Raw genomic sequence first — 87577 nt, 5'->3', positions numbered from 1 at the left:
ATGGGACTGCCGCCGGTTGGGAGCCTTTATGAGCGCCCCATGCGCATGTCGAATTTCCACGTGAGCAGACGCAGGCCGCTGATCACCGTGGCGCTCGACCACAGCGCCAGGTCCGGATCGGCGCCGAATTTTTTCATCAACAGATACATCCAGCTGCCGATAAACGCGCAAATCGCGTAAGGTTTCCCGTCGCGGAACACCATCGGCACTTCGTTGCAGACGATGTCGCGCAGTACCCCACCGAAAATCCCCGTAATCACGCCCATCATCGAGGCGATGAAAATCGGCATGTGCGCTTCCAGCGCCGACGCCACGCCGGCAATCGAGAACAATCCCAGCCCCACCGCATCGGCCACCACGATCAGGCGTTCCGAGACGATCTGGCGCAGCGTCCGGATCAGGGGCGCGGCCATCAAGGCCAGAACAAAAATGAGAATGGCGTATTCCTGGTGCGTGACCCAGAACAGCGGGCGCCGGTCGAGCAGGATGTCGCGCAGGGTGCCGCCGCCGAACGCGGTGATGAAGGCCACGGTAAATACGCCGACCAGATCCATGCGCTTGCGGCGCGCTTCGATAAAGCCGGAGAAGGCTCCGACCAGGATCGCCATGATTTCAATGAGCGTAATAAGGGACATGCGGTGCACTGTACGGTGGCGAATATGGCTAGCCTAACATGCGATAAGGCATGATGGACAGTGTATGGAGTGCGCCCGGGAAAATACCGGGCGCGAGGTCAGACCGCGATGGCCGATTTGAGCAGGACGATCAGGGCGCCATGGCTGCGCCCGTCCACGTTGGCGGCGCAGAAGGCGATCACTTCATCCTTCTGTTCGAGCCAGCTGTGCACCATGGAACGCAGCACCGGCTCGCCGCCAGCTGAACCTAAGCCCTTGCCGTGAATTACGCACACGCAACGCAGCTTGCGCTTGCCGGCATTGTGCAGGAATTCGCCGATGGCATCACGCGCGCCATCGCGGCGCATGCCGTGCAGGTCGAGCTCGTCCTGGACCGGCCAGTGCCCCTTGCGCAGCTTGCGCACCACGTCCGTGCCGATCCCGGCGCGCGAAAAACTCAGGCTGGGATCGTCTTCGAGCAGGTGGTCGACCTCGAACTGGTCCGACAGCGACTCGCGCAGCACCGCCGCGTCATCCTCGGCCTGGCTGCGAAACACCTTGGCCGGCTTGACCTTGACGTTGATGCCGGGCGGGGCGTTGGGCACGAAGCGGTTAGATTCGGGCAACTTGCGCACGCCGCCGATGGCGCTCGTAAACAGGTTGGCCTCTTGCGCGGCCACCCGTTCACGTTCTTCGCGCTCGGCTTTGTCGCGGGCGCGCGCTTCGTCCTGGCCCTTGAGCTGTTCGCGCAGGGATTTCAGATCGGAAAAGTCTTTCATCGGCATCGCTTTACTGTGTTAGTCGTTCAGGCTTTCCAGGTAGCGCTGGGCATCGAGCGCCGCCATGCAACCGGTGCCGGAGCTGGTGATGGCCTGGCGGTAGATGTGATCCTGCACGTCGCCGGCGGCGAACACGCCCGGGATGTTGGTCGCGGTGGCCATGCCTTCGAGACCGGTGCGGGTCTTGATGTAGCCGTTGTGCATGTCGAGCTGGCCTTCGAAGATGCTGGTGTTCGGCTTGTGGCCGATCGCCACGAACAGGCCGTGCACGGAAATCGGCGTGATGGCGCCGTCGACGGTGGACTTGATGTGCACGCCGGTCACGCCGCTGTCGTTGCCGACCACTTCTTCCAGGGTATGGTTGTACTTGATGACAATCTTGCCTTCGGCCGCTTTGGCATTGAGGCGGTCGATCAGGATCGGTTCGGCGCGGAACTTGTCGCGGCGGTGGATGATCGTCACCTTGTTGGCGATGTTCGACAGGTACAGCGCTTCTTCGACCGCGGTATTGCCGCCGCCGACGACCGCGACTTCCTGGTTGCGGTAGAAGAAACCGTCGCAGGTGGCGCAGGCGGAGACGCCGCGGCCCATGTACGCCGTTTCCGACGGCAGGCCCAGGTACATGGCCGAGGCACCGGTGGCGATGATCAGGGCGTCGCAGGTGTACTCATGGCTGTCGCCGATCAAACGCATCGGTTTTTCATTGAGCTTTGTCGTGTGAATGTGGTCAAACACGATCTCGGTATTAAAGCGCTTGGCGTGTTCCAGCAGGCGCTGCATGAGGTCGGGGCCTTGCACGCCCATCGGGTCGCCCGGCCAGTTTTCGACGTCGGTCGTGGTCATCAGCTGGCCGCCTTGCTCCACGCCGGTGACCAGCATCGGCTGCAGGTTGGCGCGCGCGGCGTAGACGGCTGCGCTGTAGCCGGCTGGGCCGGAGCCGAGAATCAGAACTTTGGCGTGTTTGGTAGTGGTCATGGGGCGGGCTTTAATCGAAATGTGTATGAAGAGAAACTGGGGTCGATTGCGGTCAGATCAAGTGCGCGAATATTCAGTTGCGCACCCTCGATTATAGTCCATGATGTGAGCTGGCATGAATCATGGGGCCGATGCACGCCGGATGGCTTAGAATGAGCGCATCGTCAACATCGCAACAAGCGTCGCCAGCCGCGGCAGCACTGTAAGCAACAAGAATGACTAAGACAAGCCAACCTTCCAACGCCAGTTACACCCGCAAGCCCGTCATGCGGCAACCCCTGCCAAACCGCGTGGTGCGCCTGCTGTCCGAGGCGCGCTGGATCGCGCTGGGCGTGATGTTCCTGTATTTCGTGATGATCTTGCTTAGCTATAACAAGGGCGATCCCGGCTGGTCGCACGAGGTGCAGGTATCGCAGGTGAGCAACCTGGGCGGGCGCGCGGGCGCTTACCTGGCCGACTTGCTGCTATTTATCTTCGGCTTTTCAGCCTGGTGGTGGTGCGTGTGTTTCCTGCGCATGCTGTGGAAGGGCTATCGCTCGCTCAATCACAAGTTTGTGCTGGAAACGGAAGAAGATCCCGAGCACCAGCAGGAAGCGGCCATCCGCTGGCTCGGCTTCGCGGTGCTGTTCGTCGGCAGCCTGGGCCTGGAATATTTGCGCATGTGGTCGCTGTCGGTGCAGTTGCCGCGCGCGCCGGGCGGGGTGCTGGGGCAACTGATCGGCCATGCGGCCCATTCGGCGTTCGGCTTCACCGGCGCCACCTTGCTGCTGTTGCTGCTGTTCGGGCTCGGGTTCAGCCTGTTTTTCCATGTGTCGTGGCTGGGCGTGGCCGAGCGCATCGGCGGCGCCATCGAAAACGCCATCGACTGGTTCCGCCTGCGCTACCAGGACCGCGAAGACCGCAAGCAGGGCGAAGTGGCGGCCGTCAAGCGCGATGAAGTGGTGGTGCACGAGCGCGCCAAGCATGTGGAAAAGCATGTGACGGCGGCGCCGGTCAAGATCGAACCGCAGGTGATGGAAGTGGTCAAGTCCGAGCGCGTGCAGAAGGAGAAGCAGGCGCCGCTGTTCCGCGACCTGCCGGGCGACTCGTCGCTGCCGCCGTTGTCCTTGCTGGACGACGCGCCCGAGGTGCAGGAAACGGTGTCGGTGGAAACGCTGGAATTCACCAGCCGCCTGATCGAAAAGAAATTGTCGGACTTCGGGGTCGATGCCAAGGTGGTGGCGGCGTATCCGGGCCCGGTGGTGACGCGCTACGAAATCGAACCGGCCACGGGCGTCAAGGGCAGCCAGATTGTCGGCCTGGCGCGCGACCTGGCGCGTTCGCTGTCGCTGACCTCGATCCGGGTGGTGGAAACTATTCCCGGCAAGAATTTCATGGCCTTGGAGTTGCCCAATCCTAAGCGCCAGATTGTGCGCCTGACCGAAATCGTCGGCTCCAAGATCTATAACGACAGCGCCTCGCAGCTGACCGTGGCGCTGGGCAAGGATATTGCCGGCAAGGCTGTCATCGCCGACCTGGCCAAGATGCCGCACTTGCTGGTGGCCGGTACCACCGGTTCGGGTAAATCGGTGGGCATCAATGCGACCATCCTGTCGCTGCTGTACAAGTCCGACCCGGCCGATGTGCGCATGATCCTGATCGATCCGAAGATGCTGGAAATGTCGGTGTACGAAGGCATTCCGCACTTGCTGGCGCCCGTGGTGACCGACATGCGCCAGGCGGGGCATGCGCTGAACTGGGCGGTCAACGAGATGGAGCGCCGCTACAAGCTGATGAGTAAGCTCGGCGTGCGTAACCTGGCCGGCTATAACGCGAAAATTGCGGAGGCGGCCAAGCGCGAAGAGCATATTCCGAATCCGTTCAGCCTGACGCCGGATTCGCCGGAGCCGCTGGAAAAACTGCCGACCATCGTCATCATCATCGACGAGCTGGCCGACCTGATGATGGTTGTCGGCAAAAAGGTCGAGGAATTGATCGCCCGGATCGCGCAAAAGGCGCGCGCGGCCGGCTTGCACCTGATTTTGGCGACGCAGCGGCCGTCGGTGGATGTGATTACCGGCTTGATCAAGGCGAATATTCCGACCCGGATCGCGTTCCAGGTATCGTCCAAGATCGATTCGCGCACCATTCTCGACCAGATGGGCGCGGAAGCGCTGCTGGGCATGGGCGACATGCTGTACATGCCGCCAGGTACGGGTTTGCCGGTGCGGGTGCACGGTGCGTTTGTGTCCGACGAGGAAGTGCACCGGGTGGTGGCCCACCTCAAGCTGTCGGGCGAACCGAACTATATTGAAGGCATTCTCGAAGGCGGCACGCTCGAAGGCGAGGGCGGCGGTGCGGAAGGTGGCGCGGCCGGCGAGGCCGGCGGCGAAGCCGATCCGATGTACGACCAGGCGGTGCAGGTGGTGCTCAAGAACCGGCGCGCCTCGATCTCGCTGGTGCAGCGTCACTTGCGCATCGGCTACAACCGCGCCGCGCGTTTGCTGGAACAGATGGAAAACAGCGGGGTTGTGTCGCCGATGCAATCGAACGGCAACCGCGACATTCTGGTGCCGGCTGCCAGCGCGGAATAAACCGCCGCGTGTGCACCGGGTTCCCCGCTCATCCGTTACAGGATGGACCGGTTCCCGGGCACTACTTTGCCCACGCGGCCCAACCATAAGGATATTCATGCGATTTTTACTGACTAAAACAACAGCCGTGCTGGCCCTGAGCCTGGCCTGCGCCGGCATGGCCCACGCCACCGCGCTTGATCAATTCAAAACCTTTGTCTCCGGCACCAAGGCCGCGCGCGGCGAGTTCACCCAGCGCCAGGTCAAGAAGGCCGATTCCGGCAAGGCAGCGGCGCCATCGTCGGGCACCTTCGTGTTCGCCCGTCCCGGCAAGTTCATCTGGACCTACGTGAAGCCGTACGAGCAATTGCTGCAGGCCGATGGCGAGCAGCTGTATATCTTCGACAAGGACCTGAACCAGGTCACGACCAAGAAACTGGGCGATGCGCTCGGTTCCTCGCCGGCCGCCATCTTGTTCGGCAGCAACGACCTGGAAAAGAACTTCACCCTGACCGAAGCCGGTACGCGCGATGGCCTGGAGTGGCTCAACGCCGCGCCCAAGGGCAAGGATTCGCAGTTCGAGCAGATCAGCATCGGCTTGCGCAATGGCACGCCGGAAGCGATGGAGCTGCGCGACGCCTTCGGCCAGACCTCGATACTGGCGTTCAAGAAGTTCGAGAAAAACCCGCCATTGACAGCGACCCAGTTCAAATTCGTCATCCCGAAAGGTGCCGACGTCGTCAATAACTGATCCCTCTTCCTCGTGGAGCACACTTGAATCGTGGAACAATCGGTACTGCACTGGCTGTAACGTTTTTTACTGGCACCACGATGGCTCCCGCCCTGGCGCAGCCCAGGGCGCCAGCGCCCGAGGCGGGCAAGCTGCCCTCGGCCTGCACCCGGCCCGACTGGCCTCCCGAGGCCAGACGCTACGACCTGGAGGGCACGACCGTGCTCGACTACCGGATCAGGGAGTGGCGCATCGCTGATGTAAAGGTGCGCAAGAGTAGCGGCTGGCCGATTCTCGATGCCGCCGCAGCGCGCAGCCTGCACGCATGCAAGCTGAAAATCGATGCCACCCGGCCGCACCACAGCGCCGTGCAGTCGGTCGACTACGTGTGGGCAACCACCGGCGGACCGTCGGCGCGGCCGCAGCTGCATGCCGACAGTTGCGCGTCGTCGCCGCTGTTCAGTGGCTTCGTGCCGCTCGACAGGACTCCCACCGCCCACGATGGCGTGCTGGTGCGCTTCCTGACCAATGGCCGCGGCGAACCGTTTAACATCCGCCTCGAAGGGCGCGTCACCGATGCCGCGCTCGCGGAGCACATCCGGCAGTACGTGCAAAGCTGCCGCTTCGTCGCCGCCAACGCGCCAGGGCCGAAGACCGATGCGGTGTACGGGCGCGTGCTGCTGGCGTCGCCCTCCGCAGGAAAATAATCAGGCATGCATATCTGGCAATATTGATTTCCCGGGTATATGATCGGGCGTCGGTCCCGCCGGGGCCGGGTCATCGGGAGAGCTTCATGAAGCATTGGATCAGCCGTTGGTTGGTAGGGGTTGCGTTTCTTCACACCGTGTTTGCATTCGTCGTCATGGGGCCGGTCATGCTGACGATGCTGCGCAACGGCTTGTTTGATACAGCCAAGAGTATGACCGAGGGCGCAACCACCTGGTTCTTCCTGTTCGGCCTGTTACTGGCCTTGTTCGCGGTCCCGGTGCATGCGCTCGAAAAAGCCGGTGTCGCGCTGCCCAAGGCGATCGGCTGGGGCTTGCTCGGGATGGCCGCGCTGGGTGTGGTGCTGATGCCGGACTCGGGCTTCTGGCTGGTGTTTCCGCCTGCGCTAGCCATCTTGCTGCGCAAGGCCGGCGCGCGGGTCGATGCCGGCAGCGTGCGCGGGGTCGGCGCCGCCTGAGGCGTCGTGAGGTAATTTTGCGTTGGGCGGGAACTGTCGCGCCCCGCGCGGGTCTTATCTTGAACGCCGATGCGCGCCATGCGCTAGACTACGCGCTTCCTATAAATGAAGAGGTCGCATGGACGATTTGTTCAAGACCGAACCTGCCGCGCCCCTCGCCGAAGCGCTGCGTCCGGCAACGATTGACGAGGTTATCGGCCAAAGCCATTTGCTGGGCGAGGGCAAGCCCCTGCGCCTGGTATTCAAGTCGGGTAAACCGCATTCGATGATCTTGTGGGGCCCGCCCGGGGTCGGCAAGACGACCCTGGCGCGCCTGACTGCGAATGCCTTCGGCTGCGAATTCATCGCCTTGTCGGCCGTGCTGTCGGGGGTGAAGGATATCCGCGCCGCGATCGAACAGGCCGAGCATCACCTGGCGACGGGCAAGCACACCATCCTGTTCATCGACGAGATTCACCGCTTCAACAAGTCGCAGCAGGATGCCTTGCTGCCGTTCGTCGAGTCGGGCCTGGTGACCCTGATCGGCGCGACCACTGAAAATCCCTCGTTCGAGGTTAACTCGGCGCTGCTGTCGCGCTCGCAGGTGTACGTGCTCAAGGCGCTGACCGACGCCGAGCTGCTGCTACTGCTCAAGCGCGCCCAGGAGAAGGTGCTGGGCCACCTGACGTTCGACGAGGTCGCCATCGCCACCCTGATCGGCTACGCCGACGGCGACGCGCGCCGCTTCCTCAACCTGCTCGAACAGACCAAGACCTCGGCCGCAACGTCCGGCCTCACGCACATCACGGGCGAATTCGTCGACAATGCGCTGACCCTCAATTCGCGCCGCTTCGACAAGGGCGGCGACAATTTCTACGACCAGATTTCGGCACTGCATAAATCGGTGCGCGGCTCGCATCCGGACGCGGCGCTGTACTGGCTGTGCCGCATGCTCGATGGCGGCGCCGATCCGCAATACCTGCTGCGCCGCATCGTGCGCATGGCGTGGGAAGATATCGGCATTGCCGACCCGCGCGCGATCCAGATCGCCAACGATGCCGCCGCCACCTACGAGCGGCTGGGCTCGCCGGAAGGTGAACTGGCGCTGGGGCAGGCGGTCATCTACCTGGCTATCGCGGCCAAGAGCAATGCCGGCTACAACGCCTACAACCGCGCCGTGGCCTTCGTCAAAAAGGACAAGTCGCGCGAAGTGCCGGTGCACCTGCGCAATGCGCCGACCAAGCTGATGAAGGAACTCGGCTACGGCCACGAGTACCGCTACGCGCACGACGAACCGAACGCCTATGCGGCCGGCGAAACCTATCTGCCCGAAGGCATGGCCGAGCCGCGCTGGTACGAGCCGGTGCCGCGCGGGATCGAAGCGAAGATCGCCGAGAAGCTGGCCTGGCTGCGCGGGCTCGACGAGGACGCCGGCAACTGAGATGCGCGCACGGCATACGCGCCGGCTGCGCCCCAGCGGCTGCGCCCCCAGCGGCAGCGCGCGGCGGGCAGTGCCGGCCATCCGCCGCGCCGGAAAATTGCCGGCTGCGCGGCGTTCGCCTGCAACGGCGGGCGCTCTTGCATGCGGATAACGGGCCGTCGCGTTTTTCCGCATCCTGTTCCAGATTTCCGTCGCTTCATCGCAAGCTGGTGGAAGGGCAGGGGGCGAGTGGGTAAAGTACCACCATACCAACTCGCCTCACCCACTGGAGCAGATCATGAAAGTCCGTAAAAACCTCGAAGCCGTCTTCCTCGCCGCCGCCGTCATGACCACGTTTGCCGCCTACGCCACCGCCGAAGTACCGCTGCGTGCGAGCGCCGCGCCAACCCGCGTCGCTGCCACAGCCGACAGCAACGTCACCGTCGTCGTGGTCAGCGCCAAGCGCCTCACCGCCGCCGAAAAAGCCGCACAACAGTAAGTCCGGGGCGGGCGATCCCGCACCCCGCAGCGTGCCGGTCAGTTGCTTAGACGCACGCATTTAGTAGAAGAAGCATATTTAATTACTGCCATTTTTGCATGTTTGCACTATGATCAAGCGCTGATCATAGAGGAGTCGTTCATGCAAGCAGCTACCAGTTTTTCACAACGCGCCCTGATGTGGGCCCTGGGCGGCATTCTTGCCCTCGGCATCGCGGGCTGCAGTGCCGAACCGAAGGAGCGCGCGGCGTTCATTGCGTTCCTGCAAGCGCGCATCGTCGACAAGCCAGGGCTCCATGTACCCAGGCTGACGCCCGCGGAAGAAAAATCGTTCGGCGACTACAGCAAGCATTTTGCCGTGATCAGCGACTACAACAAGTCGATGGATGCGAAGGTCCAGCAGCCCCTGCGCGATATGATGGGCAGGAACATGCCGACTACCATGCAGGATCTGATGGCGCGCCGGGCCGACGTGCTCGCCTTGCACAAGTCCAGTGTGCAACTGCGCGCGGTGATCGACACCGAACAGGCGGCGGCCGGCACCAGGCGCGCCGCGCTCAAGCAGCCGGACGACCTGAAACCGGTCTACGACAAGGCGTATGCCCGTACGGTCACCGATCCGGGAAATAACTTCAAGGAATTGCTCGTGGTGATGGAGGGCATGCTGACCAGTGCCGAAAAAATGGCCGATTTTCTGGACGCCCACAAGGACCAAATCAAGTTCTCCGGAATCATGGCCCAGATCGATGACCAGAAAGTCCTCGACGATGCCAATGTGCTCATGAAAGAGCTCGACGCCAGGAATGCCGAGGTCGCGCGGGCGCAGCATAAGCTGGTCAGCATGATCTCCGGACGGTAATGCCGCTTGCCTGCGGCAGCGTGGGCGCAATGCGGGCCCGACAAGGTGCGATTGCGCAGGGAATCGGTTAAACTGCGCATTGAACAACAGGGCCAGTGCGCGTTGTGCAAGCTTGGGCTTGCCGCCTGGCTGCCCCATCAAGTGCATCGCCTTGCTGGGAGCGTTGTGACACCGGCTTCCTAGCGAAGTTTTTAATTTGCTTGATTCGTGCGCGGCAGCATCCGCCCGCACGGTTCCCCCGGAAAAGCGATTCCGGCAACGGATTTTTCCTGTTCCTCCACATAGCGGCACTACCGACAATGATAGACATTCAACTTCTCCGTAAAGATATCGACAACGTCGCGGCCCGCCTCGCGACGCGCAAGTTCCAGCTCGACGTGGCCGGCTTCAACGCCCTCGAAGCCGAACGCAAGGCGATTCAAACGCGCACCGAAGACCTGCAAAGCAAGCGCAACTCGCTGTCGAAGCAGATCGGCATGCTCAAGGGCAAGGGCGAAGATACGTCGGCCGTGATGGCGGACGTCGCCGGCCTGGGCGACGAGCTCAAGGCCAATGAAACGTCGCTGGGCGAGGTCCAGGCGAAACTGGCCGCGTTCATGGAAGCGGTGCCGAACCTGCCGCACGCATCGGTGCCGGTCGGGACGGATGAAAGCGGCAATATCGAAGTGCGCAAGGTCGGTACGCCGCCAGCGTTCGACTTCGAGGTGCGCGACCACGTGGATGTGGGCAGCGCGCTGGGACTCGATTTCGATGTTGCCACCAAGCTGACCGGCTCGCGCTTCTCGGTGATGAAGGGCGGCATCGCGCGCCTGCACCGCGCCCTGGCCCAGTACATGCTCAACACCCACACGGGTGAGCACGGCTATACCGAATGCTATACCCCGTACATGGTCAACGCCGATTCGCTGCGCGGCACGGGCCAGCTGCCCAAGTTCGAAGCCGATCTGTTTTCGGTGAAAAAGGGCGGCGCGGAAGGCGAGGGCGAGACTTTCTACCTGATTCCGACGTCGGAAGTATCGCTGACCAATATCGTGCGCGACGAGATCGTGGCGCTCGACCAGTTGCCGATCAAGATGACGGCCCACACGCCGTGCTTCCGTTCGGAAGCGGGCAGCTATGGGCGCGACACGCGCGGCATGATCCGCCAGCACCAGTTCGACAAGGTTGAAATGGTGCAAGTCGTGCATCCTGACACCTCGTACGACGTGCTGGAAGAGATGGTTGGCCACGCCGAAGCCATCCTGAAGGGGCTGGGCCTGCCGTACCGCGTGATGTCGCTGTGCACGGGCGACATGGGTTTTGGCGCGACCAAGACCTACGACCTGGAAGTGTGGCTGCCGGCGCAGAACACCTACCGCGAGATTTCCTCGCTGTCGAACTGCGAGGCCTTCCAGGCGCGCCGCATGCAGGCGCGTTTCCGCAACGCGGCCGGCAAGCCGGAACTGCTGCACACGCTCAACGGTTCGGGCCTGGCGGTGGGGCGCACCCTGGTGGCGGTGCTGGAGAACTATCAGCAGGCCGACGGCAGCGTGGTCATTCCGGACGTGCTGCGTCCGTACATGGGCGGATTGACCCATTTGACTCCCTGAAAATAGTCCTTCCTTTTTTTAGGGAGGGGGGCTATAATTTTGCCTTCTCGCAGCAATGTGAGAAAGGAGAGGTGGCAGAGTGGTCGAATGTACTTGACTCGAAATCAAGCGATGGGGCGACCCATCCGTGGGTTCGAATCCCACCCTCTCCGCCATGAATAAAGAAAAAAATCCCCGTAGTTGGGGATTTTTTTTGAAGCAAGACCAGGAAAGGTGGCAGAGTGGTCGAATGCGCTGGACTCGAAATCCAGTGTACATCTTTGGTGTACCGTGAGTTCGAATCTCACCCTTTCCGCCAGTAACAGAAAAAAGCTCCCGAACGGGAGTTTTTTTTCGTCCACTTCCATGCCGGGCTTGCGCATCCGGCTTCATTGGCGCCGTCGCCAGACGTCGTCATTCCATGCCACGATGGTTGGCGTCCACTCCACGATGCAGGCAGATTGCGCGATGTCAGCTCCTCATGGACATGCTGGTTGAGCTGTGTAACCATTTGTCGCAAATCGGCATCATTTGTTGCTGGAACTCAAATTCCTTATTAAGAAATTCTACTTTTTACATATAATGTTGCTGAATTAATAATCTGCGGTGTGGCGTGCAAGAAGGCTCGTTTCGTGACGCGGTATTGGATACTCTCATTACGCGCCGATGTCTCACACGCTATCCACCTGTCTTTTATTTTGCCGTTTCCATCTATCGCTGTTGATCAGGCAGCGTCCCCGCACGCTTGTGGCGTTCTGTGCATGCGTGCTGGTGGCGATCGGTGCCGGCGCCATCTTCCTGGTGATCATCGCTGCGCTCACGTCGGGGTCAAACGCACGGTGTGCTCAGGACGGGGTAGTGGACGGGCTTGGAGGCAAAACGACCGAATTGAGTCATGAAATATTTTCTTGAGTAGATTAACCCCGTTTGCCTGACGCGTCCGTTTCACTCCATACCGATGTGGAAACGTCCATCCGGGCCTCCGACTCATTCAATGAAATGAACTTCACCATGAAACCACCACGCGCGCCGCACCAGCCGATCGAACTGCACCGTATCGAGATTGCCTTGCCCTGTACCGCCTCATGGGACGCCATGACGGGCGATCACCGTGTCCGTCACTGCAAGGATTGCAACAAGAACGTCTTCAATCTCTCCGCCATGCCTGCCGTGGAAGGGGCCGCGCTCATCGCGGGCAACCTCAACGGCGATCTGTGCGTGCGGATGGACAAGCGCCAGGATGGCAGCGTCGTGTCCAGCGATTGCGGCGACAGCGTACGCGCCCCGGCGCGCCAGCCATGGCGCAGGCTGCCCGGCATTGCTGGCGCCGCGGTGCTCGCTTTGTCCGCAGCCGGCTGCTCCATTGGCGAAGCCCAGCCCGTGCCGGCAGTGCCTGCCGCCACTACGGTCAACCCTGAGCCAGTCATGACGGTTCTGATGGGGGCGCCGCCCGCTAGCGCTCCTGATCCCGCCCCTGAAGTCATTGCGCCGACGGTATCACCCGCCAAGGACGCGCGGCAGTGCGAAAAAGATGCTGTGGAACAGCAACTGATCGGCAAGCCGCAAGCGGGGCACTCGATGCCGCATGTACTGATGGATAGTAAAGGCATCTGTACGCGTTAATCGGCCAGGCGGCGAATCTCCCGCCTAAAGCATGACCAGCCCTGGGCGATTTCTACCGCATCGCTTGCTGCTGCCGCGCGATCAGTGCCCGCAGCAGGTCGAACGACAGGATCGAACTCGGATGAATCTTGTGAAACACCTTGCCATCGACATCCACGATGCTCGATGTCTCGGTCCACAAATTGGTATTGATGTTGGCGATGCGGTCGATATCGATGCTTTTCTGCCCGATCTGCAACTGGTGCGCGCTCAATGCCAGCTCGAAGGTGGGAAAGTTCATATTGCGCGACGCGACCATGCTTTTTGACTGTGCCACGCTGTCCTCAAGATAGCGGAACACCACCGGCTTTCCGGCCTGTAGCTGGTGATGCAATACCTCGCCCCGCTGCGCCACCTGCAGGCTGCGCAAGCGCTCGCTCAATTCGGCGAATTTGTGAATGCGGCTGCCGATAAACGTCCATGGCGCATTCGCCGAGGCGCGGTAGCCGATGCCGCCATAAAAGAAGGTGTACAAGTCTTCCAGCTCGCGGTACAGCGTGACATTCTCGCCATCCGGTCCACTCGCACGGATGCCATTGTCGAACAGCTGGAAAGTCGGCTGCGACGCGGCCAGCCGCCAGATAAAGAATGCAATCGCCGCCCCGAGCGCCAGCGCGCCAAATCCGACTCCGTACAGCAGCGACACGTCGCCGCTGAAGCGAAAATTCGGGCCAATACGGGTGGTCAGCCACAGCACAAAGAGTCCGACCGCGGCGAACAGCGCCGCCATGAACCATCCGACAAACAGGAAGGAGCGGCTTTTGCCATAGGTGGCGATCAGTGGACCCAGCGTTTGCGCGTCTCGTGCTTGTTCAATGTGTGTCATCGCTCGCTTTCGTCATCGATTGTGAATGTGCCTGGCCTCAGGCCAAACAGGCAACGTTGAAAATACAATCAGCCGATTCTAGCAAACATGGGCCGCACACTAGCCTCTCTGGCGCGCAAGGACACTCAGGGCGTGCGCGATGGGCGGGACATTACGGCCCGGGCTGCGGAGGTTGGACTATCTGAAGAGTGGAGAGGACAAGATGTAGCACGTCGAAGGACAGAACCGCATTCATGGACATGGTCTGAAAAACGGTACCATCCTTGGCCATGATGGTCTTTTTCCCCGTCCAGGCACTGATATGGATACCGTCGATGCGGTCGATGGCGATGCGCTTGTCTCCGATTGTCAGCTGCTGCTTGTTCAGCGTTAGCTCGGACGTCGGGGCATTCATCAACATGTTTCTCGTCAGCCAACTCGTATTCTGGAAATAGCGAAACAGCACCGTTTTTCCGTCCATCACTTGTTGAAACAAGGTCGAGGCGCGCTGGGCCATGTGCTTGCCGTGCAGTTCGCTTAAAACGGCGAGCTGGGCCGGGGAATAGCCGAGAAAAACCCACGGGGTTCGCGGCGATATGCGAAAGGCCATGGCGCGACTATTGAAGGAAAACATATCCTCGATATCGCTATACAGGGCGGTTTGTTCCCCGGCGCGATTGCGTGTACGGATACCGTGCTCGAACACATCATATGCCGGCTGCGCCGCCACCAGGCGCCGGATGAGAAGTCCCAAAACAGCGCCCACGGCTACGGCAATAAGCCCGACCGCGTACAGTGCGTACACATCCCCGGGATGGGCCGTGGCGGAGTGATTTTGCACGCTGAGCCACAATACGAATAAGCCGACGCCGAACGATAGCGCGGCCGCGAACCATATTCCGAATGCGTGTGGAAAGCCTTTGTCGTAGCTCCCGATCAGCGCCCCCAGTGCGTCCGCATCCGGCGCCGGGGCGGCTTGTGCCTGACTGGTCTGTTCCAGTTGTTGTGTCATTATTCGCTCTCGTGGTCCATCGCTGATGGCCCGTGTAGCGACCTGATACTGCATATTGATAATGTCAATCTGGATTTTACCAAACCGGGAGATTGATCGGCCGGCCGTTTTCCGCCGCTCTATTGCAATTACCCGGTCACGTCCCATCTATTGCCGATGCCGCTGAGCGGCGACAATGAAAGGCACACATGAAATCAGAACAAGCAATCCTGGCCGGCGGATGTTTTTGGGGCATGCAAGACTTGATCCGCAAGATGCCTGGCGTGACCTCGACCCGGGTCGGTTACTCGGGCGGCGATGTGCCCAACGCTACCTACCGCAATCACGGAACGCACGCGGAGGCCATCGAGATCGTGTTCGACCCCGATGTGTTGAGTTATCGGCAGTTGCTGGAATTTTTCTTCCAGATCCACGATCCCTCCACCGTCAACCGGCAGGGCAACGACACCGGGATGAGCTACCGTTCGGCCATTTTCTTCACCAGCGACGCGCAGAAGGCACGCGCGCTCGACACCATCGCGGACGTCGACGCATCCGGCATGTGGCCCGGCAAAGTTGTCACCGAACTGGCGCCCGCAGGCCCGTTCTGGGAAGCCGAACCGGAGCACCAGGACTATCTGGTGCGCAATCCGTCCGGCTATACCTGCCACTTCATCCGCAAGGACTGGCGCCTGCCACGGCGCGGCGACAACGCGGCCTGAACGTCGGCCAAGGCCGTCGTCGCCTGAGCGGGGCGCCAGCGCGCCCGCATCCCGACCGCTGCGCCAGCGTTTAATGCGGCGCGGCGGCTTTCTTCTGGCGCCGCAGGAAACGCCGCAGCACCAGGCTGCCGGCGGCGGCGATCAGCAATAGCGGCCACAGCCCGGCCAGCGCCAGGAAAAATCCCAGCGTGCTTTCCCAGCCGCCGCGCAACTGCTCGCGCAGCTGGCTGGCAAAGCCGGGACGGAACTGGCGGTACACGCTGCTCACATCCACGCGTTCACTCTCGAGCACGCGCGATGGCTGGATCAGGGTCAGGTCGATGGTGCTGAAAGCGACCCGGTCCTCGAATTCTTTTTTCGCGAGAAGGGCGGCATCGCGCGCGGCCTTGACATCATTGCGCACGGTAATCGCGTCCGTTTTTTGCCCCAGCTTGCCGCCATCACGGACGGCGTCGCCCAGCTCGCGTTGCGTTTCCTGCTCGCGCATGGCTTGCAGTTGCTGGCGCAGCAGGTCGAATTGGGCGTCGTGGGCCGCATAGGTGCGCTCGTCCAAAAACACCACATGACCGGCAATCGCGCGCAGGAACTCCTGCGTCTTGGTGCTGGGCACGCGTACGATCAGATGCCCGTGCACGGTATATTCGTTCAGCTCGATCAACTTGCCCTCGCCGGCCGGATGGCGCTGGGTACTCATGCTTTCGGTCCGGATAGCGTTCTTGACGACGAAACCGCCATGGCTGGCGACGGTGTCTTCGATGCCCAGCGCGGCCACATACACATCCTTGACGCGAAAGTGCGCGCCCGCGGTGCGGATGAACTTGCGCTCGCCGTCGGTAACGGCGCTCGTGCCCGCAGCCATTTGCTGTGCGGGGCTGGCCGTGGTGAGGGGCTTGGCCTCGGCGGCGCCCGATTTCTCGTTCTCCCCGCGCCGCTCCGCAATGCGCGCCTCAGGCGGGGGCGGGGGCGGGGGCGCTGGCGCGGCAGCCGGCGCTGCGGCACCGGCACCGGCAGCGGCAGCGGCTGCCGGCGCCGGCGCCGTGGCCGTATCGGCCATCATCATGGCGGCAGATTTTTCCGCCTGCGCCGCGATCGGTTCTTTTTTCGAACATGCCGCCGACAAGGCGAGCAGGGTGATGCAGGCGGCGGCGCGCGTCACAGGTTTCAGGTCCATCATGGCATTCCTTGCGTTTGTCGATCGAAGAACGCAGCCATCCGGCGTATCGGCGGCTGCGGCAAAAGGGACGAATGTGTTGCCCTCGTTCTTTAAACGGAGCGACGAGGAAAACGGGGTTAGACCTGCGTCAACCGTGCCGGCAGGGATGGACGGGGGGCTGGCGGCACGGGCGCCCGCGCACCGTCAGCGACAAGGGCGCTTTACGCCACCGTGCGTACGCCCGGCAATTTTTGCAGGGCGAGCTGTTGCAGCGGCTTGTCGTGCTGGTCGCAGCGCGCGCGCAGGACGGCCAGCTCAACCATTTCCGGCGGGACGGCAGGGGAGTTGAGCATGTTTTTGTACCAGAACGCGTCCAGCGAGCCGCTGCTGTGGGCGTGCATCCGCTCGTCGATTTCCATCTGCAGGCTGGTCAGGCACTGATACGGATCGACCGCCACGCCAAAATGGCGCTTCATCATAGTGCGCACCTGGACGGTCGACGGGCTGACGACCTTCTTGTCGAAAATATAGGAACCGATCACGAGCGCGGCCATCAGAAACATCGCCAGCCCGGAAAATATCTTGATTCCGCTGTGGTTGGCCTGAAATGCCATCAAGAAGAACACAAGCACCACCGGCAGCCAGACACGCATGTAGCCGCACAGGACCGACCGGCCATTCATGCCGTTGAGCTCGAACGAGGCGCCGGTCTTGCCGTCGACATAATGGCTGCTCATCGGGAACAGGGGCAGATACCACAGGTGTCCGAACACGGTTTTCACCGACGTGTCACCCACCTTGTGCACCGAGCCATAGGTGCGCTTACCCCATATAATCAACATGCTCTCTCCAATAAATGCGTCCGAGTCCGGTTCGGGCGGCCGACAAGTATGACCTGTCTGTACGTATTATTCAATGAGCAATGATGGATGTAGCAGGGCAATATCCTTTTCGGCACTTTTCTTAGGCGACAATACAACATTGTCGTGGGGTGTACCCGACAGTCGCCAGGAGTGACCTTGTGTAAACGCCAATCTCATGGCCGATGAATGATGAATGAAGGGAAAACGATGAGGCGTGCAACGCACCGCTTGAACCGGCGGCAAAGGAAGAAAAAGCATGTCGGCGAGTTTCAGGAGTTCTGCTTCGTCGTCGAGGCGCGCTTTCGCAGCTCTCCAGACTGGCCCGCACTGCACGCGATGCTGGATGAGTTCATCGACGTAGCGATCGAGGGGCAAGACCTGGTCTTCGGCGGCGGCGTCGCTGAGGCATTTCACGGAGTTGTGTCCTCCGGTGTGAGGTACGCACCGTTAGGCGAGTGCCACCGCGCTTCGGTCGGCGCCTGGCTGGAGAATCAAGCTTTGCTTGAGGACGTCATCGTCGGGCCGTTGATCGATGCCTGGACGGATTCTGACTGATTCATATATCGACCTTGCAGATGGCGCACTGCCACGCACATCGCAGCGCGCCGGCCAGGCTGCGCGGGTCGCAGGCCGGCAGGGCCGGACGCCACTCAATTTATTCCACAAACGTCTGTTCCACCCGCTCCGACACCAGCATGTACGGCACCCAGATCAGCGCCGCGAGCATCGAACGCATCAGGTCGGCGCTGGCGTCCGGGTCGAACAGCGGCTCCGTCGGCAAGATCAGGTGAATGATCATGCTCTGGCACACGATAAACAGGATCCCGGCCACTTGCAGCACGATGAACAGCATCGGAAAGCGCCGTTTTTTAGCGAAGAACAGGTAGATCAGCACCAAGGATGCCAGCAGCATCGCGCAGTTGAATGCCACTTCCGTGAACATCAGCGGCTTCCACGCCGCATTGTAGGCGCCAGAGCCGGGCGTGATCATGTCGCCCCAGTTGGCGCTATTGAACAAATTTACATACATTTCCGGAAATACAAACAACATGCGCAGCGGCGTGAACAGCACTCCCATTCCCACAATCATCAGCCAGCCATTCAATCCTTCCAGGTCTTTCTTCAGTTCGCTCACGTTCCACTTCTTTCAGTAATCAGGCACGGCGCTATCTTAGGTGATCCGCCGATAATGCCCAAAAGAAATTTCATCGTGTCGTGAGCATGCCCCTCAGGAAACGCCATGACGGCCTGTCCAACACCGGCGCCGAACTCATTTCCTGAGACGCTCACCCGGACTGTGCCGCCTCAATAATAGTATTTGGTGGCCTTGGTCCATTTACTCGTCGGATACAGCTTGTGCGTCACTTCATACGCCTCGCGCGAATAGCGGGCGCGCAACTGCTTCTCCTCGGGCACGGCCGTGCCGTACGGGCACTCCATCCGGGTCGATGCAACCAGGAAGTGCAGCGCTTTCGGCGCCTCCTCGTCCACCGGCTTGGTGCGCGCCCATTCCAGCAGGGCGGGCGCGAGGAACTCGCTGCGCAGGGGCAGGCCCAGCAGCACTGCCTGCTCCTTGGCCGCTTGCGCCGTGCGCTGCGCACCGAGGAAGCGCGGCGCCGGCATCACCACGTGCGGCGCCACCTGGGGCTGGCCGTCCGTGCCGGCGCAGCCCCAGTAGCGCGGCTGGTCGTCCTTGTCGACCACCGACGGCTGCAGCTCCGGCGTATTGACCAGGATCAGCGCGCCGGCCAGCTTGCGTTCGGTACCGCTCGCCGCCTTGCGGTAGCGCTCGTACAAATGCGCGGTGCTCTTGCGCGACTTGGCCACCGCATCGAGCAATCCGAGCGCGGTTTCCTCGTCGTTGAAGATGAGCGCGCGCGTGAGCATGGTTTCCTGCAGCTGGGGCTTCCACGCCGGCGGCAGCAGCGGGTGCTTGAGCAGCACCTTCAGTTCCGTCATCGGCAGGTGGCGCGACATGGCGATGCCGAAGTCCGCGTCGGTCTCGCTAGCATCCGCCCTGGCCGGCGCCGCATCGATGGCCTCGCCCCGCTCGATCGGATCGGGACGGCGCAGCGCCGCCTTGAGGAATTCATCCACGCTGCCTGCCGACGCCATCTTGAGTGCGAGAAAGCGGTTGGTGGTGGCCACCGACATCTGCTTGCCGTAGGCCGACAGCAGGCGATCGATGTCCTTGTCGGCGCGCTCGGCCTGCTGTTCGGCCAGCGCCAGGCGCGCCAGGTGGTATTGCAGCGTCTGGTACAGCGGATGCGTGGCCGGCACGGCGGTCGCCGCCTTGCGCTCGGCCGCCGTCAGCTCGCCGGCGCGCGCCATGCCGAGCAGCGGCGCCAGCCACAGCGGATCTCCCTGCTTGAGCCAGCTCTTGCGCAGGGCGTCGATGGCGCCGCTCCCCAGGCCGGCCTGCATGCTGGCAATCCAGGCCGTCATCGGTTCCCTGGCCGCGAGGGCGCTGTTCGGCTGCGACTCCATCACCTTGTCCATCAACACCAGATAGTCGTGCAGCATGCGCGGCGTATCGGGACCGAAGGCTTCCTTGTCGAGCGCACGCGCCAGCGCGGCCAGGCGTTCGGCCGGGTTCAGGCGCGCCTCGACCAGGGTCACCATGTGCCTGGCGGGGCCGGACGTCTTGGCCAGCGCGTCGAGTTCCTGCCTGGCCTGGGCCAGCGCCTCGACCCGTTCGCGCGCCGCCGGCTGTTTTTCACGTAGCGGGTAATCGAGCATGGCCTTGCGGATCAGCGTGCGCGCGGCCAGGTAGGGCGCCAGCGCCTGCCATGGCGACTTGGGCTGGCGCGCGATGGCCTGGAACTGGGTGCGCGCCAGATCGAAGTTGCGCGCATAGAAATTGGCGGCGGCCGTCTGGTAGGCGTGGTCGTCCTTGAGCCAGTCCGGGGCGCTGGCCGGCAGCGGCGGCGGCAGCTTGACCACGCGTTTCGGCACCGGTTCGCCGAACGCGTGCGGCGGTTCCGCGCAGTTGGAGAACACCGCGTCCTGTCCCTGCAGCCACGACTTGAACCAGGCATCGGGCTTGCCGCCCGCACCGAGGCGGGCGCGCGCGGCCATGGTGACGCCGGCCTGCCTGAACGCATCGGAATGGCAATTCAGATAGCTCTCGCTGTCGGCGGTGTCGGCGCTCGCGTCGATCTCGAGCGTGGCCGGCAGCGCCGTTTGCGCCGCGTACGGCGCGCGCGCGGCCAGCCAGGCATCGGCGCTGTTTTTCTCGGGGTCCACCCCGGCCCATTCGCTGGAATGGCCCACGTGCCAGGTATGGAGGCCCAGCGCCGCCACCTGCTCCTTGGTCAGCGGACGCCCGCGCGCGGCCTGGTACGCGAGGTAGTGATACACGCGCCAGTAACTGCTGGGCAGCACGCCCAAGTTGCCGGAGGCGAACAGCGCGGCGTTGGCGGGCTGGAATTCGGAGGCGAAGCGGTTGGTCTGGTAACCGTCGCCGCCGCTGGCGGAGGCGGACACGGCCGCCATCGACAGGAAGGCGCAAGCGAGCAGGGAACAGGTGCGGGAGAGGCGCATGGTTAGGGTCTCGATGGAATGGAGGAACGGGAAGCGCCGCGCAGCGCCTGCCAGCGGGCGGCGCTCCAGGCTTGCGGCGAAAAATAATAGTGGCGGCCTTCACGCACCGCGATCATGGGTTCATCGGTGGAAAAGCCGATCGCGGCGCCGCAGCGCGCGCGCGTAAAACCGCGCTGCTCCAGCAAGCGGGCGCGCAGGGCGTGCTGCTCGCCGCCCATGCGAAAGGCCATCGGCACCACTTCATCGGCGGCGATCTCGTGCAGCCAGTAATCGTCCAGGCACCACGAGGCCAGCGCCGTGACCGACAGCGCGATGGCGGGGTCGAGGCGGGCGCGGATGGCGCCGATGGTGCGCGCCAGGAACGGGCGCTGCGAGCGGCGCACCTCGAAGTCGAGCTGAACCACCTGGCGGTTGGCGCGCCCGGCCAGGCGCAGCAGTTCGTCGGCGATGCGCCGGCCCTGGGCTTCGGTCAGCGCCGGCGGCTGGCGCCAGGACAGGTCCACGTGCAGCACCGGCACCCGCGCCGCGCCGGGCGCGAGCAGCAGCGGCGCGGCGCGCCGGTAGACCAGCGCCTGCTCGCCCTGCAGCAGCACGGTCGAGGCGACGTAAGCCACGCCGACGCCGGCCGGCAGCCAGCGCAAGTCTTCCGGCCGTTCCCACGCCCAGACCAGCTCGGCGGGCAGGCCGGCCAGGGCCGGATGGACAGGCGGCCGGCCGCTGGCGCCGCTGTCGATGCGCAGCATCAGCAGCGCGAGAAGACAGAGGAGTAGCGTGCGTGGGCGGGGCATGGTGATCGTCATTGCATGAGGTGAATCGTATCTTAACCGAGTGCGCGCCCTTGCGAAGCGTGCAATGGTTCTAGAGGATGTATTTTAATTAATAGATATGCAAAATGACTATTTTTACAATAAGATGCCTTCGCAATTTTGCCGGTTTATCTATTTGATGGAGTGATGCATGTCCTTTTTTTTCGTACGTCCTGTGCCCTGCCTGCTGTTCTGTGCGGGCGTCATCGGCGCCCCCGCACATGCCGACTGGGCTGCCAGCACCACCCTGTCGGTGGTGCGGCCGGCGCCCGCAGGCGACCAGGTCCAGGGCCAGAATCCGCCTGGCTTTGCATGGTCGCAGAAAACGATCAACAAAAAACTCGCCTCCGGCTACGAGGTGGAAGTGACGGGGCCGGGTGGCGCGACGCAGAGTTTCAAGGTCAGCCGCAACTGGCTGCTGCCGGAAAAAATCTTCGCTCCGGGCCGCTACGGCTGGCGCGTGCGCGCCTTTGAAGACATGGAATGGACCGAGACGCGCAAGTTCAGGATCGATGCGACCGCTTCGCTGCCGTTCATTGTGCCTTCCGAAACCGACCTCTTAAAGTACATCAAGGCGCGCGGCGCCGTGCGCTCCCTGCCGCCCGAGTTGGCCGCCAGCCGCTACGTCCAGCTCCCGCCCGAACGCATCAAGCTGCGCGAGAGCCTGCAAAACGAAGTGATCAAGAACAAGACTAGCTTGCCCACGCCGTCCGACGCGACCTGGCCCGAGCGTGTCACCAACCCGCCCACGCAGGCCTATCTCGACCAGGCTGCCGTGATACGCAATGCCATCACGCCGCTGGCGCGCCAGCTGGAGTCGGCGGCGCTGCTGTGGCGCCTGTGCGGTAACGACAAGCCGGAGGTGGTCAAGGCCAACCTGGACGAAGCGATCCGGCGCGGCAACGAATTGGCCGCCCTCAGTTCCGACGGCCCCACCAGCTACCGCGAGCAGGACCAGGCCACGCGCGTCATCGCGCTTTCGCTGATCAAGGCGATTGACTTGCTGGGTCCGGCTGTTGGCAAGGCCGACAGTGACCGCTGGCTGGCGGCGGTGAAGAGCCGCGGCGCCGCCATTTACAACGATGTCCTGGGTGCCGGCAACAAGATCGACCAGTATCCCTTCAACTCGCATGGCGGCACCAATTACGGCATGCTCAGCGCCATCTCCACGCTCGCGCTTGGCCGTGTCGAGGGAGCCGAGCAGTGGTTCAGATTCAGTTTCCGGGGCTACGCCAATTCGCTGTCGCCGTGGGGCGGGGCCGATGGCGGCTTTGCCAACGGCACGGCCTACGGTGAATATTCCGAGGAAATCTTCGGGCAGCTATGGCAGCCGATTGCCGCCGCTACCGGCGTTAATTTGTTCAGCAAGCCGTGGGCCATCAACTTCGTCCAGTTCATGGCGCATTTCGATCCCCCAGGCACGCCTACCCATCTGTTCGGTGACGAGCACGAGGTCATCCCGGTGCGCCAGCGCTCCAAGTCCTACGCCCTGCAGGTGCGTTCCCCCGTTGCGGCGTGGTATGCGCAAAGTCTGGGCGAGAAGGAAAATGTGCTGGTCGGCTTGCAGGCGCCGATCAGCACCGAGCAGCCACTTACCCCGGCCGCACCGGCCGACGCGGCAGAGTATCCGAGCATTGGCTGGGTGGCCATGCACAGCAAGATGACAGACCCGCCGGAGAAGATGACCTCGGTCTACTTCAAGTCCAGCCCCTACGGCTCCTACAACCATGGTCACGCCGACCAGAACAGCCTGGTCATCAACAGCGGCGGGCGCCAATTGCTGATCGAAGCAGGCAAGGCGGACAAGTACGGCTCGGAGCAGGCTGCCGCATGGTATCGCCAGACGCGCGCGCACAACGCCATCACTTACAATGGCGGCACCGGTCAGAAGCTGGGCATTGGCGACAAGGTGGAATCGCTCGGCTGGAACGGCGCCATTTCCAATTTTCGCACCACGGCCACGCTCGACAGCGTGACCGGCACCGCCACCGCCGCCTACGACGGCGCGCTCGATTCGGCGGTGCGCCAGGTGTGGTACTTGCGCCAGAAGAACGTGGTGGTGGTGCGCGACAAATTGAGCGCGCCCGCGCAGCGCATTTTTGAATGGAATATGCATGCGCTGGGTCCGATGACTCACAGGACCGATGGCAGCGTACGGATTACCAACGATACCAGTTCGCTGTGTCTGCGTTCGCTGACGCCATCGGTCTACGCAGACTACCCGGCGCCCGCGATTGCCGCCGGGCCGCTCCAGTACCACGCCGCGTTCACTACCAAGGCGCGCGCCACCAAAGGCGAATTCGTGGTGGTGCTCGACATCGGCTGCAAAGGCAACGTCGCGGTCCTGGGCGGTACCGCGGCCGAGCCGGTCGTGACGATCGACGGCCAGCCACTGCGTTTGTACTAAGCGCCGCGCGCGCTGCCGGCTCCGTGCGTCATCGAACGGAGCCGGCCCTTCCAGCGGCGGCAAGCGCCGCTGTGTCGTCTCATGCCCCCCCCGCCGGAGCTGGCCAAGCGCCGGGTGGCGCTGGAAGCCCGCATCGCACCGTCGGGGTGGCGGCCAGCGGCACGGCCGCCGACCGGGCGCTGAGATCGCTCTCGCACGGACCGCCGCCGGCGAGCGTTTGCACGGCGCGCTTTTGGGTTGTTAGCGGCGCGCCGCCAGCAAGCCCGCACCGGCGCCGGCCAGCAGCACCGCGCAGCTGCGGTTGAACATGCGCTGTCCACGCGGCTGGGCAAACCAGCGGCGCAGATGCACGCCCATGTAGGCGTAGGCGGCAATCGCCAGCAGTTCGAGCAGCAGGAACAGCATGCCCAGCACGGCGAACTGCGGCGCGGATGCTTCGGCGGGGCTGACGAATTGCGGCAGGAAGGCGGTGAAAATCAGGATTGCCTTGGGATTGCCGGCAGCGACCAGGAACTCCTGGCGTGCAAGGCCGAACAGGCCGGCGGCGGGCGACTGCGTGGCTTCCTGCGCCGCCGCTGGCGCGCGCCACAGTTGTATGGCCAGGTAAAACAGATAGGCCGCGCCGCCGATTTTGATCGCGTGGAACAGCAGTTCGGACGTGTGCAGGATCACCGCCAGGCCGGCGCAAGCGAGGCACAGCATCCCCGCGAATGCCACCAGCCTGCCTACGCCCGCAGCGCAGGACTGGCGAAAGCCGTAGCGTGTCGCGTTGCTCAGCGAGAGCAGGTTGTTGGGACCGGGCGCCATGTTCAGTGCAAAGCAGGCGGGAACGAACAGGGTCAGCGTAGCGGTATCCATGCGATCTCCCAGGTTAACAATACCGAAAAGGTATCACAGAAACGGTATTGGACCGTCGCAGCGCGCGGCCCTACAGTGGCGTCATCAACCACCCCAAGGAGTACACGATGGAGCAAGAACGTTACATGCGCGGCTGGGCCAAGCTGAAGGAAATCGATGGCGAGCAGGGCGAACGCGTGATCGCCAGCCTGGCCGGCATTGCGCCCGATTTCGGCCGGCTGCTGATCGAATTCGGCTTCGGCGATATCTATTCGCGTCCGGGCCTGGACCTGCGCTCGCGTGAGATCGCCACGATCGCCGCCCTGTGCGCGCTCGGCACGGCGGCGCCGCAGCTGCGCGTGCATCTCCATGGTGCGCTCAATGTCGGCTGTAGCCGCGAGGAGATCGTCGAGGTGATGATGCAAATGGCCTTGTACGCCGGCTTTCCCGCTGCCCTCAACGGCTTGTTCGCGGCCAAGGAAGTCTTCGCCGAGCGCGGCGCGTGACGCCTGTTTCATGTCCTGGACGATGGTGTAGCTGAAACGCATGAAGCATGCACGACAGCCAGGGAAACAAGCGCCATCCGCTGTGCAAGGTGTTACGAACAGCAGGGGCTGAGGGGCGACCGTCCCTGCCTGGTTCTCGCGCGGCGCCTGCTTCATGGCATGAAGTAGTTGCTCCAGAGTTTGATTAAACCTATAGTGGCTGGATGCATAATCCCTACCAATCCCCGACAAGCTCCGCAACGGAAGTCATCCAGCCACCCATCAAGCGACCGTTATCCGTTTGGCTACTTCTGCTCGTCCTGGGCGTGATGATAATCGCGCTCGCCATCGGTAGCGCACGTTCCATCTGGTTCATGGCCGCTTATCCGGACGTGATGCCTCCCCGCGTTGTGGTTAACACGGCCTTGTTCCTCGCCCTGGTGCTGTTCGGGGCCGCTGCGCTTGTTGGCATTGCGCGTCGGCGGCAGTGGGGGCGCTGGCTCGGCCTACTCGTCATGGTTGCATTGACGGCCGCGATGTTTCTCATGCCCGATACGACGCACTACGACAATGCCGCCCAACGAAGCGGCGGTCTTTTCGGCCGCACCATTCTCATGCCATCGCTGATGCTGTTGTGGGCCTACCGATTCGGCTTCTCGCGCAAGGCAAAACGCTATTTTGCGGATTGACCGGAGCAGGAGCGCCGTCAGCGCTGGACGCCTGCCGTCTCCACACCACAGGCCTACATCTGCTTGAACTGCTCGGCGTAATTGCGGCTGACAGTGAGCTGTTCGCGCCGTTCCTTGAGCTTGACCACGAGGCGGCCGCGAAAATCGGTGTGGGTGCCGGCCACCGACTTGGCGGCGACGATCACGCTGCGGTGAATTTGCCAGAAGCGCGCCTCGTCGAGCTGCTCGCGCAGTTTGCTCAGCGGCGTGCGGATCAGGCATTCGCCTTCCTGCAAAAACACGCTGGTGTATTTGTCGTTGCTCTGGAAGTAAATCACTTCATCGATGGCGATCAGGCGCGTCTCGTCGCCATGCGCGGCGCGTATCCATTGCAGCGGCGTGGCCACCGGCGCGGCAGGCAGCGGCGCGGCCAGCTGCTGCAGCAGGGCACGCAGGGCATCGGGCGCCACCGCCGGCGCGGGCGCCGCAGCGCGCAGTGCCAGTTGGAGCTTGGCGACCGTCTTGGCCAGCCGCTCCGGCGTGGTCGGCTTGAGCAGGTAGTCGAGCGCCGCATGCTCAAAAGCGTCGACCGCATACTCGTGATGGGCGGTGACGAACACGATGTGCGGCGCCTTGCCATCCGTCGCCAGCCGCTCCGCCAGCGAGAGGCCATTCAGGCCGGGCATCTGGATGTCGAGGAAGACCACGTCCGGCGCCAGTTCGTCGATCAGGCGCAGCGCTTCGATGCCGTTGCCGGCTTTGCCGACGATGCGCAGCTGCGGCCACACGGCGGCCAGCTGGGTTTGCAGGTAGTCGAGCAGGTGCGGTTCATCGTCCGCTAGGAGGGCGCTTGGATGGTCGATGGCAGTGTGTCTTTCAGGGGCAGCAGCAGGCGCACGGTGATCCCGCACGGCTCATTTTCGAGCAATTGTACCTGAGCGCCGGGGCCATACACACTGCGCAGGCGCGAACGCAGGTTGGACAGCCCGACCCCGCCGCCCGGTTTGGGCGGGGCATTGCCCAGTCCCGCGCCGCTGTCGCTCACTTCGATGCACAGCTGCCCTTCGCGGCAGCTCGCGCGGATGACGATCGCGCCGCCCTCGACCTTCGGTTCGAGTCCGTGCGCCACGGCGTTTTCGACCACCGGCTGCAGCAGCATGGGCGGCATGGGGATCTCGCGGCAGCCGTCGGCCTCGATACGGTACGACAGGCGCGCGCCCATGCGCACCGCTAGCACGTCGAGGTAGGCGGCCACCAGGTCGAGTTCCGCGCCCAGGGTGGCCTGGTCGGCGCGGCTGGCGGCCAGGCTGGCGCGCAGGTAGTCGATGAAACGTTCCAGCATGTGGCGCGCCTGGGCGGGATGGGTGTCGATCAGGCCGACCACATTGGCCAGGGTGTTGTACAAAAAATGCGGCTCGATCTGGGCCTGCAGCGCGCGCAGGCGGGCTTCCGCCAGCAGCTGGGCGGCGCTGGCGATCTGTTCGCGCTGGCGCGCGGCCAGGGTCTCGCTGGCGATGCGGCGCTCGCCGCTGACCAGCACAATGGCCATGATCAGGGCGGCGAACAGGGTAAACGGCAGCAGCGGCGCCAGGCTCGCGCCGCCGCTCAGGTAGTGGAGCGGATTGATGCCCCTGAGCAGGCCGTTGCCGGTGAGGAGGCCGGCGACCACGCACAGGCCGACCGTGCCGAGGAAGTACAGCGCGCGCGGCAGCCCGCTCAGGCGCGACGGCCAGCCGCGCAGCAGATAGTCGCCGCCGCAGAGGACTGCGTGAATCAGGTAGCCGATCAGGTTCGAGATCAGCAGCGTCGGCCCGAAAAACACCAGGAAGCCGCGGCTGTCGCTGGTGAACATCACGTTCGCCGCCGTCAGGAACAGGGCGATCAGGAGGTTCCAGATGCCGGTATAGAGCACGTCGCGCCACGGCGAACAGGGCCAGCGCCGGAACAGCGGGATCATGTCGAGCGGGTGCGACGAGGTGTGCGGCGGAGATGGGATTGCGTTCATCAAGCCGCCAGAAAATTACCGTGGAAGCAGTGCGGCGCGCGGTAGGGCAGGCGCGCCAGCGCCACCGGGCCGGCCTTGACGCGGGCGGCGTCGAACACCGTCATCACGGTGTGCCCGCGCTTGGTGTCCTGCGCCACGCCGACCAGGTAGCCGTCGGTTTCCGAGCGGGCGTTGGCGCGCGGGACCAGCACGTGTTCTTCCACTTGCCAGCCGGCGTCGAAGCGGTAGCTGTCGGCCTTGCCCGTGTCGGTGCCGACCAGATTGACGGTGTCGAGGAAGATGTCGGCATTGCGCGACGAGCTGCTCAACAGCGCAAGCTGGCGGTGGCGGCGTGATACCACCTGCGGCATCACGCGCGGGAATTCGCTGGCGCCGAACAGGCGCGCGGTGCTGGCCTGGCCGCTCGCGTAATCGAGCGTGACCTGGGCCGCGAAGCCGCGCGTGGGCGAATTCTGCTGGCGCTCGCCGCGCATCACGCGGCCCACTTCGGCCAGCGCATCGCCTTCGTGCAGCACCACGTCGAAGCGGGTGGTGGCGCCGTCGTCGAAGGCGTTCCCGAAGTGGAAAACCATATGCGGCGGCATCTCGAACACCTGGCGGATCGCCATGCTCTCCTTGGACACCAGCACCACCCGCAACGGCCGCGCATGGGCGCCGCTGCCGGCCCAGTGGTGCTGTTCGGCGAAGCTCTGGTCGTCGGCCTTGATCACGTCATACGGTGGAATCAGGAAGATCAGGTGCTGCTCGCTGAGCGCGAAGTCGTGCACCATGGCCAGTTGCGGCACGCTGACCATGGCCGTCTTGAGCACCTGGCCATCGGCGCCGATGCGGTACAGGGCCAGGCCGTTGCCGCCGGGGAGGGCGCCGAAATTCCACATGCCGCCGTTTGGGTCGATCTTGGGGTGGGCCGAAAACGGCATCGACTTCATGTCCTCGTTCCAGGTCTTGATGCCGACCGTGGCCAGGGTCTGCGCATCGACCTCGGTGGCCGAACCGCCTTCCCACAGGGCGTACAGGCGGCCATTGAAGGGCAGCAGGTTGGTATTGGCCGCGTTCATGGTGTCGTTGGTCTTGATGCCGCGCCGGCCGACATAGGTGCCGAAGGATGGGTAAAGGAACTTGCCGGCGGCGTTTTCCTCGGTGAAGCGCTCGGTGTCGACGAATTTGCCGATGTGGCTCACCTTTCCATCGCCGATCTGCCAGCGCTGGGCGAAGCCGTCACCGTCGAACCAGTGGTGATGGCGCTCGCCGCCCAGTTCAAAACGTCCCGGCCCGTTGCGGAAAAAGACCCCGTTCAGGTCCGACGGAATGCGCCCCGTGATGCGCGCCGCGCCGGACTGCTGGCCCACGGTGTTGGCGTACACCGCCAGCGTGGGGTCGCGTTCGAGCGCCGCGTGGAAGCGCTGGAAGGTGGCGCCATCGGCCATGGCGCTGCCGGGAACGAGGCTTGCGGCGGCCAGGCTGGCGGCGGAAGTGAGGAAGGTGCGGCGTTGCATGGCGGTCTCCGGCTTAGTGTTTCAGGCTGACGGTGGCATTCAGGCCGGCCGCTGGAATAGTGAACATGGCGTCGTCGAATTTGGGCGGGCCCATTCTGCCGAGGGCGTTATTACTGAATGCGTAGTCCTCGGTCGGCATGCCCATCATGTTGGCATCCATTTTGCCATTGCCGTTGGCATCGTGGTAGATGGCGAAGGCGTAGGGGCCGGCCGCCAGATCCTTGACGATGACGGTGGTGCTGCCTTTGGCGGCTTTTGCGCCGGCGCTGCCGACGCTCGTCTTGAGGAAGCCGCCGGCCGAGTTATACAGGGCCACCATGACCGTGCCGTCGTCGCTGCGCACGTCGTCGATGCGGATGGTGAGGTCGGCGGCGCCGGCCAGGGAGGCTGTCAGCAGGGCGGCGGTGCAGAAGGCGGTGGCGAGCAGGTGGCGCATGGTGTTCTCCGGTGGGGTTGTGGTGTCGATGAGGTGACTGTATCGACCAGCCAGCGGAGCGGGGAAGGCATGCGACGAAATGCGGGGAAACGGCGCGAAATGCAGCGGGGCGGCGCGAAATGCGGCGCGCCGGGCGGGATGGCAGCCCGGCGCCGCGCGCGGTGATGCTTAGCGCAGCGTGTCGAGCGTATATTCGGCGGAACGCAGGGCGTCGCGGGCGCTTTGCAGCGAGCGGTCGATGTCGCGCAATTCGTTGCGCAGCTGGCGGCGGCGCTCGTCGAACTCCCTGCGAATGCGCTTGCGCTCGTCGTCCTTGTCGGTGGCCGCGAGTTGCTTCGATTCGTCATTGTCGGCGTCGCGCAGTTTGCGTTGCAAACGGTCGCTGCGGCTATCGAGCCCGCTGATCTCGCTGCGCAAGGTGTACACGGCGAATCCGGCTTGATGGCGGCGGCGGAACTCGAAGTCGATCGGCGCCGGGCAGACTCCCGCGTACGCGGTGCCGTTCAGGCCGAGCGGCGCGGCATTTTCCAACCGGCAAAAGCTGCGCAAGCCCCGTTCCCGGCCGGCGATATAGCTGGCCGAATCGACGCTGGTACCGGCCCTGGAGCACGCCTTGGCGCGCTCTTCAAGCAGGTAGATGGGTTTTCCGGCCGTGCCGTCGCGCAGGCCGATATCGTTCCAGTTGGCCGATTTGCATTCGTCCGGCGTCATCGTCTCGCAGCCCGACAGGAGCATCCCCACCAATAGTGCGGCCAATGGCCCAATCATGCTCTTTATCATCATTGCCCTCGCAAGTTTGTCGCTCGAAACCGATGCTACCATGGGGCCGCCGCATTTTATCGGCTGCGCAGGTTGCGCAAGGTCAGGCCGCCGTCGGCGTCGCGTTCAGCCAGCACCCATGCCAGGGGGCGGCGCTGCTGGCCATCGGCCGGGCGGGCGTCGCGCGCGACCAGGCGCAGCGCATAGCTGCCCGCCGCCAGCACCGGCACCCGCCAGCTCGACTGCACCGACGTGGTGACGCCGCCGCCCGCCAGGCTGTTCAAGGCCACCGGCACGGTGGCCGACCAGCGCGCCACGCCGCCGGCGTCGACCATCTCCAGCCTGACGTTCCACGGCTCGTAAGTCGGCGCGTTGCCGCTGTTGCGGAAGGTGGCCGCCAGGGTCAGCTGGCCATCGCCCGTCAGGCTGACCCACGTGCTGTCGACGCTGTAGCGGTAGCCTGCCTCGCGGCCCAGCATCAGCAGGTCGTGCCGTTCCGCCTCGCTGAGCGAGAGCCAGCGTTGATTGTCCGGCTTGGACAGGGCGAAATTCGCGTTGCCCACCGAGGAGATGTGAAATTCGCTGGCCTGGGCACGCGCCGTCGCCGGGCCGGCCTGGCCGCTCTCGAACGGGCAGAATTCGGCGACGAAGGGCGCCTTGCGCCATTGGCCGGAGAACAGGCGCCAGTCGTCCGCGTGGTCGGTCCATTGCCTGAAATAGCCCGCCTGGGCCAGGCAATCGGCGCGCAGGCCCACCGGTTTGCTGGTGATGGTCTGTTCCAGCAGGGCGTAGCGCAGCGCGTCGCGGTTCGCGTACGGGATGAACATGACGAATTGGCGGGTGGGGAAGGCCTCGAAATGCATCTGCGCGAGCGCGCGCCGGGTGTCCGTGCTGGCTTCCTCGATGCCGGCCGGGCGGTTGGCATAGACGCTCTTGCGCATCGCCCATTCGCCGTACTGGCCATACAGGCCGACATCGATCCAGGCGATGCTGGCGCCGTTGCCGGAGGCGGCAATCGCTTGCGCCAGCGCCTGCAGCAGCGCGCGCGAACGCGCCAGCACGAAAGGATCGTTCCAGTCCGGCACCCAGGTCTTGCCGGATGCGGCGCCGGAATCGGCCCAGAAGCCGCAGCCGTGCAGGCAGGACGGGTTGCCGGCCAGGTAGGCCGGGGCATACAGCTGGCCGTCGTCGTAGCCGGCCATCATGCGCAGGCGGAAGGCATACTTGCGGCCCTGCTCGCGCGCGGCCTTCAGGTCGGCCAGGATGGCGCCGAAAGTGTACTGGCCCTGCACGCTTTCCAGGTCGCGCCAGTGGTAGCGGCGGAAGGCGTCGAGGGCGGGCGCCGCCTGCGGCACCAGTTCCTGGTTTTGCCAGCGGTGGTAGCCGCGCATGGGGTTGACGGTGTCGTCGCTGTCCAGCGCAATGGTGTTGTAGGTGCGCGACGCCGAGACGGTCTCCCAGCCGCCCGCGTGGGCCGGACCGGCGGCGACGGCGGCGACGAGGGCGCAGGCGAGGGTGCAGGCGAGCAGCCGGCGCGCCGGCAGGCCCAGGGGCGGTAGAAGCGGCATGGCGATCTCCTTTGTCCGTGCAGGTCAATGATATTGAACACCAGGCCCGACTATAAACCCAGGCGGCGGGCGCCTGCAATCGCCACGCGCGCCCTAATGCAGCTTGACCGCCGGCGAGAGCTTTTCGCGGATCCAGTCCGCCACGGTTTGCGCCGACATCCGCACCACCCCGTGCAGCGCCATCTGGTGCTTGCGGTACATCAGCGCATACAACAACCTGGCCAGCGCGCCGCCCACCGCATATTTGCGCCCGCCGGCCGTGCGTGTGAGCACGCCGACCGCCGCCAGTGGCCCGAGCGATACCAGCGAGCCGTAGTCGCGGTAGGCAAACGGGGTCTTGAGCGGCGCCGCCTGTCCCAGCACCTGCGCCAGGTACATGGCCTGCTGGTGCGCAGCCTGCGCGCGCGGCGGGACCTTGCCCATGATCGGGCACACGAAATTGGCGCAGTCGCCGATCGCATACACGTCCGGATCGTCCAGCGCCTGCAGCGAGGGCTCCACCGCGATCTGGCGCAGGCGGTTGGTGCTCAGTCCCAGCGTGGCGCACAGCGGCGGCGCTTCCACCCCCGCCGCCCACAGGGTGATCGCGGACGGATACACGCAGCCCTGCGTGTCGAGCACCGCGCCGGCATCGACGCGCGCCACGGCGGTGTCAAGCAGCACCTTGATGCCGAGCGCGCGCAGATGGCGCGCGGCGCGCTTGGACAGGCGCGGATGCAGATGCGGCAGCAGCAGCGAACCGCGCTCCAGGATGCGGATGCGCACGTGGCGCACCGGGTCGAGCGCATGCACATTGTATTTGGCCAGCGTGCGCGCGCTGTGGCTCAATTCGGCCGCCAGCTCCACGCCGGTGGCGCCGCCGCCGACGATCACGATGTCGATGCCGGGATTGTGCTGGCCGCCGGCGGCCTGGCGCGCGCTGGCCTGGATGCAGCCGTCCACGAAGCGCTGGCGGAACGTTTCGGCCTGCGCCACGTCGTCCAGGGTCAGCACGTGCTGCTCGGCTCCGGGCACGCCGAAAAAGTTGGTGACCGATCCGAGCGCCAGCACCAGCTTGTCGTAGCCGATCGAGCGCGCGGGCAGCACTTCGGCGCCGTCATCGGCGATCCAAGGCGCCAGCGACACGCGCCGCGCCGCGCGGTCCACGCCCAGCACTTCGCCGCGGGCGAACTCGAAGCCGTGTTCGGACGCCTGCGCCGCGTAGTCGATCGCCATCACCTGGGGATCGTGCTTGCCCGAGGCGACCGTGTGCAGCAGGGGCTTCCAGAAATGCGTGGGCCAGCGGTCGACCAGCACGACGCGTGCGCGGCCTGCCTTGCCGGCGCTGTTGCCAAGCCGGGTGGCCAGTTCCAGTCCTCCGGCGCCGCCGCCGACGATGACGATGGTTTCCATGGTGTCTCCTCCTGTAGGTGTCGCGATGTGAAAGGGCGTTAACCGGATGTCAATATATCGGCGCACGCAACAAAAGAAAAATCAGACATTCATGGATATTCATAAGCCAAAACTAATACGTATGCATGTGCAGCCGGCATGAGGGGTATCAAGGACAGGGGCTGAAAGTACCTCCTGGCGCTACGTTTAAGAGCGTCGTCCGGTACGCCCGAGGATTGCATGGTGCGACTTTGGAAAGGTTGCGACACTCCGGTCCGTTGTTTCAATATCTCAAGCAAACACCGCCCTCCACACCTTCAAGGACACTGTCATGTTACGTTTTCGCCACGCCGCCATCTTCCTGCTGAGCACGATTGCACCCGCCCTTCACGCCGCCGACATGGGCGTTGCCGCCGCCAAGCCTGGCGAATCGACCTTGACCGTGGGCCTGGGCGCCGCCGTCCTCCCCGAGTATCCTGGCAGCGACAAGGTCCGGGCGATGCCCATCCTGGTGGCGGACTACCAGCACGCCAGCGGCTTTTTCGCCAGTACGGTGAGCGGCATCGGCTACAAAACCAAGTTCGGCCCTGTCGCCTTGAGCGGCGCACTCGGCTTCGCGGGCAGCCGCAGCGATCGCGATCACGGCATCTTGAAAGGTTCCGACGCACTCAGGGGCATGGGCGAGATCAAGTCGTCGGCGCTGGGCGTGTTCGGCGTCGGCTATGAGTTCGATGGCGGCATCGGCATCGGCGTGCGCGCGATGACGGCGCTGACCCACCGCGAGCGTGGCAACAGCTATGAATTCGGCGCGCAGGCGCCCCTGATCAAGAGCGAAACGAACCAGGTGGGCGTGTTCATGTCGGCCACCTACAGCGATAAAAAGAACATGCAGGCGTTTTACGGCGTGACTGCGGCCCAGAGCCTGACCTCCGGCTACAAGCGGTATGACACCAAGGCCGGCTTCTCGCGTGTCAACGTGGGCGTCAACTGGAACCATAAGCTGAACAAGGAATGGTCGGTCAACACCATGGCCGGCGCGGTCAGCACGCTGGGCGACGCCGCCGACAGCCCTATCGTCAAGCGCAAGACGGCGCCGCTGCTGGCCGTGACGGTCAATTACGCATTCTGAACCGGGCCGCGCCAACTGGTCTATCATGGCGTGGCCGTTGCGGCCAGACCGCGTAATCCACCCAATCGATAGGGAATAGCTTATGTATCACGCCAGCTTTCGCCAACTCCAGTCGCTGGTTCTGGTAGCCCGCCACGAGAGCGTGTCGAAGGCGGCGGAAGCCATGCACGTGACGCAGCCGGCGGTGTCGCTGCAACTGCGCACGCTGGAAAGCATCACCGGCGTGGCGCTGGTGCGCAAGGACGGGCGCGGCATCCAGCTGACCGCCGCCGGCGAGGTGATGGTCGATTTCGCCGAACGCATCCTGCGTCTGTGGGAGCATGCCGGCGACGAGCTGTCGGCGCTGCAGGGCGTCACCAGCGGCACGCTGCGCATCGGCGCGGTCACCACGGCCGAGCATTTGCTGCCGCCGCTGCTGGTGCCGTTCACCCTGGAGCGGCCCGACGTGCGCCTGAAACTCCAGGTCGGCAACCGGGTCGAAATCGTCAACATGCTGGCGCGCCAGGAGATCGACGTGGCCATCATGGGCACGCCGCCGCGCGAACTGCGCACCAACGCGGCGCGCTTCGCACGCCATCCGATGGGCTTCGTGGCCGCCGCCGACCATCCTCTGATGAAGAAGCGCAAGCTGACCCTGGCCGATGTGGTGGGCGCCAACCTGCTGGTGCGCGAGCGCGGGTCGGGTACCCGCACCGCCGTCGAACGGCTGTTCAAGGAGGGCGGGCACGCACTCAACTTCGGCTCGGAAGTGTCGTCCAACGAGGCGATCAAGCGCATGGTGTCGGCCGGTCTCGGCGTGGGCTTCCTGTCGGTGCACGCCTGCGCGCTCGAATTCAAATCCGGCTTGCTGCGGATGCTGCCGCTCAAGGGCAATCCGGTCGACGCCGACTGGCAGGTGATGCACCTGGCCGGCCAGCCGATTCCCAAGGTGGCCGCCGCGTTCCAGGATTTCGTGATCGAACATGGCCAGGAACTGGTGCGCAGCGAGCTGGAAGGGTTTTACCAGCGCAGCTGACCAAGGGCCTGTTACGGCAGACAGGAACAGGCGCTCGTTTCCCGAGCCCTCTCACCACCGGTCCGGCCCGGTTTGATAGTCCTCAACCGCCCGGCGACGCCAAGGCTGTAGTCTGAAATCTGAACCTGAGGGGGCAGTATGACTTCGCCATGGCGCAGCTGTGCATGTGTATTCCTGGCGGTCGTGGGCATGGCCGCTTTTCCAACACGGCTGGTGGCGCAACCGACCATCATCGACTCCGGGCGGCACCTGCTGCCGCCTCCGGACAAGCTGCCGGGGCAACCCGAGGCGCGGATCGACATCGCGCGCCAGAAGCCCCGGCACTGGGACTTTGAAGATGGCACCCTGCAAGGTTTCACCTTCGAATCGGTCATGGGCGTCACCGGCAGCGCCTTCCACAACCAGCCCACCTTCGGCGATAACGTCTCCAGCAAGCGGGCCCTGGACACGGCATCGCTGCGCCTGCCGCCGGAGCCCTGTGCCGGCCTGGTGCTGGACGAGGCGAGCACCTGCGAATTTGGCGCGGGCGCACAGTTATCCTATCTCACCCGGCTCAATGCCGATTTCACGCGCCTGCGCAACAATTTGGCGACGGTGGGCGGCAGCTATGCCAATACACCTTTTCCGATCGGGAAGAAAGGCCTGTACTGGCTCGGCACCGCGGAACACCGGCCCTCCGCTTACGCGCGCGCCACCACCATGCGCCTTGCCATTCCCTCGCACCTTCCCTCGGCCGCTTGGGGCAACCTGCAGGGCGAGCGCCGCGTGGGACGCATCGTGTCACCCGAGATCGAACTGCAGCACGACTACTTTCACTTGCTGGTGGGCGGTGGCTGCACGGCCGATGTCGGCGTGTATCTCCAGCACCGGCGTCCGGTGCTGGGCGAGGGGGCGGTCGGCCGCGGCGACCTGCCTGGCCTGCCGGGCAGCGGCGGCCGGCGCAGCGCGCCGGCGCTGAGCTATGTCTGGGAGACGCTGCTCGATCGCGACGGGCGTCCGGTTGCCGCGCGCGGCCACTGCATCGAAAACATGGTGCGGGTGTCCTTCAACATCGGCAATTTGCGCGGCACCAGGGCGCGCATCATGATCGAGGACCGGGCCACCGGGACCTGGGGCCATGTCAACGTGGACGATATCTGGCTGACCAATACCGCGCCGGCGCCAAGCTCGCGCGATACCGATCCGGTATGGGGCGTGGCCGACCTGCATGCCCATCTGATGAACGAGAAAGCCTTCACCGCCTACGGCGCGGGTGGCCGGATTCCGGAAGCGCGCGCACTGTGGGGCAGTGCCTTCGGCCCCATCAGTTCACTGGGTAATTGCAACGACACCCACACCACCAACGACCTCCATTTCAACCCGCACCAGGACGAGCTCCTCGGCACCACCTACACGCTGTGCCGCGATGTCTGCCTGAATCTGCTCGAAGGCGCCGGCGTGCCCAACCTGCCGGGCGACCAGCTCTCGCAGGACGGGGTGTTCGGGGGCTATCACAACAACAGTGAAAGCGGCTACCCGACCTTCAAGAACTGGCCGATGTGGTATTCGTCCATCCACCAGCAGATGCACTGGACCTGGGTCGAGCGTGCCTACCAGGGAGGCGTGCGGCTGATGGTGGCGACAGTCGGCAACTCGGAGGTCATTTCCTTCGCCATGGTCAAGGAGAAGAACCTGCCGTTCAGCTCCGACCAGGATGCGCTCGCCCTGCAAATTCCCGCAATTAAGGAATTCGCGCGCCTCAATTCCAGCTGGGCCCAGGTCGCCTACACGCCACAGGAGGCCCGCCGCATCATCAACGGCGGCAAGCTGGCGATCGTCATCGGCGTCGAACTCGATCACATCATGGACAGCAAACGCTGCGATCCCGCTGTCGGCACGCTCGCCCACCATCCGGCGCGCGAATACGCACACCCCGGCCCGTGGGCATCGCAAACGGGCGTGGACCTGGGTAGCGGCGGGAGCATCGCAACGGCCGCGCAGTTCATCGGTGCGCAGACCCGGGTCATGCATACCGACGCTCATCCCGAAACCTGTACGCCATCCCAGATCGAGGCGCGCGTCGACGCACTGTACCGCGAAGGGGTACGCCATGTCATTCCGGTCCACTTTTCGGACAGCATGCTGGGCGGTTATGCGATCACCAGCGACCTGTTCGTCGCCAGCGCCATCTTTGGCGACGCGTCGGCCCGCATGCCCACGCTGATGACGCAGGAGGAGCTGACCGCACAGTATGGCAACAGCGTGCGCCCGTTCGTTCCCGTGCCGCGCGAAATCTACCCTGGCGAAAACAGCGACCGCGAGGAGCGCTGGCGGCGCGCGCTCCCGCTATCGTTCAAATTGTCCGAAGTGACGGTGCCGATCTGGGCGAAGCTCGCCCCGGAGAGCATTCTCGACGGCAGTATCGTCCCGCCGGGCATCGGGCGCACGATTGTCCAGCACGTGGCAGGACAATGCATCGACGACCCCGTTGCACGCGGAATCGCCGCTTTCTTTTCGCTCGGCGCGAGTGAACTGTCGTGCGCATTGTCGCCCCTCACCGCAGCGGCCATCGACGCCGTGCGCAACGCGCTTCCGTATGAAGGTGCGACCGATTCCCCGGCCATGGTGCCGCTGGCCCTGGACCAGCCGAAACGCGACCTGCCGTTTCACGTCAACGCGCGCGGCCTGAGCGGCGACGGCGAACGCTTCGTGCGCTCGATGATGCGGCACGCAATGATGATCGACCTCCAGCACGGGTCCGAACGAACCAAGAACGACATCCTCGCATTGACCGGCCCTTATCCGGTCATGGCGTCGCATGGCGGTGTGCAGACAGGCCTGACGCGCCACACCGAGAACGTACTGTCGCGCAAGCAGATGCGCGATGTCTACGCGCCGCCCGCCGGCTTCACGCCCGGGTTGGTGGGGCTCGGCATGCAGTCGTCGGCTGCGTTGGTGGAGCAGATCAGGGAGGTGGCCAGCGGTGGCTCGCCGTCCGAAGCACAGCGCGCGGTGGCGCTGCACACGCGCGGCGTGGCCCTCGGCAGCGATTTCAACGGTTTGGACTGGCACGCGGCGCCGCGCTTCGGCCGCTTCGCGTTCTATCACGGTACTGGCAGCGGCAACCCGGCGCGCGAGCGCAGCGAACGGCAGCGGTCCGGACGCCATGGCGGCATCGGCAACCTGGTCAACTATGCGCCCTATCCAGCCGGGACCAATCCGTGGGCAAGCACCTTGCCGGAGTGCGATCCGGCCTGTGACAGCTGGAGCGCACACACGGCCACGCACACGCCGCTGAACGCCCACCAGGTGAGCCGCGACGGCGTCACGACGCGCAGCTTCGACATCAATTACGACGGCTTGGCGCACTACGGCATGATCCCCGATTTCTTGCAGGAGCTGATAGTGCTTGGCACCGGTGCGGAAGAAATGGGCAGCTTGTTCCGTTCGGCCGAAGCGCTGATCCGGATGTGGGAAGAATCGTGCTTCCTGGCCTATCAGGAAGGGACTACGCCTTCAAGCCTGGTGCGCGGATGCGGAGAACGCCGCTTGTACGAATAGCCCGCCATGGGTACAGCGCCCACCTTTGCCGGCAGGCCTTCATCGGCCGTCGGGGCCGCAACCCGATGCAGGACGCAGTGCGTCGCGAATTGCGCTGGGCCCAGGGAGCGCCGCGCCGTCGAACCGGAAGCGAGCGTCCGGCCAACGGCGCAGAATGCGGCGCTACTCAGCGCGGCGCCGCGATCCGCACGACGAAGCGGCAACCGCGCCCGCCAGGACCCGGTGCCAGCGTGACCGTGCCATTCATGCGCAAGGCGGCCTGCCTGACGATCGCCAGGCCGAGGCCCGAGCCGGTCTTGTCCTGCGACCGGGCGCGGTAAAAGCGTTCGAAGACGTGCGCCAGATCCGCCTGCGCGATACCCGGTCCGTCATCGGCCACCGCCAGCATCAGATAGCCGTCGTCTTGCTGAACCAGTTCGAGCGCAATATTGGCACCGGCACCCGCATAGCGCAGCGCGTTATCGAGCAGGTTGTTCAGGATCGATTGAAACGCATCCACCTCGAGAGTGAACGGCAGGCGCTCGGGCGCCTCCAGGCCCAGTTCGATGCCGTTCTCGATCGCTGTCGGTGCCGCCCGCGCGAGTTCGTCGCGCACCAGGCGTGCCACGTCGATGGTGCCGGTGTCGCCCATGCGCGTGCCGTCCATGCGCGCCAGCGCCAGCTGCTGCGCGATCAGGTGCGAGGCGCGGCCAATCGCCTGGTCGAGATGCCGCTGCGCCTCGCGCCTCCCCTCCAGTTCAGGCTCGATGGCCAGCACGTGGGCCTGGGCGGAAATGACCGCCATCGGTGTGCGCAGTTCGTGCGCGGCGTCCTGGACGAAGCCATGTTCGCGGGCGACTTTCTCGCGCAGTTGCGCAAGCAGGCGGTCCAGCGCTCCCGCCAGCGGCGTCAGCTCGGCATAGATCGGGTCGACGCCGGTGGGCGACATGTCGTCGGCGCCGCGCGCGGCGATCCGTTTGCTCATTTGCCGCAGCGGGCGCATGCCGCGCGATACGGCAATCCAGACCGGCAGCAGAAAGCAGGGAAAGGCGATCAGCAGGTAATAGACCAGGTCGCGCGTGATCGACAGCAGCAAAAAGCCGTCGTCCACCCTCGATCCGGCCACCGTGACCGACCAGCGCCCGGCCATGCCCTTGAAAACCCGGAACGACCTGCCATTCACACGCGCCGTGGTGATCGTGCTTGTGTCGCCGCGCGGCAGTGCGGTGCCGGCCGCGGGCGATGAATACAAACGTGTTCCATCCTGATCGTTCAGCTGGATCAGCATGACTGCCGGAATGTCGTAGGTGCGGTAGAGCCGCTCGATCTGTTCCGATGTGGCCGCGGCGACGGCGCGTGCTTGTCCCGCATTGTCGAGCCGCGCCAGCGATGCGGCCAGTCCCTGTCCCACCTCCTGGATGCTCTTGTCCGTGACGGCCGGATCTACCGCCTCGATGAATATCACCGCCAACAACAACATCCAGGCGATGAAAAACGCCATCATCAGCGCCAGGACCACGCGCCTGACCAGCGTGGGACGCAGGAAGTTCAGCATGGGACGAGCATGTAGCCAACCCCGCGCACGGTGCGGATCCGGTGCCCGCCTATCTTGCCGCGCAAGTTAAAGATATGCACGTCGATGGCGCCAAAGTTGACCGGCTCGCCGAGCGGTTCGAGGCGCTCGGACAGCGCGCTTTTCGAGACCACGATGCCCGGTTCGCGCGCAAGTTCGAGCATCAGCTGAAATTCGCGGCGCGACAAATCGACGGGACTGCCGGCCAGCCGCATCAGATAGGATTTTGGCTCCAGTTCCAGGTCGCCGATGGTCCACACCTGCCTGGACTGCTGCGCATAGCGGCGCAGCACGGCGCGCATGCGCGAGGCCAGTTCCACCGTGGCGAAAGGCTTGACGATGAAATCGTCCGCACCGCCGTCGAGCCCCGCGATACGCTCTTCCAGTGCGGCGCGGGCCGTCATGATAATGATGGGAATTGCCACGCCCTCGCGGCGCCAGCGGGCCAGCAGCGTTTGCCCGTCGCCGTCCGGCAGCGACAGGTCCAGCAGGATGCAGGCGTAATGCAGGCCCTCGAACGAGCGCGGCGCGTCGGCGGCCTGGCGCAGCCACTCGCTGCTGAAACCTTCCAGGCGGAGCGCTTTCTGCAGGGCCCGGCCGAGGTCGAGATCGTCTTCAATAATCAGTATGTGCATCGCTCATTATAGATGTGCCGGTCTTAAGATTTGCAAAAGATTGCTGTTGCGATAATCGCGTCTTACTTTGAACTGAAGAAGGAGTCGCATGAAATTGTTATCGTATATACCTGGCGCAACGCAGGCCGTCACTGGCGCCGCTTTCATTGCCGTTCTGGCCGGATGTGGCGGCGGAAGCGGCGGCGACGTGGCGTCGAATGCCGGCACATCGCTCGGTTGCGTGGCGCAGCGGCCAGGCGCATCGGCGGCCGAACTGCTTGCTTGCAGCGCCGATTTGAATGGCAAAATCGATGCCGTCATGACGCCCTTCATGGCCGCCAACGGGATCACCGCAGCCACGGTGGCCGTGGCCAAGGAGGGTGTCATGCTCGCCGAACGTGGCTATGGCCATCGCGATAGCGCCCGCCGGATTCCCCTGCCGGCCGATGCCATGTTCATCACCGCCAGCATCGTCAAGCCGGTCACTGCGGCGGCGATCCAGAAACTGGCGCGCGAGCGCAAGCTTGCCCTCACCGACCATGTGTTTTGTACCGGGCTGAACGCACCGTGCTGGCTGGCGCGCGAACTGCAGCCGGCGTTGCCCGATGCCCGGGTGGGCGCGATCACCATCGCGCAGCTGCTGGAACATCAAGGTGGCTGGGATGCCGACATCAGCGGCGACCCGATGCAATCCGAGTTCGATATCCAGCAATCGCTCGGCTTGTCGGTGCCGCCGCAACAGGACGATATCATTCGCTTTGTCATGCGCCAGCAACTCGATTTCGTGCCCGGTTCAACAACGGCATATTCGAATTTTGGCTATCTGGTGCTCGGACAGATCATCGAAAAAGCGTCCGGGTCGAGCTACTTGACGTACGTTCAAGAAAACATCATGGGCCCGCTGGGCATTCCAAAGGCCGATTTCGAGGTGATGCGGTCGCTGATGCGCGATCGGCATCCGCGCGAACCGCATTACATCACGACGTTAATGGCGCCCAGCGTCTTTGTGCCCGGCACCACTGTCCTGGCGCTCGACGGCGCCGTCCGCGCCGAAAATTGGGCCCCCGCCGGTCAGATCATCTCCACGGCGAAGGCGATGACGCTGTTCGCGGCCCACTACCGCATTCCGGACGGCGTGCCGCTGGCGGGCGCGAAAAATAATAGTGGATTCAGTGGCGCCGATCCCGGCGTTGCAACCGTGCTGCGCCAACTGCCGTCGGGCATCAGTTACGCGGTGATGATGAATAAGCTGGACGAAAACAATCCATCGGGCGATGCATCGTATCAGCTCCAGATTCTGCATCGGATCGAGGCGGTGCTCAAGGATGCGGGCCTGTAACTGCCTCAAAAGCTGAGGGAAGGGGCGCACAGAGGCCCCGGTTGTATGCCGCGCTTGCGCACCGGGCCGGTTTCAGCTGACAAACCGGCAAAGATCATTGTCGCTTACCAGAGCGTATTGCTGCCACAGGAAGACAGATGGCGAGTCTGTTCCGGCCAGGATCGTTTCAAGATAGACGCCGCCTGAGGTCGTCCAGCAGCCATCGTCCGGCAGGGCCGAGCGTGCGGCTGCGCTGATGCGCCGCATAGATCGTCAGCCCCTCGCGGGGCGTCGGATCGTGCTCGATATGCAGCGCAACCAGGCTCCCGGCAGCCATCAATCGAGACACGAGATGGTCGGGCATGCGGCACCATCCGAAACCGCCGAGCAGGAAGTCCAGGCGCCGGCCGAGATCCACGAAGCGCCAACGTTTTCCACTCGCGATCCCGAAGTTGTCACTGCCGGGATTGACGGGGTCTGACAGCACAAGCTGGACGTAAGGCTCCAGATCGGTCTGCGTCGCCGGACGTCCCAGCGAAGTCAGTGGATGCCCTGGCGCCACCACAGCCTGCATGCCGACCCGCAGCAGCGGATAGGCGGCAATGTCGTCTGGAATGGAAGGAAGCAGCAGGCAGATGCCGATGGCGGCCGGGTCGCTGCGCAGGCGTCTCAACGAGCCGCCCAGGCCTTCTGTCGAAAAGCTGACTGGCAGATTCGGAAAAGTCCGGCTCAGCGCGGACAGGCTGTCGATGAATGGCGCCGTCGGCACCAGCGGATCGATCGCAATGACAAGCTCCGGTTCCAGGCCCGAGCGCGTCCCCATGGCCACTCCCTCGAACCGGGCAGCGCTCGCCAGGACCAAGCGCGCCTGCGCGACCAGGACCCGTCCAGTCTCGGTCAACCTTGGGCGGTGGCCAGCGCGGTCAAACAGCAACACGCCTTGCACATCCTCCAGAGTCGCGATGGCCTGGCTAATGGCCGATTGCACGCGGCCTAGTTGTCGACCGGCGGCAGAAAAGCTCCCCGTGTCTGCGATCGTTACCAGAACACGTAACTGATCAAGCGTCAGACTTCCAATCAAAATACATTCTCCATGGCGCACTCCATCACAATTATCGATGGATTTCATCATATTTTAATCTCTATCGGAAATATATTCGCGGCGATACAGTGTGGACACACAAGCAGCCTGATCGGCAAGCCTGCTTCAGGCGTTTCCCGCAATGCAATTTTCAAGGATGATTATCATGACCAAGCTCTTGCTGATCGAGGCCAGCCCTCGTGGCCAACACTCCGTGTCGCGCAACATGGCGCGTCGTTTCGTGCACGACTGGCTTGCCGTCCACCCGGATGGCGAAGTGATCGAACGCGACCTCATGGATGCCGGACTTCAGTTTGTCAGCGCTGCCTGGCTGCAGGCCTATTTCACCCCTGCGCAGCAGCATTCTCCCGAGATGGCGAAGGAGTTACAGCTCTCGGACGAACTCGTTGCGGAATTGCTCGGCGCCGATCACCTTGTCATTGCAACGCCGGTCTACAACTACAACGTGCCGGCAGTGCTCAAGGCATGGATTGACCATGTCGTTCGCAAGGGATTGACGCTGGGCTTCGATGGGAGCGGCCTGGTGACTGGCAAGAAGGCAACCGTATTGATCGCATCGGGTGGCATCTATACCGAGGGATCGCCGATCCAGAATCGCGACATCGCAAGCCAATATCTGCGTCTCGTACTTGGCGTGATCGGGATCAGCGACGTGACATTCGTTGCCGGTGGCGGGGCCAAAGCCGTTGATTTGGGCGAGGCAAGCATGGAGGGCTTTGTGGAGAAGCTCGGCGCGGATATCAAATTGGCTGCCAGCGTGTGACCTTGCCAAGCCCGCGCCCTCATGCGCCGCGCGCTGTTGGCGTCAGTTCAGCCAGGAACAACTGGTCAGCGGTGCGCTGGACCTGTTTCCCAGCGTACTGCTGACCAGCCATGCCGGCACCGGTTCAGGACGGATACATCCTTACCGGCGGGATCGTCGGATCATCAGAAGCGCACGTTGAGCGACATATGGTACGCGCGGCCCAACTGGCTGAAATGCGAGCCATCGTAGGTCACGATCGGGTAGCGTCCGTTGAACGTGATCAGGTTGACCTGGGTCTCGCGCGGGGTCATCCCGGTCTTCGGATTGACCGTCGTGCTGCTGAGGATCTGGCTACCCTTGGCGGTGTTGTTGACGGGCTTGAGTTCCCACTTCGGCAACACATCGAACATATTGTTGATGTTGAACGACAGGGTGGTGTTGTTCGTCAACTGGTAGTTGAGCGCGAAGTCGGTCACGTTGCGGGTCTTGAACTTGACCGCCAGGTTGTCGTCCAGGCCCGCATTGCGGAACTGGGTCGGGCCGTACAGCGTGTTGTTGAGCGAGAAGTTCATCTTGCTGTAATCCAGGTCGAGGCCGAGCACCGTCTTGTGCTTCGGCCGCGAGGTGAACATCAGCGCTTCCTGGGTCGCGTCGAGCACCGACTGGCGCGCGGCGGCAATCGCCGGCGGGTTGTTGATCTCGCCGTCACGCTCGTTTTTCAGCGTGTAGTTGCCCGACAGGTTGACCGCCAGCTTGCCGTCCAGGGCAGGGATATTCCTGCGGCTGACAACATAGTCGATACCCGAAGTCTGGCTGTCGAGCGCATTGGCGAAGAAACTGAGCGAGACCACGCCGCCGGCGGCGAGGATCTTGTCCAGTTCCTGCGTCGAATCGCCGGTTGGCTTGATTTCCTTGCCCAGGATGATGCGGTCTTTCAGCGAGATATGGTAGTAGTCGAGCGTGATGCTGGTGTTGGCATCGGGCGTCAGGCCCAGGCCCAGCGTGATGTTTTTCGACTTTTCCGCTTTCAGCAGCGGCACATTGAGCGCGCGCGCTTCGGGCGACAGATTGTTGGTCAGGCCCGATACCTGGATGCCCGAGCCGGCCACGAAGGCGTACTGCTTCTTCTGGGTGTAAATCTGGTGCAGCGATGGCGCCCGGAAGCCGCTCGAGAGCGAACCGCGCAAGGTGACCATGTCGCTGACCTTGTAGCGGGTGCTCAGCTTGCCGACGGTGGCGTTGCCGAAGTCGCTGTACTTTTCGTAGCGCCCGGTCAGGTCGATCAGCCACTGCTTGGTGATGTCGAACATGCTGCCGCCGTAGACGCCGTAGTTCTTGCGGTCGGCCGACAGGGCGTTTTCCGGCAGGTTGCCGGCATACGAATCGGCGCCGCCCGCGGCGTAGGAAGCGTATTCGCCGGCGATGACGTCATATTTTTCCCTGCGCAGCTCGGTGCCGGCATACACATTGACCGACTCGGTGATCTGCTTGGAGACGTCGGCATTGACGACGGTGTGGCGAAAGCGTGTGCCGCCGGCCTCGAAATCGGTGGGCGAACGCGGGCCGGGGGTTTTACCGGCTGCGATCGCTTCCAGGCGCGCTTTTTCGATGCCGCGGTTGACCGAGTTGTGCACTTCATAGGCTTGCTTGTTGCCGCCGACGGTCAGGCTGACGTCGCCGTTCCAGTCGCCCACGGTGAACTTGGCGCCCAGGGTCGCGTTGTAGTCGTCCAGCTTGCCGATGAAGTCGGGCACGTAGCCGACGTACGGCGTGCCCTGCGCATGCAGCAGGCCGTAGTCGGTGTCGCGCCAGTAGGGCGTGCGGTAGTTGGCGTAACTGTCGACCTGCTTCTTGACGTAGGCCGCGTTGCCGTAAATGTTGAACTCGTCGGTAATGTCGAGACGGCTGTTGACCAGGAATTTATTGGCCCGGGTTTTAGGCGAACCGTTGATGTTGCCGGCGGTGGGGTACTGGTCCAGGAAGGGCTGCACATCCTTGACCAGGTTGGCGCCGAAGTCGGCGGCGTCGCCACGGCCGTCGACGATGCCCGACCGTTCGGCCAGGCCGACCTTCGACACGTCGATGGTGTAGTTGACGAAGCCCTTGTCGGACAGGGCGATGCCGTGGTTCAGGCTCAGGGCGCCCATCTTGCCGTCGCCCTCGTGGGTGATGCCGGTGCGCGCGGTCAGGGAGCCGCCTTGGGGATTATCTTTCAGGATGATGTTGACCACGCCCGAAATGGCGTCGGAGCCGTATTGGGCCGAGGCGCCGTCGCGCAGCACTTCGATGCGCTTGATCGCATCTTGCGGAATGGCGGAAATGTCGGAACCGCTTTCGCCGCGGCCTGGCGATGTCTGGGTGTAAATCAGCGCGCTCGAATTCTTGCGCTTGCCGTTGATCAGGATCAGCGAACGGCTCGGGCCCATGTTGCGGATCTCGTAAGGATCGAGCAGGGAAGTGGCGTCGTTGACCGGCGTCTGCACGGTATTGAACGACGGCACGCGCATGCCAAGCGCCTTGTCCAGCGAGATCTGGCCAGTCTTGTTCAAGTCCTTGGTGTTGATGATGTCGACCGGGACGGGAGCATCGACCACGGTGCGCTGCGAACCGCGGCTACCGGTGGAAACAATCACGACTTTCTGGATTTCTTCCGTACCGGGTGTGGCGGGTGCGGCAGCGTCAGGGGTAGCGGCTTGAGGCGCAGGAGTTTGCGCGACGGCGGCGCCAGTGGAGAGCAGCATGACAGCAATGGGAAAAGTCTTTTTCATTAAAATCTCTCTTAGCGGATGCAGTTGGATCAAGAAAAGCTCAAGCTGGCGCCTCCCCTTGGTGGAAACGAGGGAACAACAGGCAAGCTTTGCAGCCGTATTGCGTGACGTGAGTGGACTTGTTTCAGATGTGCTCGCCGTAGCATGATCTCCATGTCAAGTCTCGGATCCAGCGAAAAACGTCGACACCTCCCCATGAACAAAGTTTGTTTTGTGGAAATTTAGTTAACATCGATTGCCGGGTCTAATCTATAGACAGAATGTACGCATGTCTACGAAATTGGCTTGTGGGGCAGGGGAAGTGAACAGAATACAACGAGGGATGGGGCGGCGGTGCGCAAGCCGGAGAATGCAAGTTTCGCGAAAGGTAAACCGTATAAAGTGTTTGTCCGATGTCGCTGGCCGACGGCCGGCGGGATGTTGCGCCATGGATGGCGCAACGTCGACGCCAGTTCAGGCAGCGACGGCCCTGGCCTTGCGCTTCTTCGGTCGGTGCAGCTTGATCCAGATCACCAGCCCGGTCACGAAGAACATCAGCGGCACCACGCCGAAGATGCTGATGAAGGTGCGTCCCGCGATGCCGAACGCTTCGCCGGTGTGCAGCGGAAACATCCAGCTCAACAACCTGTCGCCGGCCGCTGCGCGCTGCGGGTCCACCGTGCGCAGCACGCTGGCGTCGCCGGCGTCGATGGACACGCGCGTGGCGCCGTCGCCGGCGCGCAGTTCGTCCGGCTGGCGCAGGCGGATTTCGTAAGGCTGGCCGGGTTTCGCCGGCAGCGCCAGGCGCGACACGCGCGCGTCCGGAAACTGCGCCTGCGCCGCCACCATCGCCTCCAGCGGCGCGATCGGCGCCGCGTCGGCCGCGCTGCGATTGGCCGCCTTGCCGGCCGGCGCCAGGGTCGCGACCGCACCCACCAGCGGCAGCACCCACTGCGGCATATTGAAGTACACGCCAGAGACCGCCAGCACCAGCAGCACCGGCGCGGCAAAAAAGCCGCCGGCGCGGTGCAGCTGGAAGTTAAAGCGCGGCCAGTTGCCGCCGTGGCGCACCGTCAGCGCGCCCTTGATGGCGGCCGCCGTCATGCGCGGCCACCACAGCACGATGCCGGTGATCGACAACAGCAGCAGTGCCACGCCGGTCACGCCGATCACGGTCTTGCCGGTCTCGCCCGCCACCAGGTAGCGGTGAATATGGAACAGCGTGGACATCAACTGCGGGCGCGAGAAACCGAATCCGCCCCAGGTGCGCTCGCCGGTCACGGCCAGGGTGGCCGGGTCCAGCATCACCTGGCGCGACACGGCCACGTTCCAGGCCGACGCCTGCTGCTTCGGATCGCGGTACCACGCCACGAACACATCGCCGGCACGCTCGGGGAACATCAACTGGCTCGGGCGCCCGTAGCGCGCATCGCGCAGCAGGCGCTCGGTAGCCGCCTGCACGGTGGCCGGCGCCACGCGCATGGCGGCGCCGGGCGCCATGCCGGGCGGCGGCGCGACCTGCAGCAAGGCGGGGTTGAGCAGCACATCGAGTTCGTGCATCCACGCCAGCGCGCTGCCGGTCAGGCCCAGCACCACGAGGATGGTCCCGAAAATCAGTCCGGCCCACAGGTGGACAAAGCGGATCACGGGTTTCATGCGAAAGAACAATCGAGGGCAGGGCACATCATTTTTAATGCTTCTTGAATAAATGAATGGGAATCGTTATCATTCGCATTGTACTCCGAATGCCAACATATCTGTCCCACGATCAAGGATTTCCCCCGTATGAGCACATTGACGCCCCTTTCCCGCGCGGTTGCGCTGGCCTGCCTGTTCATGGCGAGCACCGATGCGCTGGCCCGGCAAGGCGCTGGCGACGGGGCCGAGCCCTCCAGCACGGTGGTGGTCACGGCCACGCGCGGCGCCAAGGCGGTGGACAAGATTCCGGGTGCGATTTCGGTCATCAGCCAGCAGGAACTGGCATCGCAATACCTGATCGCCGACGATCCGTCGCAGGCGCTGGCGACCTACGTGCCGGGCTACGCCCCGAGCCGGCAAAAAATGACCTCGACCGGCGAATCGCTGCGCGGACGCCAGCCGCTGATCCTGCTCGACGGCATACCGCAATCGAATCCGCTGCGCGCCGGCGCGCGCGAAGGCTACTTTGCCGACAGCGCCATCATCGAGCGCATCGAAGTGATCAACGGCGCCTCCGCCATGCAGGGCATGGGCGCCACCGGCGGCATCATCAACTACATCACGAAAACCGCGCGCGCCGACGGCACCACGCATGGCCTGAACGTGCGCGCATCGGGCCAGCTGCGCTCCGATAACCTGGACTGGAAAACCGGCTACAGCGTCACCCACAAGGATGGCGGCTTCGACCTGCTCGGCTACGTCGGCCTGCAGCGGCGCGGCATGGGCTACGACGGCGACGGGCGTCGCCTCGGCATCGACAACGTCCAGGGCGATACCCTCGACAGCCGCGGCGACGACCTGTTCCTCAAGATCGGCCAGCGTTTCGGTGCCCAGCGCATGCAATTGAGCCTGAACCGCTTCAACCTGCGCGGCGACGGCGACTACAAGAACGAACCGGGCGTGGTGGCCGCCGGCGTGACCACGACATCGCTGCCGGGCAGGGCGCCGGGCGAGCCGCCGCGTAACAAGGTGCGCAGCGCCAGCCTCGATTACCGCCATGATGAACTGTTCGGCGGCGCCTTCAGTGCCCAGCTGTTCAGCCACGACTTCGAGGCCCTGTACGGCGCCACCCCGGTGGCGACCTTCCAGGACGTGCGCCTGGCGCCGGTCGGGACCCTGTGGGACCAGTCGCAGATCGTCGCCGACAAGCGCGGCGCGCGCATGACCTGGGTGCGTCCCGACATGCTCATCTCCGGCCTGGAAGTGACGGCCGGCCTTGATCTCCTCAGGGACAACACCCAGCAGCGCCTGGCCGCCACCAAGCGCACCTGGGTGCCGCAGTTGCAGTTCCAATCGACGGCACCGTTCGCACAGCTCGAATACGAAATCGGCCCGTTGACGGTGCGCGGCGGCGTGCGCCACGAGCAGGCCAAGCTCACTGTCGATACCTACACCACGCTGGCGGTGTACGGCAGCCGGCGGGTCGCGGGCGGCGAGACCGAGTTTTCCAAGCCGGTCAAGAATATCGGCGCGGTGTGGCGTTTCGCGCCGAGCTGGTCGGCCTTCGCGGCCAGCTCGGAAGGTTTCGGCCTGCCCGATGTCGGCCTGGTGCTGCGTGCCGTGAACACCGATGGCAAATCGGTGGCGACCCTGATCGACCTGAAACCCATCATCACGCGCAACAACGAAGTCGGTGTCAACTGGCGCGGCGCCCACGGGCAGGTCGGCCTGTCGCGCTACGATTCGCGCTCGAAGCTGGGCAGCGTGCTGCGCGTGAATGCGGCCGGCATCGGCTCGGTCGAGCGGGTGCCGACGGTGGTCAAGGGCTGGGAAGTATCGGGCGACTGGCGTCCGCTGAAGACCGTGTCGGTGTTCGGCAGCTATGCGGTCACCGACGGCAAGACCGCGGCCAGCCAGGGCGCGCCGCTCGACCTGGCGCTGTCGGCGCGCTCGCAGGGACCGGACAAGGGTGTGCTCGGCGCCAACTGGCAGTGGGCGCCCAAGGCCCAGCTGCGCGTGCAGGCCAGCCACCTGCGCGAGCGCGACATCAACATCGGGCGCAAGGTCGGCACCAGCAACCTGGAAGAGCACTTCAAGGGTTACACGCTGGCCGACATGGCGCTGACGTTCGAGAGCAGCTACGGGCGCATCGGGGTGAGCGTGGAGAACCTGCTCGACAAGCAGTATGTCGGCTACTACTCGCAGTCGGCGGCGGCGCTCGATGCCACGGGAACATTTGCCGGCCGTGGGCGCACCCTGGCGCTCAGCTGGAACCGCAGCTGGTAACACTGCGCGTCGCTTGGTGCTGGCGCCACCAGCGACGCGCCAAGCCGCTTACTTCTTGAACTGCGCCACCGCCGCGCGGCCCACGGCCGGATCGTCGGTGAAGAAGCCGTCGATGCCGGCGTTCAGGTAGGCCGTGATTTCAGCCATGGCGTCACCGCGCTCGCTGGGCGAGGCCACATCGCCACGGCGCATGCTCGGCGGCAGGAACGGGTTTTCCGGACGCAGGGTCCAGGTGTGCACTTTCAGGCCGGCGGCGTGGGCGTCCGCCACGAAGCTGGTCGGCTTGCCCAGTTCATTGGCGGCGGTGCGCGCGATGATCACTTCCTTGTATGGCGACACGGCGTCGGCGTAGGTGGCGATTTCTTTCAGCCCGGCCGGCGTGACCAGGTCCTTGTAGGTGCTCTTGCTGCCGGCGGCGACGAAGTCGTACGGCGCATTGCGCGGCGCGCCATTGGGCGCCGGCGGATTGGCCGGATTGTCGATCAGCTGCACGATGCGCATGTCGGTCAGCTTGTGCAATTGCTTCAGGTTGGCCACCTCAAACGATTGCAGATACACCGCGGCGTCCTTGCCGCGATAGCCATTGGCCACCAGCAGGTCGACCAGGCGCTTTTCGAGCGGCAGGCCGATGCCCTTGAAGTAGGTCGGGTGCTTGGTCTCGGGGTAGATGCCGATGGTCTTGTGGCGCGCCTGGCTTTCCTGCTTCACCAGGTCGATCACTTCCTGCAGGGTCGGCACCTCGAACTGGCCATCAAAAGCGGTGTTGGCCGGGCGGTTGGCGGGAATGCGTTCTTTCGCGCGCAGGGTTTTCAGTTCCGCCAGCGTAAAGTCTTCCGTGAACCAGCCGCTGACGGGAATGCCGTCGATGGTCTTGGTGGCCTTGCGGCTGGCGAATTGCGGCAGCGCCGAGACGTTGGTCGTGCCCGAGATCTCGTTTTCGTGGCGCGCCACCAGCACGCCATCCTTGGTCGCCACCAGGTCCGGCTCGACGATGTCGGCGCCATCTTCAATCGCCTTCCTGTACGAGGCCAGTGTGTGCTCCGGACGCAGGGCCGAGGCGCCGCGATGGCCGGTCACGGCCGGCTGTGGCGGCCAGCTGGCGCCCGGATTTTGCAGCTCGGGCGTGTCGTCGCCGCCGCAAGCGCTCATCAAGACCGCAACGCTGGCGGCGCACATCAGGGAGAGGGTGGTACGGGACACGTGGTACATCGCAATAGGCTCCGGTGTGGGGGGAATCAGTGTTGATACTGCAAAAACGCAGAGCGTAGCAAGCTTGCATGACCGTACGATGACGTCGAGCGCGCCGGATTTCCGCTTTTCTTTGCGTTTGAGCAAATTCTTCATGGATTTCTGCTGTGACAATCGGTGTTGCCTGCGCCGTTTCTGGAGTAGGGCCTTTTCACTGGAGATGCTTGATGAACATTCGTCCGACCCTGCTGGCGGTAGCGCTCGCTGCTGCCCACCCGACGCCGAGCGCCGCGCCGCCGCTGATGAACGGCCCCGTGACAGTGGTGCCGAACGCCGCCGCGCTGGTGGGGCAGCTGGCCGCCCAGCGCTCCCGGCTCGGGCTGGACGCCGACCACCATTTCCTGCTCGCCAGCCAGCATCCGGGCTTACAGGGTAGCACGGTGGTGCGCGCCCACCATACGTACAAAGGCGTACGCGTGTTCGGGTCGGAATCGGTGATCGTGGCCGATGGCGCTGGCAATATCGTGCGCGAATCGGTGTCGGCGCGGCGCGTCCACCTCGGGCGCGGCAGCGCCAACCAGCTGGGTGCGGCCACCGCCGAGTTCAATGTGAAGCCAGCGCTGACGGCGGCCGAGGCCATCGCGCTGGTGCTGCGCACGGTGCGGGCCGGCGCCGTGGCCGAGACGCCGCCGGCGGCCGAACTGCTCATCTATCCGCTGGTCTGGAGCGAGCGCGTGCCGGCCGCGCTGGCCAAGGCCGACGACGCCCTCAACGCGCTCGACATGGCCGATGTGGTGGCCGGCTACGAGCTGGCCTGGCTGGTCGGCACGCGCCTGCGTGCCGGTCCGCTGCCGGTGTACCACGACACCATCGTCAGCGCCCGCAACGGGCGCATCCTGGCGCAGTGGAGCATGCTGCAGAGCGCCACCGGCAGCGGCAAGAGCCAGTACAGCGGCGAGGTGCCGCTCAGCACGAGCGAAGGCGGCGCCGGCTTTCGCATGGTCGATCCGCTGCGCGCCAAGGGCGGCAAGTTCGGCGGGCTGGCGGTGACCAACGCCAACCACGGCACCACGGCCGGGGAAGTGTTCACCAACAGCGCCAATGCCTGGGGCGACGGCAAGCAGTACCTGGCCGGCGGCAGCACCACCGGCGCCAACGGCCAGACAGCGGCGGTCAATGCCATGTGGGGCCTGGCCAATACCTACGACATGCTCAAGAACGCGCTGGGCTGGCACTCGCTGGACGGGCAGGACACGGCCACCTACATCGCGGCGCACGTGAACACCGCCTACGACAACGCCTACTACAGCGACGCCTGCAAATGCATGTTCATCGGCGATGGTTCAACCTTCAACAGCTTGGGCGCGCTCGATGTGGTGGGCCACGAAATGGGCCATGGCATCACCGACGCCACCTCGCGCCTGGTGTACGCGGGCGAGTCGGGCGGCTTGAATGAATCGTCGTCGGACATCACCGGCGAAGTGGTGGAAGCGTATGCGCGCGCCGGCGCCGGCGGCGCGCTGATCCCGGCCGGCGGCAACGACTGGATGCTTGGCAAGGACATCAGCAAAACCGGCACGCCCTTGCGCTACATGATTCGCCCGAGCAAGGACGGCACCAGTCCGGATGCCTGGTCGACCCGGCTCAGGCGCCTGGATGTGCATTACAGCAGCGGCCCGAACAACCGCATGTTCTATTTCCTGGCGCAGGGCTCGCACGCCGACCCGGCCAGCGATGCCCACAGCACTTACCTGAGCGCCACGCCGGGGGCGATGAGCGGCATCGGCCTGGACAAGGCTTACCGCATCTGGTTCAACGCCGCCACCACGCGCTTTACATCCAGTACCGACTACAAGGATGCGCGCGCCAAGGTGCTGGCCGCGGCCGAGGAACTATATGGCAAGGACAGCAAGGAGGCGGTGGCCGTGCAGCGCGCCTACGCCGCCGTGAATGTGGGCATGGATATCAACGAATAGTGCCCATGAGATAGAAATCGCGGCTGAGTGTGTGCGGTTGGAACTATTTCGGGGGCAACATAAAGTGTGCGCGGAAATCGGGTTTAGAATCGACGCACGCACCGAAGCGGGCGCGTCTGTTTATTTTTCTGGAGTCGCTTATGCCTGTCACACCGTACCTGCTGCAGCTTGGTCTGCTGTCCATGTTCCTGGTTCAGGCCACCGCCCGGGCCGCGCCTTTATATTCAGTCAAGAATCTGGGCAGTCTTGGCGGCGACAGTGGCGACGTGCGCGCCATCAACAACAACGGCGCCGTGGTCGGCTACGCGCTCAACAGCAACAATATCAGCAGCGCTTACATCTCGCGCGATGGTGCCATGCACAGCCTCAGTCCCGACAGGTCGACCCGCAGCTATGCCAGCGGCATCAACGACGCCGGCGTGGCGGCCGGGCAGGTGCAATCGAGCAGCGGCGAATCGCAGGCGGTGATTTTTAGCGGGGGCAAGATCGACGCCATCGGCAGCCTGGGCGGCAGGAATAGCGACGCCAAAGGCATCAACAATGCCGGCCAGGTGGGCGGCAGCGCCGACCGCGCCGACGGCACCCAGGCCGCCTTCCGCTACACGCCCGGCGGCCAGATGCGCGACCTCGGCACCCTGGGCGGCAGCAACAGCCACGGCGCCGACATCAACAACAGCGGCGTGGTGGTCGGGCGCGCCGACCTCGCCAACGGCCAGTATCACGCCTTCCGCGGCGACGACAGCGGCATGCACGACCTCGGCACCCTGGGCGGCAGCTACAGCGAAGCGAACCGGATCAACGAGCGCGGCGCGGTGGCGGGCTTTTCCTATATGGCGGGCGACGCCAGCACGCACGCCTTCATCTTCGACGACGGCATCATGAACGACCTGAGCACCCTGGGCGGCGCCAACAGCATCAGCTACGGGATCAACAATGCGGGCCATGCGGTGGGCAGTTCCGACATCGCCGGCGGCAAGGCGGTGCACGCCTTCCTGTATGCGGATGGCAGCATGCGCGATTTGAATGATCTGGTGGGGCCGGGCTTCGGCTGGACCCTCAACTACGCGGCCGATATCAACGACCTGGGCCAGATTACCGCGCACGGCTGCAATACAAGCGGCCTGTGCCGCGGCTTCCTGCTCACGCCCGACGGTGACGTGGGCAAAGTCGATGAGCCGGGCACGCCGGCCATCCTGGCGCTGGGAGCAGGCATGATGCTGCTCGGAATGGGGCGCGCACGGCGCGTGCGCGCCCTGCGCCAGCGCTGATTACTCGCCCATCAGCGGGAAGGGATTGATGGGCGTGCCTTTCCACCATTTCTTTTCGGCGGTCAGTTCGACCACGGCAAAGTGCAGGTGGGGTGCGTTCGGGTCCGAATTGCCGGTCACGCCGACATAGCCGACCAGGTCGCCCCGCTTGAGATCCATGCCTTCCTTCACGCCCTCGGCGTAACGGTCCAGGTGCGCGTAGTAATACGCGTATTTTTCGCTCGGATCGAACTGGTACACCGTCAGGCCGCCCGGCTTGCTGTTGAACAGCTTGACCAGTTTGCCATCGCTCACCGCCAGCACCTTGCTGCCCTTGGGCGCCATGATGTCGAGCGCTTCATGGTGGCGGTCGGCGCCGCGCGGCTGGTCGAAATTGTCGCGCAGGCTGGCCAGCTTGACGCCCTCGACCGGCACCATCAGCTTGGCGCCGGCCGCCACCGTGGCCGCGCCGGCGCCGTTGGCGGCGGGCAGGGCGACCTCGCTCATGGCCGGACGCAGCGGCAAGTCCAGTTCGCTCAGGTCGGTGCTCACCACCGGTACGCCGGGCAGCTCGGACACCGGCAAGGACACGCCGCCCGCGGCCGCCGGCGCCGCCACCGCTGCCGTGGCCGGGGCGGCGGGCGCCACCACGACCACTTGCGCCGGCTTGGGCACGGGCACCGTGCGCAGGTAGACGAACAGGGAGCCTGCGCCGAGCAGCAAGCCTGCCAGGAAAGTAAGTAGCCATTTCATGAAATTATCCTTTTTGCTTGTGAAGGGTGTGCCAGCCGATGTTCCTGTTTGTTCATTCCTGCAACAGCACTTCGGTGCCGTAGCCGACCGACTCGGTCAGCGTGCTCACGTCCCAGTTGGTCAGACGGATGCAGCCGTGCGACTGGGTCTTGCCGATCGAGGCCGGCACGGGCGTGCCGTGGATGCCGTAATGGTCTTTCGACAGATCGACCCAGGCCACCCCCACCGGGTTGTTGGGGCCGGCCGGCAGCTTGGCTTTCTTGTCGCCGGGGCTGGCATCCCAGAACAGTTTCGGGTTGTAGTGGTAGACCGGGTGGCGCGCCACGCCGTTGACTTTCCAGGTGCCGATCGGCAGCGGATCGTGCGCGCTGCCGGTGGACGCGGGGAACTGGGCCAGCACCTTGCCTTCGGCATCGAGCAGGGTCAGCGAGCGGTCCGAGCGGTCCACCACGATCTTCGCGGCCTTCGGCAGCGGCTCGATGTCGAGTACGTTCGGGACCACGATGGTCTCGCCGGCGCGGCCGACATCCTTGCCCGGGTTCAGGCGCGCCAGCAGGGCCGGGCTGAGGTGGAATTTTTCGCCCAGCGCTTCCAGCGCGCTGCTGTAACCGAGCGTGGCCAGCCTGGCTTTCTCGGCCATGCTCGCGGGGATCGCTTCGAACGGACCGGCCACGTCGGCCTCGCTCAGGGTGTAGCTGACCAGGGCGTCGGCCTGGTCGGCGTTCAGCGCGGCCCAGGTCGCTTCGTCGAGCGTGCCGGACGGTTCCAGACCGGATTTTTTCTGGAAGCCGGCCAGCGCCAGGCGCATGTTCGAGCCCGAGGCGGCATCGATCTCGCCACTGGAAAAGCGCGCGCGGTCGAGCAGGACCTGGGCGCGCAGCAGGGCTGGCGCGGCCACTTTGCCCGCTTTCGCGCCCTTGCCCGGCTTGGCGGGCGCGGCCGCCGTCTTGCCCGCCGCGTTAACGGCGTCGATCGCCAGGGCGGACGGCGCGCTGGCGGCCATGGCGGTTGGAACGGTGGCCGCGCCCGCGAACATGGCGGCGATCAGGCAAAGCGAAGATGGTTTCAATGAAAGCCCCTTGAGAATCGGATACCTGAGATTAATTCCGCTCGGATATACAGTCTGTGCGGCAGCGTACTAAGGGGCAGCCGGCCGGGTAAAATGCGCACATGAGCACTTATCTGATTACCGTGCAGCCAGCCGGCTGGCGCTTCGAGGCGGCGCCGGGGCGCGCGCTGCTGCTGGCGGCCGAGGACGCCGGCATCGAGCTGCCCGCTTCCTGCCGCAACGGCAGCTGCCGCACTTGCCTGTGCCGGGTGGCGGCCGGCGAGGTGGCTTACCTGATCGACTGGCCGGGCATCAGTGCCGACGAAAAACGCGCTGGCGATACCTTGCCGTGCGTGGCGGTGGCGTGCTCGGACCTGGCCCTGTGGGCGCCGGCGGCGCGGCGCGTCAGGGCGTCAACACCGGCGCGGGGATAGCCGCGCGCGCGGTATATTCATTGCCCAACTTGAACATGCTGACCACGTGCGCCAGATGGGCGGCCCGTTCCTGCATCGCCCCCGCCGCCGTGGCGGCCTGTTCGACCAGGGCCGCGTTTTCCAGGGTCACTTGATCGATCCGGGCGATCGCCATCCCGGCCTGCTCCTTGCCGGTGCCCTGCTCCATGTTGGCCGGGGCGATGCCGCACACGTGCTCGCCGGGACGGGGCTGGATCACGGTCGACCATTCGCCGGCGGCGAGCGCAGCGGCCACCTGCAGCGCGCAAGCCGCTTCGGCGCCGGGCTGGCGCGTCAGGCCGCGCGTGATCCACAAACCCAGCCCCACGCCAGCGGCCAGGCTGGCGAGCGCCAGCGCGACCATCAGGGCCTGGCTGCTGCGGTAATGCCGGTCCGAGGCGGCGGCCATCGCGGCGGACATGTTCTCTTTCCGGGCCGCCAGCGCCGCGAGCTGTTCGTCGACGATGCCGGCTTTGGCGGCCAGGGGGCCGAGGGCGAATTCGGCCGCCAGGGCGCGGCCCGCGGGCGTGAGGTCCTGCGCCAATGCCATCAACTCCGGAAGCATGCCCTCGTAGTCCGCCAGGCTGCGCTCGACGCTGGCCAGCAGCATCTTGCCGCTCTCGAGCGCGTAGCGCGGGCGGGCTTTTTCCAGATTTTCGTGCAGCTGGCGGCGCCCCTTGCCGACCTGCTCGCCGAAACGGCGCGCCTGCCCGGGCGTCGTGGCCACCAGCACCCCGCGCGCGGCGCGCCCGATAGAGATCAGGTTCATGTTCGCTTCCTTGGCGTGGGACAGGCCGGGCAGTTCCTGGTCGTATGCGCGCCCGGCATGCTCGTTCATGATGGCCAAGTTGATGATGCCGACCACGGCCACGGCGGCGCCGAGGATGGCGACGGCCAGGAAAGCGCTCAGCAGACGCGTGCCTGCCTTCAGATTATCGCGCATGCGGGTCTCCGTCAAACGTGTGAACGAGGCAGGGCGATCCCGGCTGCGGTGGCGCGGGCGTGCCGCTGGAGGCGGCCCTGGATCAGGCCGCTGTGATAGCTACGCTACGCCACGCGATTGTGATTGTTAATCGCTATTCGTCAGCGACTGCGGTTTTCGGCACGCTTTGGCGGCGGACGTCGTTGCCCGGCAACGGCAGCGGCCCGGGCGCACGCGCTCATTCGGCCATGCCGAGCGCGCGTTCGATCAAGGGCAGGACCAGTTTCCAGGCGGGCGAGCTGGCCGCGATTTCATCGTAGTGGCTGGCGCCCGGCAAGATCAGCACCTCGGCGCGGTCGCCGGCGGCACGCGCCCGCGCCGCATAGTCGTGCGCCGCGCGCGGCGGCGAGATGGTGTCGAGTTCGCCCGTGACCAGCATCGTGCGGCTGCAGTTGGGTATCAGCTCGGCGGCGTTGGTGTCGGCAAAGATGTCGGGCCGGCTGGCGCTGGGGGTGCCCGCCAGTTGCGCCAGGTCGCGTCCGCAGCTGGTCTTGATCAGGGCCTGTTCGTGGCGCAGGTCGGCCAGGCCGCCCAGGCTGATCACCTCGCGCACCGGCAAGGGGCTGGGGTGGAACAGGGGACTGGTCGGCGCAATCCGGCTGCGCCCCGCGATCCACTGCACCAGCTGGCCGCCGGCCGAATGGCCGACCGCGACGATGCGGCCGGTATCGAGCTGGTGGGCGGGCGCTTCGGCGGCCAGCTTGTCGAGCGCGGCGTTCATGTCGAGGTAGGTGCCGGGATAGCCGCCGCCTTCCTCGTCGACGCGGCGGTATTCCACGTTCCACACGGCGATGCCGCGCGCGGCCAGCGCGCCGGCCACATTGTGCATCTGGCTGATGCCGCCGTACTCCACCGTCCAGCAGCCGCCGTGCACCAGCACCACCACCGGAAACGGCCCGGGGCCGGCCGGACGGAACAATTCGGCGAACTGCGAGGGCGCGCCGCCATAGGCGATTGTCGCGGTCGGCGGCGGGCCGGAGAGGGCCAGGTAATCGGCCAGGGTCATCGGCGCGGCCAGGGCGGCGCCGGACGCGAGCAGGGCCGGTACCAGCAGGGCCGGGGCCATCACAGGCAGGACAGTCTTCATCGTGGTCGGGTGGGAGCGGAGGGAACTGCCACTATACCGGGTCCGGTGCGTGCCGGGGCGGGGACGGGGCGCACGATTTGCACGCCTGCGGCAAGCCGGCGGCCTTCCATGCTAGGCTGCGAACAACCATAAGGAATGATATGCAAATCACAACGGACGAATACAAAGGATTTACCATCGCGGTCACGCCGATCAAGGATTGCGGCGACCAGTGGGACTTCGAATACCGCATCACCAAGACCGGGGAGGGCGGACAGGATACCGATCCCGCGCCAGCGCTCACGCGCAGCCAGACGGCGGGCGGCCACGCCACCGCGCAGGTGGCTTGCGTGGCCGGCGTGGAAGTGGCGCGCATCGAGATCGACAACCTGCTGGCCTTGTCGCGCGAGCGTGAACCCGAGCGCTGAGCTGGCGCGCCGCCGGCCGGGGCCCGATTCAGTCCAGCAGATCGCGCTGGGCTGCCAGGTGCGGCCCATCGTTGCCGGCGCGGCCCACGTCCTTGGCGACCGGATGCCATTCGAAAGCGTCGGGGCCGAGCGCGACCGAGCGTGCCAGCTGTTCGGCTTGCTGGGCGGACAGGTCCGGGTCCAGCCACAGGGCCGCATCCGCGGCGCTGAAGACGACCGGACGGCGGTCGTGCACATCGACCATGCCGCCCTCGGCATCGGCGGTGACGATCACGAAGCCCGACTCGGCGGCCTGTTCGCGCGCGCTGCCGCAGGCGCCGATGGCGGCGATGAACAGCGGTTCGCGCGTCTTGAGGTGGATGTGCCAGGGCTGCTTCCTGCCCTTCTCGCCAGTCCATTCGTACCAGCCGTCGGCCGGGACGATGGCGCGGCCGGCCTTGAGCAGGGGCGTCCAGTAACGGTTGCCGAGTTTTTCGAGGCGCGCATTGATGGAGACGGGCAGCTTGTCCGCAGCCCAGGAGGCGCGGTAGCCCCAGAAGGCATCCTCGATGTGCAGCTGGCCGCCGGCGATGCGCATCAGCGGGCGCCAGGTGCCAGGTGGCGCGTTGTAGCTGGGCGCGGTCTGGCTGGCCACGCGCGGGGCGGCGCCGCGCCAATGCAGCGCCGCGATGTATTCAATGGCGGTATGGTTTTGATCGAGACGTCCGCACATGCGCTAGGCCTTTTTGCCGGGGTGGTGGTGGTTCCGGACGTGGCGCCCGGAAGGATCAACGATACCGGAAAGGCAGGCTTGCGGCGCGCGCAGGACGTGCGCCGCAGCGGACATCGCGATGTTGATATTTGCATTCACACTTGAGGAAAGGCATTCCATGACCAGCAACGAGAACCCGTTTACACCGCCGCAGCGCGCCCACTCGACGCCCGATCCGGACGGCGTGCCGCCCACCGATCCGACACCGGCGCCGGTACCGGACGACGTGCCGCCGCCGGTCAACGCGCCGGTCGAAGAGCCGGCCATGCCGGTGCCGCCGATCAAGGCCTAAGGGAGACGTCCCGGCCTGCCCGGCGCGGACGCTTATTGGCCCTTGGGCGGGACCGGATCGAGCTGGTCGAGCTGTTCGCTCGGCTCATCGCGTTCGAGCGAAGCGTCATGCTCGCGCTTGTCGCGATTCTCGCCGCCATCGAACTGGTCGGCGGCGGCCGCGCTGCCATTGTCGCTGTCGGCATCGTTCAGGTCCGATGGCGGCAGGGGCGGGATCTGGCGGATCATGGCCTCGGTGTCGAGCTGGGAAGGCGGTTTTTCGCCGCTGCCGATATCGGCTTCGTCGATCAGCGACTTGGCGTCGGCCGGGTCGGGGAACGGTTTGGTGGCATGCATGGGAGTCTCCAATCTGTTAGGAGGTGCCGCACTGGCGCGGCGCTCTCGCAACGATGCTAACAGTGCAAGGCATCGGCTGGCGCGCAGTAGGGCGCGGCCGCATGGTGGGTGCTGTTGCTGTTAGTCCACATTTGTTGCTATTTGTGTTCGCGATCACACCCGGAATGGCCGCCATTTTCTATAATTAATCCATCGACCGTTGTTTTGTTCCAGGAGAACATGATGGGCAATTCCTTACACAACAAGATCTACCTTGGGCGCTCCTCGGTACTGCGCTCGCGTCCGCTGCAAGTGCTGCTGCTGGTCAGCGCCTTGATCAGTATTGGCGTTGTCTGGTTCCTGTTCCGCACAGTAAAGTAACAGTGGGCAGCGAATGCAGGTTGCCGCGGGCAGCCTGCGCGGTTACCATGGGGGCCGAAAATTGGCCACATGGAAATCAGCAATGAAGAACGAGAAATTGACCACAGACGAATACGACGCGCTCGGGCACATCCTGGGTGGGGCGAAGCATGACCGCTTCAACGCCTGCGTCGGGCGCAACGCCAAGCGTCTGGCGGGCCTGAAAATGATCCAGTACAGCAAGGACGGCAAGCTTGCGCTGACGGACAAGGGGCAGCAAGTCTTGTTCCTGCGCCGCTGCATCGCCGGCCTGCGTGCGCTGCTGGCCGACCCGGCGGCGGTAGTTGACGCCGACGTGCTGGTGTTCCTCGGCAAAAAATCCCACATCGCCCCGCTCGAAGCGGGCGGCCACGGCGTCACCGACAAAGGCCGCGAATCGCTGGCCGACATCGACGCCCAAAACATCTAAGCCCACCACCGGGGTCTGACCTCTGATTAGCAATATTTCACATTCTGGCACAATCGGGGGGCAGACCTCGGTTGTGCAACTTTTCTGCTCCCAAGTGCCTTGTCCACGGATCATCGCACCACAAGCACAGTAATCTTCCGCAGTGGGTTGCCTCTGGGCATCGATGCATGCACCTGTGCGCAAGGGTGTTTCCTAACCGAGGTCTGACCCCGGGTAGGAAATAGTTGTTTGATGTGCAGCGAAATTGGGCGGGGATTTAACAATATTTCGAGTCAGAGGTCAGACCCCGGTTGTGGGAGTCCCGGTTGTGGGAGTCGTGAGCCGGGGGGCGGGCGCTACGGTTCGTCGCGGCGCGTGCCTTTGTAGATCAGCGTGCGGATCGCCACTTCGGGCGGCACCTTCATCGCCGCCAGGTATTCGGCCGCCTGCTGCACACCCAGCGTGGGGATCGCGGCAATCGCCTGGTTGACCACGTCGCGCGTGCGGAAATCGGTGCGCGGACTGGTCGCTTCGCTGCCGTGCGCATCGGCCCGCTGGCGCTGGAATTCTTCACTCATGTGGGTCGCTTGGCTCGAAAATGGCTCTCAGTCAAAGATGATAGTCTATTTTTGAACAAAGATGTCGATCTGACCACGCGCACTGCCGCATCCTTACACTTCGGCCGCCGCATCCTGCACAGCCGACACCGCTACCGTCGCCGGCGCCAGGCTGGCGCGCTCGCGCAGCAGTGCCTCAAAGGCCGGCGCGGCCAGCGGACGGCTGAAGAAGTAGCCCTGCATTTCGTCGCAGCCATGGCGCCGCAGGTAGTCGAGCTGCTCGGTCGTCTCCACCCCTTCGGCAATCACCGACAGCTTCAGGTTGTGCGCCAGCGCGATGATCGAGGCCACGATCGCGGCATCGTTGGCGTCGCGCGTGATGTCGGACACGAACGAGCGGTCAATCTTGAGCACGTCGATCGGAAAACGCGACAGATACGACAGGCTCGAATACCCGGTGCCAAAGTCGTCGATCGACAGGTTCACGCCGAGCGACTTCATGCTGTGCAGCAGTTCGACCGCGAGCGTGACGTCGCTCATGAACAGGCTTTCGGTCAGTTCGATCTCCAGCAGCGCCGGCGCCAGCCCGGTCTGGGCCAGCACGTCGCGGATCTCGGCCAGCAGGTCGGGGGCGCCGAACTGGCGCGCCGACAGGTTCACGGCTACCCGCAGCATGCCCAGCCCGGCATCCTGCCAGGCTTTGTTCTGGGCGCAGGCGGTGCGCATCACCCAGGCGCCGATCGGCACGATCAGCCCGGTTTCCTCGGCCACCGAGATGAAGCGGTTGGGCGCCACCACGCCCAGTTCGGGATGCTGCCAGCGGATCAGCGCTTCCATGCCGACAATCTGGCCGCTGGCCAGGTTGACCTGGGGCTGGTAGTGCAGCACGAATTCCTTGCGTTCCAGCGCGCTGCGCAGCGCGCTTTCGATGCGTACCCGTTCTTGCGCTTCGTCGTTCATGGCCGGGGTGTAGAACTGGAAGTTGTTGCGGCCCAGTTTCTTGGCGCGGTACATGGCGATGTCGGCGTGTTCGATCAGGCTGTCGGCCGGGGTGCCGTCGGTGGGGAACACGGCCACGCCGATGCTGCAGGTGACGAAAAATTCCTTGGTCCCGAGCGGCACCGGCTGCGCCACCGCGTCCATCAGGCGCCGCACCACGTCGGCCTGCAGGCGTTCCTCGGCGTGTTCGGTGAGGATGGCGACGAATTCGTCGCCCGACAGGCGCGCCACGGTGTCGGTGTCGCGCAGGGCCGCGCGCAGGCGCGCCGCGATCGTCATCAGCAGCACGTCGCCGGCCTTGTGGCCCATGCTGTCGTTGACGAATTTGAAGCGGTCCAGGTCGATCAGCAAGACCCACACCGGCCGCTCGCAGCGCTGCGAATACGCCACCGCCTGGCCCAGGCGGTCCTGCAGCAGGCTGCGGTTGGGCAGGCCGGTGAGCACGTCGTGCTGGGCGATGTGCTGGATGCGCTGCTCGGTCAGCTTGCGGGCGGTGATGTCGGTGCCGGTGCCGCGGTAGCCGCGAAATACGCCGCCGGCGTCGAACACCGGTTCGCCGTTGATGCTGAACCAGCGCGTCTCGCCGTTTTCGTCGACGGTTTCGTATGCGAGGTCGGTGAACGCTTCGCGCGCCAGCAGTTGCGCCATGTGGGACTTGCCCCAGTCGCTCTCTTGCATGCCGGGCACGGTTTCCCAGCGCGTGCGGCCGATCAGGGGCCCGGCCGCGAACCCGCCTTTTTCGCCGAGCCCGCCGGTGATGTCGATAAAGCGCAGGTCGGCGTCCTGTTCCCAGTACCAGTCGGAGGACATGGTGACCAGCTGGCGGAAGCGCTGTTCGCTTTCCTGCAGCGCCGCTTCGGTGCGGCGCCGCGCCAGCACGTCGTCGATCAGGCGCTGGTTGGACAGTTTCAGGTCGGCGGTGCGTTCGTCGACCAGCAGCTGGACGCGGCGCGAGCGCTGCACCAGGGTGTGCACGAAGGCGGCCATCAGCAAGGTGAATAGCAGCCCGCCGGCCAGGGTGAATGCCCCGCCGGGATGGTTGTGCAAGACCGGGCGCGGGGCGGCGCTGACCACCACGGTCCAGGGCTGGCCGGCGACCTCGAGCGCGGCGCTGTGGCGTTCGCGGTGGCGCGCGGTGGCCCAGCGGCGCAGCGGGCCGAGGGCGGCGTGCTCGCGCATGGCCGCGTCCAGCCCGACGCTGGCGTACACCAGGTGGGCCGGGTCGGTGCCGGCAGTGGCGTACACCGCCAGGTGCACGCCCTGGTCGGCGTGCAGGTCGGCGCCGCGCAGGATCTTGTCGACCAGGTCGCGCGCGCGGATGATGGCGGCGGTGTCGCCGATCAGGGCGGCGCGCCGTTGGTCGGCGCTGCCGAGCGCGGCGCCGGGCCGGTACACCGGCATGATGACTTCGAAGCCGCCTTGCGGGCGCTTGTCCTGCGCCAGGCTGAGCAGGCCGGTGGCGGCGGCGCGCCCGCTGGCGGTGGCCTGGTCGAGCGCGTTCATGACTTGCGCATTCGGGCTGACGGACAGGCCGAAGGCCGCTTCGTTGCCTTGCATCGGTTCCAGGTAGTCGACCACGCTGTAGCGCGCGCGCGGCGGCGCCAGGTGGCGTCCCTGCGGCCCCATTTCGGTGATGCGGGTGCCCGGCACCACCTGCCCCAGCTCGGCCTCGGCCGCTTCGCGTTCGGCGCCGCTGACCAGCCGGTGGAAGTTGAAGGCCTGGATGAAGGGGTAGCGCTGCAGCAGCGGTTGGGTGAAGTCGTGGAATTGGCGGCGCGTGACCGGGTGCACCGTGGCAAACAGCTGGTTGGTGACGGTGACTACTTCGACCGCTTCGTCGAGCCCCTGGCGGATGGCGGCCACGCGCACCGTGGCGCGCTGCTGGAAGGCGAGTGCGTGCTTGTCGTCTTCGAGCCGGGCCACGGCCAGCGCCAGCAGCGCGGTGGCAGCCAGGCCAGCGCCGAGGGTGAGCGCTGCCGCGACGGAGAGCGAGAACGGCAAGCGACGACGCAACATTTCCTGTTTCCTAATAGAAGACGGCGGCGCCCGCGCGCCGCTCCGAATGCGGCTTTAGTTTGTCACAAAATGATGAAAATCGGTAACGCGATTGATCGGTAGCAACAAAAAAGCGACGTGGCGCGCCGGGGCGGCATTCATTTGGAGGGCTTGAACGGGTGTTGCAGCCATGCCACGACGGCGCGCACCAGCAGGCGGTTGAGCAGGCTGCTGCCCAGGCCCTGGCGCCGCGCCACCCAGCGCTGCAGGCGCAGGGCGCGCGGCAGCGGCTGGGCGGGATCGAGCCGGGCCGGGGCCTTGACGGCGAACAGGATGCGGTTGTTGCCGGCGCTGCGCTCGAACCAGCAGACGCGCTCGTTGAACATCAGGCGCAGGCGCGCCAGCATGCCGGCGTAGCGCGGGTCGTAGCTGAAGATATTGGCCACCAGCACGCCGCCATCGCGCAGGGCGGCGCGGCAGTCGCCGTAGAAGCGCGCCGTGCCCAGCGCCGGCGGCAGGCCGGCGCTGTCGAAGCCATCGATCAGCAGCACGTCGGCGCAGGCCGGCGCGGCGGCCAGCCAGTCGACCGCGTCGGCATGGACCACGCTGAAGCGCGCGTCGTCGGGCGGCACGCAGAATTGTTCGCGCAGGGCGATCACGTCGGCGCGCAGCTCGATCACGGTGATGCGCGCCTGCGGAAAGTGGCGGTAGCAGAATTTGGCCAGCGAGCCGCCGCCCAGTCCGACCATGACGATGGCGCGCGGGCGCGGCACGAACAGGGCGAAGCACATGATGGCGCGGCAGTAGGCCAGCACCAGCGCTTCCGGACGCGAGAGGCGCATTTCGGACTGCACGTCGCCGGGCAGGAATTCGAGGGTGCGGCGGTCGCCGCGGGTCTGCACCAGGGGTACGCCGTGTGCCGGGGCGGAGGCGGGCGGCGGCGGCAGGGGTTGGTCGGTCAATGGCGGCATGGCGGTCCGGGGCAGGCTGGGCTGGCGCCAGTATAGCGGAGCGCGGCGCCGGCGCGCGCTCCCACGCGCCCCTGTTGCGCCCCATCGGTTTCTGATAAGCTGATCCTGCCCCGGCTGTGTGTGGCCGGCTTCAAGCGGCCAGCCTGCGGCACGGCCAACCCGGAGAGACTATGTTTTTAGACCACCCCACCATCACCGCGACCAACAGCTTCACCGAGCCGGACCGCATCGAGCGGCTGACCCGGGTGTACGGCTATGTGGTGGCGCTGGCCGATCTTGCCGGTGTCGAGGGCTTCATCGAGAAGTTCACCCAGATCCACGACCACAAGGGCACCCTGATCGTGTTCTGGAACGACTTGCCCAATGAGATAGAAAAGCAATTCTTCGCGCAAGCCTGGGCCAGCAAGATCGGTGACGGCAGCAGCAACGTCGAGCACGAAATCTGACGCCCCAGGCGCGGCGATGGACATCAGCACGATGTTGTTTGCGCTCGCTCTGGGCAACCTGAGCCTGGCGGCGGCGCTGTTTTTCTACGAATACGAACGCGGCAAGTCGCTCAGCTGGTCGACCTGGGCCATCGCCAAGCAGTGCCAGGCTGTGGCCTGGCTGCTGTTGTATTTCAACGGCAGCGGCGTGGTGCCCGATGCGGTGTCGGTCCCGGCCGGCTACGCGGTGCTGTTCGCCGGGGTCGGCCTGGAAGCGGGCGCGCTGTGGGAAGCGGCCGGGCGCCTGGCCTGGCGCCGCGTCGCCTATCCCGTCATCGCCGTCTCGGTGGCGCTGTTCCTGGTGTGCTATGTGATCGACGAAGCCGGCATGCGGGTGGTGGCCGGGGCGCTGATCCTGGGCGCTCTGCACCTGGCCAGCGCGGCGGCCCTGGCGCGCGGCTGGCGCGGCGGCAGCATGCTGCACCGCTTCCTGGTGCTCGCCATCGCTTTCCTGGCGCTGCTGGTGGCGGCGCGCGGCATCCTGGTGCTGACCATGCCGGGCGGCTGGGGCTGGCTGAGCAAGGGCTTGCTGCAGGTGCTGACCTCGGGCGCGCTGTACTTGCTGATGCTGTTCAACGGTTACGGCTTCCTGCTGCTGGCGCGCGAGCAGCAGCGGCTCGAACTGGAGCGCCTGGCGCTGGTCGATCCGCTCACCGACCTGCCCAACCGGCGCAGCTTTTTCGCCGCCCTGGCGCCGTGGATGGCGCTGGCGCGCCGGCCCGGCCAGCCGAGCGCGCTGGTGATGCTCGACTTCGACCAGTTCAAGCGGGTCAATGACAGTTATGGCCATCCGGCCGGCGACACGGTGCTGCGCAGCGTGGCCGAGGTGTGCAAGCGCCAGTTGCGCGACAGTGACCAGATGGGCCGCCTGGTGGGGGTGGAATTCGCCCTGCTGCTGCCGCGCACCGGCCTGGACGAGGCGCTGATGGTGGCCGAGCGCATCCGCGCGGCGGTCGAGGCCAGTCCGGTCAAGACCGAACGGGCGATGATTTCGATGACCGCCAGTTTCGGCGTGACCGTGATCCGCCCGGACGACAGCACGGTGAGCCTGTTCAAGCGCGCCGACGAAGCCCTGCGCGCGGCCAAGCAGGGCGGGCGCAACAAGGTGGCGGCCGCGCCCACCGGGAATGCTCCCGGCGTGGACTCGCCCGGCGTGGACTCGCCCCGCGTGGATGCGCCCGGCGTGGATTCGCCCCGCGTGGATGCGCCCCGCGTGGACTCGCCCGGCGTGGATTCGCCCCGCGTGGATGCGCCCGGCGTGGATGCGCCCCGCGTGGACTCGCCCCGCGTGGACTCGCCGCCCGTGTAGCGCGCGGCAACACAAGGACGGCGGCCCGCTCCGCCGTCATGAGCGCGTCATAAAACTCCGTTACCGTGACTGGTTTTGCAGCGGGTGAGCCTGGATGACAACAATACAGAAAGAGGCTTCGATGTACGCTGCCGTAGATTTGGGTTCCAACAGTTTTCGCCTGCATATCGGCAAGCACGATGGCGATGCGATCCGCGTGTTAAAGAGCGTGCGCGAGCCGATCCGCCTGGCCGCCGGGCTCGACGCCAGGGGCAATCTGACCGAGGCGGCCATGCAGTCGGCCCTGGCCTGCCTGCGCAATTTCCAGGCGGTGCTGGCCGGCTACCGGCTCGACGCGGTGCGCGTGGTGGCCACCTCCACCCTGCGCGTGGCGCGCAACGGCGCGGCATTCCTGCCGGCCGCCGAGCAAGCCATCGGCTATCCGATCGAGATCATCTCGGGCGAGGAAGAGGGGCGCCTGATCTACATGGGCGTGGCCAGCACCCTGCCTGACGGCGCCGAGCGGCGCCTGGTGATCGACATCGGCGGCGGTTCCACCGAAATCATTCTCGGGCACGGCCCGGACATCGAGCGGGTCGAGTCGTTCAGCATCGGCACGGTCAAGCAAAGCCTGTCGTTTTTCGTCGGCGGGCGGATCGACGCGGTGTCGTTCGAGGCCGCCATCCTGTCGGCGCGCAGCCACTTCGAGGATGCCGCGCCACCCTATCATCCGCAGTTCTGGAAGCAGGCCTACGGCTCCTCGGGCACGATCCGGGCGCTTGCCGACATCATCGCCAAGAACAATCTGGGCGACGGCAAACTGTCCGCCGCCGGACTCGATGCGCTCAAGCTGCGCTTCATCGACTTCGGCCAGGTGGCGCGCATCGACATGCCGGGCCTGCGCCCGGACCGCGCCGGCACCATCATCGGCGGCCTGGCGATCCTGATCGCGCTGGTGCGCGAACTCGATATCGAGGTCATGCAGTCGATCGAGGCGGGCCTGCGCATGGGCGTCATGTGGGACCTGTACCTGCGCTCGATGCAGCGCGACCGGCGCGAGGAATCGGTGGTGGCGCTGGCGCGCAAATTCCATGTCGACGATGAACGCGCAGGACGCGTCGCGGCGCTGGCGGGCGCCCTGTACACCCAGCTCAAGCCGGCCGGCGACGGCTGCGCCAAGCTGCTGCGCTGGAGCGCGCTGCTGCACGAAATGGGGATGGTGGTGTCGCAGACCGGCTACCACAAGCATGCGGCCTACATGATCGAGAACGCCGACCTGCCCGGGTTCACCACGCGCGAGCAGCGCGTGATGGGCAAATTGATCCTGGCGCAGAAGGGCAACCTGCGCAAGGTGGCCGATGCGCTCACCGACCTTGACTTCGCCAAGGCGGTGCTGGCGCTGCGCGTGGCGATCCTGCTGATGCATGCGCGCATCGACGCCGACGCCGGTGAACTCAAGCTGCGCATGAAGAACCGCATCGACCTCGAGATCCGGCGCGAGTGGGTGGGCAGCCACCCGACCGTGTCGTACTGGATCGAAAAAGAGCAGGAATGGTGGGACGAGGTGGGCACCGATTTCAGCGTGCGCAGCGTGGCTTAGCGGGCACGGCGGGGCGCCCGGCGCTTGATTTTTGTATCAAACGACCATCAGTGGTGGCATAATTGCCAACGCCTGAACGGAGAACGGCGTTTGTACGACAAAAACAAGAGGTGACCTTGACCCAGGCCCCGGACGGATACACCGTGATCGATACCCTGCGCGCGGACCAGCAGCTGGTCCTGTTGCGCGCGATGCGCGACGCCGACCGCTTGCCGGTGCTGCTGCTGGCGGCGCGCGGCGCGGCCCCCCATTCCAGCGCTTTCCTTGAGCACGAATACGCCCTGCGCGAGCTGCTCGACGGCGCCTGGGCCGCCACCCCGCTGGCGCTGCTGCCCGGCGCCGGCGGCGCCACCCTGGTGCTGGCCGACAGCGGCGGCGCGCCGCTCGACCTGTCCGCCAGTCCCCTCGACCTGCCCGATTTCCTGGCGCAGGCGGCCGCGATCACGCTGGCAGTGTCGTATGCGCACCACAGTCGCCTGGTCCACCGCGACCTCGCCGCCCGGCATATCCTGTTCGATCCGGCCACCGGCGGCGTGCGCCTGACCGGCTTCGGCATGGCCACGCCGCTGAACGGTCCGGACGACCCGCAGGCCGACCTGGTGCGCCTTGGCCTGGTCCTGTATCACCTGCTGTGCGGTGCCGAGGCGGGCGCGCCCGAGCCGCTGGCGCCGCACCGGCGCCGTCCGGGCGTGGACCGCATCTGTTCTTCCATCGTCGCGCGGCTGCTGGCCGCCGACCCGGGGCAGCGCTACCAGAGCGCGGCCGGACTGTACGCCGACCTGCAGCACTGCCGCTCGATGCTCGAAGCGCAGGGCCGGGTCGAACCGTTCGTACTGGGCTGCCACGACGGCGCCCTGCGCGTGCGCATTCCGGGCTCGCTGGTCGGGCGCGCGCCGCAACTGGCGCTGCTGGACGATGCCCTGCGCCATGCGGCCGCCGGCGGCGCGCCGCAACTGGTGCTGGTGTCGGGGCGTGCCGGCACCGGCAAGTCGGCCCTGATGGCGGCGCTGCGCCGCTCCGACACGGCGCTGGGCGCGACCATCATCGCCGGCAAATTCGACCAGCGCCAGCGCGACATCCCGTACGCCACGCTGGCCCAGGCTTTCCAGGGGCTGGTGCGCGAGCGCCTGCGCGAGGAGCCGGCCGCGCTGGCCGCCTGGCGCGCCGACCTGCGGGAGGCGCTCGGTCCCAACGCGCGCCTGATGCTCGACCTCATTCCCGAGCTGGCGCTGGTGATCGGCGAGCACGCCAGCCCGGCGCCGCTGGCGCCGCCGGAAGCGCAGAGCCGCTTCGATGGCGTGTTCCGGCGCTTCCTGCAAGCTTGCCGCCGTCCCGGCACGGCGCTGCTGGTGTGCCTCGACGACGTCCAGTGGATCGATCCGGCCAGCCTGAAACTGCTGTCGCACCTGCTGACCCACCGTGGCATGGACCACATGCTGGCGATCTGCGCCTGGCGCACGCGCGAGGAGAGCGGCGCGCATCCGATGGCGCTGCCGCGCGACGCCATGCTGGCCAGCGGCGCCCAGGTGCGCGAGGTGGTACTCGAAGCGCTCGACCGCGCCGAGGCCTGCGAACTGGTGGCCGCGGCGCTCGATTGCGCCAGCGCCGAAGCGGCCCCGCTGGCGGCGCTGGTGTTCCCCAAGACGGCCGGCAATCCGTTTTTCACCTTGCAGTTCCTGACCCGGCTGGGCGAAAACCGCCTGCTGCGCTTCAACGACGACGCCGCGTGCTGGGAGTGGGATGCGCAGGCGATCCAGGCCAGGGAGTTTTCCGACAACGTGGTCGAGCTGATGGTGAAGCGCCTGGGCCAGCTGCCCGGCTGCACCCTGGACCTGGTCAAGCTGCTCGCTTGCCTGGGGCCCGATTGCGGGCTCGATACGATCGCGCTGGTGTCGGGCATGTCGCTGCTGGAAACCGACGAATACCTGTGGCCGGCCGCGCGCCTCGGGCTGATCGTGCGCGAGCCGGGCAACTACCGCTTCGCCCACGACCGCGTGCAGGAGGGCGCGTATTCGATGATCGCAGGGGCCTCGCTGCCCGAGCGCCACCTGCATATCGGGCGCCTGCTGCTGGAAAACGTGGCGCCCGGAGCGCTCGACAAGCATGTGTTCGACATCGTGCACCACCTGAACCGCGCGCGCGCGGCCATGCGCGACACGGCCGAACTGCGCGAGCTGGCGCGCCTGAACGCGCTGGCCGGCACGCGCGCGCGCAACGCGATCGCCTACGATTCGGCGCGCAATTATTTTTCGCTGGCGGCCGCGCTGACGCCGGCACGGGCCTGGAAAGATGACCTCGACGCCACCTACGCCATGTACGCGGCGCTGGCCGAATGCGAATACCTGTGTGGCCACCTGGAGCGCGCCGGGCGCCTGTTCGAGCTGCTGGTTGAGCAGTCCCGTTCGCGCATCGACCTGGCGCGCGTGGCGCTGCTGCGGGTGGCCGTGTACCAGTTGCGCGAACGCTTCGACCAGGCGGTGGCGGTGGCGCTCGACGCGCTGGCCCTGTTCGGCGTGACCTTTCCGGCCACGCGCGCGGAAATCGACTGGGCCTTGCGCGAAGAACGCAGCGCCATCGACGCGCGCATGGCCGGGCGCAGCATCGACAGCCTGCGCGCCCTGCCGGCGAGCACCGACCCGGAAGTGGCGATCGTGGCCGAACTGCTGTCCGATATCGGTTCGCCCGTGTTCGCGGTGCGTCCGGAACTGTATTTCCTGCTGGCCGCCAAGGCGCTCAATTACACGCTCACGCACGGACGCACCGAGTCGAGCTGCATGATCTATTCGCGCTACGCGATCCTGCAGGTGTCGCTGGGCGCGATCGAGGATGCGTTTGCGTTTTCGGCGCTGGCTATCGAACAGGTGCAGTTCAATGCACCGCCGTCCAAGCGCATCGGGCGCCTGCGCTTCGTGCATGCGGCCTACATTCACCCGTGGCGCGACCCGATCGCCGCCAGCGTGGCGTCGCTGGAGCTGGCCTTTGCCAGCTGCGAACGGGCCGGCGACCTGCCGCACGCCGGTTATTCGGCCCACGTCGCCACCTGGAATGCGTTCGAGGCGGGACTGCCGCTGGCGAACGTGCGCCAGATGGCGGAGCACTACCAGGGCTTCGCGCGGCGCCACGGCAACCACGCGCTGGTGCGCCTGCTGCGCGGCTACGAACAATTGGCGCTGACCCTGATGGGCGAGGATGGCCACGGCGACGATGGCGCGGCCGGCGCCATCGCCGGTTTCGGCCAGGGCAGTTTTGGCGCGGCGCGCGCACGCTATCTGCTGATGCAGCAGGTGCTGGCGTTCACCTTCGGGCGCTACGACGAGGCGCTGGCCGCTTCCGAAGCGGCGGCCAACAACCTGCATTTTTTCCTGGCCTCGCTCAACGAGACCACGCACCATTTTTACCATGCGCTGGCGATGACGGCGGTGTACCGCACGGCGTCGCCGGCGCGGCGCCGGCGCCTGCTCGAAGCGGTGTGCGACAAGCACGCGCTGCTGGGAAGCTGGGCCGCGTCGTGCCCCGTCAATTTCGCCAACCGCTATTTGCTGGTCGGCGCCGAACTGGCGCGCATCGATGGCAATCCGGACGGCGCCATGCGCGGCTACGAGGATGCCATCGCGGCCGCCATGGAGGGCGGCTTCGTGCAGAACGCGGCGCTGGCCTGCGAGCTGGCGGCGGCCTGCTGCCGCGAACGCGGGGCCGCCGCCCTGGCCATCGACTACGGCCGGCGCGCGCTGCACGCCTGGGATGCCTGGGGCGCCCAGGCCAAGGTGCGCGACCTGCTGCGGCGCTTTCCGGAACTGGCGGTGGACGCCTGAGTTGGCGAAACGCCATGCGGGCGCGCGGCGAATCTGACGTCAACGCGCAAATATTTCTGTATGGAATGTGATCCACCTCAATATCCGGGGCTTGGCGCGCCTGCTGGTGCCATATTCGGTGCCAAGTTGCCGTAAGGTTGTGCGAACTCAAGAAAAGTGCTGCGCGTCGGCAATTGAGTAAATCGTATATACTGTTTAAATCGATATCAAGACGGAGTTACTCAATGGCCAAGACTGCAAGCGAAAAAACCAACGGACACACGATCGCGGAACTGAAAACAGCCGCATCGGCAACGCGCGCCGCCAAGGCGGGGCCGAAAAAGACAACTGGCGCCGCCGCGAAGAAGGCGGTACCGGCCAAGGCCGCGCTCAAGCCAGCCGTGCGCAAGAGCGCGGCGGCCAGCGCGCCAAAGGAGCCGGTCAAGGCGATCGCGCCGGTGCGCGCCAAGGCGGCACCGAAGGCGGTAGCGAAGGCGGCACCGAAGGCGGTAGCGAAAGCCGCACCAGCGGCGGCACCGAAGATCGCAATGAAGGCGCCAGCGGCGGCGCCGGCAAAAGCGCTGGCCAAGCCGGTGGCGAAAAGCGGCAGCGGCAAAGCGGCCAAGCCGGCACCCAAGCTGGCCGCGCCCGCCACGCCGGACAGCGATGCCGACAGCGGCACGCGCGACAAGGCGCGCAAGGCCAAGCTGGTGCGCGACAGCTTCACCATGCCGGAGCAGGAATACGCGGTGCTCGGCCAGGTCAAGAAAGCCTGCCTGAAAGCCGGCTTCGAGATCAAGAAAAGCGAATTGCTGCGCATCGGCGTGGCCCTGATCAGCGACCTCGATATCGCCACCCTGCAAAAGGTGTTGTCCAGCCTTCCGCAGCTGAAAACCGGCCGCCCGAAAAGCGAATAAGCCGTTCTCCGCGTGTCATCCGCATGACACGCGGCTGTCACTGGCCTGACAAATTACGCAGTTAGGCTGTGCTTCGTCGCCACTGAAAGGACGAAGCATGCAAAACCTCCATCCCTGCCTGGATACGAAACCGGCCGCGCCGCGGCTGGTCCTGAGCCTGGCGTCGACGCCGGCCGACGTGCGCGACGTGCAGCGCCTGCGCTACAAGGTGTTCATCGAAACGATGGGCTTGTCCGCGCTGGCCAATGCCGAGCGGCTCGACCGCGACGAATTCGACGAGCACTGCGAGCACCTGATCGTGCGCGACGCCTCCACCCTCAAGGTGGTGGGCACCTACCGCGTACTGAGTCCATCGCGGGCGCGCCGGACCGGCCGCCTGTACGCCGACAAGGAATTCGACCTGGGCCGCCTGAATCACCTGCGCCAGCGCATCATCGAAGCCGGGCGCGCCTGCATCCATCCCAAATACCGCGGCGGCAGCGTGATCATGCTGCTGTGGGCCGGCCTGGCCGAGTGCATGCGGCGCGAGCGCTGCGATTTCCTGGCCGGCTGCGCCAGCATGAGCGTGGCCGACGGCGGCCATCACGCGGCCGCCGTGTACCGCGCGCTGATCGGCAAGCACGCCGCGCCGGCCGAATACCGGGTCACGCCGCACCTGCCGTTTCCGGTGGGCGCGCTGCAAGCGGCCGCCAAGGTGCAGGTGCCGGCGCTGGTCAAGGGCTATGTGCGCTCGGGCGCGTGGCTGTGCGGCGAGCCGGCCTGGGATCCTGATTTCGAGAGTGCGGATTTGTTCCTGCTGCTGCCGCTGGCGAACCTGGACAGCCGCTACGCGAAGCACTACGGGATGGAGTAGCTGGCGTCCGCACGGGGGTTCGGTGAGGATGCAGCTGGACTGCGGAAAGTGAAGCCTTGCCCGGTATCGACATCTGCGCCATGCGGCACGCAGCGGTACAACGGGCGCCGGACATGCGCTGCCGGCGCCAGGCAGTTGTGCAGAACTGCCTAGTGCATTGACGCGTTGGACAAATCCTTCAAGTCGCGGATACTCATATCCGACTTTTCGTGCATGCGCAGCAGAATCGTCGCACCCACGGCCAGTTTTCGATGGCGGATCTTGCTGATGATTGGCGGCTGGACTTCCAGCACGCGGCACAACTCCGCATCGTTCTTGAGGTTCATCTTTTCGATCAAGGTGTCGAGCAGCTTGTTCGGCACAAAGCTCGATGGTTCGAGCGCTCGAGCGCGGTTCATCGCCTCGATCATTTCCAGTTTCTTTTGCCGTACGTTCATCGTACTCCTCCAAAGATTATTTTTTCATTGATGGGGGACTGATCGACTGTTGGTCAACTTCAACCCGTTTGTTACATTCTGATATATTTCATGCACGTCGGGTTTGTTCCGATGATACTACCGAAAGAATATACTCGCAGCAAAGTTGATAAATTAAACGACGGAAATGCGGCTTTTAGCGCACATCTTGCACAATTTGCAATCCTGAGCGGGTCAAAATGAGGGTTTTGTCGGCTTGCGCGGCCGCCGCGTGAGAATGTGTGACCATTATTGCACTGGCTCCACTCGCTTTTACCTCGTCCCGGAGCAAGGCCAAAATGCTGTCGGCGGTCTCCGGATCGAGGTTCCCGGTCGGTTCATCGGCCAGCACCAGGGCCGGGCGGTGCACCAGCGCGCGCGCGATCGCCACGCGCTGCATTTCGCCGCCGGACAGCTGGCGCGGAAAATCGCCGCCCCGGCCGCCGAGGCCGACCGCCGCCAGCATGGCGCCGGCGCGTTCCTGGCTCTGGCCATTCAATAGCAGGGGCAGGGCCACGTTCTGCTCCAGGGTCAGGTGCGGCAGCACGTGGAAGGCCTGGAAGATGAAACCCATGCGGGTGCGGCGCAGGCTGGTGGCGGCATTGTCGTCGAGCGCCGACATGGGCTGGCCATCGATCACGATGTCGCCGCTGTCGGGCGCATCGAGGCCGGCGATGAGGTTCAGCAGGGTCGACTTGCCGACGCCCGATTCGCCCATGATGGCGACGAATTCGCCGGCCTTGAATTGGTGCGAGAGGCGGTTGAGCACCGGACGGCCGTTGTAGTTTTTGGCGAGATCGCGCAGTTCGAGCATGAGCAATACCTGGTGATGGAGGTGGGGCTGGCCCGGGGGCTAGCGGGTAAGGGCGCGCCGCAGCGCAAAGCTGGCGGCATCGACCAGGGCGACCAGCAGCAGCATGGCGATGATGACGGTGGCCGCGTTTTGCATCTGGAAGAGCGACAGGTGGAACTTGAGCATCTGGCCGAGTCCGCCGGCGCCGACCACCCCGAGCACCGCGGCGGCGCGGATATTGTTCTCCCAGCGGTACAGGGTGTACGACAGCATCTGGGGCAGCGTTTGCGGCATGGTGGCGTACAAAAACGCCGCCGCCGGCGCGGCGCCGTTGGTGAGCAGGGTGGTTTCGGGATGCGGGTCGGCGTTTTCGAGGGCGTCGGCGAACAGGCGTCCGAGCACGCCGCTGGTGTGCGCGGCCAGCGCCAGGGTGCCGGCGAACGGCCCCAGGCCGGCCGCCACCAGCAGCAGCGAGGCCCACACCAGTTCCGGAATCGAGCGCAGCACGTTGAGCAGGCCGCGCGCGAGGGCACGCTGCACTTTGCCCAGGCGCCCGGCGCCGGCGATCGCCAGCGCCATGCCGCCGGCCACCGCCAGCAAGGTGCCGATGGCCGACATCGAGAGCGTCTCGGCGGCGGCCAGCGCGGTCTTGCGCAGGAAGGCCGGAGAGGTTTCGGGCGGGGTAAAGCCGGCCAAAAATTCGCTGGTCACCGCGACCGCATCGGGCGAGAAGAAGGCCGACCATTGCAGCGGCAGCGAGGCGAAGCTGGCGACGATGAGCGCCAAGATGGCCGCCGCCAGCAGCCAGGTGGAGAGGCGGCGCGGCGGCGCGGCCGGCAGCTCGCGCGCGCTCATCCGAGCCGCCGGCGCAGCAGCTTGGACACCGCATCGGCCAGCGCGACCAGCAGCACGAACATGATCAGCATGGTGCACACTTCGGCGCCGGCCATCATGCGGGTCGATTCATCCATGCGCTGGCCGAGCCCGCCGGCGCCGACAAAGCCGATCACCGCCGAGCCGCGGATGGCGCATTCCCAGCGGTAGACGGTGTACGAGACCAGTTCGGAGGCCGATTCGGGCAGCGCCCCATACAGGAGCGCGGCCAGGCGCGAACTGCCGTTGGCCAGCAGCGCGCCGGTGGCATGGGCGTCGGTCGATTCGAGGATTTCCGCGTACACCTTGCCCAGCATCCCGCTGTAGGTGAGCGCGATGGCCAGCACGCCGGCGGTCGGGCCCAGGCCGGCCACGCGCACGAACAGGATGGCCCACACCAGTTCGGGCACGCTGCGCAGCAGCACCAGCACCCAGCGCACCAGCTGGCGCAGCAGGCGGGCGGCCCAGTGCATGCGGCGCGTGCCCAGGCGCGAGATGGACAGGCGTTCGGTGATGATCAGGGTGGCCGGTATGGCGCCGAGCAGGGCCAGGGTCAGGCCGGCGGTGGCGATGGCCACCGTCTGCCAGGTTTCGCGCAGCACCATCGCCAGGAACTCGGGCGCGTGGGCGGGTTTCAGGAAGCCGGCCAGGAACTGGCTGGCCGCGGAGAGGCTTTGCAGGTCGAACAGGATCCAGGGCTTGAATTCGCTGAACACCAGGGCTGGCCACAGCAGGGCCGCGCCGATGGCGAGGATCGCCAGGCGCGCGCGCCAGGCCGGGTCGGGATGGTGGACGGTTGCCGCTGGCATGCGTCAGAAGCAGGCGCCGACGGCCAGCCGTTCGGGCGTTTCGTGCGCCTCGGGCGTGTGCCGCACCATGGCTTCATTCTGGTAGAGCGCCGCGATCATCTCGTCGCTGACGTCCTCGCGGGCGGCGTCGAACACGATGCGCCCGTGGCGCAGGCCGACGATGCGCGGAAAATGGGCGCGCGCCATGTCGACCTGGTGCAGGCTGCATATCAGCGTGGCGTTGCGGCGCACCGCTTCCTGCTGCAGGGTGGCCAGGGTCATCTGCGACAGCGCCGGGTCGAGCGCGGAGAGCGGCTCGTCGACCAGGAACACGCGGGCCGACGAGAGCAGCAGGCGCGCCAGGCCGCAGCGCTGGCGCTCGCCGCCGGAGAGGCGGTCGACGCGGGCGTACAGTTTGTCGCCCAGGCCGAAGCGCACCAGCGCCGCGTGGGCGGCGTCGGGATCGGCCGGCTTGAACAGGGAGGCGAGCGCCTGGCCCAGGGTCCATTCGGGCAGGCGCGCCGCCAGCACCGCCGTGACCACGCGCTGGCGCGGCGGCAGGGGCGGCGTTTGCGGCGCCAGGAACAGGCTGGCGCGCAGCTTGTGGCGCGCCGCGCCGGGCAGGGTCCAGGGATCCTGGCCGAGCACGCGCAGGGTGCCGCCGGCCGGCGCGTGGGCGCAGGCGAGGGTGGCCAGCAAGGTGGTCTTGCCGGCCCCGGACGGGCCGATCACGGCCAGCTGCTCGCCCTGCGCCACCGCCAGGTCGATCTCGTGCAAGGCGCTCGCCTGCGCGCCGGCCAGGTGACGCACGGTGAGCTTGCCGAGGCGGTAGGAGTCCATGCGCGCTTACCTGCTTACTTGAGCAGCTTGGCGCTGCGCGCGGCCGCTTCGATGGCGCTGTAGTTTTCCGGCTTGGTCGGCACGAACTTGCTGGCTTTTTGCAAGTCGAGGATTTCCTTGCCTTCCGGAGTGGACTTGTCGAGGGCGAGGAAGGCGTCGGTCAGCTTCTTCTTCATCGGCGCCGGCATGTCGGCGCGCACGGTCCAGTTGTAATCGAAGTAACCCGGGGTGGTGTAGAACACGCGCACGGCAGCCGGATCGACCTTCTTCTCGGCGACCAGTTTTTCCCATACCGAGATATTCAGTGCGCCGGCATCGACCTTGCCGCCGGCGACAGCGGCCACGGTGGCGTCGTGCGCGCCGGAGTAGGCCACGCGCTTGAGATCCGCGTCCGGATCGATTTTCGCGGCCAGCAGGTAGGAACGCGGCATCAGGTGGCCCGAGGTGGACGACTCGGAGCCGAAGCTGAGGGTCTTGCCCTTGAGGTCATCGAGCTTGTTGATATCGGCCTTGGTGGTGACGAACACCGAGCGGAAGGCGGTGTCTTCCTGGCGCTGCACGAGCGGGGTGACCTGGCCCTTGCTGCGCACATTGGCCTGCACAAAGGTAAAGCCGCCGAACCAGACCAGGTCGAGGCGCTTGTTGACCAGTCCCTCGACCGCGGCCGGGTAATCGGTCACCGGCGTGAATTCGACTTTCAGGCCGGTGGCCTTGGCCAGGTAGTCGCCCAGCGGCTTGAACTTGCGCTGCAACTCGGTCGGTGCTTCGTCGGGAATGGCCGATACGCGCAGCACGCCCGGCGTGACCTGGGCGATGGCGCTGCTGGCCAGCAGTGCGGTGGCGGCCAATGACGCAGCCAGCATGGACTTGAGGGTGCGCGGTGCGGAGAAGTGGGTCATGGTAGCCTTGTAGGGAGGTCGGGATGGATGCCGGCCAGCGAGCACGCTTGAACGCCGGGCGGACCGTTTCATACGGGATATTCAGCTATGATAACAAAAACACCAACGCAGCGATTTCGATTGAGCACTCCTATGCCGACTTCCAGCTTTGCCGACGCGCGCGATGGGCGCGCCAGTGGCGCCATCGTGTCCGAACTGACTGCCGGCCTGCTCGGCGGGAGCGCGGCCATCTCGCCCAAGTTCCTCTACGACGCGCTCGGTTCCCGGCTGTTCGAGGCGATTTGCGAGTTGCCCGAATATTATCCCACCCGCACCGAAGCGGCGATCGTGGCGCGCCACGGCGCCGACGTCGCGCGCGCCGTGGGCGTGGGCAGCACGCTGATCGACCTGGGTGCGGGTAATTGCGCCAAGGCGGCGCGCCTGTTCCCGCTGCTGCATCCGGCCCAGTATGTGGCGGTCGACATTTCCTACGATTTCCTGCGCGAATCCATCGAACGCTTGCAGCAGCGCTTTCCGCATATTGAGATGACCGGCCTGGGACTGGATTTTTCGGCGCATCTCGACCTGCCGGGCGTGGTCCGGCCCGGCAAGCGCCTGTTCTTTTATCCGGGTTCGTCGATCGGCAATTACACGCCGGACGAGGCGCGCGCCTTTCTCGGCCGCGCGCGCGACGAGTGCGACGACGATGGCGCGCTGCTGATCGGGATCGACCTGGTCAAGGATGCCGCCACGCTCGACGCGGCCTACGACGACGCCATCGGCGTCACGGCCGCCTTCAACCTGAATCTCCTGCGCCATGTGAACCAGTTGCTGGGCGCCGACTTCAACGTGGCGCAGTGGCGCCACCGCGGCTTTTTCAACGCCGATGAAAGCCGGGTCGAGATGCACCTGGAAGCGCGCGCAGCGCTCACCGTGCGCTGGCCGGGCGGGGAACGCCGTTTCGCGGCGGGCGAGCGGATTCATACCGAGAACAGCTACAAGTACCGCCAGAGCGCGGCGGTGGGCTTGCTGGAACAATCGGGCTTTCAGAGCGTGCATGTGTGGACCGATCCGGACCAGTGGTTCGCGGTCATCTACGCGCGCGCCATTGCCCGATGAGCATGCGCGACCTTTACGACGGCGTGCGCAAGCGTTCGCTGATGCTGGCCGAACCGCTGTCGGACGAAGACTGCGGCGCGCAGTCGATGCCCGACGCCAGTCCCATCAAATGGCACCTGGCGCATACCACCTGGTTTTTCGAGACGTTTATCCTGGAACGCTTCGAGGAAGGCTTCGCGCCGTTTCATCCGGCCTTCCGGGTGCTGTTCAACTCCTATTACAACGGCATCGGCGAGCGCCATCCGCGCGCCCAGCGTGGCGCCCTGACGCGTCCCGCCATGCGCGAGGTGCGCGCCTACCGCGCCAATGTCGATGCGCGCGTGGGGCGCCTGCTGGCGCAGCAGGGCGGCGACGAGCTCCATGGTTTGCTGGAACTGGGCTTGCAGCACGAGCAGCAGCACCAGGAACTGATGCTCACCGATGTCAAGCACCTGCTGGCGCAAAACGCCATGTGGCCCGCCTATATGGATAGTGCACTGCCGCGCGCGCAGGGCGGCGCGGCGCTGGCGTGGGTTGGCTTCGATGGCGGCCTGGCCGAGATCGGCCATGTGGATGACAGCTTCAGTTTCGACAACGAGCTGCCGCGCCATCGCCAGTATCTGGCGCCGTTCGCGCTGGCGTCGCGCCTGGTGACTAATGGCGAGTACCTGGCGTTCATCGAGGCGGGCGGCTATCGCGAACCGGCCCTGTGGCTGTCCGAGGGCTGGGACAGCGTGGGCGAACTGAAACTGGCGCACCCGCTGTACTGGCAGCGCGACGCGCACGGGCAGTGGCACGAATTTACGCTGCAGGGATTGCAGATGCTCGATGCGGCGCGGCCGGTGACGCATCTGTCGCTGTACGAGGCCGATGCGTTCGCGCACTGGATGAAAGCACGCCTGCCGACCGAGGCGGAGTGGGAAGTCGCTGCCGCAGGCATCGACGCGGTCACCGGCGCCCTGCATCCGGCCGGCGCGCCGCAGGGCGCGGGGCTGACGCAAATGTTCGGCGAGTGCTGGCAGTGGACCAGCAGCAGCTACGCGCCGTATCCCGGCTATGCCTGCGCGCCCGGCGCGCTGGGCGAATACAATGGTAAATTCATGTTAAATCAATATGTTCTGCGCGGTTCCTCGTGCGCCACGCCGCCCGGTCATGCCCGCGCCAGCTACCGCAACTTCTTCCCGGCCGGTGCGCGCTGGCAGTTCACAGGCATCAGGCTGGCGCGATGAAGGGCTCCAAGGGTCTGCGCTTGCGTATCTTGAACCGCCGCGCCAACGCGTACGTGCTTGGGCATCCGCTCGCCTTTGCGTGGCAAACGCTCAAGGGCTTCAAGGCCAACCAGGGCTTGCTGCTGGCCGGCGCTGTGGCGTATTACGCGCTGCTGTCGATCGTGCCGTTCCTGATGCTGGTGGTGGTGGCGCTGTCGCACTTCATCGACCAGGCGGAGTTGTTGTCGACGCTGGCGCGCTATCTGGAGTGGCTGGTGCCGGGACAGTCCAACGCCATCGTGAAAGAACTGTCGCACTTCATGGACGACCGCGATCTGGTCACCTGGGTGCTGTTTGCCAGCATGCTTTTTTTTAGTTCGCTCGCGTTCACCGCGCTGGAAAATGCGATGAGCGTGATCTTCCATCACCGGGTAGCGATCCGGCGGCGGCACTTTTTGATCTCGGCGATCCTGCCTTACTGTTATATCCTGGCGCTCGGCGCGGGCATCATGATCGTCACCCTGGTGGCGGGCACGCTGCAGGTGATGGGCGAGGAGAGCGTGTGGTTCCTCGGCTACGAGTGGTCGCTCAACGGCGTGTCCGGGGTGCTGCTGTATTGCCTGGGGCTGACCGGCGAGATCCTGGTGCTCAGTTCCATCTATCTGGTGATGCCGGTGGGGCGGTTGTCGCTGTCGCACGCGCTCATTGGCGGCGTGACGGCGGCGCTGCTGTGGGAAATCGCGCGCCATGTGCTGGTCTGGTACTTTTCGACCTTGTCGCAGGTGAATATGGTGTACGGCTCGATGACCACCGCCATCGTGGTCATGTTCAGCCTGGAGATCGGCGCGACCTTGCTGCTGTTCGGCGCGCAGGTGATTTCCGAATATGAACGGGCGGGGCGCAACGAACAGCACAAGGAACCGACCCCGATGACCACACGCCCGGCGCAATAATGCGATAAAGTTTGCTGCATCGCACAAACATGTGCTACACTACGTTCAGTGGTGAGGTTCAAACGAACCGAAACCCTATCCAGAGCCTGCACCGCCGCGCAATATGTGTAATGTCGCAAAGGTAGATGGTTGCAACAGCCTGGATTTGTAATTCCGAATACGGTAGTCGATTTACACGTCAGGGCACCACGCAGATAGCATGGGCGCCTGGGACACGATTAAAGCATTGGTAATACATTGGATTAGAGCTCGCTTCGGCGGGCTTTTTTTTCGTCTGTGCGGCGCTATTGTGATCTGATGACCGCGTATGTCGTGCTCAAGCATGAATCGGGCATCGTGTTTGCCGGCACCGTACACGAATGCCTGTGGCTCAAGCGATTACTGAAGAGGGCTGGCGAGAGTCCAGTCATGGCCGAATTGACCTTGGTCTGCGTTGCCGGCGCCAGCGGCCCGATGCCAGATCCCGACGACGCGCTTGCCGGATCAAGGTGATAATGTTTGCTGCGCCGCACAATCCTGTGCTATACTACGTTTAGTGGTGAGGTTCAAACGGACCGAAACCCTATCCAGGGCCTGCACCGCCGCGCAATATGTGTAATGTCGCAAAGGTAAATGGTAGCAACAGCATGGATTTGTAATTCCGAATACGGTAGTCGATTTACACGTCAGGGCACCACGCAGATAGCATGGGCGTCTGGGACACGATTAAAGCATTGGTAATACATTGGATTAGAGCTCGCTTCGGCGGGCTTTTTTTTCATCTCAAATTCCGCCTCCGCTGCCACCAATAATTTCAAAACGACAATTTTATAGTTGGATTATTATTGTCGAATACGCTGCAATTGTGATCTTTTAGATCATAAAGCGTTCGTTCTTTACGCTAGTTGGAGTGCCGTTTTCCTAAAGCTCATCAGGCCTTGGGTTGTGCATTCTCAGCGACATCGGTGTTAAATCCTTGTACGTTTGTGGGCCGGTATTCTGGCCATCTTCTACGCATCATCGTTCCCGGCCCGACCGCGTCCTCGTGGGCGGCTGGTGCATGTACGCGCTTAAATTATTGTCCAATGGGAATCTCATGACTACTGCGTTATCCAGCCTGCAAGAAATCATCATTGGCCGCCAGCACAAGCGTCTCCTGCGCCTGTCGTTTCCGGGCAATGACGGACCGTCTGCCCAGTTGTTGGTCAATAAGCTGGAAGCGATGGAAAGACTGTCGTGCCCGTTCGAATTCACAGTCGAATTACTGTCGGATGATCCGAACATCGCCTTGAAGGATTTGCAGGGGAAGATGATGTGCGTGCAACTGGTGCGCAAGGATGGCAGCATGCGCTACTTCACTGGTCGCGTGTTCAGCTTCGGTCTCAGGACTGTCGACGGCGGCATCTCCTATTACGAAGCCAAGCTTGGGCCCTGGTACAAATATCTGAGCATGCGCAAGGATAATTACTTGTTCCATTACACGACCATGTATCAGCAGACCGCGAGTATCTTCGGTGACTACGGCAGCCTGGCGGATTGGGACTGGCGGGTGCAGGGGGCGAGCGGGGTGATGACCGATTGCTGCCAGTTCGATGAAAGCGACCGCAATTTCCTGGAGCGGCGCTGGGCCGCAGCCGGTATTGTGTATTGGTTCGAGCACAGCGCCAGCGGCCACAAACTGATCCTGTCGGACGACACGACCAGCGCGCAAGCGATCGATGGCAGTCCGGAAGTGCCTTTCCAGCGTCATGGCGGAACGGTGATCGAGGACGGTATTGGCGAATGGTCGCCAGCGCGCCACATCATGCAGGGTACGGTGGCGCTGGCGTCATACGACTTCAAGTCGCCGCATCCGGCCGTGACCTCGCTGCCGACGGTGAACCGGCAGGGCGACGTGCCAAATATCGAATCCTATGAATACACTGGCGCGTTCGGCTTCGGCGGCGGTGCGCGCGCCTTGGCTCAGTTACGCATGGAGGAAGTGGAAGCGGCCGGAAAACAGTTCGAGGGCGCCGGCAATTGCCGCTACCTGATGCCGGGGCGCTGGTTCCGGCTGACGGGCCACTTCGATGCCAGCGACAGGAACGACGATGCGCAAGCGCGCGAGTTCCTGGTGACGGCGGTTCACCACATCGCCAGTAATAATTACCACGTCAAGGATACGGCGGAGTCTCGCTACGAAAATACGCTGACCTGCATCCGCAAGATCATCCCGTTCCGTGCCGGACGTGATCACAACAGCGTTGAGACCAAAATCCACGGCATCCAGAGTGCGACCGTCGTCGGTCCTGCCGGCGAAGAAATCCATACCGATGAATTCGGCCGTGTGCGGGTGCAGTTCCATTGGGACCGGGTTGGCGCCAGCGATGAACAAAGCTCGGCCTGGATTCGGGTGGCGACGCCTTGGGCGGGAGCGAACTTCGGCATGACGTCGATTCCGCGCATCGGTACTGAAGTGCTGGTGCAGTTCATGGACGGCAATCCCGACCGGCCGATCATTACCGGCATGGTGCCCAATGCCGACACCATGCCGCCCTGGAATCTGCCAGCCAATAAGACCCAGAGCGGCATCCTGTCGCGCTCGACGCCGGGCGGCAGCTACGACAATGCCAACGCCTTGCGCTTCGAGGACAAGAAAGGTCAGGAGCAACTGTGGCTGCACGCGGAGAAGGATCAGCTTACCGAAGTTGAGCACGACGAGGACAAGTGGGTGGGCAACGACCGCCGCAAGACGATCGACCGCGATGAAATCAGTCATGTCAAGCGCGACCGTACCGAAACGGTGGACCGCGACGAAACCATCACCGTGCATCACGACCGCACCGAAACCGTCGACAACGACCAAAGCATCACTATCCACAACAACCGTCGTGAGCGCGTGGACCACGATGAAACGATCAGCATCGGCGACAACCGCACGGACGGTGTGGGCAAGAACGAGGCGCTGAGTATTGGCGCCAACCGCAGCAAGACTGTGGGCAAGAACGAGGTGGACAAGATCGGCAAGAACTGGTCGATCAATGTGGCCAAGATGAAGACCGAAACGATCGGCATGGCCTACATGCAAAACGTGGGCATGGGTCGCATGGACACGGTCGGCATGGGCTACAACCTGAATGTCGGCATGATCATGGCGACCATGGTGGGGCAGAGCCAGACCACGACCGTGGGCAAAACGGTGGCCATTTCCGCCGGCGAGCGGATCGAACTGGTGTGCGGCAAATCGAAGTTCGTGATGACCCCCGATGCCATTTACCTGGAGAGCAAGGAGGTCCACATCAAGACCGGCAGCAAGGTACATATCGATGGCCCCGATGACGTGGCGCTCAATTCGGGCACGGCCAAATCACCGCCGGGCGCTGACGAATCCGCTCCCGCTGCGACGCCCCCTGGCGGATGCTTCTGAGATGGGTTTCCCTGTTAATCAGTGCGGCTGCCGCTGAGTATGGTCACTCAACCTGATGGGTTTTAACGCCGTATTGATCACGTAGCGCGATGGGCGTAGGGGTGACCCCCGCAAGGATCTTGAAC

77 protein-coding genes and 2 tRNA genes are annotated in these 87577 nt (G+C 64.9%); 40 read left to right on the top strand and 39 right to left on the bottom strand.

From position 1 onward, the window contains the following. Nucleotides 1–26 precede the first annotated feature (26 nt). The 3 genes from PO883_RS20315 to trxB all read right to left on the bottom strand — a co-directional run bounded on the left by PO883_RS20315 (nucleotide 27) and on the right by trxB (nucleotide 2368). A complete protein-coding gene (locus PO883_RS20315) occupies nucleotides 27–635 on the bottom strand; it encodes a trimeric intracellular cation channel family protein (RefSeq protein ID WP_167086799.1) in 609 nt (202 codons plus the stop codon). A 98-nt stretch (nucleotides 636–733) separates the two neighbouring features. Continuing rightward, a complete protein-coding gene (locus PO883_RS20310) occupies nucleotides 734–1399 on the bottom strand; it encodes a Smr/MutS family protein (protein ID WP_289311357.1) in 666 nt (221 codons plus the stop codon). Nucleotides 1400–1411: 12 nt separating this feature from the next. Then, nucleotides 1412–2368 carry a thioredoxin-disulfide reductase gene (gene trxB, locus PO883_RS20305; protein ID WP_289311356.1) on the bottom strand — a complete coding sequence of 319 codons (957 nt, stop codon included), beginning with the start codon at nucleotides 2366–2368 and terminating at the stop codon, nucleotides 1412–1414. Between the two features lie 215 nt (nucleotides 2369–2583). On the opposite strand from trxB, the gene PO883_RS20300 reads away from it, so the two are divergent. From PO883_RS20300 to PO883_RS20250, 11 genes are all read left to right on the top strand, one after another. After that, entirely contained in the window at nucleotides 2584–4941 is a 2358-nt protein-coding gene (locus PO883_RS20300; RefSeq protein ID WP_289311355.1) for a DNA translocase FtsK, read from the top strand. Nucleotides 4942–5038: 97 nt separating this feature from the next. Beyond that, a complete protein-coding gene (lolA, locus tag PO883_RS20295; protein ID WP_289311354.1) occupies nucleotides 5039–5671 on the top strand; it encodes an outer membrane lipoprotein chaperone LolA in 633 nt (210 codons plus the stop codon). Nucleotides 5672–5751: 80 nt separating this feature from the next. Further along, a complete protein-coding gene (locus PO883_RS20290; RefSeq protein ID WP_289311353.1) occupies nucleotides 5752–6357 on the top strand; it encodes an energy transducer TonB in 606 nt (201 codons plus the stop codon). Nucleotides 6358–6443: 86 nt separating this feature from the next. After that, nucleotides 6444–6833, top strand: a complete 390-nt coding sequence (locus PO883_RS20285) for a DUF6463 family protein (RefSeq protein ID WP_167086805.1) — start codon at nucleotides 6444–6446, stop codon at nucleotides 6831–6833. Between the two features lie 118 nt (nucleotides 6834–6951). Then, the gene (locus PO883_RS20280) at nucleotides 6952–8253 is read left to right on the top strand and encodes a replication-associated recombination protein A (protein ID WP_289311352.1); all 1302 of its coding nucleotides are present in this window, start codon (nucleotides 6952–6954) and stop codon (nucleotides 8251–8253) included. A 277-nt stretch (nucleotides 8254–8530) separates the two neighbouring features. After that, nucleotides 8531–8731, top strand: a complete 201-nt coding sequence (locus PO883_RS20275; protein WP_289311351.1) for a hypothetical protein — start codon at nucleotides 8531–8533, stop codon at nucleotides 8729–8731. Nucleotides 8732–8872: 141 nt separating this feature from the next. Beyond that, nucleotides 8873–9589 carry a DUF3053 family protein gene (locus tag PO883_RS20270; RefSeq protein ID WP_289311350.1) on the top strand — a complete coding sequence of 239 codons (717 nt, stop codon included), beginning with the start codon at nucleotides 8873–8875 and terminating at the stop codon, nucleotides 9587–9589. Nucleotides 9590–9888: 299 nt separating this feature from the next. After that, entirely contained in the window at nucleotides 9889–11178 is a 1290-nt protein-coding gene (serS, locus tag PO883_RS20265) for a serine--tRNA ligase (RefSeq protein WP_289311349.1), read from the top strand. A 65-nt stretch (nucleotides 11179–11243) separates the two neighbouring features. After that, nucleotides 11244–11333 (top strand) — tRNA-Ser (locus tag PO883_RS20260). A 52-nt stretch (nucleotides 11334–11385) separates the two neighbouring features. Beyond that, a tRNA-Ser gene (locus tag PO883_RS20255) sits at nucleotides 11386–11476 on the top strand. A gap of 680 nt (nucleotides 11477–12156) precedes the next feature. Then, on the top strand, nucleotides 12157–12780 hold the full coding sequence (locus PO883_RS20250) for a hypothetical protein (RefSeq protein ID WP_289311348.1): 624 nt from the start codon (nucleotides 12157–12159) through the stop codon (nucleotides 12778–12780). A 52-nt stretch (nucleotides 12781–12832) separates the two neighbouring features. Here the strand turns inward: PO883_RS20250 and PO883_RS20245 are convergent, their stop codons facing one another. Both PO883_RS20245 and PO883_RS20240 read right to left on the bottom strand, forming a co-directional pair. Then, the gene (locus tag PO883_RS20245) at nucleotides 12833–13645 is read right to left on the bottom strand and encodes a hypothetical protein (RefSeq protein ID WP_289311347.1); all 813 of its coding nucleotides are present in this window, start codon (nucleotides 13643–13645) and stop codon (nucleotides 12833–12835) included. Nucleotides 13646–13796: 151 nt separating this feature from the next. Continuing rightward, a complete protein-coding gene (locus PO883_RS20240; RefSeq protein WP_289311346.1) occupies nucleotides 13797–14636 on the bottom strand; it encodes a hypothetical protein in 840 nt (279 codons plus the stop codon). A gap of 188 nt (nucleotides 14637–14824) precedes the next feature. On the opposite strand from PO883_RS20240, the gene msrA reads away from it, so the two are divergent. Beyond that, a complete protein-coding gene (gene msrA / locus PO883_RS20235) occupies nucleotides 14825–15337 on the top strand; it encodes a peptide-methionine (S)-S-oxide reductase MsrA (protein WP_289311345.1) in 513 nt (170 codons plus the stop codon). Nucleotides 15338–15407: 70 nt separating this feature from the next. Here the strand turns inward: msrA and PO883_RS20230 are convergent, their stop codons facing one another. Both PO883_RS20230 and PO883_RS20225 read right to left on the bottom strand, forming a co-directional pair. Next, nucleotides 15408–16511, bottom strand: coding sequence for a DUF4349 domain-containing protein (locus PO883_RS20230; protein WP_289311344.1), 1104 nt, complete (start codon nucleotides 16509–16511; stop codon nucleotides 15408–15410). 200 nt (nucleotides 16512–16711) lie between these two features. Continuing rightward, nucleotides 16712–17332, bottom strand: a complete 621-nt coding sequence (locus tag PO883_RS20225) for a hypothetical protein (RefSeq protein WP_289311343.1) — start codon at nucleotides 17330–17332, stop codon at nucleotides 16712–16714. A gap of 207 nt (nucleotides 17333–17539) precedes the next feature. Here PO883_RS20225 and PO883_RS20220 point away from each other — a divergent pair, with 207 nt between their 5' ends. Continuing rightward, a complete protein-coding gene (locus PO883_RS20220; protein ID WP_289311342.1) occupies nucleotides 17540–17908 on the top strand; it encodes a YggL family protein in 369 nt (122 codons plus the stop codon). A gap of 100 nt (nucleotides 17909–18008) precedes the next feature. On the opposite strand, the gene PO883_RS20215 is transcribed toward PO883_RS20220, so the two are convergent. The 3 genes from PO883_RS20215 to PO883_RS20205 all read right to left on the bottom strand — a co-directional run bounded on the left by PO883_RS20215 (nucleotide 18009) and on the right by PO883_RS20205 (nucleotide 21684). After that, a complete protein-coding gene (locus tag PO883_RS20215) occupies nucleotides 18009–18488 on the bottom strand; it encodes a DUF2569 domain-containing protein (protein WP_289311341.1) in 480 nt (159 codons plus the stop codon). Nucleotides 18489–18658: 170 nt separating this feature from the next. Further along, the gene (locus PO883_RS20210) at nucleotides 18659–20896 is read right to left on the bottom strand and encodes a hypothetical protein (RefSeq protein ID WP_289311340.1); all 2238 of its coding nucleotides are present in this window, start codon (nucleotides 20894–20896) and stop codon (nucleotides 18659–18661) included. Between the two features lie 2 nt (nucleotides 20897–20898). Beyond that, nucleotides 20899–21684 (bottom strand): hypothetical protein, encoded by a 786-nt coding sequence (locus PO883_RS20205; protein WP_289311339.1) that lies wholly within the window; start codon nucleotides 21682–21684, stop codon nucleotides 20899–20901. A 169-nt stretch (nucleotides 21685–21853) separates the two neighbouring features. Between PO883_RS20205 and PO883_RS20200 the strand changes: the two genes are divergently transcribed. Continuing rightward, on the top strand, nucleotides 21854–24109 hold the full coding sequence (locus tag PO883_RS20200) for a heparinase II/III family protein (RefSeq protein WP_289311338.1): 2256 nt from the start codon (nucleotides 21854–21856) through the stop codon (nucleotides 24107–24109). Nucleotides 24110–24349: 240 nt separating this feature from the next. On the opposite strand, the gene PO883_RS20195 is transcribed toward PO883_RS20200, so the two are convergent. Further along, nucleotides 24350–24967, bottom strand: coding sequence for a LysE family translocator (locus tag PO883_RS20195; protein WP_167086823.1), 618 nt, complete (start codon nucleotides 24965–24967; stop codon nucleotides 24350–24352). Between the two features lie 107 nt (nucleotides 24968–25074). Between PO883_RS20195 and PO883_RS20190 the strand changes: the two genes are divergently transcribed. Beyond that, a complete protein-coding gene (locus tag PO883_RS20190; protein WP_289311359.1) occupies nucleotides 25075–25452 on the top strand; it encodes a carboxymuconolactone decarboxylase family protein in 378 nt (125 codons plus the stop codon). Nucleotides 25453–25655: 203 nt separating this feature from the next. Beyond that, nucleotides 25656–26120: a hypothetical protein gene (locus tag PO883_RS20185; protein ID WP_289311337.1), complete on the top strand. Its 465-nt coding sequence runs from the start codon at nucleotides 25656–25658 to the stop codon at nucleotides 26118–26120. Between the two features lie 53 nt (nucleotides 26121–26173). Here PO883_RS20185 and PO883_RS20180 read toward each other — a convergent pair whose 3' ends face one another. From PO883_RS20180 to PO883_RS20150, 7 genes are all read right to left on the bottom strand, one after another. Then, nucleotides 26174–27010, bottom strand: a complete 837-nt coding sequence (locus PO883_RS20180) for a LytR/AlgR family response regulator transcription factor (RefSeq protein ID WP_373890089.1) — start codon at nucleotides 27008–27010, stop codon at nucleotides 26174–26176. Then, a complete protein-coding gene (locus PO883_RS20175) occupies nucleotides 26938–28104 on the bottom strand; it encodes a sensor histidine kinase (protein ID WP_289311336.1) in 1167 nt (388 codons plus the stop codon). Before PO883_RS20175 ends, PO883_RS20180 begins: the two co-directional genes overlap by 73 nt. Then, the gene (locus PO883_RS20170; RefSeq protein ID WP_289311335.1) at nucleotides 28104–29600 is read right to left on the bottom strand and encodes a carotenoid oxygenase family protein; all 1497 of its coding nucleotides are present in this window, start codon (nucleotides 29598–29600) and stop codon (nucleotides 28104–28106) included. Before PO883_RS20170 ends, PO883_RS20175 begins: the two co-directional genes overlap by 1 nt. Before the next feature lie 13 nt (nucleotides 29601–29613). After that, the gene (locus tag PO883_RS20165; RefSeq protein ID WP_289311334.1) at nucleotides 29614–30036 is read right to left on the bottom strand and encodes a DUF2141 domain-containing protein; all 423 of its coding nucleotides are present in this window, start codon (nucleotides 30034–30036) and stop codon (nucleotides 29614–29616) included. Between the two features lie 168 nt (nucleotides 30037–30204). Further along, entirely contained in the window at nucleotides 30205–30804 is a 600-nt protein-coding gene (locus tag PO883_RS20160; protein ID WP_289311333.1) for a DUF2799 domain-containing protein, read from the bottom strand. Nucleotides 30805–30872: 68 nt separating this feature from the next. Further along, nucleotides 30873–32363: a DUF4832 domain-containing protein gene (locus tag PO883_RS20155; protein WP_289311332.1), complete on the bottom strand. Its 1491-nt coding sequence runs from the start codon at nucleotides 32361–32363 to the stop codon at nucleotides 30873–30875. 93 nt (nucleotides 32364–32456) lie between these two features. Continuing rightward, nucleotides 32457–33755 (bottom strand): NAD(P)/FAD-dependent oxidoreductase, encoded by a 1299-nt coding sequence (locus tag PO883_RS20150; RefSeq protein ID WP_289311331.1) that lies wholly within the window; start codon nucleotides 33753–33755, stop codon nucleotides 32457–32459. 310 nt (nucleotides 33756–34065) lie between these two features. On the opposite strand from PO883_RS20150, the gene PO883_RS20145 reads away from it, so the two are divergent. The 3 genes from PO883_RS20145 (at nucleotide 34066) to PO883_RS20135 (ending at nucleotide 39418) form a co-directional block, all read left to right on the top strand. After that, nucleotides 34066–34863: a MipA/OmpV family protein gene (locus PO883_RS20145; protein ID WP_289311330.1), complete on the top strand. Its 798-nt coding sequence runs from the start codon at nucleotides 34066–34068 to the stop codon at nucleotides 34861–34863. Between the two features lie 82 nt (nucleotides 34864–34945). Then, nucleotides 34946–35878 (top strand): LysR family transcriptional regulator, encoded by a 933-nt coding sequence (locus PO883_RS20140; protein WP_167086832.1) that lies wholly within the window; start codon nucleotides 34946–34948, stop codon nucleotides 35876–35878. A 138-nt stretch (nucleotides 35879–36016) separates the two neighbouring features. Next, nucleotides 36017–39418, top strand: coding sequence for a membrane dipeptidase (locus tag PO883_RS20135; RefSeq protein ID WP_289311329.1), 3402 nt, complete (start codon nucleotides 36017–36019; stop codon nucleotides 39416–39418). A gap of 166 nt (nucleotides 39419–39584) precedes the next feature. Here the strand turns inward: PO883_RS20135 and PO883_RS20130 are convergent, their stop codons facing one another. Continuing rightward, nucleotides 39585–40952 carry a HAMP domain-containing sensor histidine kinase gene (locus PO883_RS20130; RefSeq protein ID WP_167086834.1) on the bottom strand — a complete coding sequence of 456 codons (1368 nt, stop codon included), beginning with the start codon at nucleotides 40950–40952 and terminating at the stop codon, nucleotides 39585–39587. Beyond that, nucleotides 40946–41605 carry a response regulator gene (locus PO883_RS20125; RefSeq protein ID WP_289311328.1) on the bottom strand — a complete coding sequence of 220 codons (660 nt, stop codon included), beginning with the start codon at nucleotides 41603–41605 and terminating at the stop codon, nucleotides 40946–40948. Before PO883_RS20125 ends, PO883_RS20130 begins: the two co-directional genes overlap by 7 nt. Nucleotides 41606–41693: 88 nt before the next feature. On the opposite strand from PO883_RS20125, the gene PO883_RS20120 reads away from it, so the two are divergent. Continuing rightward, nucleotides 41694–42923: a serine hydrolase gene (locus PO883_RS20120; RefSeq protein ID WP_289311327.1), complete on the top strand. Its 1230-nt coding sequence runs from the start codon at nucleotides 41694–41696 to the stop codon at nucleotides 42921–42923. Nucleotides 42924–43089: 166 nt separating this feature from the next. Here the strand turns inward: PO883_RS20120 and PO883_RS20115 are convergent, their stop codons facing one another. Next, the gene (locus PO883_RS20115) at nucleotides 43090–44034 is read right to left on the bottom strand and encodes a LysR family transcriptional regulator (protein WP_289311326.1); all 945 of its coding nucleotides are present in this window, start codon (nucleotides 44032–44034) and stop codon (nucleotides 43090–43092) included. Nucleotides 44035–44149: 115 nt separating this feature from the next. On the opposite strand from PO883_RS20115, the gene PO883_RS20110 reads away from it, so the two are divergent. After that, complete coding sequence (locus PO883_RS20110; protein WP_289311325.1) at nucleotides 44150–44767, top strand: FMN-dependent NADH-azoreductase; 618 nt, start codon at nucleotides 44150–44152, stop codon at nucleotides 44765–44767. A 164-nt stretch (nucleotides 44768–44931) separates the two neighbouring features. On the opposite strand, the gene PO883_RS20105 is transcribed toward PO883_RS20110, so the two are convergent. Continuing rightward, nucleotides 44932–47517: a TonB-dependent siderophore receptor gene (locus PO883_RS20105; protein ID WP_289311324.1), complete on the bottom strand. Its 2586-nt coding sequence runs from the start codon at nucleotides 47515–47517 to the stop codon at nucleotides 44932–44934. Between the two features lie 453 nt (nucleotides 47518–47970). Beyond that, nucleotides 47971–49152 (bottom strand): PepSY domain-containing protein, encoded by a 1182-nt coding sequence (locus tag PO883_RS20100; RefSeq protein ID WP_289311323.1) that lies wholly within the window; start codon nucleotides 49150–49152, stop codon nucleotides 47971–47973. 129 nt (nucleotides 49153–49281) lie between these two features. On the opposite strand from PO883_RS20100, the gene PO883_RS20095 reads away from it, so the two are divergent. Further along, nucleotides 49282–51420 (top strand): TonB-dependent receptor, encoded by a 2139-nt coding sequence (locus PO883_RS20095; RefSeq protein WP_289311322.1) that lies wholly within the window; start codon nucleotides 49282–49284, stop codon nucleotides 51418–51420. Nucleotides 51421–51468: 48 nt separating this feature from the next. Here the strand turns inward: PO883_RS20095 and PO883_RS20090 are convergent, their stop codons facing one another. Further along, a complete protein-coding gene (locus tag PO883_RS20090; protein ID WP_289311321.1) occupies nucleotides 51469–52629 on the bottom strand; it encodes a glycerophosphodiester phosphodiesterase in 1161 nt (386 codons plus the stop codon). Nucleotides 52630–52835: 206 nt separating this feature from the next. Here PO883_RS20090 and PO883_RS20085 point away from each other — a divergent pair, with 206 nt between their 5' ends. Continuing rightward, nucleotides 52836–54584: a M4 family metallopeptidase gene (locus PO883_RS20085; RefSeq protein ID WP_289311320.1), complete on the top strand. Its 1749-nt coding sequence runs from the start codon at nucleotides 52836–52838 to the stop codon at nucleotides 54582–54584. A 140-nt stretch (nucleotides 54585–54724) separates the two neighbouring features. Then, entirely contained in the window at nucleotides 54725–55852 is a 1128-nt protein-coding gene (locus PO883_RS20080) for a hypothetical protein (RefSeq protein WP_289311319.1), read from the top strand. On the opposite strand, the gene PO883_RS20075 is transcribed toward PO883_RS20080, so the two are convergent. Continuing rightward, a complete protein-coding gene (locus PO883_RS20075; RefSeq protein WP_289311318.1) occupies nucleotides 55853–56584 on the bottom strand; it encodes a M23 family metallopeptidase in 732 nt (243 codons plus the stop codon). Nucleotides 56585–56636: 52 nt separating this feature from the next. After that, a complete protein-coding gene (locus PO883_RS20070) occupies nucleotides 56637–57653 on the bottom strand; it encodes a L,D-transpeptidase (RefSeq protein WP_289311317.1) in 1017 nt (338 codons plus the stop codon). A 101-nt stretch (nucleotides 57654–57754) separates the two neighbouring features. Between PO883_RS20070 and PO883_RS20065 the strand changes: the two genes are divergently transcribed. Continuing rightward, nucleotides 57755–58066 carry a 2Fe-2S iron-sulfur cluster-binding protein gene (locus PO883_RS20065; protein ID WP_289311316.1) on the top strand — a complete coding sequence of 104 codons (312 nt, stop codon included), beginning with the start codon at nucleotides 57755–57757 and terminating at the stop codon, nucleotides 58064–58066. Here the strand turns inward: PO883_RS20065 and PO883_RS20060 are convergent. Both PO883_RS20060 and PO883_RS20055 read right to left on the bottom strand, forming a co-directional pair. Beyond that, complete coding sequence (locus PO883_RS20060; RefSeq protein WP_289311315.1) at nucleotides 58038–59027, bottom strand: MCP four helix bundle domain-containing protein; 990 nt, start codon at nucleotides 59025–59027, stop codon at nucleotides 58038–58040. The genes PO883_RS20065 and PO883_RS20060 overlap by 29 nt on opposite strands. 217 nt (nucleotides 59028–59244) lie before the next feature. Next, the gene (locus PO883_RS20055; protein ID WP_289311314.1) at nucleotides 59245–60153 is read right to left on the bottom strand and encodes a S9 family peptidase; all 909 of its coding nucleotides are present in this window, start codon (nucleotides 60151–60153) and stop codon (nucleotides 59245–59247) included. Between the two features lie 140 nt (nucleotides 60154–60293). On the opposite strand from PO883_RS20055, the gene PO883_RS20050 reads away from it, so the two are divergent. Next, a complete protein-coding gene (locus tag PO883_RS20050; RefSeq protein ID WP_289311313.1) occupies nucleotides 60294–60560 on the top strand; it encodes a hypothetical protein in 267 nt (88 codons plus the stop codon). Between the two features lie 28 nt (nucleotides 60561–60588). Here the strand turns inward: PO883_RS20050 and PO883_RS20045 are convergent, their stop codons facing one another. After that, a complete protein-coding gene (locus PO883_RS20045; RefSeq protein ID WP_289311312.1) occupies nucleotides 60589–61272 on the bottom strand; it encodes an SOS response-associated peptidase in 684 nt (227 codons plus the stop codon). A gap of 157 nt (nucleotides 61273–61429) precedes the next feature. Here PO883_RS20045 and PO883_RS20040 point away from each other — a divergent pair, with 157 nt between their 5' ends. Beyond that, a complete protein-coding gene (locus tag PO883_RS20040) occupies nucleotides 61430–61603 on the top strand; it encodes a hypothetical protein (RefSeq protein WP_289311311.1) in 174 nt (57 codons plus the stop codon). Between the two features lie 32 nt (nucleotides 61604–61635). Here the strand turns inward: PO883_RS20040 and PO883_RS20035 are convergent, their stop codons facing one another. Further along, nucleotides 61636–61938, bottom strand: a complete 303-nt coding sequence (locus tag PO883_RS20035; RefSeq protein ID WP_289311310.1) for a hypothetical protein — start codon at nucleotides 61936–61938, stop codon at nucleotides 61636–61638. A 219-nt stretch (nucleotides 61939–62157) separates the two neighbouring features. On the opposite strand from PO883_RS20035, the gene PO883_RS20030 reads away from it, so the two are divergent. After that, complete coding sequence (locus PO883_RS20030) at nucleotides 62158–62298, top strand: hypothetical protein (RefSeq protein ID WP_289311309.1); 141 nt, start codon at nucleotides 62158–62160, stop codon at nucleotides 62296–62298. 82 nt (nucleotides 62299–62380) lie between these two features. Next, entirely contained in the window at nucleotides 62381–62746 is a 366-nt protein-coding gene (locus PO883_RS20025) for a hypothetical protein (protein ID WP_167086851.1), read from the top strand. Between the two features lie 335 nt (nucleotides 62747–63081). On the opposite strand, the gene PO883_RS20020 is transcribed toward PO883_RS20025, so the two are convergent. The 3 genes from PO883_RS20020 to PO883_RS20010 all read right to left on the bottom strand — a co-directional run bounded on the left by PO883_RS20020 (nucleotide 63082) and on the right by PO883_RS20010 (nucleotide 67247). Next, nucleotides 63082–63303: a hypothetical protein gene (locus tag PO883_RS20020; protein WP_167086852.1), complete on the bottom strand. Its 222-nt coding sequence runs from the start codon at nucleotides 63301–63303 to the stop codon at nucleotides 63082–63084. Between the two features lie 93 nt (nucleotides 63304–63396). Then, entirely contained in the window at nucleotides 63397–66297 is a 2901-nt protein-coding gene (locus PO883_RS20015) for an EAL domain-containing protein (RefSeq protein ID WP_289311308.1), read from the bottom strand. A 137-nt stretch (nucleotides 66298–66434) separates the two neighbouring features. Beyond that, nucleotides 66435–67247, bottom strand: a complete 813-nt coding sequence (locus PO883_RS20010; protein ID WP_289311307.1) for a fused MFS/spermidine synthase — start codon at nucleotides 67245–67247, stop codon at nucleotides 66435–66437. 170 nt (nucleotides 67248–67417) lie between these two features. Here PO883_RS20010 and PO883_RS20005 point away from each other — a divergent pair, with 170 nt between their 5' ends. The 6 genes from PO883_RS20005 (at nucleotide 67418) to PO883_RS19980 (ending at nucleotide 76181) form a co-directional block, all read left to right on the top strand. Next, nucleotides 67418–67693, top strand: coding sequence for a hypothetical protein (locus tag PO883_RS20005; protein ID WP_167086854.1), 276 nt, complete (start codon nucleotides 67418–67420; stop codon nucleotides 67691–67693). Nucleotides 67694–67709: 16 nt separating this feature from the next. Continuing rightward, nucleotides 67710–69041 carry a GGDEF domain-containing protein gene (locus PO883_RS20000; protein WP_289311306.1) on the top strand — a complete coding sequence of 444 codons (1332 nt, stop codon included), beginning with the start codon at nucleotides 67710–67712 and terminating at the stop codon, nucleotides 69039–69041. A 121-nt stretch (nucleotides 69042–69162) separates the two neighbouring features. Further along, nucleotides 69163–70620: a Ppx/GppA phosphatase family protein gene (locus tag PO883_RS19995; RefSeq protein WP_289311305.1), complete on the top strand. Its 1458-nt coding sequence runs from the start codon at nucleotides 69163–69165 to the stop codon at nucleotides 70618–70620. Between the two features lie 116 nt (nucleotides 70621–70736). Then, nucleotides 70737–74432 carry an AAA family ATPase gene (locus tag PO883_RS19990; protein WP_289311304.1) on the top strand — a complete coding sequence of 1232 codons (3696 nt, stop codon included), beginning with the start codon at nucleotides 70737–70739 and terminating at the stop codon, nucleotides 74430–74432. 224 nt (nucleotides 74433–74656) lie between these two features. After that, nucleotides 74657–75328, top strand: coding sequence for a hypothetical protein (locus tag PO883_RS19985; protein WP_289311303.1), 672 nt, complete (start codon nucleotides 74657–74659; stop codon nucleotides 75326–75328). A 97-nt stretch (nucleotides 75329–75425) separates the two neighbouring features. After that, complete coding sequence (locus PO883_RS19980) at nucleotides 75426–76181, top strand: GNAT family N-acetyltransferase (protein ID WP_289311302.1); 756 nt, start codon at nucleotides 75426–75428, stop codon at nucleotides 76179–76181. A 149-nt stretch (nucleotides 76182–76330) separates the two neighbouring features. On the opposite strand, the gene PO883_RS19975 is transcribed toward PO883_RS19980, so the two are convergent. From PO883_RS19975 to PO883_RS19950, 6 genes are all read right to left on the bottom strand, one after another. After that, the gene (locus PO883_RS19975) at nucleotides 76331–76618 is read right to left on the bottom strand and encodes a hypothetical protein (protein WP_054263205.1); all 288 of its coding nucleotides are present in this window, start codon (nucleotides 76616–76618) and stop codon (nucleotides 76331–76333) included. A gap of 175 nt (nucleotides 76619–76793) precedes the next feature. After that, on the bottom strand, nucleotides 76794–77450 hold the full coding sequence (locus PO883_RS19970; RefSeq protein ID WP_289311301.1) for an ABC transporter ATP-binding protein: 657 nt from the start codon (nucleotides 77448–77450) through the stop codon (nucleotides 76794–76796). A 39-nt stretch (nucleotides 77451–77489) separates the two neighbouring features. Next, nucleotides 77490–78284 carry a phosphonate ABC transporter, permease protein PhnE gene (phnE, locus tag PO883_RS19965; RefSeq protein WP_289311300.1) on the bottom strand — a complete coding sequence of 265 codons (795 nt, stop codon included), beginning with the start codon at nucleotides 78282–78284 and terminating at the stop codon, nucleotides 77490–77492. Next, nucleotides 78281–79111, bottom strand: coding sequence for an ABC transporter permease (locus tag PO883_RS19960; RefSeq protein ID WP_289311299.1), 831 nt, complete (start codon nucleotides 79109–79111; stop codon nucleotides 78281–78283). The genes phnE and PO883_RS19960 overlap by 4 nt, the downstream gene beginning before the upstream one ends. Before the next feature lie 3 nt (nucleotides 79112–79114). Then, nucleotides 79115–79930 (bottom strand): phosphonate ABC transporter ATP-binding protein, encoded by an 816-nt coding sequence (locus PO883_RS19955; protein ID WP_289311298.1) that lies wholly within the window; start codon nucleotides 79928–79930, stop codon nucleotides 79115–79117. Nucleotides 79931–79944: 14 nt separating this feature from the next. Then, nucleotides 79945–80829 carry a putative selenate ABC transporter substrate-binding protein gene (locus tag PO883_RS19950; RefSeq protein ID WP_167086863.1) on the bottom strand — a complete coding sequence of 295 codons (885 nt, stop codon included), beginning with the start codon at nucleotides 80827–80829 and terminating at the stop codon, nucleotides 79945–79947. Nucleotides 80830–80961: 132 nt separating this feature from the next. Here PO883_RS19950 and egtD point away from each other — a divergent pair, with 132 nt between their 5' ends. From egtD to PO883_RS19925, 5 genes are all read left to right on the top strand, one after another. After that, the gene (egtD, locus tag PO883_RS19945; RefSeq protein WP_289311297.1) at nucleotides 80962–81927 is read left to right on the top strand and encodes an L-histidine N(alpha)-methyltransferase; all 966 of its coding nucleotides are present in this window, start codon (nucleotides 80962–80964) and stop codon (nucleotides 81925–81927) included. Nucleotides 81928–81929: 2 nt separating this feature from the next. After that, a complete protein-coding gene (gene egtB / locus PO883_RS19940) occupies nucleotides 81930–83135 on the top strand; it encodes an ergothioneine biosynthesis protein EgtB (RefSeq protein ID WP_373890088.1) in 1206 nt (401 codons plus the stop codon). Beyond that, nucleotides 83132–84067, top strand: coding sequence for a YihY/virulence factor BrkB family protein (locus tag PO883_RS19935; protein WP_099880649.1), 936 nt, complete (start codon nucleotides 83132–83134; stop codon nucleotides 84065–84067). The genes egtB and PO883_RS19935 overlap by 4 nt, the downstream gene beginning before the upstream one ends. 297 nt (nucleotides 84068–84364) lie before the next feature. Beyond that, on the top strand, nucleotides 84365–84559 hold the full coding sequence (locus PO883_RS19930; RefSeq protein ID WP_289311295.1) for a hypothetical protein: 195 nt from the start codon (nucleotides 84365–84367) through the stop codon (nucleotides 84557–84559). Nucleotides 84560–85142: 583 nt separating this feature from the next. Beyond that, the gene (locus PO883_RS19925; protein WP_289311294.1) at nucleotides 85143–87452 is read left to right on the top strand and encodes a type VI secretion system Vgr family protein; all 2310 of its coding nucleotides are present in this window, start codon (nucleotides 85143–85145) and stop codon (nucleotides 87450–87452) included. Nucleotides 87453–87577 lie beyond the last annotated feature (125 nt).

Source organism: Massilia sp. DJPM01 (assembly GCF_030348125.1).
Lineage (GTDB): Bacteria > Pseudomonadota > Gammaproteobacteria > Burkholderiales > Burkholderiaceae_D > Telluria_A > Telluria_A frigida.
The sequence above is the reverse complement of the archived record's forward strand: the minus strand, read 5'-3'. Positions and strand labels throughout refer to the sequence as shown.

Excerpts from the sequence above, each read along its gene's own strand:
- PO883_RS20185 (WP_289311337.1), top strand. The coding sequence starts at position 25,656 with ATGCATAATCCCTACCAATCCCCGACAAGCTCCGCAACGGAAGTCATC.
- PO883_RS20085 (WP_289311320.1), top strand. The coding sequence starts at position 52,836 with ATGAACATTCGTCCGACCCTGCTGGCGGTAGCGCTCGCTGCTGCCCAC.
- msrA (WP_289311345.1), top strand. The coding sequence starts at position 14,825 with ATGAAATCAGAACAAGCAATCCTGGCCGGCGGATGTTTTTGGGGCATG.
- PO883_RS20140 (WP_167086832.1), top strand. The coding sequence starts at position 34,946 with ATGTATCACGCCAGCTTTCGCCAACTCCAGTCGCTGGTTCTGGTAGCC.
- PO883_RS20225 (WP_289311343.1), bottom strand. The coding sequence starts at position 17,332 with ATGTTGATTATATGGGGTAAGCGCACCTATGGCTCGGTGCACAAGGTG.
- PO883_RS20025 (WP_167086851.1), top strand. The coding sequence starts at position 62,381 with ATGAAGAACGAGAAATTGACCACAGACGAATACGACGCGCTCGGGCAC.
- PO883_RS19985 (WP_289311303.1), top strand. The coding sequence starts at position 74,657 with ATGGCCAAGACTGCAAGCGAAAAAACCAACGGACACACGATCGCGGAA.
- egtD (WP_289311297.1), top strand. The coding sequence starts at position 80,962 with ATGCCGACTTCCAGCTTTGCCGACGCGCGCGATGGGCGCGCCAGTGGC.
- PO883_RS20120 (WP_289311327.1), top strand. The coding sequence starts at position 41,694 with ATGAAATTGTTATCGTATATACCTGGCGCAACGCAGGCCGTCACTGGC.
- PO883_RS20115 (WP_289311326.1), bottom strand. The coding sequence starts at position 44,034 with ATGATGAAATCCATCGATAATTGTGATGGAGTGCGCCATGGAGAATGT.
- PO883_RS20195 (WP_167086823.1), bottom strand. The coding sequence starts at position 24,967 with ATGGATACCGCTACGCTGACCCTGTTCGTTCCCGCCTGCTTTGCACTG.
- PO883_RS19930 (WP_289311295.1), top strand. The coding sequence starts at position 84,365 with ATGACCGCGTATGTCGTGCTCAAGCATGAATCGGGCATCGTGTTTGCC.
- PO883_RS20010 (WP_289311307.1), bottom strand. The coding sequence starts at position 67,247 with ATGCCGCCATTGACCGACCAACCCCTGCCGCCGCCGCCCGCCTCCGCC.
- PO883_RS20175 (WP_289311336.1), bottom strand. The coding sequence starts at position 28,104 with ATGAACGCAATCCCATCTCCGCCGCACACCTCGTCGCACCCGCTCGAC.
- PO883_RS20100 (WP_289311323.1), bottom strand. The coding sequence starts at position 49,152 with ATGAAACCCGTGATCCGCTTTGTCCACCTGTGGGCCGGACTGATTTTC.
- PO883_RS20145 (WP_289311330.1), top strand. The coding sequence starts at position 34,066 with ATGTTACGTTTTCGCCACGCCGCCATCTTCCTGCTGAGCACGATTGCA.
- lolA (WP_289311354.1), top strand. The coding sequence starts at position 5,039 with ATGCGATTTTTACTGACTAAAACAACAGCCGTGCTGGCCCTGAGCCTG.
- PO883_RS20300 (WP_289311355.1), top strand. The coding sequence starts at position 2,584 with ATGACTAAGACAAGCCAACCTTCCAACGCCAGTTACACCCGCAAGCCC.
- PO883_RS19955 (WP_289311298.1), bottom strand. The coding sequence starts at position 79,930 with ATGGACTCCTACCGCCTCGGCAAGCTCACCGTGCGTCACCTGGCCGGC.
- PO883_RS20080 (WP_289311319.1), top strand. The coding sequence starts at position 54,725 with ATGCCTGTCACACCGTACCTGCTGCAGCTTGGTCTGCTGTCCATGTTC.
- PO883_RS20310 (WP_289311357.1), bottom strand. The coding sequence starts at position 1,399 with ATGCCGATGAAAGACTTTTCCGATCTGAAATCCCTGCGCGAACAGCTC.
- PO883_RS20020 (WP_167086852.1), bottom strand. The coding sequence starts at position 63,303 with ATGAGTGAAGAATTCCAGCGCCAGCGGGCCGATGCGCACGGCAGCGAA.
- PO883_RS20040 (WP_289311311.1), top strand. The coding sequence starts at position 61,430 with ATGACCAGCAACGAGAACCCGTTTACACCGCCGCAGCGCGCCCACTCG.
- PO883_RS20280 (WP_289311352.1), top strand. The coding sequence starts at position 6,952 with ATGGACGATTTGTTCAAGACCGAACCTGCCGCGCCCCTCGCCGAAGCG.
- PO883_RS20050 (WP_289311313.1), top strand. The coding sequence starts at position 60,294 with ATGCAAATCACAACGGACGAATACAAAGGATTTACCATCGCGGTCACG.
- PO883_RS20015 (WP_289311308.1), bottom strand. The coding sequence starts at position 66,297 with ATGTTGCGTCGTCGCTTGCCGTTCTCGCTCTCCGTCGCGGCAGCGCTC.
- PO883_RS20105 (WP_289311324.1), bottom strand. The coding sequence starts at position 47,517 with ATGAAAAAGACTTTTCCCATTGCTGTCATGCTGCTCTCCACTGGCGCC.
- PO883_RS20275 (WP_289311351.1), top strand. The coding sequence starts at position 8,531 with ATGAAAGTCCGTAAAAACCTCGAAGCCGTCTTCCTCGCCGCCGCCGTC.
- PO883_RS20155 (WP_289311332.1), bottom strand. The coding sequence starts at position 32,363 with ATGCCGCTTCTACCGCCCCTGGGCCTGCCGGCGCGCCGGCTGCTCGCC.
- PO883_RS20110 (WP_289311325.1), top strand. The coding sequence starts at position 44,150 with ATGACCAAGCTCTTGCTGATCGAGGCCAGCCCTCGTGGCCAACACTCC.
- PO883_RS20315 (WP_167086799.1), bottom strand. The coding sequence starts at position 635 with ATGTCCCTTATTACGCTCATTGAAATCATGGCGATCCTGGTCGGAGCC.
- PO883_RS19975 (WP_054263205.1), bottom strand. The coding sequence starts at position 76,618 with ATGAACGTACGGCAAAAGAAACTGGAAATGATCGAGGCGATGAACCGC.
- PO883_RS20230 (WP_289311344.1), bottom strand. The coding sequence starts at position 16,511 with ATGATGGACCTGAAACCTGTGACGCGCGCCGCCGCCTGCATCACCCTG.
- PO883_RS20290 (WP_289311353.1), top strand. The coding sequence starts at position 5,752 with ATGGCTCCCGCCCTGGCGCAGCCCAGGGCGCCAGCGCCCGAGGCGGGC.
- PO883_RS20035 (WP_289311310.1), bottom strand. The coding sequence starts at position 61,938 with ATGCATGCCACCAAACCGTTCCCCGACCCGGCCGACGCCAAGTCGCTG.
- PO883_RS20125 (WP_289311328.1), bottom strand. The coding sequence starts at position 41,605 with ATGCACATACTGATTATTGAAGACGATCTCGACCTCGGCCGGGCCCTG.
- PO883_RS20210 (WP_289311340.1), bottom strand. The coding sequence starts at position 20,896 with ATGCGCCTCTCCCGCACCTGTTCCCTGCTCGCTTGCGCCTTCCTGTCG.
- PO883_RS20030 (WP_289311309.1), top strand. The coding sequence starts at position 62,158 with ATGATGGGCAATTCCTTACACAACAAGATCTACCTTGGGCGCTCCTCG.
- PO883_RS20130 (WP_167086834.1), bottom strand. The coding sequence starts at position 40,952 with ATGCTGAACTTCCTGCGTCCCACGCTGGTCAGGCGCGTGGTCCTGGCG.
- PO883_RS20000 (WP_289311306.1), top strand. The coding sequence starts at position 67,710 with ATGGACATCAGCACGATGTTGTTTGCGCTCGCTCTGGGCAACCTGAGC.
- PO883_RS20250 (WP_289311348.1), top strand. The coding sequence starts at position 12,157 with ATGAACTTCACCATGAAACCACCACGCGCGCCGCACCAGCCGATCGAA.
- serS (WP_289311349.1), top strand. The coding sequence starts at position 9,889 with ATGATAGACATTCAACTTCTCCGTAAAGATATCGACAACGTCGCGGCC.
- PO883_RS19995 (WP_289311305.1), top strand. The coding sequence starts at position 69,163 with ATGTACGCTGCCGTAGATTTGGGTTCCAACAGTTTTCGCCTGCATATC.
- phnE (WP_289311300.1), bottom strand. The coding sequence starts at position 78,284 with ATGAGCGCGCGCGAGCTGCCGGCCGCGCCGCCGCGCCGCCTCTCCACC.
- PO883_RS20075 (WP_289311318.1), bottom strand. The coding sequence starts at position 56,584 with ATGAAATGGCTACTTACTTTCCTGGCAGGCTTGCTGCTCGGCGCAGGC.
- PO883_RS20200 (WP_289311338.1), top strand. The coding sequence starts at position 21,854 with ATGTCCTTTTTTTTCGTACGTCCTGTGCCCTGCCTGCTGTTCTGTGCG.
- PO883_RS20045 (WP_289311312.1), bottom strand. The coding sequence starts at position 61,272 with ATGTGCGGACGTCTCGATCAAAACCATACCGCCATTGAATACATCGCG.
- PO883_RS20165 (WP_289311334.1), bottom strand. The coding sequence starts at position 30,036 with ATGCGCCACCTGCTCGCCACCGCCTTCTGCACCGCCGCCCTGCTGACA.
- egtB (WP_373890088.1), top strand. The coding sequence starts at position 81,930 with ATGCGCGACCTTTACGACGGCGTGCGCAAGCGTTCGCTGATGCTGGCC.
- PO883_RS20220 (WP_289311342.1), top strand. The coding sequence starts at position 17,540 with ATGATGAATGAAGGGAAAACGATGAGGCGTGCAACGCACCGCTTGAAC.
- PO883_RS20060 (WP_289311315.1), bottom strand. The coding sequence starts at position 59,027 with ATGCGCGATAATCTGAAGGCAGGCACGCGTCTGCTGAGCGCTTTCCTG.
- PO883_RS20245 (WP_289311347.1), bottom strand. The coding sequence starts at position 13,645 with ATGACACACATTGAACAAGCACGAGACGCGCAAACGCTGGGTCCACTG.
- PO883_RS20090 (WP_289311321.1), bottom strand. The coding sequence starts at position 52,629 with ATGTACCACGTGTCCCGTACCACCCTCTCCCTGATGTGCGCCGCCAGC.
- PO883_RS19970 (WP_289311301.1), bottom strand. The coding sequence starts at position 77,450 with ATGCTCGAACTGCGCGATCTCGCCAAAAACTACAACGGCCGTCCGGTG.
- PO883_RS19935 (WP_099880649.1), top strand. The coding sequence starts at position 83,132 with ATGAAGGGCTCCAAGGGTCTGCGCTTGCGTATCTTGAACCGCCGCGCC.
- PO883_RS20160 (WP_289311333.1), bottom strand. The coding sequence starts at position 30,804 with ATGATTGGGCCATTGGCCGCACTATTGGTGGGGATGCTCCTGTCGGGC.
- PO883_RS20005 (WP_167086854.1), top strand. The coding sequence starts at position 67,418 with ATGTTTTTAGACCACCCCACCATCACCGCGACCAACAGCTTCACCGAG.
- PO883_RS20055 (WP_289311314.1), bottom strand. The coding sequence starts at position 60,153 with ATGAAGACTGTCCTGCCTGTGATGGCCCCGGCCCTGCTGGTACCGGCC.
- PO883_RS20135 (WP_289311329.1), top strand. The coding sequence starts at position 36,017 with ATGACTTCGCCATGGCGCAGCTGTGCATGTGTATTCCTGGCGGTCGTG.
- PO883_RS20170 (WP_289311335.1), bottom strand. The coding sequence starts at position 29,600 with ATGCAACGCCGCACCTTCCTCACTTCCGCCGCCAGCCTGGCCGCCGCA.
- PO883_RS19925 (WP_289311294.1), top strand. The coding sequence starts at position 85,143 with ATGACTACTGCGTTATCCAGCCTGCAAGAAATCATCATTGGCCGCCAG.
- PO883_RS20270 (WP_289311350.1), top strand. The coding sequence starts at position 8,873 with ATGCAAGCAGCTACCAGTTTTTCACAACGCGCCCTGATGTGGGCCCTG.
- PO883_RS20240 (WP_289311346.1), bottom strand. The coding sequence starts at position 14,636 with ATGACACAACAACTGGAACAGACCAGTCAGGCACAAGCCGCCCCGGCG.
- PO883_RS19980 (WP_289311302.1), top strand. The coding sequence starts at position 75,426 with ATGCAAAACCTCCATCCCTGCCTGGATACGAAACCGGCCGCGCCGCGG.
- PO883_RS20285 (WP_167086805.1), top strand. The coding sequence starts at position 6,444 with ATGAAGCATTGGATCAGCCGTTGGTTGGTAGGGGTTGCGTTTCTTCAC.
- PO883_RS20190 (WP_289311359.1), top strand. The coding sequence starts at position 25,075 with ATGGAGCAAGAACGTTACATGCGCGGCTGGGCCAAGCTGAAGGAAATC.
- PO883_RS20150 (WP_289311331.1), bottom strand. The coding sequence starts at position 33,755 with ATGGAAACCATCGTCATCGTCGGCGGCGGCGCCGGAGGACTGGAACTG.
- PO883_RS20205 (WP_289311339.1), bottom strand. The coding sequence starts at position 21,684 with ATGCCCCGCCCACGCACGCTACTCCTCTGTCTTCTCGCGCTGCTGATG.
- trxB (WP_289311356.1), bottom strand. The coding sequence starts at position 2,368 with ATGACCACTACCAAACACGCCAAAGTTCTGATTCTCGGCTCCGGCCCA.
- PO883_RS19960 (WP_289311299.1), bottom strand. The coding sequence starts at position 79,111 with ATGCCAGCGGCAACCGTCCACCATCCCGACCCGGCCTGGCGCGCGCGC.
- PO883_RS19950 (WP_167086863.1), bottom strand. The coding sequence starts at position 80,829 with ATGACCCACTTCTCCGCACCGCGCACCCTCAAGTCCATGCTGGCTGCG.
- PO883_RS20065 (WP_289311316.1), top strand. The coding sequence starts at position 57,755 with ATGAGCACTTATCTGATTACCGTGCAGCCAGCCGGCTGGCGCTTCGAG.
- PO883_RS20095 (WP_289311322.1), top strand. The coding sequence starts at position 49,282 with ATGAGCACATTGACGCCCCTTTCCCGCGCGGTTGCGCTGGCCTGCCTG.